General features: G+C 59.8%; 108 protein-coding genes, 1 other RNA gene and 2 pseudogenes (2 of these 111 only partly in view). 67 read left to right on the forward strand and 44 right to left on the reverse strand.

Features of this window, described 5'->3' with window-relative positions; all coding sequences use genetic code 11:
* The 4 genes in view from IB246_RS06090 to lptM are tightly spaced (at most 13 nt apart) and all read right to left on the reverse strand, a layout consistent with a single transcriptional unit that may run on beyond the window.
* A protein-coding gene (locus IB246_RS06090) for a DUF484 family protein (protein ID WP_008024376.1) crosses the window boundary here: on the reverse strand, positions 1-650 show its 5' portion. Its footprint begins 76 nt before the window's first position; the window shows 650 of its 726 coding nt (coding positions 1-650); the start codon lies at positions 648-650; its stop codon lies off the left edge, out of view.
* Between the two features lie 13 nt (positions 651-663).
* Complete coding sequence (dapF, locus tag IB246_RS06095) at positions 664-1,494, reverse strand: diaminopimelate epimerase (RefSeq protein ID WP_008040630.1); 831 nt, start codon at positions 1,492-1,494, stop codon at positions 664-666.
* Between the two features lie 4 nt (positions 1,495-1,498).
* Positions 1,499-2,746: a diaminopimelate decarboxylase gene (lysA, locus tag IB246_RS06100; RefSeq protein ID WP_008040631.1), complete on the reverse strand. Its 1,248-nt coding sequence runs from the start codon at positions 2,744-2,746 to the stop codon at positions 1,499-1,501.
* Between the two features lie 9 nt (positions 2,747-2,755).
* Entirely contained in the window at positions 2,756-2,929 is a 174-nt protein-coding gene (lptM, locus tag IB246_RS06105) for an LPS translocon maturation chaperone LptM (RefSeq protein ID WP_008040632.1), read from the reverse strand.
* 317 nt (positions 2,930-3,246) lie between these two features.
* Here lptM and cyaY point away from each other — a divergent pair, with 317 nt between their 5' ends.
* The 3 genes from cyaY to rnk all read left to right on the forward strand — a co-directional run bounded on the left by cyaY (position 3,247) and on the right by rnk (position 4,484).
* Complete coding sequence (gene cyaY / locus IB246_RS06110) at positions 3,247-3,579, forward strand: iron donor protein CyaY (RefSeq protein ID WP_008024366.1); 333 nt, start codon at positions 3,247-3,249, stop codon at positions 3,577-3,579.
* A 4-nt stretch (positions 3,580-3,583) separates the two neighbouring features.
* Positions 3,584-3,802: a DUF1289 domain-containing protein gene (locus tag IB246_RS06115; protein WP_081500210.1), complete on the forward strand. Its 219-nt coding sequence runs from the start codon at positions 3,584-3,586 to the stop codon at positions 3,800-3,802.
* Between the two features lie 271 nt (positions 3,803-4,073).
* A complete protein-coding gene (gene rnk, locus IB246_RS06120) occupies positions 4,074-4,484 on the forward strand; it encodes a nucleoside diphosphate kinase regulator (RefSeq protein ID WP_008040633.1) in 411 nt (136 codons plus the stop codon).
* Positions 4,485-4,490: 6 nt separating this feature from the next.
* Here rnk and IB246_RS06125 read toward each other — a convergent pair whose 3' ends face one another.
* From IB246_RS06125 to IB246_RS06135, 3 genes are all read right to left on the reverse strand, one after another.
* The gene (locus tag IB246_RS06125; RefSeq protein WP_008040634.1) at positions 4,491-7,334 is read right to left on the reverse strand and encodes a class I adenylate cyclase; all 2,844 of its coding nucleotides are present in this window, start codon (positions 7,332-7,334) and stop codon (positions 4,491-4,493) included.
* 193 nt (positions 7,335-7,527) lie between these two features.
* Positions 7,528-7,773, reverse strand: a complete 246-nt coding sequence (locus IB246_RS06130) for a TIGR02647 family protein (RefSeq protein WP_008024358.1) — start codon at positions 7,771-7,773, stop codon at positions 7,528-7,530.
* A gap of 270 nt (positions 7,774-8,043) precedes the next feature.
* A complete protein-coding gene (locus tag IB246_RS06135; RefSeq protein ID WP_008024357.1) occupies positions 8,044-8,328 on the reverse strand; it encodes a hypothetical protein in 285 nt (94 codons plus the stop codon).
* A gap of 125 nt (positions 8,329-8,453) precedes the next feature.
* Between IB246_RS06135 and IB246_RS06140 the strand changes: the two genes are divergently transcribed.
* Positions 8,454-9,113 (forward strand): glutathione S-transferase family protein, encoded by a 660-nt coding sequence (locus IB246_RS06140; RefSeq protein ID WP_008040635.1) that lies wholly within the window; start codon positions 8,454-8,456, stop codon positions 9,111-9,113.
* 197 nt (positions 9,114-9,310) lie between these two features.
* On the forward strand, positions 9,311-9,985 hold the full coding sequence (locus IB246_RS06145) for a glutathione S-transferase family protein (protein ID WP_032832560.1): 675 nt from the start codon (positions 9,311-9,313) through the stop codon (positions 9,983-9,985).
* Between the two features lie 56 nt (positions 9,986-10,041).
* On the opposite strand, the gene argH is transcribed toward IB246_RS06145, so the two are convergent.
* Positions 10,042-11,436: an argininosuccinate lyase gene (gene argH / locus IB246_RS06150; RefSeq protein ID WP_008040637.1), complete on the reverse strand. Its 1,395-nt coding sequence runs from the start codon at positions 11,434-11,436 to the stop codon at positions 10,042-10,044.
* 241 nt (positions 11,437-11,677) lie between these two features.
* Here argH and IB246_RS28985 point away from each other — a divergent pair.
* From IB246_RS28985 to IB246_RS06185, 8 genes and pseudogenes are all read left to right on the forward strand, one after another.
* Positions 11,678-11,887, forward strand: a pseudogene (locus IB246_RS28985) (sensor histidine kinase); the annotation flags it as partial.
* Positions 11,884-12,630: a LytR/AlgR family response regulator transcription factor gene (locus IB246_RS06155; protein ID WP_008024350.1), complete on the forward strand. Its 747-nt coding sequence runs from the start codon at positions 11,884-11,886 to the stop codon at positions 12,628-12,630. The pseudogene IB246_RS28985 and the gene IB246_RS06155, both read left to right, overlap by 4 nt.
* A gap of 138 nt (positions 12,631-12,768) precedes the next feature.
* Positions 12,769-13,710: a hydroxymethylbilane synthase gene (gene hemC / locus IB246_RS06160; RefSeq protein ID WP_008040638.1), complete on the forward strand. Its 942-nt coding sequence runs from the start codon at positions 12,769-12,771 to the stop codon at positions 13,708-13,710.
* Entirely contained in the window at positions 13,707-14,474 is a 768-nt protein-coding gene (locus tag IB246_RS06165; RefSeq protein ID WP_008040639.1) for a uroporphyrinogen-III synthase, read from the forward strand. Before hemC ends, IB246_RS06165 begins: the two co-directional genes overlap by 4 nt.
* A 16-nt stretch (positions 14,475-14,490) precedes the next feature.
* The gene (locus IB246_RS06170) at positions 14,491-15,645 is read left to right on the forward strand and encodes a uroporphyrinogen-III C-methyltransferase (RefSeq protein ID WP_008040640.1); all 1,155 of its coding nucleotides are present in this window, start codon (positions 14,491-14,493) and stop codon (positions 15,643-15,645) included.
* Complete coding sequence (locus IB246_RS06175; protein WP_008040641.1) at positions 15,642-16,880, forward strand: heme biosynthesis protein HemY; 1,239 nt, start codon at positions 15,642-15,644, stop codon at positions 16,878-16,880. The genes IB246_RS06170 and IB246_RS06175 overlap by 4 nt, the downstream gene beginning before the upstream one ends.
* A 230-nt stretch (positions 16,881-17,110) precedes the next feature.
* Positions 17,111-17,662: a disulfide bond formation protein B gene (locus IB246_RS06180; RefSeq protein ID WP_008040642.1), complete on the forward strand. Its 552-nt coding sequence runs from the start codon at positions 17,111-17,113 to the stop codon at positions 17,660-17,662.
* A gap of 178 nt (positions 17,663-17,840) precedes the next feature.
* The gene (locus tag IB246_RS06185; protein WP_032828552.1) at positions 17,841-18,299 is read left to right on the forward strand and encodes an Rsd/AlgQ family anti-sigma factor; all 459 of its coding nucleotides are present in this window, start codon (positions 17,841-17,843) and stop codon (positions 18,297-18,299) included.
* Between the two features lie 60 nt (positions 18,300-18,359).
* Here IB246_RS06185 and IB246_RS06190 read toward each other — a convergent pair whose 3' ends face one another.
* Positions 18,360-19,025, reverse strand: coding sequence for an FKBP-type peptidyl-prolyl cis-trans isomerase (locus tag IB246_RS06190; RefSeq protein WP_008040643.1), 666 nt, complete (start codon positions 19,023-19,025; stop codon positions 18,360-18,362).
* Positions 19,026-19,217: 192 nt separating this feature from the next.
* Between IB246_RS06190 and IB246_RS06195 the strand changes: the two genes are divergently transcribed.
* On the forward strand, positions 19,218-20,408 hold the full coding sequence (locus IB246_RS06195) for an AlgP family protein (RefSeq protein WP_008040645.1): 1,191 nt from the start codon (positions 19,218-19,220) through the stop codon (positions 20,406-20,408).
* Here the strand turns inward: IB246_RS06195 and IB246_RS06200 are convergent.
* Positions 20,405-20,869, reverse strand: coding sequence for a TIGR02444 family protein (locus tag IB246_RS06200; protein WP_008040647.1), 465 nt, complete (start codon positions 20,867-20,869; stop codon positions 20,405-20,407). The two genes, IB246_RS06195 and IB246_RS06200, sit on opposite strands and share 4 nt — an antisense overlap.
* A 50-nt stretch (positions 20,870-20,919) precedes the next feature.
* Here IB246_RS06200 and IB246_RS06205 point away from each other — a divergent pair, with 50 nt between their 5' ends.
* From IB246_RS06205 to IB246_RS06215, 3 genes are all read left to right on the forward strand, one after another.
* The gene (locus IB246_RS06205; protein WP_008040648.1) at positions 20,920-22,830 is read left to right on the forward strand and encodes an ATP-binding cassette domain-containing protein; all 1,911 of its coding nucleotides are present in this window, start codon (positions 20,920-20,922) and stop codon (positions 22,828-22,830) included.
* Positions 22,830-23,411 (forward strand): mechanosensitive ion channel family protein, encoded by a 582-nt coding sequence (locus IB246_RS06210; RefSeq protein WP_008040650.1) that lies wholly within the window; start codon positions 22,830-22,832, stop codon positions 23,409-23,411. Before IB246_RS06205 ends, IB246_RS06210 begins: the two co-directional genes overlap by 1 nt.
* A gap of 219 nt (positions 23,412-23,630) precedes the next feature.
* Positions 23,631-24,263 (forward strand): LysE family transporter, encoded by a 633-nt coding sequence (locus IB246_RS06215; RefSeq protein ID WP_008024319.1) that lies wholly within the window; start codon positions 23,631-23,633, stop codon positions 24,261-24,263.
* Positions 24,264-24,317: 54 nt separating this feature from the next.
* Here the strand turns inward: IB246_RS06215 and IB246_RS06220 are convergent, their stop codons facing one another.
* From IB246_RS06220 to IB246_RS06235, 4 genes are read right to left on the reverse strand one after another with little or no spacing between them, the layout of a single operon-like run.
* Positions 24,318-25,061: a hypothetical protein gene (locus IB246_RS06220; protein WP_008040655.1), complete on the reverse strand. Its 744-nt coding sequence runs from the start codon at positions 25,059-25,061 to the stop codon at positions 24,318-24,320.
* 3 nt (positions 25,062-25,064) lie between these two features.
* On the reverse strand, positions 25,065-25,655 hold the full coding sequence (gene lpoB / locus IB246_RS06225; protein ID WP_008040656.1) for a penicillin-binding protein activator LpoB: 591 nt from the start codon (positions 25,653-25,655) through the stop codon (positions 25,065-25,067).
* 33 nt (positions 25,656-25,688) lie between these two features.
* Complete coding sequence (locus IB246_RS06230; RefSeq protein ID WP_008040661.1) at positions 25,689-26,039, reverse strand: YcfL family protein; 351 nt, start codon at positions 26,037-26,039, stop codon at positions 25,689-25,691.
* A gap of 15 nt (positions 26,040-26,054) precedes the next feature.
* Positions 26,055-27,440: a COG3014 family protein gene (locus IB246_RS06235; protein WP_008040662.1), complete on the reverse strand. Its 1,386-nt coding sequence runs from the start codon at positions 27,438-27,440 to the stop codon at positions 26,055-26,057.
* 317 nt (positions 27,441-27,757) lie between these two features.
* On the opposite strand from IB246_RS06235, the gene IB246_RS06240 reads away from it, so the two are divergent.
* Both IB246_RS06240 and IB246_RS06245 read left to right on the forward strand, forming a co-directional pair.
* Positions 27,758-29,656 carry a cytochrome c/FTR1 family iron permease gene (locus IB246_RS06240; RefSeq protein ID WP_008040664.1) on the forward strand — a complete coding sequence of 633 codons (1,899 nt, stop codon included), beginning with the start codon at positions 27,758-27,760 and terminating at the stop codon, positions 29,654-29,656.
* 140 nt (positions 29,657-29,796) lie between these two features.
* Complete coding sequence (locus tag IB246_RS06245; protein WP_008040671.1) at positions 29,797-30,252, forward strand: YaiI/YqxD family protein; 456 nt, start codon at positions 29,797-29,799, stop codon at positions 30,250-30,252.
* A gap of 129 nt (positions 30,253-30,381) precedes the next feature.
* On the opposite strand, the gene elbB is transcribed toward IB246_RS06245, so the two are convergent.
* Entirely contained in the window at positions 30,382-31,050 is a 669-nt protein-coding gene (elbB, locus tag IB246_RS06250) for an isoprenoid biosynthesis glyoxalase ElbB (protein ID WP_008024305.1), read from the reverse strand.
* A gap of 115 nt (positions 31,051-31,165) precedes the next feature.
* Between elbB and IB246_RS06255 the strand changes: the two genes are divergently transcribed.
* Entirely contained in the window at positions 31,166-32,401 is a 1,236-nt protein-coding gene (locus tag IB246_RS06255; protein WP_008040673.1) for a sterol desaturase family protein, read from the forward strand.
* Here IB246_RS06255 and IB246_RS06260 read toward each other — a convergent pair.
* Positions 32,382-33,014 carry a DedA family protein gene (locus IB246_RS06260; RefSeq protein ID WP_008040674.1) on the reverse strand — a complete coding sequence of 211 codons (633 nt, stop codon included), beginning with the start codon at positions 33,012-33,014 and terminating at the stop codon, positions 32,382-32,384. The two genes, IB246_RS06255 and IB246_RS06260, sit on opposite strands and share 20 nt — an antisense overlap.
* Before the next feature lie 208 nt (positions 33,015-33,222).
* Here IB246_RS06260 and hemB point away from each other — a divergent pair, with 208 nt between their 5' ends.
* Together hemB and ppk1 are read left to right on the forward strand one after the other, a co-directional pair.
* Entirely contained in the window at positions 33,223-34,236 is a 1,014-nt protein-coding gene (gene hemB, locus IB246_RS06265; RefSeq protein WP_008024300.1) for a porphobilinogen synthase, read from the forward strand.
* An 18-nt stretch (positions 34,237-34,254) separates the two neighbouring features.
* The gene (gene ppk1 / locus IB246_RS06270; RefSeq protein WP_008040675.1) at positions 34,255-36,477 is read left to right on the forward strand and encodes a polyphosphate kinase 1; all 2,223 of its coding nucleotides are present in this window, start codon (positions 34,255-34,257) and stop codon (positions 36,475-36,477) included.
* Between the two features lie 192 nt (positions 36,478-36,669).
* On the opposite strand, the gene ppx is transcribed toward ppk1, so the two are convergent.
* The 5 genes from ppx to IB246_RS06295 all read right to left on the reverse strand — a co-directional run bounded on the left by ppx (position 36,670) and on the right by IB246_RS06295 (position 41,252).
* The gene (gene ppx / locus IB246_RS06275) at positions 36,670-38,172 is read right to left on the reverse strand and encodes an exopolyphosphatase (RefSeq protein WP_008024297.1); all 1,503 of its coding nucleotides are present in this window, start codon (positions 38,170-38,172) and stop codon (positions 36,670-36,672) included.
* A 233-nt stretch (positions 38,173-38,405) separates the two neighbouring features.
* Positions 38,406-39,143: an amino acid ABC transporter ATP-binding protein gene (locus IB246_RS06280; protein WP_008040676.1), complete on the reverse strand. Its 738-nt coding sequence runs from the start codon at positions 39,141-39,143 to the stop codon at positions 38,406-38,408.
* The gene (locus tag IB246_RS06285; RefSeq protein ID WP_008024293.1) at positions 39,130-39,780 is read right to left on the reverse strand and encodes an amino acid ABC transporter permease; all 651 of its coding nucleotides are present in this window, start codon (positions 39,778-39,780) and stop codon (positions 39,130-39,132) included. The genes IB246_RS06280 and IB246_RS06285 overlap by 14 nt, the downstream gene beginning before the upstream one ends.
* Positions 39,777-40,445, reverse strand: a complete 669-nt coding sequence (locus IB246_RS06290; protein WP_008024292.1) for an amino acid ABC transporter permease — start codon at positions 40,443-40,445, stop codon at positions 39,777-39,779. Before IB246_RS06290 ends, IB246_RS06285 begins: the two co-directional genes overlap by 4 nt.
* A 21-nt stretch (positions 40,446-40,466) precedes the next feature.
* On the reverse strand, positions 40,467-41,252 hold the full coding sequence (locus tag IB246_RS06295; RefSeq protein ID WP_008024289.1) for a transporter substrate-binding domain-containing protein: 786 nt from the start codon (positions 41,250-41,252) through the stop codon (positions 40,467-40,469).
* A gap of 255 nt (positions 41,253-41,507) precedes the next feature.
* Between IB246_RS06295 and IB246_RS06300 the strand changes: the two genes are divergently transcribed.
* From IB246_RS06300 to IB246_RS06325, 6 genes are all read left to right on the forward strand, one after another.
* Positions 41,508-42,215, forward strand: a complete 708-nt coding sequence (locus IB246_RS06300) for a FadR/GntR family transcriptional regulator (protein WP_008040677.1) — start codon at positions 41,508-41,510, stop codon at positions 42,213-42,215.
* Positions 42,216-42,335: 120 nt separating this feature from the next.
* The gene (gene trxA, locus IB246_RS06305) at positions 42,336-42,665 is read left to right on the forward strand and encodes a thioredoxin TrxA (RefSeq protein ID WP_003206727.1); all 330 of its coding nucleotides are present in this window, start codon (positions 42,336-42,338) and stop codon (positions 42,663-42,665) included.
* A gap of 250 nt (positions 42,666-42,915) precedes the next feature.
* On the forward strand, positions 42,916-44,175 hold the full coding sequence (gene rho / locus IB246_RS06310) for a transcription termination factor Rho (RefSeq protein WP_007942421.1): 1,260 nt from the start codon (positions 42,916-42,918) through the stop codon (positions 44,173-44,175).
* A 140-nt stretch (positions 44,176-44,315) separates the two neighbouring features.
* Positions 44,316-45,782, forward strand: a complete 1,467-nt coding sequence (gene ubiD, locus IB246_RS06315) for a 4-hydroxy-3-polyprenylbenzoate decarboxylase (RefSeq protein WP_008040678.1) — start codon at positions 44,316-44,318, stop codon at positions 45,780-45,782.
* On the forward strand, positions 45,782-46,750 hold the full coding sequence (locus tag IB246_RS06320; RefSeq protein ID WP_008040685.1) for a CDP-6-deoxy-delta-3,4-glucoseen reductase: 969 nt from the start codon (positions 45,782-45,784) through the stop codon (positions 46,748-46,750). The genes ubiD and IB246_RS06320 overlap by 1 nt, the downstream gene beginning before the upstream one ends.
* A gap of 300 nt (positions 46,751-47,050) precedes the next feature.
* Positions 47,051-47,719, forward strand: coding sequence for a gamma-glutamylcyclotransferase (locus IB246_RS06325; protein WP_008040686.1), 669 nt, complete (start codon positions 47,051-47,053; stop codon positions 47,717-47,719).
* On the opposite strand, the gene glpT is transcribed toward IB246_RS06325, so the two are convergent.
* Positions 47,695-49,044, reverse strand: a complete 1,350-nt coding sequence (glpT, locus tag IB246_RS06330) for a glycerol-3-phosphate transporter (protein WP_008024279.1) — start codon at positions 49,042-49,044, stop codon at positions 47,695-47,697. The two genes, IB246_RS06325 and glpT, sit on opposite strands and share 25 nt — an antisense overlap.
* A 328-nt stretch (positions 49,045-49,372) precedes the next feature.
* Between glpT and IB246_RS06335 the strand changes: the two genes are divergently transcribed.
* Positions 49,373-49,990, forward strand: a complete 618-nt coding sequence (locus tag IB246_RS06335) for an energy transducer TonB (protein WP_008040687.1) — start codon at positions 49,373-49,375, stop codon at positions 49,988-49,990.
* Positions 49,991-50,087: 97 nt separating this feature from the next.
* Here the strand turns inward: IB246_RS06335 and IB246_RS06340 are convergent, their stop codons facing one another.
* Positions 50,088-51,065 (reverse strand): NADPH:quinone oxidoreductase family protein, encoded by a 978-nt coding sequence (locus IB246_RS06340; RefSeq protein WP_008024273.1) that lies wholly within the window; start codon positions 51,063-51,065, stop codon positions 50,088-50,090.
* A gap of 150 nt (positions 51,066-51,215) precedes the next feature.
* On the opposite strand from IB246_RS06340, the gene IB246_RS06345 reads away from it, so the two are divergent.
* The gene (locus IB246_RS06345) at positions 51,216-51,626 is read left to right on the forward strand and encodes a flagellar basal body-associated protein FliL (protein ID WP_032832554.1); all 411 of its coding nucleotides are present in this window, start codon (positions 51,216-51,218) and stop codon (positions 51,624-51,626) included.
* A gap of 108 nt (positions 51,627-51,734) precedes the next feature.
* On the opposite strand, the gene IB246_RS06350 is transcribed toward IB246_RS06345, so the two are convergent.
* Complete coding sequence (locus IB246_RS06350; RefSeq protein WP_008024269.1) at positions 51,735-52,184, reverse strand: EVE domain-containing protein; 450 nt, start codon at positions 52,182-52,184, stop codon at positions 51,735-51,737.
* A gap of 201 nt (positions 52,185-52,385) precedes the next feature.
* Between IB246_RS06350 and IB246_RS06355 the strand changes: the two genes are divergently transcribed.
* Positions 52,386-52,538 carry a hypothetical protein gene (locus IB246_RS06355; protein WP_008024268.1) on the forward strand — a complete coding sequence of 51 codons (153 nt, stop codon included), beginning with the start codon at positions 52,386-52,388 and terminating at the stop codon, positions 52,536-52,538.
* 35 nt (positions 52,539-52,573) lie between these two features.
* Here the strand turns inward: IB246_RS06355 and IB246_RS06360 are convergent, their stop codons facing one another.
* The 4 genes from IB246_RS06360 to IB246_RS06375 all read right to left on the reverse strand — a co-directional run bounded on the left by IB246_RS06360 (position 52,574) and on the right by IB246_RS06375 (position 53,998).
* The gene (locus IB246_RS06360) at positions 52,574-53,179 is read right to left on the reverse strand and encodes a 5-formyltetrahydrofolate cyclo-ligase (RefSeq protein ID WP_008024267.1); all 606 of its coding nucleotides are present in this window, start codon (positions 53,177-53,179) and stop codon (positions 52,574-52,576) included.
* Positions 53,180-53,265: 86 nt separating this feature from the next.
* A non-coding RNA gene (ssrS, locus tag IB246_RS06365) (6S RNA) lies at positions 53,266-53,444 on the reverse strand.
* A 30-nt stretch (positions 53,445-53,474) separates the two neighbouring features.
* Entirely contained in the window at positions 53,475-53,792 is a 318-nt protein-coding gene (locus tag IB246_RS06370) for a cell division protein ZapA (protein WP_008024266.1), read from the reverse strand.
* Positions 53,789-53,998: a TIGR02449 family protein gene (locus tag IB246_RS06375; RefSeq protein WP_003177365.1), complete on the reverse strand. Its 210-nt coding sequence runs from the start codon at positions 53,996-53,998 to the stop codon at positions 53,789-53,791. Before IB246_RS06375 ends, IB246_RS06370 begins: the two co-directional genes overlap by 4 nt.
* Before the next feature lie 199 nt (positions 53,999-54,197).
* On the opposite strand from IB246_RS06375, the gene IB246_RS06380 reads away from it, so the two are divergent.
* The 9 genes from IB246_RS06380 (at position 54,198) to gcvH (ending at position 63,738) form a co-directional block, all read left to right on the forward strand.
* Complete coding sequence (locus IB246_RS06380) at positions 54,198-54,758, forward strand: YecA family protein (protein WP_008024262.1); 561 nt, start codon at positions 54,198-54,200, stop codon at positions 54,756-54,758.
* Positions 54,759-54,785: 27 nt separating this feature from the next.
* Positions 54,786-56,120 carry a Xaa-Pro aminopeptidase gene (gene pepP, locus IB246_RS06385; protein ID WP_008040694.1) on the forward strand — a complete coding sequence of 445 codons (1,335 nt, stop codon included), beginning with the start codon at positions 54,786-54,788 and terminating at the stop codon, positions 56,118-56,120.
* On the forward strand, positions 56,117-57,304 hold the full coding sequence (ubiH, locus tag IB246_RS06390) for a 2-octaprenyl-6-methoxyphenyl hydroxylase (protein WP_008024259.1): 1,188 nt from the start codon (positions 56,117-56,119) through the stop codon (positions 57,302-57,304). The genes pepP and ubiH overlap by 4 nt, the downstream gene beginning before the upstream one ends.
* Positions 57,297-57,782: a DUF4442 domain-containing protein gene (locus IB246_RS06395; protein ID WP_008040698.1), complete on the forward strand. Its 486-nt coding sequence runs from the start codon at positions 57,297-57,299 to the stop codon at positions 57,780-57,782. The genes ubiH and IB246_RS06395 overlap by 8 nt, the downstream gene beginning before the upstream one ends.
* Before the next feature lie 9 nt (positions 57,783-57,791).
* On the forward strand, positions 57,792-59,009 hold the full coding sequence (locus IB246_RS06400) for a 2-octaprenyl-3-methyl-6-methoxy-1,4-benzoquinol hydroxylase (protein WP_177318182.1): 1,218 nt from the start codon (positions 57,792-57,794) through the stop codon (positions 59,007-59,009).
* A 247-nt stretch (positions 59,010-59,256) separates the two neighbouring features.
* Positions 59,257-60,261 carry an extracellular solute-binding protein gene (locus tag IB246_RS06405; protein WP_008040702.1) on the forward strand — a complete coding sequence of 335 codons (1,005 nt, stop codon included), beginning with the start codon at positions 59,257-59,259 and terminating at the stop codon, positions 60,259-60,261.
* Positions 60,262-60,448: 187 nt separating this feature from the next.
* Positions 60,449-62,065 (forward strand): ABC transporter permease, encoded by a 1,617-nt coding sequence (locus IB246_RS06410; RefSeq protein ID WP_008024249.1) that lies wholly within the window; start codon positions 60,449-60,451, stop codon positions 62,063-62,065.
* 156 nt (positions 62,066-62,221) lie between these two features.
* Positions 62,222-63,304: a glycine cleavage system aminomethyltransferase GcvT gene (gene gcvT, locus IB246_RS06415; protein WP_008040703.1), complete on the forward strand. Its 1,083-nt coding sequence runs from the start codon at positions 62,222-62,224 to the stop codon at positions 63,302-63,304.
* 50 nt (positions 63,305-63,354) lie between these two features.
* On the forward strand, positions 63,355-63,738 hold the full coding sequence (gene gcvH, locus IB246_RS06420; RefSeq protein WP_008040704.1) for a glycine cleavage system protein GcvH: 384 nt from the start codon (positions 63,355-63,357) through the stop codon (positions 63,736-63,738).
* 114 nt (positions 63,739-63,852) lie between these two features.
* On the opposite strand, the gene IB246_RS06425 is transcribed toward gcvH, so the two are convergent.
* Both IB246_RS06425 and IB246_RS06430 read right to left on the reverse strand, forming a co-directional pair.
* Entirely contained in the window at positions 63,853-64,548 is a 696-nt protein-coding gene (locus tag IB246_RS06425) for a hypothetical protein (protein WP_008040705.1), read from the reverse strand.
* A gap of 173 nt (positions 64,549-64,721) precedes the next feature.
* A complete protein-coding gene (locus IB246_RS06430; RefSeq protein WP_008040706.1) occupies positions 64,722-65,411 on the reverse strand; it encodes a hypothetical protein in 690 nt (229 codons plus the stop codon).
* A gap of 439 nt (positions 65,412-65,850) precedes the next feature.
* Here IB246_RS06430 and gcvP point away from each other — a divergent pair, with 439 nt between their 5' ends.
* Positions 65,851-68,724, forward strand: a complete 2,874-nt coding sequence (gene gcvP, locus IB246_RS06435) for an aminomethyl-transferring glycine dehydrogenase (RefSeq protein ID WP_008040714.1) — start codon at positions 65,851-65,853, stop codon at positions 68,722-68,724.
* Positions 68,725-68,895: 171 nt separating this feature from the next.
* On the opposite strand, the gene IB246_RS06440 is transcribed toward gcvP, so the two are convergent.
* The 3 genes from IB246_RS06440 to IB246_RS06450 form a co-directional block, all read right to left on the reverse strand.
* Positions 68,896-69,216: a DUF2388 domain-containing protein gene (locus tag IB246_RS06440; RefSeq protein WP_008040716.1), complete on the reverse strand. Its 321-nt coding sequence runs from the start codon at positions 69,214-69,216 to the stop codon at positions 68,896-68,898.
* A gap of 75 nt (positions 69,217-69,291) precedes the next feature.
* A complete protein-coding gene (locus IB246_RS06445; protein WP_008040718.1) occupies positions 69,292-71,076 on the reverse strand; it encodes a GspE/PulE family protein in 1,785 nt (594 codons plus the stop codon).
* Between the two features lie 90 nt (positions 71,077-71,166).
* Positions 71,167-71,505: a hypothetical protein gene (locus IB246_RS06450; protein ID WP_008040720.1), complete on the reverse strand. Its 339-nt coding sequence runs from the start codon at positions 71,503-71,505 to the stop codon at positions 71,167-71,169.
* A 126-nt stretch (positions 71,506-71,631) separates the two neighbouring features.
* Here IB246_RS06450 and IB246_RS06455 point away from each other — a divergent pair, with 126 nt between their 5' ends.
* A complete protein-coding gene (locus IB246_RS06455; RefSeq protein ID WP_008024235.1) occupies positions 71,632-72,096 on the forward strand; it encodes an Lrp/AsnC family transcriptional regulator in 465 nt (154 codons plus the stop codon).
* Between the two features lie 108 nt (positions 72,097-72,204).
* Here IB246_RS06455 and IB246_RS06460 read toward each other — a convergent pair whose 3' ends face one another.
* Entirely contained in the window at positions 72,205-73,572 is a 1,368-nt protein-coding gene (locus IB246_RS06460) for an inorganic triphosphatase (protein WP_008026000.1), read from the reverse strand.
* Between the two features lie 156 nt (positions 73,573-73,728).
* Between IB246_RS06460 and argE the strand changes: the two genes are divergently transcribed.
* Positions 73,729-74,898 carry an acetylornithine deacetylase gene (argE, locus tag IB246_RS06465; RefSeq protein WP_008040722.1) on the forward strand — a complete coding sequence of 390 codons (1,170 nt, stop codon included), beginning with the start codon at positions 73,729-73,731 and terminating at the stop codon, positions 74,896-74,898.
* Between the two features lie 266 nt (positions 74,899-75,164).
* Positions 75,165-76,463 (forward strand): amino-acid N-acetyltransferase, encoded by a 1,299-nt coding sequence (gene argA, locus IB246_RS06470; RefSeq protein WP_008026003.1) that lies wholly within the window; start codon positions 75,165-75,167, stop codon positions 76,461-76,463.
* Positions 76,464-76,576: 113 nt separating this feature from the next.
* Here the strand turns inward: argA and tauA are convergent, their stop codons facing one another.
* Positions 76,577-77,566: a taurine ABC transporter substrate-binding protein gene (gene tauA, locus IB246_RS06475; RefSeq protein WP_008026005.1), complete on the reverse strand. Its 990-nt coding sequence runs from the start codon at positions 77,564-77,566 to the stop codon at positions 76,577-76,579.
* Positions 77,567-77,927: 361 nt separating this feature from the next.
* Between tauA and IB246_RS06480 the strand changes: the two genes are divergently transcribed.
* The 9 genes from IB246_RS06480 to IB246_RS06520 all read left to right on the forward strand — a co-directional run bounded on the left by IB246_RS06480 (position 77,928) and on the right by IB246_RS06520 (position 86,911).
* Positions 77,928-79,262: an OprD family outer membrane porin gene (locus tag IB246_RS06480; protein WP_008040737.1), complete on the forward strand. Its 1,335-nt coding sequence runs from the start codon at positions 77,928-77,930 to the stop codon at positions 79,260-79,262.
* A 373-nt stretch (positions 79,263-79,635) separates the two neighbouring features.
* A complete protein-coding gene (locus IB246_RS06485) occupies positions 79,636-80,997 on the forward strand; it encodes an OprD family porin (protein WP_008040739.1) in 1,362 nt (453 codons plus the stop codon).
* A 294-nt stretch (positions 80,998-81,291) separates the two neighbouring features.
* Entirely contained in the window at positions 81,292-81,930 is a 639-nt protein-coding gene (locus IB246_RS06490) for a peroxiredoxin (RefSeq protein WP_008026010.1), read from the forward strand.
* Positions 81,931-82,245: 315 nt separating this feature from the next.
* On the forward strand, positions 82,246-82,839 hold the full coding sequence (ssuE, locus tag IB246_RS06495) for an NADPH-dependent FMN reductase (RefSeq protein ID WP_008040741.1): 594 nt from the start codon (positions 82,246-82,248) through the stop codon (positions 82,837-82,839).
* Positions 82,840-82,928: 89 nt separating this feature from the next.
* The gene (locus tag IB246_RS06500; protein WP_008026015.1) at positions 82,929-83,894 is read left to right on the forward strand and encodes a sulfonate ABC transporter substrate-binding protein; all 966 of its coding nucleotides are present in this window, start codon (positions 82,929-82,931) and stop codon (positions 83,892-83,894) included.
* A gap of 25 nt (positions 83,895-83,919) precedes the next feature.
* A complete protein-coding gene (gene ssuD, locus IB246_RS06505; protein WP_008026018.1) occupies positions 83,920-85,068 on the forward strand; it encodes an FMNH2-dependent alkanesulfonate monooxygenase in 1,149 nt (382 codons plus the stop codon).
* Between the two features lie 8 nt (positions 85,069-85,076).
* Positions 85,077-85,859, forward strand: a complete 783-nt coding sequence (ssuC, locus tag IB246_RS06510; RefSeq protein ID WP_008040745.1) for an aliphatic sulfonate ABC transporter permease SsuC — start codon at positions 85,077-85,079, stop codon at positions 85,857-85,859.
* Positions 85,856-86,662, forward strand: a complete 807-nt coding sequence (ssuB, locus tag IB246_RS06515; RefSeq protein WP_008040746.1) for an aliphatic sulfonates ABC transporter ATP-binding protein — start codon at positions 85,856-85,858, stop codon at positions 86,660-86,662. Before ssuC ends, ssuB begins: the two co-directional genes overlap by 4 nt.
* A gap of 33 nt (positions 86,663-86,695) precedes the next feature.
* The gene (locus tag IB246_RS06520) at positions 86,696-86,911 is read left to right on the forward strand and encodes a TOBE domain-containing protein (protein WP_003229256.1); all 216 of its coding nucleotides are present in this window, start codon (positions 86,696-86,698) and stop codon (positions 86,909-86,911) included.
* Between the two features lie 183 nt (positions 86,912-87,094).
* Here the strand turns inward: IB246_RS06520 and IB246_RS06525 are convergent, their stop codons facing one another.
* The 3 genes from IB246_RS06525 to IB246_RS06535 all read right to left on the reverse strand — a co-directional run bounded on the left by IB246_RS06525 (position 87,095) and on the right by IB246_RS06535 (position 90,159).
* On the reverse strand, positions 87,095-87,733 hold the full coding sequence (locus IB246_RS06525) for a TetR/AcrR family transcriptional regulator (protein ID WP_008040751.1): 639 nt from the start codon (positions 87,731-87,733) through the stop codon (positions 87,095-87,097).
* Between the two features lie 91 nt (positions 87,734-87,824).
* Complete coding sequence (locus IB246_RS06530; RefSeq protein ID WP_225609015.1) at positions 87,825-88,550, reverse strand: carbonic anhydrase; 726 nt, start codon at positions 88,548-88,550, stop codon at positions 87,825-87,827.
* 232 nt (positions 88,551-88,782) lie between these two features.
* Positions 88,783-90,159: a glutamine synthetase family protein gene (locus tag IB246_RS06535; RefSeq protein WP_008026026.1), complete on the reverse strand. Its 1,377-nt coding sequence runs from the start codon at positions 90,157-90,159 to the stop codon at positions 88,783-88,785.
* A 278-nt stretch (positions 90,160-90,437) separates the two neighbouring features.
* Here IB246_RS06535 and IB246_RS06540 point away from each other — a divergent pair.
* From IB246_RS06540 to IB246_RS06575, 8 genes and pseudogenes are all read left to right on the forward strand, one after another.
* Positions 90,438-90,761 (forward strand): annotated as a pseudogene (locus IB246_RS06540) (gamma-glutamyl-gamma-aminobutyrate hydrolase family protein); the annotation flags it as partial.
* 94 nt (positions 90,762-90,855) lie between these two features.
* Positions 90,856-92,214 (forward strand): glutamine synthetase family protein, encoded by a 1,359-nt coding sequence (locus tag IB246_RS06545; protein ID WP_008026030.1) that lies wholly within the window; start codon positions 90,856-90,858, stop codon positions 92,212-92,214.
* Positions 92,215-92,272: 58 nt separating this feature from the next.
* Positions 92,273-93,637: an aspartate aminotransferase family protein gene (locus IB246_RS06550; RefSeq protein ID WP_008040754.1), complete on the forward strand. Its 1,365-nt coding sequence runs from the start codon at positions 92,273-92,275 to the stop codon at positions 93,635-93,637.
* Between the two features lie 170 nt (positions 93,638-93,807).
* Complete coding sequence (locus tag IB246_RS06555) at positions 93,808-94,920, forward strand: polyamine ABC transporter substrate-binding protein (RefSeq protein ID WP_008026034.1); 1,113 nt, start codon at positions 93,808-93,810, stop codon at positions 94,918-94,920.
* A gap of 244 nt (positions 94,921-95,164) precedes the next feature.
* The gene (locus IB246_RS06560) at positions 95,165-96,262 is read left to right on the forward strand and encodes a polyamine ABC transporter substrate-binding protein (protein ID WP_008026036.1); all 1,098 of its coding nucleotides are present in this window, start codon (positions 95,165-95,167) and stop codon (positions 96,260-96,262) included.
* Positions 96,263-96,333: 71 nt separating this feature from the next.
* Entirely contained in the window at positions 96,334-97,476 is a 1,143-nt protein-coding gene (locus tag IB246_RS06565) for an ABC transporter ATP-binding protein (RefSeq protein WP_008026038.1), read from the forward strand.
* A 35-nt stretch (positions 97,477-97,511) separates the two neighbouring features.
* Positions 97,512-98,393: an ABC transporter permease subunit gene (locus IB246_RS06570; RefSeq protein ID WP_177318183.1), complete on the forward strand. Its 882-nt coding sequence runs from the start codon at positions 97,512-97,514 to the stop codon at positions 98,391-98,393.
* Positions 98,390-99,283 (forward strand): ABC transporter permease subunit, encoded by an 894-nt coding sequence (locus IB246_RS06575; RefSeq protein ID WP_008026042.1) that lies wholly within the window; start codon positions 98,390-98,392, stop codon positions 99,281-99,283. Before IB246_RS06570 ends, IB246_RS06575 begins: the two co-directional genes overlap by 4 nt.
* Before the next feature lie 133 nt (positions 99,284-99,416).
* On the opposite strand, the gene IB246_RS06580 is transcribed toward IB246_RS06575, so the two are convergent.
* Positions 99,417-100,058: an HD domain-containing protein gene (locus IB246_RS06580; protein WP_008040755.1), complete on the reverse strand. Its 642-nt coding sequence runs from the start codon at positions 100,056-100,058 to the stop codon at positions 99,417-99,419.
* A gap of 304 nt (positions 100,059-100,362) precedes the next feature.
* On the opposite strand from IB246_RS06580, the gene IB246_RS06585 reads away from it, so the two are divergent.
* Positions 100,363-101,328 (forward strand): GlxA family transcriptional regulator, encoded by a 966-nt coding sequence (locus IB246_RS06585; RefSeq protein WP_008040757.1) that lies wholly within the window; start codon positions 100,363-100,365, stop codon positions 101,326-101,328.
* A gap of 128 nt (positions 101,329-101,456) precedes the next feature.
* Here the strand turns inward: IB246_RS06585 and IB246_RS06590 are convergent, their stop codons facing one another.
* Both IB246_RS06590 and IB246_RS06595 read right to left on the reverse strand, forming a co-directional pair.
* Entirely contained in the window at positions 101,457-103,868 is a 2,412-nt protein-coding gene (locus IB246_RS06590; RefSeq protein WP_008040758.1) for a penicillin acylase family protein, read from the reverse strand.
* Between the two features lie 107 nt (positions 103,869-103,975).
* On the reverse strand, positions 103,976-104,557 hold the full coding sequence (locus IB246_RS06595; protein ID WP_008040759.1) for a DUF6436 domain-containing protein: 582 nt from the start codon (positions 104,555-104,557) through the stop codon (positions 103,976-103,978).
* A gap of 97 nt (positions 104,558-104,654) precedes the next feature.
* Between IB246_RS06595 and IB246_RS06600 the strand changes: the two genes are divergently transcribed.
* The gene (locus IB246_RS06600) at positions 104,655-105,602 is read left to right on the forward strand and encodes an alpha/beta hydrolase (protein WP_008026053.1); all 948 of its coding nucleotides are present in this window, start codon (positions 104,655-104,657) and stop codon (positions 105,600-105,602) included.
* A gap of 105 nt (positions 105,603-105,707) precedes the next feature.
* Here IB246_RS06600 and IB246_RS06605 read toward each other — a convergent pair whose 3' ends face one another.
* Positions 105,708-106,460 carry a DUF2059 domain-containing protein gene (locus IB246_RS06605; protein ID WP_008040760.1) on the reverse strand — a complete coding sequence of 251 codons (753 nt, stop codon included), beginning with the start codon at positions 106,458-106,460 and terminating at the stop codon, positions 105,708-105,710.
* A gap of 108 nt (positions 106,461-106,568) precedes the next feature.
* On the opposite strand from IB246_RS06605, the gene IB246_RS06610 reads away from it, so the two are divergent.
* Both IB246_RS06610 and IB246_RS06615 read left to right on the forward strand, forming a co-directional pair.
* Entirely contained in the window at positions 106,569-107,201 is a 633-nt protein-coding gene (locus IB246_RS06610) for a 2OG-Fe(II) oxygenase (protein WP_008040761.1), read from the forward strand.
* 2 nt (positions 107,202-107,203) lie between these two features.
* On the forward strand, positions 107,204-107,683 hold the full coding sequence (locus IB246_RS06615; protein ID WP_008040762.1) for a DUF523 domain-containing protein: 480 nt from the start codon (positions 107,204-107,206) through the stop codon (positions 107,681-107,683).
* 127 nt (positions 107,684-107,810) lie between these two features.
* Here IB246_RS06615 and IB246_RS06620 read toward each other — a convergent pair whose 3' ends face one another.
* Positions 107,811-108,395, reverse strand: coding sequence for a transporter substrate-binding domain-containing protein (locus IB246_RS06620; protein ID WP_008040763.1), 585 nt, complete (start codon positions 108,393-108,395; stop codon positions 107,811-107,813).
* A gap of 136 nt (positions 108,396-108,531) precedes the next feature.
* On the opposite strand from IB246_RS06620, the gene IB246_RS06625 reads away from it, so the two are divergent.
* Positions 108,532-108,957, forward strand: a complete 426-nt coding sequence (locus IB246_RS06625) for a DUF4399 domain-containing protein (RefSeq protein ID WP_008026064.1) — start codon at positions 108,532-108,534, stop codon at positions 108,955-108,957.
* Between the two features lie 62 nt (positions 108,958-109,019).
* On the opposite strand, the gene serA is transcribed toward IB246_RS06625, so the two are convergent.
* Positions 109,020-110,249 carry a phosphoglycerate dehydrogenase gene (gene serA / locus IB246_RS06630; protein WP_008040764.1) on the reverse strand — a complete coding sequence of 410 codons (1,230 nt, stop codon included), beginning with the start codon at positions 110,247-110,249 and terminating at the stop codon, positions 109,020-109,022.
* A 203-nt stretch (positions 110,250-110,452) separates the two neighbouring features.
* Here serA and IB246_RS06635 point away from each other — a divergent pair, with 203 nt between their 5' ends.
* Positions 110,453-111,845: the 5' portion of an FAD-binding oxidoreductase gene (locus tag IB246_RS06635; RefSeq protein ID WP_032828611.1), read on the forward strand. The gene runs 2 nt beyond the window's last position; 1,393 of the gene's 1,395 nt are visible here — the first part of the coding sequence; it begins with the start codon at positions 110,453-110,455; only part of the stop codon is in view: it crosses the right edge, with 1 base visible at position 111,845.

The following is a 111,845-nucleotide window of genomic DNA, read 5'->3' on the forward strand; positions in this document are numbered from 1 at the left end:
AGCGTGCCGACCGAGCTTTTGTAGTGCTGCGGATCACGGCTGGCGATGGCCAGGACGCCGAGAATGCCTTGATGGCTGATGGCGACGACGGCGGTCGAGCCGATCTGCTTGCGCTGCTCTTCGCCGAACAGGAAGTCCAGTTCATGCTCGCGCAGGCTGCCGCTGACGCTTTTGTCTTCCGAAAGCAAACCGCCAATGGCCGTCTGCGCGTCGGCGTGGGTCACCCAGCGGCCAACCGGCATCGGGTTGTCGCCCAGCAGGATCAGGCTGACAAAAGGCACCTGAAAGTCCTGACGCAGACTGTCTTCGACGCTGATCACCACATCTTCCAGGCTGGTGGCGTCCATCAGCGCGAGGATCAGGCGGCGGGTCTTGTCGAAGAGACGGTCGTTGTCGCGGGCCACGTCCATCAAGTGCGACAGGCGATGGCGCAACTCGATATTGCGGTCGCGCAGGATGGTCATCTGGCGCTCGACCAGCGAAATGGTGTCGCCTCGCTGGTGCGGAATGCGCAGGGCCGGGAGCAGTTCTTCGTGCTCGACGAAGAAATCCGGATGAGCCTCCAGGTACGCGGCAATCGCCGCCGCCTCAAGGCTTTCGGAAGGGGATTCGTCGGGCTGTAGGGCGGGAACCTGGGGCTTGTCGGTCATGGGTTTGACTCACTCAAAGACGTACTTGTCCTTCATATACACGGACTGCCGGGCCGGTCATCAACACCGGTTGGCCAGGGCCTGCCCATTCAATGGACAGACGCCCGCCGGGCAGGTCGATCAATAGCGGCGAATCCATCCACCCCTGGCTGATCGCGGCCACTGCAGCAGCGCAGGCGCCGGTGCCGCAGGCCTGGGTTTCCCCGGCGCCACGTTCCCAGACGCGCAGCTGTGCGCGGTTCCGGTCGATGACCTGGAGAAAACCGACATTGACCCGCGCCGGGAAGCGCGGGTGGTGTTCGATTTTCGGCCCCAGTTCATGCACCGGTGCGTTGTTGATATCGCTGACACGCAGCACGGCGTGCGGATTGCCCATCGACACAGCGGCGAGTTCCACCGTGGTGCCGTCGACGTCGAGCGAGTAGCTCGGCGCCTGAGTATCGGCAACGAACGGGATGTCGGCCGGCACCAGGCGCGGTGCGCCCATGTCGACGCTGATCTGGCCGTCACTGCGGATATCCAGCTCGATAATGCCACTTTTGGTTTCGACGCGAATCTGCCGTTTTGCGGTCAGGCGCTTGTCGAGTACGAAGCGGGCGAAACAGCGCGCACCGTTGCCGCACTGTTCCACTTCGGAACCGTCGGAGTTGAAAATCCGATAGCGGAAATCCACGTCCGGGTTGCTCGGCGCTTCGACGATCAGCAACTGGTCGAAACCGATGCCGGTGTGCCGATCGCCCCATTGCTTGGCATGCTTGGGCAGGATGTGCGCGTGCTGGCTGACCAGGTCGAGGACCATGAAGTCATTGCCCAGGCCGTGCATCTTGGTAAAACGCAGCAGCATGGTTTTACTCCGGCAGCAGGCTTTCGCCAGCAAACAACTCGGCTACCGTCTCACGGCGACGCACTTCAAATGCCTGATCACCGTCCACCAACACTTCGGCGGCACGGCCGCGGGTGTTGTAGTTGGAACTCATGACAAACCCGTAGGCGCCGGCCGAATGCACAGCCAGCAGGTCGCCTTCTTCGAGGGCCAGCTGACGATCCTTGGCCAGGAAGTCGCCGGTCTCGCAGATCGGCCCGACGATGTCGTAGGCACGAGCGGCGGTGGCGCGAGGGCGCACGGCGGTGACGTCCATCCAGGCCTGGTACAGCGCCGGGCGGATCAGGTCGTTCATGGCCGCGTCGACGATGGCGAAGTCTTTGTGTTCGGTGTGCTTGAGGTATTCGACCTGAGTCAGCAGCACGCCGGCGTTGGCGACAATGAAGCGGCCCGGCTCGAACACCAGCGCCAGGTCACGACCGTCGAGACGCTCGCGCACGGCTTTGATGTAGTCGGCAGCCAATGGTGGCTCTTCATCGCGATAACGCACGCCCAAGCCACCACCGAGATCGATGTGGCGCAGGTAAATGCCGCAATCGCCGAGGCGGTCGACCAGGCCCAGCAGGCGGTCGAGGGCATCGATGAACGGCGGCAGGGTGGTCAGTTGCGAGCCGATGTGGCAATCGACGCCGACCACTTCCAGGTTCGGCAGCTGCGCGGCACGCACGTACACGTCTTCGGCGTCGGCAATGGCGATGCCGAACTTGTTCTCTTTGAGACCGGTGGAAATGTACGGGTGCGTGCCGGCATCGACGTCCGGGTTCACACGCAGCGAGATCGGTGCGCGAACGCCCAGCTCGGCGGCGACGATTTGCAGGCGTTCCAGCTCATCGGTGGACTCGACGTTGAAGCAGTGCACGCCGACTTCCAGGGCGCGACGCATGTCGTCACGGGTCTTGCCGACACCGGAGAACACGATCTTGTCGGCGCTGCCGCCGGCGGCCAGTACGCGTTCCAGCTCACCACGGGAGACGATGTCAAAACCGGCGCCCAATCGCGCCAGGACATTCAGCACACCCAGGTTGGAGTTGGCCTTGACCGCGAAGCAGACCAGGTGCGGCATGCCGGCCAGTGCATCGGCATACGCCAGGTACTGGGCTTCGATGTGGGCACGGGAGTAGACGTAAGTCGGGGTGCCAAAGCGTTCGGCGATGGCGGACAGGGCAACCCCTTCCGCGAACAGCTCGCCGTCACGGTAGTTAAAAGCGTCCATGGGGTTCCCTTATTGGTAGACGTCGTGCTTGTGTGCTTTCGACGGCTGCTTTTGCGAGGACTGGGCCTGCTCGGCAGGGTCCTGGGAATCGTCAGGCAGGTACAGCGGACCTTTTTGACCACAGGCCGACAATAAACAAGCAACCGCGACGAGCGCAGCAAAGGAAGAGATCAGGCGCTTCATGGCGAAATCCTTGAAAATGCGTTAATTGCGCCGGAGTATACCGGCCACCCGGCAGCTTGCCTATGCGACCAGGGTCCCGTCCGGCGGGGCTTCGCATGAAGCCGGCTAGCAAGGTGCAATCCCTGTGGGAGCGAGCCTGCTCGCGATGGCGGTGTGTCAGGTGACGATGATGTTGAATGTGCCGGCCTCTTCGCGAGCAGGCTCGCTCCCACAGGTGTACCTAAATCGGCCCTTGGTCGTTATCCTTTGCAATCACCGGGGCTCGCCCGTATCTTGCGGCGCTTGAGCCTGATCAGACACTTTTTGAGGTTGCCGTAATGAGTTTGTCCGAAGCGCGTTTCCACGATCTGGTCGATGCCACCCAGCAAACCCTGGAGGACATCTTTGACGACAGCGACCTGGATATCGATCTGGAGAGCTCGGCCGGTGTGCTCACCGTCAAGTTCGAAAACGGCACTCAGTTGATCTTCAGCCGCCAGGAACCCCTGCGTCAGCTGTGGCTGGCGGCGGTGTCGGGTGGCTTCCACTTCGACTACGACGAAGAGAGCGAGCGCTGGATGTGCGACAAGAGCGAAGAGCAGCTCGGCGAGATGCTTGAGCGCATCGTCCAGCAACAGGCCGGCGCTGAATTCGATTTCGAAGGTCTGTGAGATCGTGACCCAGCCGGCCCCTGTTCGACCGCCCAAGCCGCTTTACAGCAATGTCAGCCCGGCGGTGCCTTCGCCGTGCAGCGGTGTGTGTCGGCTGGATGAGCAGAAGGTCTGCCTGGGGTGTTTTCGCCATGTCGAAGACATCCGCGAATGGCGCTCGGCCGATGATGAGCGCCGGCGGGTCATCTGCGCGCAGGCTATACAACGCAAATCCTTGGCTTGATGCACAGACCTGTAGGAGCAGAGCTTGCTCGCGAAGGCGGCGCATCAGTCGATACCCATGTTGGCTGACACGCCGCCTTCGCGAGCAAGCTCTGCTCCTACAGGTTTCATCGGCGTTACCGAAAAACAGGGTCCATCGCGCCCTGCTTGTATATTTTTTGAGCTGTGATAGTGTCCAGAAACGCCTCAACCCATCGAGGCTCGTGAAAACCCCGCCTTTTTCTGGCGGGGTTTTGCTTTTTCTGTGCAGAAGAAAGGAGTCTGCCTCTATCATGACCGCACCTTCCATCACCCTTACTCGTCTGGACGTTCAACGTCTGGAACGCCTGATCGACAGCCTGGACGACACGCTGCCGGGCGTTATCGCGCTGCAAACCGAACTGGATCGCGCCGATACCGTGGTCGGTCACGATGAAGTGCCCGCCGATGTCGTGACCATGAATTCCAGAGTGCATTGCCGCGAAGAAAGCAGCGGCAAGGACTATCACCTGACGTTGGTGTACCCCAAGGATGCCAACGCGGACGAAGGCAAGATCTCCATTCTGGCGCCTGTCGGTAGCGCACTGCTGGGCCTGAAGGTTGGCCAGCACATCGATTGGCCCGCTCCGGGCGGCAAAACCCTCAAGCTGACCCTGCTTGAAGTCGAATCGCAGCCAGCCAATGGCGGCCATTTCCCGGAATAACTTGCCTCAGACCAGCTCGAGCGCGTCATTCAATGCGCGCTCCAGATCGGCCTTGTAGCGCAGGTACAAATTGCTTGAGCTCTGACCATCACCGAGCAGGCCCGACAGGTCCAGGTCGGTGATGTAGCAGCGATAGCGTTCGGTTTCACGGCGCTGCTCGACGATTTCCCGGGCGACCACACTGAACAGTTGGTCGCCATGCTCCAGCTCTGAAAATTCCCGCTGATTGCAATACAACGTGACTTGCACCTTGCCCGGTGCGGCCTTGCCGACGATCGCCTGCACATCATAGAACGGCTTGTTGACCGGAGTTTGCGGCGCGAGTCGGGCTTCGACCCGCCGAGCTCGTCCGGGACCCGACGGCAGCAGTTGGTAATACAGCGTGTCGAGGCTCAGTGGCTGGGAGGCGTCCATCGGCAGCAAGGCATCGCGTCGGTACTGGATCGATTGCAGGAAGCGTTGCAACGGCACCAGCAGGCTTTGTTCGTCGTGATAGGGTAAGCGCTGCTGCCACAAGGCATTGAATTCATCCAGCACGTACAGATCGGCCTGGTCATCGTGAGTCCGGTAGAACACCTGAATGCACTCGGGCTGACCCATGGGCAGAATCAGTGCCAGGTCCTGATCCTCAAGCGCCATTGGGTCCAGGTGCAGCGGGCTGTAGCTCGCCAGCTCTTCGCCGAGGTAGTCGAACAGCGCCGGCAGGGTGGCGAGGGCGACGTGATTGACCTGCCCCGGCACCAATTCCAGCACGTGATAATGCTGCTGGACCTGAATCAGGTAGCGATGATTGAGTTTGCTCAGCAGCAGGTTCTGCGCGGTGTCGATCACTTCCTCGACCCGTTGCGCAATGAACTGCGCGCGGTTGTGGCAGAAGCAACGCACCCGCAACTTGGGTTGCTGTGGGCCGTTCGGCAGGTTGTTGAGGTAATCGCGCAGGCAGTCGAGCAGGGCGTGAGGGCCGTCGAAGCGATTGACCGAGACCTCGTTCCAGCTGTTGAGCGTGACCTGATCCAGGGTCAACACCAGGTTCTCGCGGACCCCGGCGTAACTCAGCGAGTCAGTGCGCTCGGTGGTCATCAGAATGTTCAGGTCGCGGTGATGCTTGAGCGGATCGACGCCGACGTTCACCAGAATCAGCACTTCGCTCGGCACGCTGGCGCGCAGCAGCGGTTCTTCGGCGACCGTGGGCAGGGGCAGGGCGATGCTCTGTTGCAGGCTGCCGAGCAGGTTGAACAGTTCGAATTCGCTCAGGTCACTGTCGCCGGGATGCAGCGCCAGGCGCGTGCTGCTATCGATCACGCCGTTGCGATGGCACCAGGTCAGCAGTTCCAGCAATTGGCGGCTGCGCTTGATCGGTGCGAAATGCTCCCACTCGAGGGCGGTCAGGCTGCCGTTGTACAAGCCCCACTGGGTTTGCCCCGATTCTTTCTTGTCTGGCGCATGTACCAGGGTCAGGGTGTCTTCGGCCAGGTCCGGGGCGATGCCCGGGTTGATGAACTCGACTTTGTCGGCCTTGCGCTCGAACGCTGCGTACAGGCGTCGGCCCAGTACGTTGAGGTCGCGCTTGTTGATCAGGCTGACGGTCTGTTCGCTGCGGGCGAACTCGGTCAGGAAGCGGTAGCTGTAATTCAGTTCGTTGACCAACGCCCGGCGCTCGGAACTGACCTGACGGACTTTCCATTGGCTACGACTATCAAGCAGCGCCAGTTGACGCTGATCCCAATGCCATTCGTGGGCCAGGCGTTCCAGCAACGAGCGCTGCCAGCTCTGGGTGCGGCTGCTGCCAGTGAGTTTACGATTGACCTTCAGGTACAGCGCGCGCCGCACCAGCTCCAGGCGCTCCGATTCGCCACGGGCGGTGAGGTATTCCTCGATTCGCCGGTAAACCACGACGTACGGGTCCAGCTCATCGAGGTCGAGCTGGTTGGCGAACACCGCTTGTTTGAAACGCAGGCTCAGGCATTGAACCTTGGGGTGTTCGCTGGCGTAGACCTCGGTCAGCAACAGCTTGAGCACCGACTTGTAGGGTGACTCGATCCCTTTGAATAACTGCCAGAGCCCGGCACCGATGAATTCGCCGGGCGGGATGTACGCCAGGTGCCCAAGGTCCAGGGTTTCGTCGGCACGGATGAAGCGTTTGGACAGCAGCGTGTGGGTGTAGCGGTCGTACGCGGCCTCTTCGTACACCGGCACCAGCCACCAGATGGGCGTGCGGCCGGCCAGCCAGATTGCAGTGCGGTAGAACTCGTCCAGCAGCAGGTAATGCTGGGTGGTGCCGCAGTCTTCCGAACTCAGTTGATTGTCCCGCTCGCCGAGCACGAAGCGGGCCGGGTCGATCAGGAAAAAATGCGCCTCGGCGCCCTGGCTCGCGGCCCAGGTTTCGAGCAACTGGCACTTTTTACGCAGCTCGTTGAGTTCGCTTTCGCTCAAGTCCGGTGCGTGACAGACCCACACGTCCATGTCGCTTTGATCGGCCTGCGCCAGGGTGCCGAGGCTGCCCATCAGGAACAGGCCGTGAATCGGTCGCGGTGGATTGCTGCCGTGGCGCGGCTTGTATGAAAACGAGCGGGTCAGGCGCTGGGCTTCGGCCAGGGCGTTGGCGTCAGGCTCGAAGTTCGACAGCCCGGCGGGGGTGCTTCCGGAAACGTAACCCGGCAACAGCGGATGATTGACGTGGAAAAACAGCGGCAGCAGGGTCAACACCCCTTGCTGACGGGTCGACAGCCCTTCCATGGCCCGCGCCATGCGGCCCTCGTTGAGCTTTAGAAAACGTGCGCGCAACTGACCGAGAACCTTGCGGTCGATTCCCTCGTCCAGATCGGGGCGGATTTCATGGGTGCGGGTCATGTCAGCTCAAACCGGCTCGCAGGGCTCGGACGTGGAGGATCTCAGGATGAGGGGCAGTTTAGCGCCTCGGCCCCGGGATATTCAGGCTGATTTTGTTTTTTTGGCGTCAGATTTCTATCGTTGGGCGACAGTTCGTATCGAAGAGTGCCCGCGGAAATCCCGTAGCGGGGGTTTCCGTGGGCGATACGGTGGGTCAGGCTGTTTCCTGGACGCTCAGAATGGTGAGAACGGTTTGCACACTTTGCGCGGCATCACGACCCAGGCTGGTCAGATAACCGCCATCGGGTTGGTCAATCAGTTCTTTTTCGAACAGGCGTTGAGCGGCAGCTATGGCTTTCGGGGCAGCGGTCTGATGAATTTTCAAACCTTCCTGGGAACTGTCCAGGTTGAAGAGTGCGAGGATTTCCAGTTCGGCAACCAACTCAGGGGTAAGCGACATAAGGACTCCAGACTTTCTAGGAATTGGACGACAGCGCCCCTAAGGTGATCCCACTCGCGCGGCATGTCCAGTGCTCACGACAGGGTTTTTTCTCTTCGGGAAGCATTCCCCGGCAGCGGGGTGCGTACCAGTGTAGTCAGGGTTCAAAAGAACGATGTATTGATTACCTGTAGGAGCGAGGCTTGCCCGCGAAGAACGGTAACGCGGTGTTTCAGAGGGACCGCGGTGGAGCTTTCGCGGGCAAGCCTCGCTCCTACATTGGAGCAATGTTTACTTCTTTTCCGGCGGCAATTCCGGCAAGGCACGCAGTGCCGCTTCGTACCATTCGGTGTTGAACGCGCGGTCTTCTTCGAGGATCGCGTCGATTTCTACCGCTAAAACGTGAGCCATCAGGTTGAGGATTTCCTCACGCTCGTAACCCACCAGGGTCAACTTGTTGAAGGTCGCCTTGGCGGCTGGCGGGTTGTCGCTCTCGATCTGGTTTTCGATCGCTTCGATCAGGGTGTTTTCGGTGAATTCTTCTTCGTCGCTATCGATGTCGGTTGGCTCGCTCATGGCAGGCTCCTCAAGGTAAGGCGGGCAGTTTACCTGCATTCAGCGCTGTGATGCTGCTGGCGAGAAACCCCCGGGCGTTCTATAAACAGGCACTGCCAACCCCCGCACGGCCTGGAGGCTTCGTGATGCTCAAGCTTTATGGATTTTCCGTCAGTAACTACTACAACATGGTGAAACTGGCGCTGCTGGAGAAAGGACTGCCGTTCGAGGAAGTGCCGTTTTATGCGGGGCAGAGCCCTGAGGCGCTGGCCATCAGCCCGCGTGGCAAGGTGCCGGTGCTGCGCGTCGAGCAAGGGTTTGTCAACGAAACCTCGGTGATTCTTGAGTACATCGAGCAGAGCCAGAAAGGCACGCCGCTGCTGCCGAGCGATCCCTTCGAGCGCGCACAGGTCCTGGCGCTGGCCAAGGAAATCGAGCTGTACATCGAGCTGCCGGCTCGTGCCTGTTATGGCGAAGCATTTTTCGGCTCGCCTTTACCCGACGCCATCAAGGACAAGACCAAAGCCGAGTTGCTGCTGGGTTTTGCCTCGCTTGAACGGCACGGCAAGTTTGCCCCTTATGTTGCAGGCGATAGCCTGAGCATTGCGGATTTGTACTTTCTGTACAGCGTGCCGCTGGCCTGTGCGGTGGGCCACAAGTTGTTTGGTGTTGACCTGTTGGCAGACATGCCAGCGGCCAAGGCATTGCTCGAGCGCCTGGAGCAGAACCCGAACGTGCAGCGGGTTGCGGCGGACAAGGATGCGGCGATGCCCGCGTTCCTGGCGATGGTGGCGTCCAAGAAATAAAGAAGTGGCGGCCATTGTGTGTGTCAGAAGATTCGCAATCTTTTGTCCCATATGGTCGTCGCCCTTGTCCGACGGGCCGTTCAGGCATTTGCGTCTTACGCGGTAATAACCGGGTTCTTTCACGGCCCCGGGTATTGGTTACTTTGAGCATCGATCGCTTCCGATCAGGAAACTTCCACGGTCAAGGAGACCCGATGATGCTCAAACTGTATGGCTTTGCGGCCAGCAATTATTTCAACATGGTCAAACTGGCACTCCTGGAGAAAGGCGTGCCGTTTGAAACGGTTCCGTTTCATGGATGCCAGAACCCGGACATCCTGGCGGTCAGCCCGCGCGGGAAAGTGCCGGTACTGGAAACCGAACAAGGGTTCTTGAGCGAAACGGACGCGATCCTCGATTTCATCGAAGAGACTCAACCGGGCATTTCTCTGCTGCCGCAAACGCCGTTTGAAAGGGCAGGCGTTCGAGCCTTGGCCAAGGAGATCGAGTTGTATATCGAACTGCCGGCGCGAGTCTGTTATGTCGAGGTGTTCTTTGGTGGCAGGCCGACCCCCGAGGCGCTGAAGGCCAAATCCGAGCGAGACCTGATCAAGGGATTTGCCGCCCTGAAACACCGGGCGCGGTTTGCACCGTACGTGGCGGGCGAACAGTTCACCCTGGCCGATTTGTACTTTCTTTACAGCGTCGATCTGGCTGTTGACGTCGGAAAGCGTTTGTTCAACGTCGATTTCCTCGACGACATGCCCGGCGCCAAAGCGTTGCTGGAGCGCCTGGCGGATAACCCGAATGTACAAAAAGTCGCCGCTGACCGGCTGGCCGAGGCGCCTGCCTTTTTGCAGCGGGTGGGAGCCGTTGGGCGCGCGACAGCCTGAGCATAAAAAAGCTCGATGGCCTTTCAGCCATCGAGCTCAGGTGTTACAGAGACCGTTTAACGGCTGGCGAGCAACGCCTGGCCGCGAGCCACCGCCTGCTTGACCTGCGCCGGAGCGGTCCCGCCGATGTGGTCACGGGCGTTCACCGAACCTTCGAGGGTCAGCACGGCGAACACGTCCTGATCGATCTGGTCGCTGAACTTGCGCAGCTCTTCCAGGCTCATTTCCGCCAGGTCTTTACCGCTTTCCACGCCGTACTTCACGGCATGGCCAACGATTTCGTGGCAGTCACGGAATGGCAGGCCACGACGCACCAGATAGTCGGCCAGGTCGGTGGCGGTGGAGAAACCGCGCAGCGCCGCTTCGCGCATCATTGCGTGCTTGGGTTTGATCGCCGGGATCATGTCGGCAAAGGCCCGCAGCGAGTCGCGCAGGGTGTCGGCGGCGTCGAACAGCGGTTCCTTGTCTTCCTGGTTGTCCTTGTTGTAGGCCAATGGCTGGCCTTTCATCAGGGTCAGCAGGCCCATCAGTGCGCCGAAGACGCGACCGGTCTTGCCACGAACCAGCTCTGGCACGTCCGGGTTTTTCTTTTGCGGCATGATCGAGCTGCCGGTGCAGAAGCGGTCCGGCAGATCGATGAACTGGAACTGGGCGCTGGTCCACAGCACCAGCTCTTCGGAGAACCGCGACAAGTGCATCATTGCGATGCTCGCGGCCGAGCAGAACTCGATGGCGAAGTCACGATCGGACACGTTGTCCAGCGAGTTGCCGCCCACGGCGTCGAAGCCCAGCAGTTGCGCGGTGTATTCGCGGTCGATCGGGTACGTGGTGCCCGCCAGCGCGGCACTGCCCAACGGCATGCGGTTGGTGCGTTTGCGGCAGTCGACCAGACGCTCGTAGTCGCGGCTGAGCATTTCGAACCAGGCCAGCATGTGGTGCCCGAAGGTCACCGGCTGCGCGGTTTGCAGGTGAGTGAAGCCCGGCATGATGCTGCCGGCTTCGCGCTCGGCCTGCTCCAGCAGGCCTTTTTGCAGGCGGGTGATTTCGCCCAGGATCAGGTCGATCTCGTCACGCAGCCACAGGCGAATGTCGGTGGCGACCTGGTCGTTACGGCTGCGGCCGGTGTGCAGCTTTTTACCGGTCACGCCGATGCGGTCGGTCAGACGCGCCTCGATGTTCATGTGCACGTCTTCGAGGTCGATGCGCCAGTCGAACTGGCCGGCCTCGATTTCACCCTGGATGGTCTTCAGGCCATCGGTGATGCTGTCGCGCTCGGCATCAGTCAGCACGCCGACCTTGGCCAGCATGGTGGCGTGGGCGATCGAGCCCATGATGTCGTGGCGATACAGGCGCTGGTCGAAAGTGACGGAGGCGGTGAAGCGGGCGACGAAGGCGTCGACGGGTTCACTGAAGCGGCCGCCCCAGGACTGATTGGTCTTGTCAGTGCTCATGAATTCGCTCGTATCGGCTGAAGAAAGATGGCGTTGAAAGCTGCGGCGGATAATAACAGGGTTGCCAATCCTGTCGCTGACACTGGTCGACACGTTTTTTTCTCATGCGTCGACCCATACTCAAGGCAGGCATTGTGGAAATTGCGCAACGATATTTTTCAATTGAGCAATAACGTGCCGGCAACCGTCTACAGTTGGACAGTAGGATCAGCGCACTTCCTGGCGCTGCAGCGGACGATAAGAAGAGGGGGTGTTCATATTGTGTATCAGCAAACCCTACGGCGATGCCTCGCCAACCGCCAATTGCCCGGCAAATAAAAATTTAGCAGTCGGACGGGCGGCACTTTTTGGCCCTCGCGCTAGTCTTAGCGTGGATCGCGGTGACAGACGTCACTTCACCTGTCTACGCTATCCTTGTGCGAGACTCACGCAGGAATCCAGCGCAATATGAATGTCCTGATCGTTGATGACGAACCCCTTGCCCGCGAGCGCCTGAGCCGAATGGTCGGCGAACTCGAGGGATACAGTGTCCTGGAGCCGAGCGCCACGAACGGCGAAGAAGCGTTGGCACTGATCGACAGCCACAAACCGGATATCGTGCTGCTCGATATCCGCATGCCGGGCCTCGATGGCCTGCAAGTGGCTGCACGATTGTGCGAACGCGAAACCCCGCCCGCCGTGGTGTTTTGCACAGGTCCCGATGAATTTGCCGTGGAAGCCTTACAGGCCAGCGCCGTAGGCTATCTGGTGAAACCTGTGCGTACAGAACAATTGCATGACGCGTTGAAAAAAGCCGAACGCCCCAATCGCGTCCAGCTCGCGGCTTTGACCCGTCCCGCCGCCGAAACCGGCAGCGGCCCGCGCAGCCATATCAGCGCCCGTACCCGTAAAGGTATTGAACTGATCCCGTTGGGGCAGGTGGTCTACTTCATTGCGGATCACAAATACGTGACTTTGCGCCATGAAGGCGGCGAAGTGCTGCTGGATGAGCCGCTCAAGGCCCTTGAGGATGAATTCGGTGACCGTTTCGTGCGGATCCACCGCAACGCCCTGGTCGCCCGCGAACGCATCGAACGCCTGCAACGCACGCCACTGGGGCATTTTCAGCTGTTCCTCAAAGGCCTGAACGGTGACGCCCTGATCGTCAGCCGACGCCATGTGGCCGGTGTGCGCAAAATGATGCAACAGCTTTAATTCGCCACCCGCAGGCGAACTTCTCACCCGATTGCCGGACGTCCGGGGCCAGGGAGGCCAGGCAATTCCTGATTCAAGTCAAAGCGGATTTGGTTGAGCTGTTATTATCTGCCGTATCTATTCAGTACGGATTGATCCATGTCCTCTCGCGAAATCCGCATCGCCACCCGCAAAAGTGCTCTCGCCCTGTGGCAGGCCGAATACGTCAAAGCCCGTCTGGAAGAGGCCCATCCGGGGCTGCTCGTGACGTTGGTGCCCATGGTCAGTCGTGGCGACAAGCTGCTCGACTCGCCGCTGTCGAAAATCGGCGGCAAGGGCCTGTTCGTCAAAGAGCTGGAAACCGCGCTGCTGGAAAATGAAGCCGACATCGCCGTGCATTCCATGAAAGACGTCCCGATGGACTTCCCGGAAGGCCTCGGTCTGTTCTGCATCTGCGAACGAGAAGACCCGCGCGATGCCTTCGTCTCCAATACCTATGCCAGCCTGGACGAATTGCCGTCAGGCAGCATCGTCGGCACCTCCAGCCTGCGCCGTCAGGCTCAGTTGCTGACCCGTCGCCCGGACCTGGAAATCCGCTTCCTGCGCGGTAACGTCAACACGCGCCTGGCCAAGCTCGATGCCGGCGAATACGACGCCATCATCCTCGCGGCGGCCGGTCTGATTCGACTGGGCTTCGAGGATCGCATCACCTCGGCGATCAGCGTCGATGACAGCCTGCCCGCCGGTGGCCAGGGTGCCGTAGGCATCGAATGCCGCTCCGCCGACCGCGAAATTCACGCCTTGCTCGCGCCGCTGCACCATCAGGACACCGCCACCCGTGTCACCGCCGAACGTGCCCTCAACAAACATCTGAATGGCGGTTGCCAGGTGCCGATCGCCTGCTACGCCGTGCTGGAAGGCGAGCAGATCTGGTTGCGTGGCCTGGTGGGCGATCCGAGCGGCGGTCTGCTGCTCAGCGCCGAAGCCCGTGCACCGCGCGCCGATGCCGAAGCACTGGGTGTGCGAGTGGCCGAAGACCTCCTGAGCCAGGGTGCCAACGACATTCTGAAAGCGGTCTACGGTGAGGCAGGTCACGAGTGACGGGCTGGCGCCTGCTGCTGACGCGTCCGGCGGATGAGTCGGCGGCGCTGAGCGCTGTGTTGGCCGAAGCGGGGATTTTCAGCAGCAGTTTGCCGCTTTTGGAAATTGAACCGATTCCGGCCTCTGCCACAATGCGCCAGGTGATTCAGGATCTGGATCGTTATTGCGCCGTGATCGTGGTCAGCAAACCCGCCGCCAGAATCGCGGTGGACCTGGTCGACCAGTACTGGCCGCAAGCACCGCGCCTGAAGTGGTTCAGCGTAGGCGCGGCGACGGCGCAGATCCTTGATGAACACGGGTTGGACGTGAGTTTCCCGGCCGAGGGTGATGACAGCGAAGCCTTGCTGGAGCTTGCGTCGTTGCGCGAGGCTGTCGAGCAGCCTGATCCACGGGTGCTGATCCTGCGTGGGGAGGGTGGCCGCGAGTTGCTCGCAGAGCGTTTGCGCGAGCTTGGTGCTAGTGTCGACTATCTGGAGTTGTATCGCCGCAAGCTTCCACAGTATCCGCCGGCAACACTGCCTGAGCGGATCAAGGCGGAACGCTTGAACGGGCTGGTGGTCAGCAGTGGACAGGGTTTTGAGCATCTGTATCAATTGGCCGGCGATGCCTGGCCACAGTTGGCGCAGTTGCCGTTGTTTGTACCAAGCCCCAGGGTCGCCGAGCTGGCACGTGCCGCCGGGGCCCAAACAGTTGTGGATTGTCGTGGCGCGAGTGCCACGGCTTTGCTGACGGTGTTACGGGAGCATCCCGAACCCGTTCTCTAATGCAAAGGATGGATACGTGAGCGAAACAGCCTTGCCTAAAGATGACTCCCGGCCAGTGATCGATGCGCCGGTAGATGCACCGGTAGAAAGTGCGCCACCTGCTGCAGAGCAGCGCCGAGGCAATGGGCTGGCAATCGTCGCGCTGTTGCTGGGCGCCGCCGGTGTGGCGGTGGGCGGTTGGGGTGTCTGGCAGGTGCGTCACCTGCAAGCCAATACGCAGGAGCAGTTGAGTCAGGTGCAGGCGTTGAACGATCAGGCGCAAAGCCTGAAGCTCAACGAGCAGCGCCTTAGCGCACGCCTTGAGCAAATGCCTGCCGCCGAAGAACTCGATGCCCGCAGCCGTCTGGTGATCCAGCTGCAAGGCGATCAGCAGCGCTTGAATCAACGTCTGGAAACCGTCCTCGGCGCCAGCCGCAAGGACTGGCGCCTGGCTGAGGCCGAACACTTGCTGCGCCTGGCCAGCCTGCGTCTTTCGGCGTTGCAGGACATCAACAGCGCTCAGGCGCTGGTGCAGGGCGCCGACGAAATTCTTCGCGAACAGAACGATCCGGGTTCCTTTGCCGCTCGCGAGCAAGTGGCGAAAACCCTGGTCGCCTTGCGCAGTACCGAACAGCCGGATCGCACTGGTCTTTTCCTGCGACTGGGTGCGCTGCGCGATCAGGTGGTCAGCCTCACCGAGCTGGCTCCCGAGTACAAGGATCGGGGTGATTCGCTGCTGGGCCTGACCGCCGATGGCGACGGCGCCAGTCGTTGGGCGCAGTGGTGGGATCAGATCTCGCGTTACATCCGTATCGATTTCAATGCCGATAAAAATGTCCGTCCGCTGCTGGCAGGGCAGAGCCTGAGCCAGGTGCGCCTGGCCTTGAGCCTGGCGCTGGAGCAGGCGCAGTGGGCGGCGCTCAATGGTCAGGCTGCGGTCTACACCCAGGCGCTGGCCGAGGCGCGGGACGTGCTCAAGGGTAATTTCAACCCGGACAACCCGCAGAGCAAAGTGATGCTCGAACAGGTTGGCGAACTGAGCAAGCAGCCGGTCACCGTGGTCACGCCGGACCTGACCGGTACGCTGAGCGCGGTTCAGGGCTATCTCGAGCGACGTAATGTCAACGCCGAGGACTCGATCAAACCCATGGCCAAACCTGCCGCAAGCACCGCGCAGGAGGCCACGCCATGAAACGCCTCTATGTGATCGTGTTTCTGGCCATTGCCGTTGCCGCCGCGTTGGGGCTGGCGATTGCCGAGCATTCCGGCTACGTGCTGATCGCCTACAAGAGCTTCCGTTTCGAATCGAGCCTGTGGGCCACCCTGGCGCTGGTGGCGGTGCTGTGGCTGGTGTTCTGGGGCATCAAGGCGTTGATCGAATTGGTGACGACCTCCAGTGGCGTGGTCAACCCATGGTCGCGGCGCAATCGCAGTCGTCGGGTGCAAGTGGCGATCGAGCACGGTCAGCTGGATTTGGCTGAGGGTCGCTGGGCCAGCGCGCAGCGTCATCTGCATCGTGCCGCCGAAGCCGAGCGCCAGCCGCTGCTTTACTACCTCGGCGCTGCCCGCGCGGCGAACGAACAAGGTCATTACGAAGAAAGCGACAACCTGCTGGAGCGCGCACTGGAGCGACAGCCTCAGGCCGAGTTGGCGATTGCCCTGAGTCATGCCCAATTGCAGACCGACCGTGGCGACACTGACGGCGCCCTGTCGACGTTGCAGGCGATGCATGAGCGTCACCCTCACAACGTACAGACCTTGCGCCAGTTGCAACGCTTGCATCAGCAGCGCGGCGACTGGTCAGCGGTGATTCGCCTGCTGCCGGAGCTGCGCAAGGACAAGGTCCTGCCGGCGGCCGAGCTGGCCGAACTTGAGCGCCGGGCCTGGGGCGAAAACCTGTCCCTGGCTGCGCGTCAGGAAGAAGACGGGACGGTGGGTTTGCAATCGCTCAACCGCGCTTGGCAACAACTCACCTCGGCTCAGCGCCAGGAGCCGCAACTGGTATTGGCGTATGCCGAGCAACTTCGGCAACTGGGCGCGCAGGTTGAGGCCGAAGAGGTCCTGCGAACGGCGCTCAAGCGCAACTACGACAGCCATCTGGCACGCCTTTACGGGCTGGTTCGCGGCAGTGACTCTGCGCGTCAATTGCAGACCGCCGAGGGCTGGCTCAAGGATCATCCGGCTGACCCGAGCCTGTTACTGACCCTTGGTCGTCTGTGTCTGCAAAACAGTTTGTGGGGCAAGGCCCGGGACTATCTGGAAAGCAGCCTGCGCGCGCAGCGCAACCCGGAAGCCTGTGCCGAGCTGGCTCGGCTGCTGGCGCAACTGGGCGACACCGAGCGCAGCAATCAGCTGTTTCAGGAAGGCCTTGGTTTGCTGGACGAACGCTTGCTGGCCGCGCCGCTACCGGCGCCGGTTCATGCCTGATTGTGTGGCGAGGGGGGCAAGCTCTCTCGCCACGCAGTAGGTGTTGCAGCGACGTTTTCTTACATTCGTAGAGCCTCGACGGCAAAGTCCTACAGAGGACTACACCTGATCCTCTCGCTTCTGTCGGGAATTCCCTACACCTCTGTTGAAGTGTCCTTGCTGGCTTGCCTTGAAAGGCTGCCGCGCTTTCCTCTACCGTAACCACTTGTCTCTACTGGTACGGAAAAGCCATGACGTTGGCCTGCTCACGCTCCTTGTTTTTCATGGTTTTCATTGCCGGCGCGCTGGCGTTGGGCGTTTCCTACTACCTGGAATATGCAGTCGGCCTCAAGCCCTGCGGGCTGTGCCTTTTACAGCGGATTTGCCTGGCGGTGCTCACGGGTGTCTGCCTGATGGCTTCGGTTCATGGCCCCGGTCGCTTCGGTTCGTTCCTGTACTGGCTGCTCGGTCTATTGTGCAGTCTGGCGGGTACGGTGACGGCGTGGCGTCAGGTGTTGTTGCAAGGCGATCCGGTGCAACAGCTGTCAGCGTGCTCGCTCAGCCTGACGGACCCGTTCGCAAGCACCCCCTTGGTTTATGTGGTGCAGCAGATGTTCAAGGGCACGGCCGAATGCGCACAGATTTCCTGGACGCTGTTTGACCTGAGCCTGCCCGAGTGGAGTCTGCTCTTCTTCATCGCCATGACGATCCTGAGTGTTTACCAGTTGCTGCGCGTGGTCTGGATCGCTTGTCAGCGACCGCTCAGCGGCACGTCGTCGCACCGGGCGCTGGTCGGCGATTAAACACTTGTATGAACTTTATCTGCTGCGTACCTTGAAGCCACAGTCGCGCGGGCATAATCTGGCCCGCACGTGTCATTGGAATTATGTTGCTCGAATGACGCTCTGCCTGGCCGACTCTTGATCTTCAAGTGTGCGACAGGTGTAGAGCAGCATGACCCACAAGGGAAGAGAGACCGCCATGCTCGAAAGTTGTCAGAATGCTCAGGAACGCTGGGGTGGAGTGCATCTGCTGATCGATCGCTGGTTGCAGGAACGTCACGAACTGGTTCGGGCCTATGATGATCTCGGCGCCAAGCCTGAGGCGCTGGGTGAGAACCGCAAGCCATTGCAGGAATTCTGCGGCGTGCTGGTCGATTACGTGTCTGCCGGGCACTTCGAGATCTACGAACAGCTGACGGGGGAGGCCAAGGCTTTCAACGACAAGCGTGGTCTGGAACTCGCCGAGACCATCTACCCGCGCATCGACGTCATCACCGAGAAGCTGCTCGCGTTCAACGACCTGTGTGACGCAGGCAAATGCGTAGCAGAGAAATTCAAAGAGCTGGGTGGCTTGTTGCACGAACGCTTCGAACTGGAAGACTGCCTGATCGAAGTGCTGCACACCGCTCACAAGGAAGTGGATTCGGTTCAGGCCTGAACCCTTTCCTGCCACACCTCAAAACGGTGCGCTTTGCGCGCCGTTTTTCGTTTCCGCTGTTTAGCTGGTGGCGCCGCGCAATTCGACTTCGAATACCAGCGGCGTGAACGGCTCGATCAAGTCGCCGGCACCGTCGGCGCCATAGGCTTGGGCCGATGGAATCACCAATCGCCACTTCGCACCGACCGGCATGTTTTGCAGCGCGCTGCGCCATCCGCTGATCACGCTGTCGAGACTGAACCATTGCGGTTGAGTGTTCTGATCGAACACGGTGCCGTCGGGAAGACGACCGACGTACAGCACCTGAACCTTGCCATTCGGACCGGCTTTCGCGCCGGTGCCGGGTGTCAGCTCCGTCAGCAATATTCCATCGGCCAGTTCGCGAACGCCGGGTCTGGTTTTTTCTTCGGCGAGAAATCGATGCTCTTTTTCGAGAGAGGCTTCGCTCTGTGGCGGGGTCGGCTGCAAGGCTGCCTGCGCTTCGTGCTCGGTCAGAATCTGTTCGATCTGCTCATCTTTCAGGGCCAGGGGTTTGCCTTGATAGGCTTGCTGCAAACCTTCGACCAGCGCCTGCAGTTGCAGGTCGGGAACCTCCAGGCGCAAGCGTTCGCCGAGGCTCGCGCCCAGGCTGTAAGCGAGATCGTGAGCTTCATTTTCCTTGGTTTTTTCGGCGGCTTGGGCGATGGAAAAAAACACGCACAGCGATAAAAAAAGGTAGCGCGACATGGGCACTCTCCGACCTGAGATGCGGCAGATTATGCCAGTGTGAATGCGTTCGACAGTGAACTTGTTTTGCGTAAGCGCAGAAGATTTTCGATCCGTTGCAACGCGACGCTTTCGATACTGTCAACATGCCCTAGCGGCGGTAGCAGCAGAGGTCTAGTATGAGCCGCACCCACGTCAGCCAGGAGGTAAACCATGTCGGCCACCAAGAAGCCTGTAAATACCCCGTTGCACTTACTCCAACAACTGTCGGGCAGCTTGCTCGAGCATTTGGAAACCGCTTGTTCCCAAGCCTTGGCTGATGCTGAAAAACTGCTCGCCAAACTGGAAAAACAGCGCGGAAAAGCACAAGAGAAATTGCACAAATCCCGCACCAAATTGCAGGACGCTGCGGCGGCCGGCAAAGCCAAGGCACAAGCCAAGGCGAAGGACGGCGTGCAGCAACTCGAAGACGTGCTCGATGCCCTCAAGGATCGTCAGTCCGACACCCGCGCCTACATTCTGCAACTCAAACGCGATGCCCAAGAAAGCCTGAAACTGGCCCAGGGCGTCGGTCGTGTTCAAGAGGCTGTCGCCAAGGCGTTGTCCTTGCGTGCGGCCAAGCCTGCTGCGGCCCCTGCGAAGAAAGCCGCTGCCAAACCGGCTGCTGCAAAAGCACCGGCCAAACCTGCCGCCAAGGCACCTGTGAAAGCGGCGGCTAAACCTGCAGCTAAACCTGCGGCGAAAAAACCAGTCGCTGCCAGCGCTGCTAAACCGGCTGCAAAACCAGCCGCTAAAACTGCTGCTGCCAAACCTGCTGCCAAGCCAGCCGCTGCCAAAACAGCTGCCGCAAAACCGGCTGCAAAAACCACTGCTGCCAAACCGGCCGTAGCGAAAACTGCAGCGGCCAAACCCGCCGCAAAACCGGCAGTTAAAACGGCTGCAAAACCAGCCGCTAAAACTGCTGCTGCGAAGCCTGCTGCCAAGCCAGTCGCCGCTAAAACCGCTGCCAAGCCAGCGGCAAAACCAGTGGCTAAAACTGCTGCTGCGAAACCTGCTGCCAAACCGGCCGCTACCAGGACTGCTGCTGCAAAACCTGCGACTGCAAAACCTGCCGCCGCTGCCAAGCCAGCCACCGCGGCAAAACCTGCCGCAGCGAAACCAGCAGCCAAACCTGCCGCTGCCAAGCCGGCTGCAAAACCAGCTGCCAAGCCAGCAGCCAAACCAGCCGTGAAAAAACCGGCCGCTGTTGCCAAGCCGACCCCGGTAATTGCTGCCAAGCCAGCGACACCGGCGCCATCCGCTTCGGCCGCGCCTGCACCAGCAGCCTCCACCTCGACAGTCACCACGGCGCCAACGCCTGTCGCCCCGTCGAGCACCAGCTCCACCCCAACCAGCGCTTCCTAAGTGCCGGTTGCCGCGACGCGCAGCTGATGCAGCGCGTCGCGGTCCAGGTGGGCGGCACCCGCCGCCACACCCACCAGCCAGGCCGATAAATCGGTCGCCTCACACTGCGGCCAATTCAACGCCGCTCGCTCCAGCCGCATCAGCAAATGCCGCTCGGCTTCCAGCTCCAGCGTTTTTACTTGTTCGCGTAACGCATTCAGTTCGGCGTCCTCAGTCGCGACGACTTTCCATCGCATGCGCAAGGCGCGCAGCGGTTGAACAACATCCGCGTCCCAAGGCTGCGCCACGTTGCGAAGCTGCCGCAGTCGATGTTCGTTGCAGGCGATCCCGCGCTGGCCAAGCCACAACCCGCATAGCAACAGGCACACATTCACCCCCGTCGATTGCAGGGTCAGGCACGCGGCTTCAACGCCGGGACGGGCGTAAGTGCCAAGGGAAAAGCTCCACAGGTCAGAGGACATAGTGCTACTCGCGCCAGTTGCGAGCGAAGCTGGTAGACTCCGCCGCCATTATGATTCGACTTCAGAACCTGACTTTACAGCGTGGCCCGCAACGTCTGCTAGAAGACGCCGAGCTGACCCTGCACGCCGGCCACAAAGCCGGCCTCATCGGTGCCAACGGCGCCGGCAAATCGAGCCTGTTCGCCTTGATCCGGGGCGAACTGCACCCGGACTCGGGTGACTGCTTCCTGCCGGCCGACTGGCGCATCGCCCACATGCGCCAGGAGATCGAGACGCTCGAGCGCCTGGCGGTCGACTACGTGCTCGATGGCGACCTGCGCCTGCGCGAGGTGCAACGTGACCTCGCCGCGGCCGAAGCCGCCCATGACGGCACCGCTCTGGCCCGCCTGCACTCGGAACTCGACAGCGCCGACGGTTACACCGCCGACGCTCGTGCCCGCAAGCTGCTGGCCGGGCTTGGGTTCACCAATGAGCAGATGGATCGCCAGGTCGGCGATTTCTCCGGTGGCTGGCGGATGCGCCTGAACCTGGCGCAGGCATTGATGTGCCCCTCGGACTTGCTGCTGCTCGACGAACCGACCAACCACTTGGACCTCGACGCCATCATCTGGCTCGAAGAATGGCTGAAAAGCTATCCCGGCACCTTGCTGCTGATTTCCCACGACCGGGATTTTCTCGACGCCGTGGTCGATCACGTGGCCCATGTCGACCAACGCAAGATCACCCTGTATCGCGGTGGTTACAGCGCTTTCGAACGTGCCCGCGCCGAACGTCTGGCCCAGCAACAGCAAGCCTACGAGAAGCAGCAGGCGCAACGTGCGCACATGGAAAGCTACATCGCCCGCTTCAAGGCCCAGGCCACCAAGGCCCGTCAGGCCCAGAGCCGGATCAAGGCGCTGGAGCGGATGGAAGAGTTGTCCGCCGCCCACGTCGATTCGCCGTTCGACTTCGTCTTCCGCGAGTCGACGAAGATTTCCAGCCCGCTGATCGATCTGTCCGATGCCCGTCTGGGCTACGGCGACAAAACCGTGCTGGAGAAGGTCAAGCTGCAACTGACCCCCGGCGCGCGCATCGGTTTGCTCGGCCCCAACGGCGCCGGTAAATCGACCCTGATCAAAAACCTCGCCGGTGAGCTTTCGCCGCTGGCCGGTCGGCTGACCCGTGGCGAGAACACCGTCGTCGGTTACTTCGCCCAGCATCAGCTCGATTCCCTCGACTCGAAGGCCAGCCCGTTGCTGCACTTGCAGCGTCTGGCGCCAACCGAGCGTGAACAGACGTTGCGCGACTTCCTCGGTGGTTTCGACTTCCGCGGCGCGCGCATCGATGAGCCCGTGCTGAACTTCTCCGGTGGCGAGAAAGCCCGGCTGGCCCTGGCGTTGATCGCCTGGGAGCGGCCGAACCTGTTGCTGCTCGACGAACCGACCAACCACCTGGACCTGGAAATGCGCCTGGCGCTGACCATGGCCCTGCAGGAATTCAGCGGTGCGGTACTGGTGGTCTCCCACGATCGTCATTTGCTCAAAAGCACCACCGACAATTTCTATCTGGTGGCGGACGGCAAGGTCGAGGAGTTTGATGGCGACCTGGAAGACTACGCCCGTTGGCTGGTCGACTACCGTCAGCGCAATGCCCCGGTCAGCACCACGCCGGTCAATCCGGACAAGACTGACAAGAAGGCCCAGCGTCAGGCCGCCGCTGCGTTGCGTCAGCAACTGGCACCGCACAAGCGCGAGGCTGACAAGCTCGAAGCCGAGCTGGGCAAGCTCCACGAGAAGCTGGCGAAGATCGATACCAGCCTCGGCGACAGCGACATTTACGAGCCGGCGCGCAAGAACGACCTGCGTGATCTGCTGGCCGAGCAAGCCAAGCTGAAAGTGCGTGAAGCCGAACTGGAAGAAGCCTGGATGGAAGCCCTGGAATTGCTGGAAAGCATGCAGGCGGAGCTGGAGGCGCTGTCCTGATGGAGGCGTTCAAGCTGCCGCTGCCGGCGGTGTGGGTCGAGCCGATCTGGCTCGTCGTGCAAATCCTGCTGATTCTGTTGGCCGGTTACTTCACCCAGCGCTTTGTTGCGAAATGCCTGACACGCCTGGGCGAGCGCTACCCGTTTCCGCCGCAGTTGCTGATGCCGCTGCGGGGCGGCCTGCGCTGGCTGATCATGGGCAGTGCGCTGATTTTCGTGCTGGAACGCCTCGGGGTGTCGGCGACGGTGCTCTGGACCGCGTTGTCCGGCTTCGTCGCGGTCGCGGCGGTGGCGTTTTTCGCCATGTGGAGCGTGCTCTCCAATCTGCTCTGCGCGATCCTGATCTTCACCGTCGGCCCGTTTCGCCTCGGCGATGTGGTCGAGTTGGTGGACACCACTGACAAGCCTGGCGTCAAAGGTCGGGTGGTGGCGATCAATCTGCTTTACACCACGTTGATCGAAGCTGAAGAGCTTGGGACCGGCAGTGCGATGGTTCAGGTGCCTAACAGCCTGTTCTTCCAGCGCTCGGTTCGACGCTGGCGTGGTAGTGATGTATTCCCCTCGAACGGGTTCGAAAAGTAAGCCTTTTGCTGCTGACACACCGCTATCGCGAGCAGGCTCGCTCCCACAGTGGATCTATGGCGCTCACATATTTTGTGTTCGCTGAAGATCAAACTGTGGGAGCGAGCCTGCTCGCGATAGGGACTTCAAGTTGTAACATCCCGCAAAAAAATCGGTAGTCATCGGCCCAAAGCCGCATTAGCTTAGACATCTGTTTACGAGTCTGAGTCGAGGTGTGCGATGGAGCTTCAAACATGGCTGGCGTTTTTTGCCGCCTGCTGGGTGATCAGCCTGTCCCCCGGTGCCGGCGCCATTGCGTCGATGTCCAGCGGTCTGCAATACGGTTTCTGGCGCGGTTACTGGAATGCCCTGGGCCTGCAATTGGGCCTGGCGGTGCAGATCGCGATTGTCGGCGCCGGTGTCGGCGCGATCCTCACGGCGTCGGCCAGCGCTTTTTATGCGATCAAATGGTTCGGCGTGGCGTACCTGGTTTATCTCGCGATCAAGCAATGGCGCGCACTGCCCAGCGACATGAGCGATGACGCGGCGGTGCGTCAGATCGGCAAGCCGATGGCCCTGGTGTTCCGCGGTTTCCTGGTCAACATCAGCAACCCCAAGGCCCTGGTGTTCATGCTGGCGGTGTTGCCGCAGTTTATCGACCCGCATGCGCCATTACTGGTTCAATACCTGATCATCGGCGTAACCATGGTCTGCGTTGACCTGATCGTCATGGCCGGTTACACCGGGCTGGCGTCCAAAGTGCTGCGCATGTTGCGCACGCCCAAGCAGCAAAGACGCATGAACCGCACGTTTGCCGGGCTGTTCATTGGCGCTGCGGCGTTTATGGCGACGCTGCGCAAAGCGGCGGTGTAAAACCGCCAGGCACAAAAAAGGCGACCCTTGAGGTCGCCTTTTTCGTTCAAGGGATCAGCGCAAAATGACCGGCTCTGTATCCTCTGGCAGGTTATTGCTCAACGGCGCCTGCTCTTGCTGCTCATTCCCGCTGCCACCCAGTTGTTCGCTCAACTGACGAGCCACATCTTCCCCCAGGGACTTGGACACCTCACGTACCAACCGTGGGCGACTCTGTGAGATCTTCGCGTCCCGATGGTTCGTCAACTTGGTGTCCTGGCCTTCGCCCATCGCCGTGAAGGCCGAGGTGATTTCGAAGGTTTTGGTGTCGATCAGGCTGAAATCCGCCACCAGGGTCAGTGCCAGCACCGAGGAATAGCTGTTGGTGTTGGGTATCTCGTTGACATCACTGTTGAAGTCTACGTCCGACAAGGTGCCGAACAGTACATAGTCGGCGCCCTCGAAGTTGCCGGCCTTGATCCGCTCGATCACGTCATAGATATCGACTTTGGATTCGGCGGTGTGCGGCTTGCCTTGCACCAGCTGGAACATTCCGGAGCGCAGCATCTGGCCCTTGATGTCGCCGGTGAATTTGCGCAGCTCGGTTTGCTCGATGTAACTGGTTTTGGATTCGAACGAGTCGTAGCTCGAAGAACCGCTGGAGCTGTACTCACCCTCGCGGTAATTGTCCTTGGACGAAACGGTGTGGATGTACTGCTCCACGCGCTCCTCGTATGCCAGGTCGGTTACTGCGACTTTCGGGGCCGCCTGCACGCTGAACGTGCAAGCCAGGGCCATCATCCCAATCCATGCGCGCATTGATTAATGCTCCGTAGTTTTTCGGATCTCTTTTTCGTCCATCCACTCGGCCAGACCGCTTTCAACGTCGATCAATTGCAGGCTGAATTTGTAGAAGACGTCCTTGTACTCGCTGCTGCGCTTGACGATCGAGCTGATCGAACCTTCAAGGCGGTATTTGGCGGCGATCATGTTGCCGATCTTGGACACGGTGGCTTTCTTGTACAGACCGCTCTGGTTTTGCAGCTGGATCTGATCAACCTGGTTCTGCATGTCGGCGTTGTCGCTGGAGAAGCGTGCCGTGCCCGATTTCATCAGTTGGGTCTTGATGGTGGTGGTGATTTCACGGGTGTCGATGTATTCGCTGGTCTTGTTCTTCACGTCGTAGACCTGGACCACCGGGCGTCCACGCAGAATGCCGGACTGGGCGAGAGAGCGGGTCATGGACTCGGCGATGATCTGCAGGTCGGTGGAGCTGAACTCGTTGGTGATGGTTTCCACAGCCTTGGTGTCGCCATAGCTGGTGTTCTTGCTGCCCAGGGTCGGTGGGTGGTTGCTGGCGCAACCACTGGCCAGGAGGGCGATAGCGGCAATCATCGAAAAGCGTACAAACATGGGAATGCTCTCTGAAGCTGAACGAATAGGGTGTTAAGGCGTATTGATTTCCAGGCGGAAATCCACGGCCTTGGGGGTGGGCGCTATGGCCTGAATGTAGCGGGTCTGCTCGCCGTACATCATCTGGCTCTTCCAGGTTTCTTCTTCGGCAACCGGGAAGCCATCAGGGTCGAGCCAGGCAAAGCGGTAGTAGAAGGTCTTGTTGTCGGAGCTGGTGTTGCTCAGCTGTGTATTGACCGTAATGAAGCCGTTTTCCCGGGCGACACGCATGGCGTCGACCTCAATGTCCCTTAGCTTGCCCAAGGCCACGACCTTGCTGGCGGCTGTTGTGGCGCAACCGGCCAACAAGGCCAGGATGACGACAGCGATGAGTTTGAAGCGCATGGGAAGACTCCGTAATTAAAGTTGTTTGAAGCTGGCCACGGCTGTCGGGCTGGCGCTCGGGGGCGCGTGAACGGCCAGGCCGCTGGCGAAGACCTGGTTGCCCACGGCGCGCAGGCTGATGACTTGATAGCGCTGGTCAACGGTGATCTTGAGCACCGTCGTTCCAACCGCGACCTGGTGCTCGCCTTTCTTCAGGCGCAGGCGCACGACATGGGTGTTGTCCGGCAGGGTGCGCCACGTACGGGTATCGGCACCTTCGAGCACGGTTGAACTGTAACCGACTGCCATGCCCGCCAGCTGGCTGACTTGTTTGATCTTTTCCTGCGCCACGCCACGGGTAGCTGCACGAACAGTGGTGCGCACAATGATGCCCGGCATGTCGTCACGCAGTGCGCGGCGGGACATGGTGGTAATGCTGTTGAGTTGCGTCAGGGGGAGTTGCTGACCGTCCACGCCAATCTGGGTGAGCGGGGCGGTGGAGGTATCTGGCTTGATGACCGGGAAGGACAGCGGAGCGATCACCACGCCGTTGCTGATCGGCAGAGTCAGTGGCAAGCGGATCGAACCCCGGGCCGGCGCCAGCCCGCTTTGCACGACGATCAGGATGTCGCTGTCTTCGTCCTCGGCACTTTTCTGGTCCAGATCCTTCAATGCCTGCTCCAGCAGCGGAGTGTTCGGGCGCAGTTCGGCTGCTGTGCGGTAACCCGGTGCGGCCAGGCCTTTTTCGCCCAGGGCTTCGTAGACGAAGCCGGCCAGGTAATGGCTGAAGGCACTCTGGTAGCTGTTTTTCAGCCCAACCACTTCAGGTGCGTCGAGGCTGGCGACGGGATAGCCATACAAGTCTTTTAACTCGGTCTTGATGCCTACCTTATCGGCTTCCTCTTCGCTCTTGAGGTATTCCTTGTCGCGCAGGTCGGCGATCACCGCTTCACGTTCGTGGGTTTTCTTGATCGCGATACGTGCGCCGTCGAAGTCGTTGACGGCCAGCAGATTCAGGGCCATTTGCGTGGTCAGCATGACTTTTTCGTAGTCGTAGCCTTCGTAGCGGCGGACCTTGTCGTTCACCAGGAAGCTGCCGAACTGAGCGAGGTACTTGCCGGCATCGAGTTTGACCGACTCTTCCCATTGACCGACCACGACATCGGCGCTGTTCCAGGCGTTCTGGCTGCCGGACAGATCGCCCTTGGCGCGCAGCAGTTCACCCTTCTCGAAGTAGTAGAGGAGGTCCTTGTCTGCACCGAAGTTGTTCTTTTCCAGCAGGGTCAGCGCCGCATCGATATTGCCGGAAGCCAGCTGCATGTTGGTTTGTGCGAGCTCCGAGTCGTAGTTGCGAAACACCGAACAGCCGGAGAGGAGCGTGACAGCGCTGACCGCAATCACTGCAAGGGCGCGGGAGGCCATAGGTACTTCTTCCGTGAATGGTGATCAGCCGCGCTTGCTGGTCGGGCTTTTTGGACCTATCGGCGCAGACGGGCGTCCTGCCAATTCCTCATAAGCAGAGGAGCTTTGAGTGCCATATCGATCAATTGAAGGCTCGTCATTATAGACAGGGAAGGTGGCGCAGTAATGGCTTTTTGATTGCTGCTAAACATAAAGATGCCATCATCTGGAAAAAGCACCAATCGAGGTCTGCGACGGCGTTTCAGACAACAAAGCTTGAGCGAAACTCATTCGAAGTGAACAATGTGTTACTTCGTATTTCCAATTGAGATTCATTCATGACTGCCCCGTCCCGTTTCTTGGCCTGGCTGGTATTGCCGCTGTTTGCCTTGTGCAGTTCCAATCTGCTGGCCGACACCGTAGAAGGTGCGCCGCAAGCGCTGCATTTGCTTGATTACATCGGCGCCGATTACCCGGAGTCGGTCGAGTCCGGCAAAGTCATCAATGAGTCTGAATACCGCGAGCAGCTGGAATTCAGCAAGGTGCTGCAAGGCCTGATCGCCGGCCTGCCGGCCAAGCCGGAAAAAGCGGTGCTGGAGCAGGGTGTCAGCACACTGCGCAAATCCATCGCTGCGCGGCAGGACGGCTCGGACGTTTCCCGTCAGGCACGGCAGCTCGGTGCGAAGCTGGCGGTGGCCTATGAGGTCAGTCAGGCGCCGATCATTACACCGGATCCAGCCCGTGGTGCGTCGATGTACACCCAGCATTGCTCGGTCTGTCATGGCGATGCGGGGGCCGGTGATGGCCCAGCCGGTGTCGGCCTGACGCCGCCGCCAGCCAATCTGCGCGATGCCGCGCGGTTGGATCGCCTGAGCCTGTACGCGATCTACAACACCTTGGGGATGGGTGTCGAAGGCACTGACATGCCGGCCTTCGCCGACCAGCTGGACGATCGTCAGCGCTGGGACCTGGCGACCTACATCGCCGGTTTCAGTGCCGATCCGGCCGCAGCCGCATCTGAAAAGACCTACAACATCGCCGACTTGGCCCGTCAGACCCCAGCCGAAGTGCTGGCTGGCGAAGGCCCGCAAGCGGCAGCGACTTTCCGTGCGCAGCGTGCGCAACCGCCGCAGGTCAAGCGTGGCCCGGCGCAGTTGCTCGACTACACCGCTGCAACGCTGGACAAAAGTATCGCGGCCTATCGTGCCGGCGATCACGACCAAGCCTATGACTTGTCGGTGGCGGCGTACCTGGAAGGTTTCGAACTGGTCGAAAGCTCGCTGGACAACGTCGACGCCAACGTGCGCAAGGACACCGAAAAATCGCTGATGGCGTACCGTCAGTCGTTGCAGGACGGTTTGCCGGTGGCCCAGGCCCAAGAGCGTCTGGAGGCGGCCAAAGCCAAGTTGAAAGAGTCTGCCGGCCTGTTGGGCAGTGATGGCCTGAGTTGGTCCTTGAGTTACATCTCCGGGCTGCTGATTCTGCTGCGCGAAGGTCTGGAAGCGATTTTGGTGCTGGCGGCGATCCTTGCCTTCCTGCGTAACACCGGCCAGCAATCGGCGGTGCGCAGCGTCAACGTTGGTTGGGGCCTGGCGTTGCTGGCCGGTCTGGCGACCTGGGCACTGGCGGCGTACGTGATTGATGTCAGCGGCTCGCAGCGTGAATTGCTGGAAGGTGCGACAGCGTTGTTCGCCGCGGTCATGGTGCTCTGGCTCGGCGTGTGGATGCACGACCGTCGCCACGCGGCGGCCTGGCAGGATTACATCAAGAGCAGCCTGGTGGGCGGCGGTGGCCGTTTCGGTTTTGCGACACTGGCGTTTTTCTCGGTGTACCGCGAACTGTTCGAAGTGATTCTGTTCTACGAAACCCTGTGGTTGCAGGCGGGGCCGGCGGGGCATAACGCGGTGTTGGCGGGGGGGGCGACGGCGCTGGTGCTGTTGGTTGGCCTGGCGTGGGTGATCCTGCGGGGCTCGGCGAAACTGCCGCTGTCGCTGTTCTTCAGTATCAACGCCGGGTTGTTGTGCGCGTTGTCGGTGGTGTTTGCCGGTCATGGCGTGAAGGCGTTGCAGGAAGCCGGGATCTTCGGCACACGGCCGGTGCCGTTCTTTGACTTCGACTGGCTGGGTATTCACGCAGATGCGTATTCGTTGAGTGCGCAGGCGGTGGCGATCATTGCGATCATTGTGTTGTATGGGCGTAGCTGGGTGGCGGAGAAGCGGCGGGTACCGGTTTCCTGACAGCATTCGCTGCGCTCACATTCGCGGGCAAGTCGGGTCGCCGCACCGCTCGCTCCTACAGGTTATACGCGCGCACAAAAAACGTGCGAATCCTGTAGGAGCGAGGCTTGCCCGCGAAGCTTTTAACGGAGGAAAACACAATGCGCGTGTGGATCGATGCCGACGCTTGCCCCCGGGCGGCGAAGGATCTGGTAGTGAAGTTCGCCCTCAAGCGTCAGTTCGACGTGGTGCTGGTGGCCGGGCAGCCGCAGATCAAACCGGGGCTGGCGCTGGTGAAGTTGATCGTGGTGCCGAGCGGGCCGGATGCGGCGGACGACTATCTGGTGGAACACGCGGTGCCCGGTGAGCTGGTGATCTGCAGCGATGTGCCGCTGGCGGACCGCTTGGTGAAGAAAGGCGTGGCGGCGCTGGACCCGCGAGGCAAGGAGTTCGACGCGCAGAACATGGGTGATCGGTTGGCGGTGCGCAACCTGTTCACCGACTTGCGTGAACAGGGGCAGATGAGCGGCGGGCCGGCGCCGTTTGGCGAGCGCGAGAAGCAGGCGTTTGCCAATGCGCTGGACCGGATCCTGACGCGGCTGACCCGCAAATCCTGAACCCTGCGTTAACCCCTGTAGGAGCTGGCTTGTCGGATCGCCGCAGCGATAGCAATCGAACAGTCAGCAAATGATGCGCTGAATGTTACGGCCTCATCGCTGGCAAGCCAGCTCCTACAGTAATCCGTGTCAGGCGTCGTTTTCGTGGGTCAGTTCGAGCACGCGGTCGACCAGTTTGTTGATGCCGGACGCTGCTTCGCTGATCGATTGCGCCAGCATGTACGCCGGTGTGCTCACCAGCTTGCGTGCTTTGTCTTCAACGATGTCAGTCACTGCGCAATCCTTGTGAGTGGCGCCCATCTTGTTCATCGCGGCGGCGGTATCGGCGTCATTGCCGATGGTGCAGGTCACGCCCGGCCCATAAATCTTCGCGGCCAGCGCCGGCGAGATGCAGATCAGCCCGACCGGTTTACCCGCTTCGGCAAACGCCTCGGTCAGGGCGAGAACATCGGGTTGCACGGTGCAGCCAGCGCCTTCGATGGCGAAGTTCGACAGGTTCTTCGCCGCGCCAAAACCACCCGGCACGATCAGCGCATCGAACTCTTCGACGTCAGCTTCGCGAATATCCTTGATGTTGCCCCGGGCGATCCGCGCCGACTCCACCAGCACATTGCGCGACTCGGGCATTTCTTCGCCGGTCAGGTGGTTGATCACGTGCAACTGCGCGATGTTGGGGGCGAAGCACTGCACCTGCGCGCCGCGCTGATCCAGTCGCAGCAAGGTAATCACGCTTTCGTGGATCTCGGCGCCGTCGTAGACGCCACAGCCGGAAAGGATCACTGCAATTTTTTTGCTCATGGGCTTTTCTCCAGATTCATGGCGTTAAATGTCCACTAATTTGTCACTCGTTGCCATAGGTTCAATTCGCGGCTACACCTAGCATCTGTCCTCAAGATTCCGATCAGGGCGCGTCATGGACTTCATTCTGTATGCGGTGCCGTTCTTCTTTGTGCTGATTGCCGTCGAGCTGCTGGCCGACCGTTGGCGCGGGGTCAGCAACTATCGGGTGGCCGACGCGATCAACAGCATCAGCACCGGCGTGCTGTCGACCACCACGGGCCTGTTGACCAAGGGCGTGGGGCTGGTGACCTATGCCTTCGCGCTCAAGCATCTGGCGCTGTTCGAACTCTCTGCCGACAGCGTCTGGGTCTGGGTGTTCGCCTTCGTTCTCTACGACTTCTGCTACTACTGGCTGCATCGCATGGGCCACGAGCGCAACATCCTCTGGGCCGCACATTCGGTGCATCACCAGAGCGAGGACTACAACCTCTCCACGGCGTTGCGCCAGACCAGTACCGGTTTCCTGTTGAGCTGGATTTTCTACCTGCCGATGGCGGTACTCGGCGTGCCGCTGCTGGTGTTTGTCAGCGTTGCCGCGCTGAACCTGCTGTATCAATTCTGGGTGCATACCCGGCACATTCCCAAGCTCGGGTGGTTCGAGTGGTTCTTCGTCACGCCATCCAACCATCGGGCCCACCATGCACAGAACGCTCTCTACATGGATCGCAACTATGGCGGGGTGTTCATTATCTGGGACCGTCTGTTTGGCTCGTTCCAGGAAGAAGACGACAACGAGCCGGTGATTTTCGGCGTGACCACGCCGCTGGCGAGCTGGAATCCGTTGTGGGCGAACGTGCAGTTTTACGCGCAGCTATGGGATGACGCGCGACGGGCTGAAAGCACGTGGGACAAGCTGCGGATCTGGTTCATGCGCACCGGTTGGCGGCCAGTGGACGTGGCGGCGAAGTACCCGATGAGCAAACCGGACTTGAGCCAGTTCCGCAAATTCGAAGTGCCGCTGGATGGGCGTCAGCAGATTTATGTGCTGTTGCAGTTCTGCGTCTACATCGCGCTGGGCAGTTACTTGATGAACTTTGAGCCGCACCTGCCGACCGCTGCGCTGGTGCTCGGCTGGAGCGCCTTGGCGCTGGGGTTGTTTACGTTGGGCGTGGCCCTGGAGAATCGCCCGTGGGCGTTGAAGCTGGAGCTGCTGCGGCTGGCGTCGAACGTGCCGCTGGTGTGGCTGGCACCGCTGGTCGGGCTGTGGCCGGCCAGCGCGGTGGGCTGGGTCGGCCTGCTGAGTTACAGCCTGCTCAGCGGAATCGGTCTCTACTGTTGCAGAAACCGTTTCACTCGCTTGGCGTCTTGACCTCGGCGGCCTTGGCCTGTTCGGCTTTCAAGGCCTGCTCTTCGGCATAGACCTGCTTGGCCAGGCGCGCATTCTTGAAGCGGCGACGCAGCCACAAGGCAAAGCCCAGCACCAGCAGGGCGCCGAGTACCCATAGCTCATACTTCTTGACGCTGCCCAGCATGCCTTCGAGCACAGCGCCGAAGTGATAGGCCGCAGCCGCCAGTGCGGCCGCCCAGATCGCGGCGCCGATCCCGTTCAGCAACAAGTAACGTCCCGGCGGATAACCCGACAGGCCGATCGCCACCGGCATCACCGTGCGCAAACCGTAGACAAAACGGAAGCTCAGCACCCAGATGTCCGGGTGCCTGCGAATGTGTTCCAGTGCCCGGTCGCCCATCATCTGCCAGCGAGGCTTGCGCGCCAGCAACTTGCGGCCGTGCTTGCGTCCCAGGAAGTACCACAGCTGGTCGCCGGCATAACTGCCGAAAAACGCCACGACCACCACGATGTTGATGTCCATGTATCCACGGAACGCGAGGAAGCCTGCGAGCACCAGGATGGTTTCGCCTTCGAAGAACGTGCCGAGAAAAAGGGCAAAGTAGCCGAAGTCATGCAGAAATTGTTGGAGCATTGTCTGGGTGCTGGCGAAATGAACGCGCAGCCTAACCCTTCGTGCACATTCATGAAAGTGTCCAAATGTGTCTCGACGTGAACATTTCCTACAAGGACAATGGAATGCGACTACGTGTCGCGGGGGTGCACACAACTGTAATACCACGGTCATAATGGCCGCTTATAACTGTCACGCTCGCCCGCCAGCGCGGGCTCAGGAGTCTGCCGTGAGCTTTACCCCCGCCAATCGCTTGTTTCCAGCCACCCGCCTGCGCCGTAACCGCCGTGATGATTTCTCGCGTCGACTGGTTCGTGAAAACGTCCTGACCGTCGATGACCTGATCCTGCCGGTGTTTGTGCTGGACGGTGAAAACCGTCGCGAAGCGGTGGCCTCGATGCCTGGCGTTGAACGCCTGACCATCGACCTGTTGCTGGAAGAAGCGGCCAAGTGGGTTGAACTGGGGATTCCAGCCGTGGCGCTGTTCCCGGTCACACCACCGGAACTCAAGTCGCTGGACGCCGCCGAAGCGTGGAACCCCGACGGCATTGCCCAGCGCGCCACTCGCGCCCTGCGTGCGCAGTTCCCTGAACTGGGTGTGATCACCGACGTCGCGCTGGACCCGTTCACCACCCACGGTCAGGACGGTATCCTCGACGAAGAAGGCTACGTGCAAAACGACATTACCGTCGACGCACTGGTCAAGCAGGCCCTGTCCCACGCCGAAGCCGGTGCTCAAGTGGTGGCCCCGTCGGACATGATGGACGGTCGCATTCAGGCGATCCGCGAAGCCCTCGAGCTGGCCGATCACGTCAACGTGCGGATCATGGCCTATTCGGCGAAGTACGCCAGCGCCTATTACGGCCCGTTCCGCGATGCGGTGGGGTCGGCGCTGAATCTGGGCAAAGCCAACAAGGCCTCCTATCAGATGGACCCGGCCAACAGCAACGAAGCCCTGCACGAAGTGGCGGCGGACTTGTCAGAAGGCGCAGACATGGTCATGGTCAAGCCAGGCATGCCGTATCTGGATATCCTTTACCGGGTCAAAGAAGAATTCAAAGTGCCGACTTTTGTTTATCAGGTCAGCGGTGAATACGCCATGCACATGGCGGCGATCCAGAATGGCTGGTTGAGCGAAGGGGTTATCCTCGAATCCCTGACCGCTTTTAAACGTGCAGGCGCTGATGGCATCCTGACTTACTTTGCCGTACGTGCTGCTCAATTGTTACGAGAGCAAAAATAGCCCTCCCAGGAACATTCGATGAATACCGAAGGACTCACTGAAGTTGCAGTACAAGAGGCTCAACCCGTGGTGGAGCCGATCGCCGAAACCCCGCCGGAGCTGGAGCCTGCTCCGCCTGCGGTAGTGGTCGAAACCGCGCCGGCGGCGCCAGCGATTGTCATTCCGGGCCTGGATGACAGCAGCCTGTACATCCATCGCGAGCTCTCGCAACTGCAGTTCAACATCCGCGTGCTGGAACAGGCGCTGGACGAGTCCTATCCGTTGCTGGAACGGCTGAAGTTCCTGCTGATTTTCTCCAGCAACCTGGATGAGTTCTTCGAAATTCGTGTGGCCGGCCTCAAGAAGCAGATCACCTTCGCCCGTGAACAGGCTGGCGCCGATGGTCTGCAACCGCACCAGGCCCTGGCCCGGATCAGTGAGCTGGTACACGGTTACGTTGACCGCCAGTACGCCATCCTCAACGACATTCTGTTGCCGGAACTGGAGAAACATCAGGTCCGCTTCATCCGTCGCCGTTACTGGACCACCAAGCTCAAAACCTGGGTCCGCCGTTATTTCCGCGACGAGATCGCGCCGATCATCACCCCGATCGGCCTCGACCCGACGCACCCGTTCCCGTTGCTGGTGAACAAGAGCCTGAACTTCATCGTCGAGCTCGAAGGTATCGATGCCTTCGGTCGCGATTCCGGTCTGGCGATCATCCCGGCCCCGCGTCTGCTGCCGCGAGTGATCAAGGTGCCGGAAGAAGTCGGCGGCCCTGGCGACAACTATGTCTTCCTGTCGTCGATGATCCACGCGCACGCCGATGACTTGTTCCAGGGCATGAAGGTCAAGGGCTGCTACCAGTTCCGCCTGACCCGAAACGCCGACCTTGCCGTCGACACCGAAGACGTGGAAGACCTGGCCCGCGCCCTGCGCGGCGAGCTGTTCTCCCGTCGCTACGGTGACGCGGTGCGTCTGGAAGTGGCCGACACGTGCCCGAAACACCTGTCCGACTACCTGCTCAAGCAGTTCAACCTGCACGAGACCGAGTTGTATCAGGTCAACGGTCCGGTCAACCTGACCCGCCTGTTCAGCATCACCGGCCTCGACAGTCAGCGCGAGCTGCAATACCTGCCGTTCACGCCGCAGATCCCGAAACTGCTGCAGAACAGCGAGAACATTTTCAGCGTGATCAGCAAGCAGGACATTCTGCTGCTGCACCCGTTCGAGTCGTTTACGCCGGTGGTCGATTTGCTGCGTCAGGCGGCGAAGGATCCGCACGTATTGGCGGTGCGTCAGACGCTGTACCGTTCCGGCGCCAACTCGGAAATCGTCGATGCGCTGGTGGATGCGGCGCGTAACGGCAAGGAAGTCACCGCGGTGATCGAATTGCGCGCGCGGTTCGACGAGGAGTCCAACCTGCAACTGGCCAGCCGTCTGCAAGCGGCCGGTGCGGTGGTGATCTACGGCGTGGTCGGCTTCAAGACCCACGCCAAGATGATGCTGATCCTGCGTCGCGAAGCTGGCGAGATTGTGCGTTACGCCCACTTGGGTACCGGCAACTACCACGCGGCCAACGCCCGTCTGTACACCGACTACAGCTTGCTGACCTCCGACGACGCCCTGTGCGAAGACGTCGGCAAATTGTTCAGCCAGCTGATCGGCATGGGTAAAACCCTGCGCATGAAGAAGCTGTTGCACGCGCCGTTCACCCTGAAGAAGGGCATGCTCGACATGATTGCCCGGGAGACTCAGTTCGCCCTCGACGGCAAACCGGCGCACATCATCGCCAAGTTCAACTCGCTGACCGATCCGAAGATCATCCGCGCGCTTTACAAGGCCAGCCAGTCCGGCGTGCGCATCGATCTGGTGGTGCGCGGCATGTGCTGCCTGCGTCCGGGCATCGCCGGGGTTTCGCACAACATCCACGTGCGCTCGATCATCGGCCGCTTCCTGGAACACACCCGGGTCTTTTACTTCCTTAACGGTGGCGAGGAGCAGATGTTCCTCTCCAGTGCCGACTGGATGGAACGCAACCTCGACAAGCGCGTCGAGACTTGCTTCCCGGTGGAAGGCAAGAAGCTGATCATGCGGGTCAAGAAAGAGCTGGAGCTTTATCTCACCGATAACACTCACAGCTGGAGCCTGCAGGCGGACGGCCGTTACGTCCGCAACACGCCGACCGGCAACCAGAACCCACGCAGTGCCCAGGCCACGTTGCTGGAGCGGTTGGGCAGCCCGATTCTGGCGGTGCGTTAACCGTCACGCGGCATAAAAAAATGGCGATCCCTGCGGATCGCCATTTTTGTTTCCACTACCACCATTCCCTGTAGGAGCCTGAGCGCGCAGACCCGTAGGAGCGAGGCTTGCCCGCGAAGGCGTCCTCGAAATCGCCTTCGCCGGCAAGCCGTGCTCCTACAGAACCGTGTACGGCGAGCGCTTTTCGGGGGGTTACCGGACGTTGAGCACGAAACCCACACGCGTCAGCCATTCAGCTTCCAGCGCAAAGTCAGCCTGAGTCAGCTGGTTGTCGTCCAGCCAGTTTTCCGGGAACAACACCTCCAGGCTGTCACCATTGGCGTGCAGCGCCACTTGAGGCATTTCCTGGGTGCCGCGGATGTGATGGAACAGGATCGCAAAGCGCAGCAGCACGCACAGGCGAATCAGCTTGATGCCTTCATCGCCAAAATCGGCAAACCGGTCCCGGGGAATATTGCGGCGGTGGCCACGCACCAGGAGCGCGAGCATCAGTTGGTCTTCGCGGGAGAACCCGGCGAGGTCCGAGTGCTCGATCAGGTATGAGCCGTGCTTGTGATACTGATAGTGAGCGATGTCCAGGCCCACTTCATGGACCTTGGCAGCCCAGCCGAGCAGTTCGCGCCAGACGCCGTCGTCCAGCTCCCAATCCTCCGCCACCTGATCGAACGCATGCAGTGCCTTGCGCTCGACCCGTGCCGCTTGCTCCAGATCGACGTGATAGCGCTCCATCAGCGAGCTGAGCGTGCGCTCACGGACGTCTTCATGATGGTGACGGCCCAACAGGTCATAGAGCACGCCTTCGCGCAGTGCGCCTTCGCAGTGGTCCATGCGTTGCAGTTCGAGGGCGTCGAAGATCGCTTCGAGAATCGCCAGGCCCGCCGGGAAAATCGCCCGGCGGTCAGGCTTGATGCCTTCGAAATCGATTTTCTCGACGTCGCCGAGCTTGATCAGCTTGCGCTTGAGCCAGGCCAGGCCTTGGGCGTTGACCTCGCCCGTACCGTGACCGCCGGCTTTCAGCGCCAGGCCGATCGCACGGATGGTGCCCGAGGAGCCGATGGCTTCATCCCAGGTCAGGCGATGCAGGGCGTGTTCGATGCTCATGATCTCCAGCCGCGCCGCCGTGTACGCCTGGGCGTAGCGGGCCGGGGTGATCTTGCCGTCCTTGAAATAACGCTGGGTGTAGCTGACGCAGCCCATTTGCAGGCTTTCGCGCAGCAGCGGCTCGAAGCGCTGGCCGATGATGAATTCGGTACTGCCGCCGCCAATGTCGGCCACCAGGCGTTTGCCCGGCGTATCGGCGAGGGTGTGGGACACGCCGAGGTAGATCAGGCGCGCTTCTTCACGACCGGAGATGACTTCCACCGGGTGGCCGAGAATTTCTTCGGCGCGGCGGATGAATTCGACGCGGTTACGAGCTTCGCGCAAGGCGTTGGTGCCCACGATCCGCACGGCGCCGGGCGGCATACCGCTGATCAGTTGGGCAAAACGCTTCAGGCAATCGAGGCCGCGCTGCATGGATTCTTCGTTGAGGTGGCGCTCTTCGTCGATGCCGGCGGCCAGCTGAACCTTCTCCCCGAGACGCTCGAGAATACGGATTTCGCCGTTCTGGGCCTTGGCCACGACCATGTGAAAGCTGTTGGAGCCCAGGTCGATTGCGGCGATCAGGGACAGATTCTTGGCTTGGGATTGCGGCATGGTCAGGGGGTCTCGGTCGATAACCTCGACATCGTGCCACGATCAAACGCTGACGCCAACGCGTACGGCGCAAAGCCTTGATCCTGAGCAGGAAAGATCAGTGATCTTACGGACGCCTTCGCGGGCAAGCCTCGCTCCTACAGGTTGGCGGTGGGTGAATGTTCCGCGAACAGCCTGAATCTGTAGGAGCGAGGCTTGCCCGCGAAGGCGACATAACAGCCACTGAAGGTCTTTCAGGCTGTCGCTTCGACCGTCCCGATAAAATTCGCCAGCTCCGCCGTCTGCGGGTTCGCGAACAGAATCTTCGGATCCCCGACCTCATGCACCTTCCCCTGATGCATGAACACCAACTTGTCCCCAACCTCCCGGGCAAAGCGCATTTCATGGGTGACCATGATCAGCGTCATACCTTCCTTGGCCAGTTGCCGAACCACGCTCAGCACCTCATTGACCAGTTCCGGGTCCAGCGCCGAAGTGATCTCATCGCACAGCAACACCTTCGGCGACATCGCCAGCGCCCGGGCAATTGCCACGCGCTGTTGCTGCCCGCCGGACAGCCGATCCGGGAACGCATCAAACTTCTCGCCCAACCCGACCCGTTCCAGCATCTCCCGCGCCAACTCCACCGCTCTGGCCTTGGGCACTTTTTGCACCACTTGCGGCGCAAGCATCACGTTTTCGCCCACCGTCAGGTGCGGGAACAGGTTGAACTGCTGAAACACCATCCCGACTTTCTGCCGCAGGCTGCGCAAATCGGCGCGCGCGGCATCGAGGTATTCGCCGTCGACTTCGATCACGCCGTCGTTGATCGACTCCAGGCCGTTCAGCGTGCGCAGCAAGGTCGATTTGCCCGAGCCGCTGCGGCCGATGATCGCCACCACCTGGCCTTCCTCGACGCTGAGGTCGATGCCTTTGAGTACATGGTGGTCGCCGTAATATTTATGCAGGGCGGAAATTCTAAGCAGAGGCATGCAGTCTCCTTTCCAGGTAGCGCGCACTGAGGGACAAGGGGTAGCAGAGCAGGAAGTAGCCGAGGGCGACGAGGCCGTAGACCATGAACGGTTCGAAGGTCGCGTTGGCGAGCATCCCGCCGGTCTTGGTCAGTTCGGTGAAGCCGATGATCGAGGTCACGGCGGTGCCTTTGACCACTTGCACCGAGAAACCCACGGTCGGCGCCACGGCGATGCGCAACGCTTGCGGCAGGATCACGTAGCGCAGTTGCTCCAGCGGGTTGAGCGCCAGGCTCGACGAAGCTTCCCACTGACCGTTGGGAATCGAATCCACGCAACCGCGCCAGATCTCCGCCAGGTAAGCGCTGGTAAACAGGGTCAGGGCAATCGCCGCCGCCATCCACGCCGAGATTTCCACCCCGGCCAGCGCCACCCCGAAAAACACCAGGAACAACTGCATCAGCAGCGGCGTGCCCTGGAACAGCTCGATGTAGGTGCGTGCAACGTTGCGCGGCAGGGCATTTTTCGAAATGCGCATGACCATGATCAGCAACCCGATCAACCCGCCGCCGATAAACGCCACCAGCGACAGCGCCAGCGTCCATTGCAGGCCTGTGAGCAAGTTGCGCACGATGTCCCAGAACGTGAAATCGCTCATTGGCTGCTCCTTGCTATGTAACGACGACCGATCCAGTTCAGCAATTGGCGGATCAGCAGCGCCATGCACAGGTAGATCAGCGTGGTCAGGGCGTAGGTTTCAAAAGCGCGGAAGTTGCGCGACTGAATGAAGTTGGCGGCAAAACTCAGCTCTTCGGTGGCGATCTGCGAACAGACCGCCGAGCCGAGCATCACGATGATGATCTGGCTGCTCAGCGCCGGCCACACCTTGCCCAGCGCTGGTAGCAGGACCACATGGCGGAAGGCTTCGAATCGGGTCATCGCCAACGCCGCTGCGGCTTCCAGTTGCCCGCGAGGGATCGCTTGAATGCCGGCGCGGATGATCTCGGTCGAATAAGCGCCGAGGTTGATCACCATCGCCAACACCGCCGCCTGCCATTCGGAAATCTGCACGCCCAGCGATGGCAAACCGAAGAAGATGAAAAACAACTGCACCAGAAACGGCGTGTTGCGGATCAACTCGACGTAAACCCCGAAGATCGCCGAGAACGGGCGGATATTCCACGCCCGCACCAGCGCGCCGACAATGCCCAGACCGACGCCGAGCACCGCACCGATGGCCGTCAGTTCCAGGGTGAACAGCGCACCGCGCACGAGCAGGTCGGTGTTTTGCACCACCGGCAGAAAGTCGAACTGATAGGCCATATCAAATCTCCCGAGCGACGATCAGAGATCGGCCGGCAGCGGCTCTTTCAGCCAGGTCTGTGAGTTTTTTTCCAGCGCGCCGTCAGTCTTGGCGGTGGCGAGGATCTGGTTGACCTTGCCCAGCAACGCCGGCTCGTTCTTGTTTACGCCGACGTAGACCGGCGAATCCTTGAGCTTCACTTTCAGCGCGGGTACGCGTTTCGGGCTTTTCTCGCTGATCGCGACCATCACCACGTTGCCGCTGGCGATCAGGTCAACCTGTCCGGCGAGGTAGGCTGCGATGGTCGAGTTGTTGTCTTCAAAGCGCTTGATGGTGACGCCTTCGGGGGCGACTTTGGTCAGTTCGATGTCTTCGATGGCGCCACGGGTGACGCTGATGGTTTTGCCCTTGAGGTCGTCCAGGCCTTTGATGGCGGCATCCGGCGGGCCGAACACCGCGAGGTAGAACGGCGCGTAGGCGCTGGAGAAGTCGATGACTTTCTCGCGCTCGGGGTTCTTGCCGAGGCTGGAGATCACCAGGTCGACCTTGCCGGTGGTCAGGAACGGGATGCGGTTGGTGCTGTTGACCGGCGTCAGTTCAAGCTTGACCTTGAGTTGGTCGGCCAGCAGTTTCGCGGTGTCGATATCGAGGCCGCGGGGTTTCATGTCCGGGCCGACCGAGCCGAATGGCGGGAAGTCCTGAGGCACGGCAACCTTGAGGACGCCGCGTTTGACCACATCCTCCAGACCGTCGGCGTGGGCGGGCACCTGGCTCAGCAGCAGGCTGGCGAACAGGGAGGCGAGGAGGGCGCTGTAACGCAGGGTCATGGCAAATCTCCGGATCGGCGAGGAATGATTTCTGCGGATCGACAGAGCACGGGCCATGCCAACATTGGGTTTTTGCCGTGCCAGGCCACGGTTTTACTGGTGTTGTTCGGTCTTACTGGTCTGAACAGTAGGTCTGTGTTTCGCACTCTGATAGCGCATCGTCGGCCATTACCGAACCCCGGTGGGGCACGACTTGCCGGGCGCCGCGAATAGCTTTAAAACTAGCCGCTCATTCGCCTGGTTCGTCCGAAAACCATGAATTCGATTTCCCGAGCTGTACCTGAAGTGGCGCTGCAAGCCATCCGCAAACTGATCGCCGAACAAGGTTTCGGGCCGGGGGATGCCTTGCCTTCGCAGCGGGATCTGGCGGTGCAATTGGGGGTCAGTCGGGCGTCGTTGCGCGAAGCGTTGTCGTCGCTGAGTGCCTTGGGCGTGATCAGTATTCAGCCAGGCAAAGGCGTTTTCGTGCAGGCGCCGGTGGACTTGCCTCGCCAGGATGCGGCGCTGAGCTGGCCGTTCGCGGCACAGGCATCGCCGCTGGATATCTTCCAGTTGCGCTACGCCCTGGAAGGTTTTGCCGCCGGGCTGGCCGCCGTGACGTTGAGCACCGATGAGCTCGATGCTTTGGAGGACAACGTCGCTGCGATGCGCACTGAATTGAAAGTTGGCGACTTCGAGGCGGCGGCGCGCCTGGACTTCGAGTTTCACCGGCGCATCCTGCTGGCCAGCGGTAATCAGGCGATGCTGAGCATCCTGACGGCCAGCGCCGACATTTTCCTGGAGAGCCAGAAGCTACCGTTCATCCGGGCCGAACGGGCCATGGAAACCTGGCACGAGCACCGCAAAATCCTCCGTGCACTGGCCCGGCGCTCGTCCGGCGCGGCGCAGAAGGCCATGCACGAACATGTGCGCAACGCTGCCCTGCGCACCGGAATTGCCTTCGTCGCTCCCGCCACATCCTGACTTGAGCTATACCCAAACTCATGCACCACCATAGTGAGACTCAATCATCTGCACCTTCCTGAACGAGGGAAGGGCGGCTATGATGGGCCACGTTTTTTTGCTTACAACCTGGAGACTTCCATGAGCAGCGATCTTATCAAACACGTTAGCGACGCTAGCTTCGAGGCCGACGTACTCAAGGCCGAAGGCGCTGTACTGGTCGACTACTGGGCTGAGTGGTGCGGCCCTTGCAAAATGATCGCTCCTGTTCTGGACGAGATTGCTGAAACCTACAAAGGCAAGCTGACCGTTGCCAAACTGAACATCGACGAAAACCAGGAAACCCCGGCCAAGCACGGCGTGCGTGGTATCCCGACCCTGATGCTGTTCAAGAACGGCAACGTTGAAGCGACCAAGGTCGGCGCACTGTCGAAGTCGCAACTGGCTGCTTTCCTCGACGCCAACATCTAAGCGTCGTTTGTAAAGTGTCCGAAAAAAGGCCCCGCATATTGCGGGGCTTTTTCGTTATTGAGGGCTAGACGCTCCGAAACTCAGGTGTTACATTCGGCCCCGCACTGGTTTCTCCACTGCCCCCTGCTAGCCGTCGCCGACGCACTCCTTTTCGAATAAGTACGCGATCCTGTCGCCTTCTCCGCGGCGCGGCCTCATTAAGCCAAAAGCTTAATTTCCCCCCCTCCATAAATGATTACGTCATTCCTATATGAATCTGACTGAACTCAAGCAAAAGCCGATTACCGAACTGCTCGAATTGGCCGAACAGATGGGCATAGAAAATATGGCCCGTTCGCGCAAGCAGGACGTGATTTTCTCCCTGCTCAAGAAGCACGCTAAAAGCGGCGAGGAAATCTCCGGTGATGGCGTGCTGGAGATTCTCCAGGACGGCTTCGGCTTCCTGCGCTCCGCTGACGCTTCCTATCTCGCCGGCCCGGACGATATCTACGTCTCGCCGAGCCAGATCCGCCGTTTCAACTTGCGCACCGGTGACACCATCGTTGGCAAGATCCGCCCTCCAAAGGAAGGCGAGCGTTATTTCGCGCTGCTCAAGGTCGACACGATCAACTACGATCGTCCTGAGAACGCGAAAAACAAGATTCTCTTCGAGAACCTGACCCCGCTGTTCCCGACTGTGCGCATGAAGATGGAAGCCGGCAACGGTTCCACCGAAGACTTGACCGGTCGTGTCATCGACCTGTGCGCCCCGATCGGTAAAGGCCAGCGCGGTCTGATCGTTGCACCGCCGAAAGCCGGTAAAACGATCATGCTGCAGAACATCGCGGCGAACATCGCACGTAACAACCCTGAAGTTCATCTGATCGTATTGCTGATCGACGAGCGTCCGGAAGAAGTAACCGAAATGCAGCGCACCGTGCGCGGCGAAGTGGTTGCCTCGACGTTCGACGAGCCGCCAACCCGCCACGTGCAGGTTGCCGAAATGGTGATCGAGAAGGCCAAGCGCCTGGTCGAACACAAAAAAGACGTGGTGATCCTGCTCGACTCCATCACCCGTCTGGCTCGCGCCTACAACACCGTGATCCCGAGCTCCGGCAAAGTGCTCACCGGTGGTGTCGATGCTCACGCCCTGGAGAAACCGAAACGTTTCTTCGGCGCCGCGCGGAACATCGAAGAAGGCGGTTCGCTGACCATCATCGCCACCGCGCTGGTTGAAACCGGCTCGAAGATGGACGAAGTGATCTACGAAGAATTCAAAGGCACGGGCAACATGGAACTGCCGCTGGATCGTCGTATCGCTGAAAAACGCGTCTTCCCGGCCATCAACATCAACCGTTCCGGCACCCGCCGCGAAGAGTTGCTGACGGCCGACGACGAGTTGCAGCGCATGTGGATCCTGCGCAAGTTGCTGCACCCGATGGACGAGATCGCTGCCATCGAGTTCCTGGTCGACAAGCTGAAAACGACCAAGACCAACGATGAGTTCTTCCTGTCGATGAAACGCAAGTAAGTCGATAGACCAGCAAAAGCCGGGGAAACCCGGCTTTTTGCTATCTGATTTTTGATGAACGGCACTTCGTTGTTCTGAACAGAGGGGTTCGGCGCTAAACTGCCAGCCCCCGAACGCCACGGCCAACACGAGGCTCACGCATGCAGTATCGCGACTTGCGCGACTTTATCAGCGGCCTGGAACAGCGCGGCGAACTCAAGCGCATCCAGGTTCCGGTGTCCCCGGTGCTCGAAATGACCGAGGTCTGTGACCGCACCTTGCGTGCCAAAGGTCCGGCCCTGCTTTTCGAGAACCCGACGGGCTATGACATTCCCGTCCTCGGCAATCTGTTCGGCACCCCCGAGCGTGTTGCGCTGGGCATGGGCGCAGAAGCGGTGAGCGAACTGCGCGAGATCGGCAAGCTGCTGGCGTTCCTCAAGGAACCCGAGCCGCCGAAAGGCCTGAAGGACGCTTGGTCGAAGCTGCCGATCTTCCGCAAGATCATCTCCATGGCACCCAAAGTCGTCAAAGACGCGGTGTGCCAGGAAGTGGTCATCGAGGGCGACGACGTCGACCTCGCGATGCTGCCGGTGCAGACCTGCTGGCCGGGCGACGTCGGCCCGCTGATCACCTGGGGGCTGACCGTCACTAAAGGCCCGAACAAGGACCGGCAGAATCTCGGCATCTACCGCCAGCAAGTGATCGGCCGCAACAAGGTCATCATGCGTTGGCTCAGCCACCGTGGCGGTGCGCTGGATTACCGCGAGTGGTGCGAGAAGCATCCGGGCCAGCCGTTCCCGGTGTCCGTGGCGCTCGGCGCTGACCCGGCGACCATCCTCGGCGCTGTGACGCCTGTGCCGGACAGCCTTTCCGAATACGCTTTCGCCGGTTTGCTGCGTGGTAATCGCACCGAACTGGTGAAGTGCCGCGGCAACGATCTGCAAGTGCCGGCCACCGCCGAGATCATCCTTGAAGGCGTGATCCATCCGGGCGAAATGGCCGACGAAGGTCCGTACGGCGACCACACCGGTTATTACAACGAAGTCGACAGCTTCCCGGTGTTTACCGTCGAGCGCATTACCCACCGGATCAAACCGATCTACCACAGCACCTACACCGGTCGTCCGCCGGATGAGCCGGCGATTCTCGGTGTCGCGCTGAACGAAGTGTTCGTGCCGATCCTGCAGAAGCAGTTCCCGGAAATCACCGACTTCTACCTGCCGCCCGAAGGCTGCTCGTACCGCATGGCCATCGTGACCATGAAGAAGTCGTATCCCGGTCATGCCAAGCGGGTAATGCTCGGTGTCTGGTCGTTTTTGCGACAGTTCATGTACACCAAGTTCGTTATCGTCACTGACGACGATATCAACGCACGGGACTGGAACGACGTGATCTGGGCCATCACCACGCGCATGGACCCCAAGCGCGACACAGTGATGATCGACAACACGCCGATCGACTACCTCGACTTTGCCTCGCCGGTGTCCGGCCTGGGTTCGAAAATGGGACTCGATGCCACGCATAAATGGCCCGGTGAAACCACACGCGAGTGGGGCCGGGTAATCGTCAAGGATGAAGCCGTCACCCAACGGATCGATGCCATCTGGAATCAGTTAGGAATAGATTGATGCGTGTAACTTTGCAGCCCTCCGGAGCAGTGCTAGAGATACTGCCCGGCGAGCGGATTCTCGATGGCGCACGCCGCCTGGGCTATGAATGCCCGCAAAGCTGTCGCAACGGCAATTGCCATGTGTGCGCCGCGCTGCTGGTGGAAGGACGAGTCGAGCAGGCCGGTGGTGTGCGCGACCATGGCGAGTTCTACACTTGCATAGCAGAGCCGCTGGAAGACTGCATTGTGCTGTGGGATGGCGTGCTCGCGCTGGGAGAATTGCCGGTGCGCAGCGTCTCGTGTCAGGTCATTGAGTGCAAGGATGTCGGCGGCGATACCTGGCGCGTGAGCTTTCGCGCGCCGGCCGGTAAGCCACCGCGTTATCACGCTGGTCAGTATTTGATGATCGAGCGTGAGAACGGCGAAAAATCCGCATTTTCCCTGGCCTCGGCACCGCATGCGGGGCGTGATCTGCAAATTCACGTACTGGCGCGCGAAAGCAGTGCGCTGAGCCTGATCGAGCAACTGCAACGCAATCCGATGGTGCGGATCGAAATGCCCTTCGGCGATACCCATCTGGCAGAGTTGCCGGACGGTCCGCTGGTGCTGATCGCTGCGGGCACCGGCATGGGCCAGATCCATAGCCTGATCGAACATTGCCGGGCGTCGGGCTTCAAGCATCCGGTACACCTGTACTGGGGCGTGCGCCGCCCTGAAGACTTTTATGAGATTGAGCATTGGGACGAATGGCAGAAACTGCCGAATCTGTTCCTGCATAAAGTCGTCAGCGATCAATGTGGCTGGAAGGGGCGCTGCGGGATGTTGCATGAGGCGGTGTGCGAAGATTTTCCGGATCTGAAAGCGCTGCATGTATACGCCAGCGGCTCACCGGCGATGGTCTACGGGACGCTGGACGCGTTGGTCAACGCCGGGATGGATGCCCATCAGATGCGCGCCGATGTGTTTGCCTACGCACCCAGAGGATGACGCTTCCCCTGTAGGAGCGAGCCTGCTCGTGATGGCGGTCAACGATAACGCGCTGCAGCATCATGAACGCGTTGTCCCTGCCTCCATCGCGAGCATGCGCGCTCCTACATATAACTTCATATATAGCCGATCGGTATTTATAAATTTATATAAATACCGGTAGGTTATATCGCATCCAGGCAATTAATTAAGAACTGTGCCGTGGCACTTAAATTGCCTTAAAACATATGTGCCTTATTGTTACAGCGGTGCGTTCTATTAAGTAATTCATCACCCGCGGGGAGCTGAACGCTATTCGCCATGAGCGCCATTGAATCTGCTTTTATGAATCTGGCTTACCCTCCGCGGCTCGATCTGGGGCCGCAGCTGACGCACGAACAATTGCTCAGCTCGATGCAGTTGACCATGGCGCGCCACAAGGGTGGGCCGGTCTGGCTGTTCGCTTACGGCTCGCTGATCTGGCGCCCTGAGTGCGCGGCGGTTGAACGGGTTCGCGGCCGGGTGCATGGCTACCATCGCGGTTTGTACCTGTGGTCCCACGAACATCGCGGTACGCCGGAAGTACCGGGGCTGGTATTTGGCCTGGACCGCGGCGGCTCTTGCAGCGGCTTCGCTTATCGCTTGCCCGAAGAACAACTCGAAGCGTCGCTGTATGCCTTGTGGCAGCGCGAAATGCCATTCCCTTCTTATCGCCCACACTGGTTGAACTGCCGTCTCGAAGATGGCAATCAGGTTCAGGCGTTGGGATTCGTGTTGGAGCGACACCTGCCCAGCTATGCCGGCAACCTGCCGGACCATGTGCTGAGCCACGTGTTCGAAAACGCTTGCGGGCGTTACGGCACCACTCGCGATTATGTCGAGCAGACCGCCAACGCCCTGCGTAGCCACGCCATGCCAGACCGGAATCTGGAGGCGCGGCTCAAGCGCTGCAAATCAAAGGTCGATCAGGCGATGGCTTCGCGGGTCTGACTGGCGACCTGCTTGTGCCACAAGGTTGGCGCAAGGAAGGCCATTGCCAGCAGGCACGCGCCGATCAGCAAGACGAAACCGCCGTCCCAGCCGAAATGGTCCACGGTGTAGCCCATGGCTGCACTGGCCGCGACTGAACCACCCAGGTAACCGAACAGACCCGTGAAGCCCGCTGCCGTACCGGCGGCTTTCTTCGGCGCCAGTTCCAGCGCTTGCAAACCGATCAGCATCACCGGGCCGTAGATCAGGAAACCAATCGAGATCAGCGCGATCATGTCGACCGTCGGGTTGCCGGCCGGGTTGAGCCAGTAAACCAGCGTCGCTACAGTCACCAACGCCATGAACACCATGCCGGTCAGGCCACGGTTGCCACGGAAGATCTTGTCCGACATCCAGCCGCACAGAAGCGTCCCGGGAATACCTGCCCACTCGTAAAGGAAATAGGCCCACGAGGTTTTGTCCACGCTGAAACCTTTGGCTTCCTTGAGGTAGGTCGGTGCCCAGTCCAGCACGCCGTAACGCAGCAGGTAGACAAAGACGTTAGCCATGGCGATGTACCAGAGCATTTTGTTGCGCAGTACGTATTTGACGAAGATTTCCTTGGCGCTGAATTCTTCTTCGTGACTGGCGTCGTAGCCTTCCGGGTAGTCGTTCTTGTACTTCTCGATCGGCGGCAGGCCAACCGATTGTGGCGTGTCGCGCATGGTGGCGAAGGCAAACACCGCCACGGCCATGGCCACTGCCGCCGGCACGTAAAACGCCGCGTGCCAGTCATTGAACAGGCCCATGCCGAGCAGGAACAGCGGGCCGATCAAACCACCACCGACGTTGTGCGCCACGTTCCACAAGGACACCACGCCCCCGCGTTCCTTCTGCGACCACCAGTGGACCATGGTCCGGCCACTCGGCGGCCACCCCATGCCCTGTGCCCATCCGTTGATAAACAGCAGGATGAACATGATGGTCACGCTGGACGTGGCCCAGGGCGCAAAACCGAAAATGAACATCACGCCAGCCGAAACCAGCAAGCCGAACGGCAGGAAGAAGCGTGGGTTGGAACGGTCGGAAACAATGCCCATCAGGAACTTGGACAAGCCGTAGGCGATAGCAATCGCCGACAACGCCAGGCCCAGCTCACCGCGGGTATAGCCCTCTTCGATCAGATAGGGCATGGCCAGGGAGAAGTTTTTGCGCAGCAGGTAGTAACCCGCATAGCCGATGAATATGCCGGCGAAGATCTGCCAGCGATGCCGTCGGTAGGCGCTGTCTATTTTTTCTTCAGGCAATGGAGCCTGATGTGCGGCAGGACGAAAGAAAGCAAACATTCAAGAGCTCCAGATTTCTTGTTTTGACTGCGGATGCGAATGTTACAGTTTCGTTACCGAAAATAGCACTGGTTCACATCGACCAAACAGCGGAAATGTTGGAGATTGCATGTTCTTTTACGAACATGTCGCTCAGGTATAAGTGAAGGGCGCTGTGGGAATTGTTACCTCACAACCTTTTATGACGCAGCGATGCCTGGCGTAGGGCGGGGCTTTGGGAAACGTCCTTCGCTTGAACAGGAAGCCATGGCGTTATGTAAACAATCACCGAGCCTTAACCTTTGTGCTGTTGCCAGATTTGGCTTTTCAGTGGTGAAGGGGAGGGGTTATGCGGTGGTTTGTGTGGGCTTTTTTATTTGTGGTTTCCAGCAGTGTCAGCGCTGAGGCGATGCTCCTGATCCCTGGGGACAATCCAAAGCCGAAGTACCCAAAAACACTTTCTCGAGCCGGTATCACGGGGGATGTTCGGATCAGTTTTACCGTTCACGCCAATGGATCAGTTAGCAAGGTGATGGCGGCTCCGGGCAAAGCTCACGCTGAACTGGTAGACGCATCACTCGCAGCGGTGAGTCGGTGGCGATTCAAATCATGGGGTATCACCAGTGACAGGCCGCCAGAGATCGAAGTTGTTGTGCCAATGTCTTTCAGGCTGGACAGCGATATACCCATCCATGCCAACGAAGAATTGAAACAGTTGACCTGCGGTGAGCTCGCCAAGGCAGCACTGAAGATTGAAGATTACTCGTGGGTGGACATGCCGGTGTTCAACTGGACCCGCAGCTATCTGACCCACTCCCTTTCGCCGACGCAATTGCCAGAGGAGAAGCGTCTGGCGCTCATCGCCAAGCTCAACAAGAGCGTGCCTTCTATTGTGAGGCGTTGTAATACGCATCAAGCGACCCGGTACGTGCATTTTCTTCCGAAGGAAATTCGCGAGTTGCTTTGACGAAAAGTATGGAGCGCTATCTTTCTGCTGGTCATGTAAACGAAAAGGCCAGAACAACCTCATCAGTTGTTCTGGCCTTTTTGTATCCTGCGGCGACTCAGCGAACCTGCACCACCACTTTCCCGACCGCCTTGCGCTGGCCAAGATCATTGATCGCCTGCGCCGCGTTGCTCAGCGGGTACACCTGCGACACCAGCGGCTTCAACTTGCCCTCGGCGAACCAGCCAAACAATTGCTGGAAGTTCGCCGCGTTGTCCTGCGGTTGGCGCTGGGCGAAGGAGCCCCAGAACACGCCGACTACTGCTGCACCCTTGAGCAGTGCGAGGTTGACCGGCAGTTCCGGAATGCGGCCGCTGGCGAAACCGACCACCAGCAACCGGCCGTTCCAGGCGATGGCGCGGATGGCCTGGTCGAACAGGTCGCCGCCGACCGGGTCGTAGATCACGTCTGCACCCTGGCCATCGGTCAGGCGTTTGATTTCGTCCTTGAGGCTGGTTTCGGTGTAGTTGATCAGTTCATCGGCGCCGGCAGCCTTGGCCACGGCCAGTTTTTCGGCACTGCTGGCGGCAGCAATCACGCGGGCGCCCATGGCTTTGCCGATTTCCACGGCGGCCAGGCCGACACCGCCAGAAGCACCGAGCACCAGCAGGGTTTCACCCGGTTGCAGGTTGCCGCGTTGCTTGAGCGCGTGCATCGAGGTGCCGTAAGTCATGCTGAACGCGGCAGCGGTGTTGAAGTCCATGGAGGTCGGGATCGGCAGCACGTTGTAGCCTGGCACCGCGACCTGTTCGGCGAAACTGCCCCAACCGGTGAGGGCCATGACCCGATCGCCGACTTTCAGGTGGCTGACTTTTTCGCCCACTGCGCTGACCACGCCAGCCGCTTCGCCGCCCGGCGAAAACGGGAAGGGCGGCTTGAACTGGTATTTGCCCTCGATGATCAGCGTGTCCGGGAAATTCACCCCGGCGGCGTGCACGTCCAGCAGGATTTCATTCTTCTTCGCGACAGGACTGGCGACGTCTTCCAGCACCAGCGATTCGGCAGGGCCGAAGGCTTTGCACAGCACGGCTTTCATCAGGGCTATTCCTTTGGGAGTGATGGCCGATAAGTGTAGGTGTGTGAGTCGACGGGTCAACGAGCATGCCCCGCCCTGATAGTCAGCCATAAGCTTGTGCTTGCGCGGCGGGTCGTTATGCTAGGCCGCAAACCGGATAAGGAGCGAATTGTGAAAGCGTGGATCATGTTGTTGCTGGCCCTGTCTCTGCCTGTGGCAGCAGTGGCTGAAGAAGCCGCCAAAGAAGGTGAAGCCCCGAAAGTCAGCTACCTCACCCTGAGCCCGCCATTCGTGGGCAACTACGGGTTGGATGGCACGGCGAAGTTGAAGGTCTTCAAGGCTGACGTGGCGTTGCGGGTCACCGGTGATGAGGCGGCCAAACAGGTGAAGGCCAATGAACCGTTGATTCGCAATCAACTGGTGGCGTTGTTCACCCAGCAAACCACCGAGGCGATGAACAGCATCGAGGGGAAGGAAAAGCTGCGTCAGGAAGCGTTGAAGCAGACCCAGCAAATCATGAACGATGAAACCGGCAAACCGGTGGTTGAGGATTTGTTGTTCAACAACCTGATTATCCAGTAATGCTGGATTTGTAGGAGCCGGCTTGCTGGCGATAGCGGTTTAACATTCAACATCCATATTGATTGTTACATCGCTATCGCCAGCAAGCCGGCTCCTACAAAAAGCGTGTCAGCGCAGTGCAATCACCGCCGCCCACTGCTCGGCCGTCACAGGCATCACCGACAACCGCGAACCCTTCTGCACCAACGGCATCTCCGCCAACGCCGTCTGCTGCTTCAAATAATCCAGCTTCAACACCCTGGAAAACGTCTCCACATGCGCGACATCAATCGCGCTCCAGGCGTTTTTCTCGGCGCTGGCCTTCGGGTCGTAATAATGACTCTCCGGCTCCAGCGCCGTTGGGTCCGGATACGCCGCTTCGACAATCTTCCCGATCCCGGCAATCCCGGGCTCCGGGCAGCTGGAGTGATAGAAGAAGAACTCGTCGCCGACCGCCATCGCACGCAAAAAGTTACGCGCCTGATAGTTGCGAACCCCATCCCAGCGCGCTTTGCCGAGCTTCTCCAGACCTTTGATCGAGAGCTCGTCGGGCTCGGATTTCATCAGCCAATAGGCCATGGTTTTTGCTCCTTGCGAGTCAGGTGGACAAGTTGTCGGGCGATTTTATGACAAACCGACGGTCGGTTGACGCCAGCGTTTGCGTGTCGGTTCACGTTGTCGCAAAATGCCGGCCTTCTAAGCTTGACGCTGCTGCACGGCCTACACCTACAACGGAAACCGCTGCTGTCATCGTATTGATGTGCCTTTGGGGGGCAATCGATGAAACGCAAACCGGATTTACTATGGATTTTGGTTATTTTGTTCGGCCTTGGCGTCGTGACCACTGGCTATGCCCAAAGCTTGTGGAGCAACAAGACCGATGCGCCGATTGAAATCGCGCAGCAACAACAGCCGTCAGCCTTCAAGCGCTGAACCTGTCTTTTCGACGCCGCTGATTCGAGTGGCGTCTAGTCTGCGAAATACCACGCCTTGTCTGTAACCGTTCCTTGCAACGGCACATCCCAGCTCGCCTGAGCCAGTCTTCCGACCTTCTGACATTCATGGGCCAGCCCCAATAGCGTCGGCTTGCGCCAGTTTTTCCTCCGCGCCAGATACGCCAGGCTCCGGTCGTAGAAACCACCACCCATGCCGAGTCGGCCACCGACATCGTCGAATCCCACGAGCGGCAACAGCACCAGATCGAGCGCCCAGACTTTGCGTTGTCGGGCGAGGTTGTGCCTGGGTTCGAGAATACGGAAGCGATTGGGTTGGAGCTTTTCGCCGGGGCGAATCCGCTGGAACACCATTTTGGTTCGCGGCCAGGCACTGAGCACCGGCAGGTAAGTCGCCTTACCCCGACGTTGTGCGGCTCGCAGCAACAGGCGCGGATCGATTTCACCGTCGGTAGGTAAATAGAGCGAGATATGTTTGGCGCGGCGAAACAACGGCTGCTGGGCCAATTGCTTGTACAGCCCGCGAGCGGCCTGGCGCTGCTGACTGGCTGTCAGTGCGCGGCGGGCCTTGCGCAGCATGCGTCGAAGTTGCGGGCGGGGCAGCAGCGCAGGTTCGGTCATGGATTCGGGCTTCGGCAGTGCGGGTACACAAAGCGTACCCGTAAAAAAGCCGATGCCGGTGTTTAAACCGGCATCGGACTGGAATCAGGCTCCCCGGATGAACCGCTGCTGACTTAGCCCTTGAACCCGAAAGTTCAAGGTGGAAGATGCAGTAGGCTTTAAGGCTTTCCGTCTAGCGGACATGCACACCAGCCCAACGTGCAGCCTCCAGGGTAGTGCGAATCGGCTCAGGGACGTGGTCAACTGGCAAGCACCCCAGGGAGTGTTGCGAGTATAACCCAAGCGGTCGGACGAATCAGCCCTTGGTGACGTCTGGATCGGTGGCGAGCACCAGATCGACGCGATCCAGCAGGTCGCGCACCTGCTCGCGGGTCGAACCGCTGACCTGTACATCCGGCCGCTCTTCCTTGTGCAGAAGGTCGTGCGTGATGTTCAGCGCGGCCATCACGGCGATGCGATCGGCGCCGATGACTTTGCCGCTACTGCGGATCTCGCGCATCTTGCCGTCCAGGTAACGGGCGGCGCTCACCAGGTTGCTGCGCTCTTCCTGGGGGCAAATGATCGAATATTCTTTGTCGAGGATCTGCACGGTGACGCTATTGCTTGAACTCATGAGTCTTGCTCCAGGGCCTTGAGGCGCGAAATCATCGATTCGACCTTACGCCGGGCGATTTCGTTCTTTTCAATGAGGTGAGCGCGTTCCTCGCGCCAGGTTTTTTCCTGAGCTAGTAGGAGTCCATTTTGACTCTTAAGTTGCTCGACTCGATCAATTAGCAGTTCGAGTCTGGCCATCAGCGCTTGCAGGTCGGTGTCTTCCATTGTGTCCACTGAAATGTCTGATGGGTGTTGAACCGTAGGAGCGAGCTTGCTCGCGATGGTCGCCAACGATAACGCTGGGTCCCTGACACCCAGCGGCGTTCTCGGGTTCATCGCGAGCAAGCTCGCTCCTACAGGGGTAGTCGATGTAGGATACAAGGCCTTCATTCTAGACATAGCGCCGTCTGGCGCCTAGCTGCCCATGCCCATTCAGAATTCTCCGTACCAAGCCTTCGCCACCCTGCTGACTTCCAGCGGTCACAACGTCTCGCCTGCCGAACTGCATGGCCTGCTGCTCGGTCGCAGTTGCGCCGGTGCCGGTTTCAATGCAGAAGAGTGGCTGATCGATGCCGCCGAGCTGCTCGAAGGCGAGCCGCAAGACAACGTTCGCAATGCCTTGATCGGCCTGCAAGAGATGGTCAAGGGCGAACTCACCGGCGACGACGTGACCGTCGTTCTGCTGCTGCCGACCGATGACGCGCCGCTGGCTGACCGTGCCGCCGCACTGGGCCAATGGTGCCAGGGCTTCCTCAGCGGTTTCGGCCTGAACTGCCGCGACAGCAGCATGCTCAGCACCGAGGCCACCGAAGTGTTGCAGGATCTGGCGGCGATTTCCCAGGTGCAAGACGCGCTGGAAGAGTCCGACGACGGCGAAAGCGACTACATGGAAGTCATGGAGTACCTGCGTGTCGCGCCGCTGCTGCTGTTCTCCGAAACCCGTAAGCCAGACGCGCCGGCTGCCGCCAAACCGTCGTTGCATTAATCGCGAGCCAGGAAAAGCCATCTGCCCATGATTCATATCCCGAAATCGGAATACAGCCGTCGCCGCAAGGCCTTGATGGCGCAGATGGAACCCAACAGCATCGCGATTCTGCCCGCCGCCGCGGTCGCCATCCGCAACCGCGACGTCGAGCATGTTTACCGCCAGGACAGCGACTTCCAGTACCTCAGCGGTTTCCCCGAGCCTCAAGCCGTTATCGTGCTGATGCCGGGTCGTGAGCATGGCGAATACCTACTGTTTTGCCGTGAGCGCAACGCCGAGCGAGAACTCTGGGACGGCCTGCGCGCCGGTCAGGAAGGCGCGATCCGCGACTTCGGTGCCGACGACGCTTTCCCCATCACTGACATCGACGACATCCTGCCGGGCCTGATCGAAGGGCGCGACCGGGTGTATTCGGCCATGGGCAGCAACCCGGAATTCGATCGCCACCTGATGGAATGGATCAACGTGATCCGTTCCAAGGCGCACCTCGGCGCTCAGCCGCCGAACGAATACGTTGCGCTGGATCATCTGCTGCACGACATGCGCCTGTATAAATCGGCGGCAGAAGTGAAGGTGATGCGCGAAGCCGCGCGGATTTCCGCTCAGGCGCATATTCGTGCGATGCAGGCCAGCCGGGCCGGGTTGCATGAGTACAGCCTTGAAGCCGAGCTTGATTACGAGTTCCGCAAGGGCGGGGCGAAGATGCCGGCGTATGGTTCGATCGTCGCGGCGGGGCGCAACAGCTGCATCCTGCATTACCAGCAGAATGACGCGGTGCTCAAGGACGGCGATCTGGTGCTGATCGACGCTGGTTGCGAGATCGACTGCTACGCCAGCGACATCACGCGCACCTGGCCGGTCAACGGCAAGTATTCAGCGGAACAGAAGGCGATCTACGAGTTGGTGCTGGCTTCACAGGAAGCAGCCTTTGCCGAAATCGCCCCGAACAAACACTGGAATCAGGCGCACGAAGCCACGGTCCGGGTGATTACCACCGGTCTTGTGAAGTTGGGCCTGTTGCAGGGCAACGTCGACGAACTGATCGCCAGCGAAGCCTATAAAGCGTTTTACATGCACCGCGCCGGCCACTGGCTGGGCATGGATGTGCATGACGTCGGCGAGTACAAGGTCGGCGGCGAATGGCGCGTGCTGGAAGTCGGCATGGCGCTGACCGTGGAACCGGGGATCTACATCGCCCCGGACAACCAGAACGTAGCGAAGAAATGGCGCGGCATTGGCGTGCGCATCGAGGACGACGTCGTGGTCACCAAAACCGGCTGTGAAATCCTGACCAATGGCGTGCCGAAAACGGTCGCCGAGATTGAAGCCTTGATGGCGCAAGCGCGGACAAAAGCAGCATGAGTCGAGTCAATCTGGCAATTATCGGTGGCGGCCTGGTCGGTGCCAGCCTGGCGCTGGCCTTGCAGGCCGGAGCCAAGGCGCGCGGCTGGAAGATCGTGCTGATCGAACCGTTTGCCCCCGGCCACACCTATCAACCGAGCTACGACGCCCGTTCTTCGGCGTTGTCCTACGGTGCCAAACAGATTTATCAACGGTTGGGCGTGTGGCAGGAAATCTCCCGCCGTGCCGAGCCGATCAAGCAGATTCACGTTTCCGACCGTGGCCGTTTCTCCACCGCGCGCTTGTCGGCGATGGAAGAGGGCGTGCCGGCGCTGGGTTATGTGGTGGAAAACGCCTGGCTCGGCCAATGCCTCTGGCAAGGTCTGGACAAGGACGTGGTCACCTGGCGCTGCCCGGCGGAAGTCACGCGCATGGAACCGCTGACCGACGGCTATCGCCTGACCCTCAGCGACGAAACAATGCTGGAGTGCGACCTCGCAGTGCTCGCTGATGGCGGCCGTTCCGGTCTGCGCGAGCAACTGGGGATCGGCATCAAAAAGCGCCCGTACAACCAGAGCGCGCTGATCGCCAACATTACCCCGAGCGAAGCGCACAACGGCATGGCGTTCGAGCGTTTCACCGACGACGGTCCGATGGCGTTGTTGCCGTTGCCGGAAAATCGTTGCGCATTGGTCTGGACCCGTCTGGGCATGGACGCGCAACGGCTTGCGGCCCTGGATGAACGCAGTTTCCTCAGCGAATTGCAGGGCGTGTTCGGTTACCGCCTCGGCACGTTGAAACAGGTCGGTGCACGGCATCTTTATCCGTTGACGCTGATCGAAGCCGAAGAGCAGGTGCGTCCGCATCTGGCGATCCTCGGCAACGCCGCCCACAGCCTGCACCCCATTGCCGGCCAGGGTTTCAACCTGTCGCTGCGTGATGCGCAAGCGTTGGCGGATGCGCTGCTGGCGAGCGAGACCTCGCTCGGCGATTTCGCGACCTTGCAGGCTTACCGCGAACGCCAGCGGATGGATCAGAACCTGACCGTGGGCTTCTCCGATCAGGTCACGCGGTTGTTCGGCAGCACTCAACCGCTGGTTTCGCTGGGCCGCAACATTGGCCTGCTCGGCCTCGATCTGCTGCCGCCGGCCAAGCGCTGGTTCGCCCGACAGGCCATGGGCCTGGGTACGCGTCCCGATGCGTAAGTGGCTGACGAGCAGGTTCGGCAAAGCGCGGTTGATGCGTTGGATCATGACCTTCTACCCGCCGTACCTGGGCGCCGGGGTTCGCGTGCGGCACATCAGCGATGATTTTCGGGACATCACCGTGTCCATGGGCCTGGGCAGGTACAACCGCAATTACGTCGGCACGCAGTTCGGTGGCAGCCTGTATTCGATGGTCGATCCGTTCTACATGCTGATGCTGATGGAAAACCTCGGGCGCAATTACATCGTCTGGGACAAAACGGCAGACATCGATTTCATCTCGCCGGGCAAAGGCCCGGTGTTCGCCAACTTCAGGGTCGACGAGACCTTGCTCGACGAGGTCCGCCGGCAAACGGCGAACGGCGAAAAATACCTGCCGCAATTGCAGGTCGATATCCACGACGGCGCCGGCACCTTGGTGGCGCGGGTCCAGAAAACCCTTTACGTGCGGCTCAAGCCGCAAGCGAGACAGGCTTAAAGCATGGACATGCGCGCAGATCTGCTGATTGTCGGGGCCGGAATGGTCGGCAGCGCCCTGGCGCTGGCGTTACAGGACAGCGGGCTGGAAGTCCTGCTGCTGGACGGCAGCCCGATGAGCGTCAAACCCTTCGACGGGCAAGCGCCGTTCGAACCGCGCGTGAGCGCGTTGTCGGCGGCCAGCCAGCGGATTCTTGAACGCCTCGGCGTGTGGGACGGCATTGCCAGCCGGCGCAGCAGCCCCTACACAGACATGCACGTCTGGGACGGCAGCGGCACCGGGCAGATCCACTTTTCCGCCGCCAGCGTGCATGCCGAGGTGCTCGGGCATATCGTTGAGAACCGCGTGGTTCAGGACGCCTTGCTCGACCGTTTGCACAACTGCGACCTCGGGATGCTGGCCAATGCGCGCCTGGAGCAGATGCGCCGCTCCGGCGATGACTGGCTGCTGACGCTCGCCGATGGCCGCACCTTGCGTGCGCCGCTGGTGATTGCGGCGGATGGTGCCAACTCGGCGGTTCGGCGCCTGGCCGGGGTGGCCACGCGCGAGTGGGATTATCTGCACCACGCGATCGTCACCAGTGTGCGCAGCACCAGGCCTCATCAAATGACGGCCTGGCAGCGCTTCACCGACAACGGTCCCTTGGCGTTTCTGCCACTGGAACGCGACGGTCAGCAGGATTGGTGTTCGATCGTCTGGTCGACCACGCCGAGCGAAGCCGAACGGCTGATGGCGCTGGACGACACAGCGTTTTGCCTCGAACTGGAACGCGCCTTTGAAGGCCGGCTCGGCACGGTGCTGAGCGCCGACCCACGTCTGTGCGTGCCGCTGCGCCAGCGTCATGCCAAGCGGTATGTGGCCGAAGGCCTGGCGCTGATCGGCGACGCGGCGCACACCATTCACCCGTTGGCCGGGCAGGGGGTGAACCTCGGTTTCCTGGATGCCGCGGTCCTGGCTGAAGTGCTGCTGCAAGCGGCCGAACGGGGTGAGCGGTTGGCGGATGCGAAAGTGCTGAGCCGTTACGAGCGTCGGCGCATGCCGCATAACCTGGCGTTGATGGCAGCGATGGAAGGCTTCGAGCGCTTGTTCCAGGCAGATCCGCTGCCGGTGCGCTGGTTGCGTAATACCGGTTTGAAGATCGTCGAGCAGATGCCGGAGGCCAAGGCGTTGTTTGTGCGTGAGGCGTTGGGGTTGACCGGGGATTTGCCGGCTCTGGCCAAGGCCTGACATGTTCGCTGGGGCTGATGGCCTCTTCGCGGGCAAGCCTCGCTCCTACAGGTTTCGAGTTGATCGCGACATTGGCGTACAACACAAAACCTGTAGGAGCGAGGCTTGCCCGCGAAGGCGTCGACACATCCGCTACACATCCCTAGCCATGCAACATCTGGTAACTCCTCCGCAAACTGTTCGATTGAGAAGGTAAATGTGAGTCCTTATCATTTGGTCTCACTTTTCGAATTGAGAGATCGCTCCCATGTTGGCACCGAAGCGTCTACTGACAGCACTCGCCCTGACCCTGATCGGCAGCACCGTCGCCCAGGCCGCTGACGAGGTGGTGGTTTACTCCTCGCGTATCGACGAGCTGATCAAACCGGTGTTCGACGCCTACACCGCGAAAACCGGCGTACAGGTGAAGTTCATCACCGACAAGGAAGCCCCGCTGATGCAGCGCATCAAGGCCGAGGGCGAAAACGCCACCGCCGACCTGCTGCTGACCGTCGATGCCGGCAACCTGTGGCAAGCCGAGCAGATGGGCATCCTGCAACCTTTCACTTCGAAAACCATCGACACCAACATCCCACCGCAATACCGTGCGGCTTCTCATGCCTGGACCGGCCTGAGCCTGCGGGCGCGGACCATCGCGTACTCCACCGACCGGGTGAAACCGGGCGAGTTGACCACTTACGAAGGTCTGGCCGACAAGAACTGGGAAGGCCGCCTGTGCCTGCGTACGGCGAAGAAGGTCTACAACCAGTCACTGACCGCCACCATGATCGAAGTGAATGGCGCCGACAAAACCGAGAAGATCCTCAAAGGCTGGGTCAACAACCTGTCCACCGACGTGTTCTCCGATGATGTCGCGGTATTGGAAGCAATCAACGCCGGCCAGTGCGACGTCGGCATCGTCAACACTTACTACTACGGCCGTCTGCACAAGCAGAAGCCTGACCTGGCGGTGAAGCTGTTCTGGCCGAATCAGGCTGATCGAGGCGTACACGTCAATCTTTCGGGCATTGGCCTGACCAAGCACGCGCCGCACCCGGAAGCGGCCAAGGCGCTGGTGGAGTGGATGACCACGCCTGAGGCGCAGAAGATCTTCGCTGATGTGAACCAGGAATTCCCGGCCAACCCTACGGTGGCGCCGTCCGCGGAAGTCGCCGCCTGGGGCAAGTTCGTCGCCGATACCTTGCCGGTGGAAGTCGCTGGCAAACGTCAGGCTGAAGCGATTCGCATGATGGATCGGGCTGGCTGGAACTGAGTCTGTCGATATACTGCGCCCCGCCTGTGTGCAGACACCGCTGACCGTGTAGGAGCGAGCCTGCTCGCGATGAATGTTAACGATAACGCGGGGTGCCTGACGGTCCGCGGTGTCGTGACGTTCATCGCGAGCAAGCTCGCTCCTACAATGGCCTCTGTGTATCGTCCATCCGCTTGAGAGCTTGTCCTTGGCCCACCCCGCCCAACGCCGCTGGTATCCCCTGGTCTTCGCCATCGCTGCGCTGGTCTTGCTGCCCCTCAGCGTTCTGTTGCTCTCCTGGCAAACCATCGATCATCAAATCTGGTCCCACCTCTGGGACACGCAGATGCCGCGGCTGCTGGGCAACACGCTGACCCTGGTGCTTGGCGTCGGTGCCGGCGTAACGCTGCTGGGTGTCAGCCTCGCCTGGCTCACCAGCCTCTGCGAGTTCCCCGGTCGGCGCTGGCTGGATTGGGCGTTGATGCTGCCGTTCGCGATTCCCGCCTACGTGTTGGCGTTTGTTTTCGTCGGATTGCTGGATTTTGCCGGTCCCGTTCAAACGTTGATGCGCGAATGGTTCGGCACGGGCCTGCGACTGCCGCGAGTCCGCTCGACCGGCGGCGTCATCCTCGTTCTGGTACTGGTCTTCTATCCCTACGTTTACCTGCTGGCGCGCACGGCATTTCTCGCTCAAGGCAAAGGCCTGATGGAAGCGGCGCGAGTCCTGGGGCAATCGCCGTGGCAGGCGTTCTGGCGCGTCGCGCTGCCGATGGCGCGCCCGGCCATCGGCGCGGGCGTGGCGTTGGCGCTGATGGAAACCCTGGCGGATTTCGGTGCGGTGTCGGTGTTCAACTTCGACACATTCACGACGGCGATCTACAAAACCTGGTACGGCTTCTTCAGTCTTTCGACTGCCGCACAACTGGCCAGCCTGTTGCTGTTGGTGGTGATGGTCGTGCTGTACGGCGAGCGCCGCGCGCGCGGGGCCAACCGCGCAAGCAATGAACGACCGCGAGTCAAAGCGCTGTATCACCTGCGCGGCTTCAAAGCGCTGGCAGCGATGAGTTGGTGCGGTCTGGTGTTTGCCTGCGCCTTCGTGATCCCGGTGCTGCAATTGGTGGTGTGGTTCTGGCAGCGCGGGCGTTTCGACCTGGATGAGCGTTACACCGGCCTGATCGTCCACACCTTGTATCTGGGCGGCATGGCGGCGCTGATTACTGTCAGCGTTGCGCTGGTGCTGGCATTTGCCCGGCGCCTGGCGCCGACCCGGGCGATCCGCTCCGGTGTCAGCCTGGCCAATCTCGGCTATGCGTTGCCGGGTTCGGTGTTGGCGGTGTCGATCATGTTGGCGTTCAGTTATCTGGATCGCGAGCTGGTGATACCGCTGTCGGGATGGTTGGGTGGTGCCGGCAAGCCATTGCTTTTGGGCAGCCTGTCGGCCTTGCTGCTGGCCTATCTGGTGCGATTCATCGCGGTGGCTTACGGGCCGCTGGAAAACAGCCTGGCGCGTATACGGCCATCTTTGCCCGAAGCGGCACGTAGCCTTGGGGTCGGTGGTCCGCGACTGTTTTTCAAAGTGTATCTGCCGTTATTGCTGCCCGGCACATTGAGCGCTGCGTTGCTGGTGTTCGTCGATGTGCTCAAGGAAATGCCCGCGACCCTGCTGATGCGCCCGTTTGGCTGGGATACGCTGGCCGTGCGCATCTTCGAAATGACCAGCGAGGGCGAGTGGGCGAGGGCGTCATTGCCGGCGCTGACCCTGGTTTTGGTCGGGCTGTTACCGGTCATCGGATTGATTCGACGTTCAGCGCATCGAAACACCTAGGTGTCAGTCCTACACCTTGAGGCTACAATGCGCGGCATTCGGTGCGGTCCGTCCTACAGACCCGGTTGCTGAAATCGGCTGAAAGCCTTCTATTTCAAGGCGTTCACTCCGTGCAGTACCGGCCCGCACCTTCGCCACGCCCGGAAGGAGAAACCCATGGGACAGCGTACGCCTCTGTATGACCTTCATCTCGCCCTCGGCGCGAAGATGGTCGATTTTGGCGGTTGGGATATGCCTCTGCATTACGGCTCGCAGGTCGAGGAACACCATCAGGTGCGCCGCGATTGCGGGGTTTTCGATGTATCCCACATGACCGTGATCGATGTCAGCGGCGGGCAGGCCAAGGCCTGGCTCCAGCATTTGCTGGCCAACGACGTCGAACGCCTGCACAGCCCCGGCCGTGCCTTGTACAGCACCATGCTCAATGAACGTGGCGGCATCGTCGACGACATGATCGTCTATCGCCTCGAGGACGGTTATCGCCTGGTGGTCAACGCCTCCACCCGCGATCAAGACCTGGCGTGGATGCAGGCGCACCTCGACGGCTTCGATGTGCAGCTCAACGAGCGCTCCGAGCTGGCGATGCTGGCCATTCAAGGCCCGCATGCCCGACACAAAATCTCCGAACTGGTCACCCAGTCTCGCGGCAACCTGATCCAGTTGCTCAAGCCGTTCGAAGGCCAGCCTGACGGTGACTGGTTCATCGCGCGCACCGGCTACACCGGCGAAGACGGTCTGGAAATCATTTTGCCGGCCAGTCAGGCGCCAGGTTTCTTCAACGATCTGGTGGGTGCAGGCATCTCGCCGATTGGCCTTGGCGCACGGGATACGCTGCGTGTCGAAGCCGGCATGAACCTGTACGGTCAGGACATTCATCAAGATGTTTCGCCGCTGGCCTCGAACATGGCCTGGAGCATTGCCTGGGAGCCGGCCTCTCGCCAGTTCATCGGCCGGGGCGCTCTGGAAGCTGAAAGGGCAGGCGGCGTGCAGCACAAACTGGTGGGGCTGGTCCTTGAGGAGCGTGGGGTTTTGCGCGCTCATCAGGTGGTCCGCATCGCCAATGTTGGCGAAGGAGAGATCACCAGTGGTAGTTTCTCTCCTACGCTTAGCAAGTCGATTGCACTGGCGCGCGTGCCAATGGCGACTGCCGACCGCGCAGAAGTGGAAATCCGTGGCAAGTGGTACCCGGTCCGAGTGGTCAAACCGACCTTCGTACGCCATGGCAAAACCTTGATTTAACCTTTTCTGGCGGGCAACGACCGCTGACAATTTTCTTGAGGACACAGAATATGAGCGATATCCCTGCCGACCTGCGTTTTGCCGAAAGTCACGAATGGGCCCGTCTGGAAGCCGATGGCACCGTCACTGTGGGCATCAGCGATCACGCTCAGGAAGCCTTGGGCGATGTGGTGTTCGTTGAGCTGACTGAAGTAGGAAACGTCTTTGCAGCTGGTGATCAATCCGGCGTGGTTGAGTCGGTTAAAGCTGCGTCCGACATCTACTCCCCGGTTGCCGGTGAAGTGATTGCGATCAACGAAGAGCTGAGCGCCAATCCGGAACTGCTCAACTCCGACCCGTACGGTGCCTGGATCTTCAAGCTCAAGCCAAGCAACACTGCCGATCTGGACAAGCTGCTTGATGCGGCTGGCTACAAGGCTGCCATCGGCGAGTAAACATCGCCAAAAGCGGATCCGCAACAAGAGCGCCGCGTTTTCCTTGCCTGGAGAACGCGGCGTTTTTGTTTAATGCCGTGCGGTGAAGTCTTGCTGTGACGGTTTGCTGACCAATCATGCCGCCATTGCTACCGCTTTGTTTACCCTGGCATGAAGCGCCGTTATCTGGTCGTCTGTCAGACGTGTTGCCGGTTCGCCCGGAACCCAAACACCGCTGTCGTTGTAAGTGATTGTTTTGGTCTCTCCGTCATTGACCGTGACGACGTAAGAGTTAGATACATTTCCGGCGATTAAAGACCCCGCCGCCTGGGCTGTGCCGAACCATAGTTGGAACTGGTTTTTTGGTGTCATGGTGGTTGCACCGATGCTCATGCCGCCTGAACAGTTCACCCAAATACTGTTACCTTTGGAGTCCAGCAATATTTCGCTTGGATTGGCCAGTAGTTGGTTGTTGATTAAAATATCTCCAGAGACACCGCCATTTGTGGCAGGGCTAAATACGCCATATTCATCGAGTGTCGTTTTTTGTCCCGTATTGATAGGAAGGTTTTTGCCTCCTGAGGTAAATGTAATATCGCCTTGTTGTATTGGGGAGTTTGTAAAATTGACCATAAAAGAGTTGCTGGATATGTCGAATGTGTTTTTATATTGATAGCTGGGCTGGCCTGTTGTGGCTTTGGCGGGCTTTGCTAACCATATGGCGGTAAAGCTGTTATTTACCATTTTTGCAAGGTAGAGGCTGTAATTGTTGGTTTTCTGGGCGATCAGTTGTGCCTCTTCGATATAAACAATAATTTGCTGTTCGCTCATGGCTGTTTTCCATTCGGTCCGGTATTTCTACCGCGTTGCTAGTGTCAATAAAAAACCCTGTAGATCCAGGATTTACAGGGTTTTTTGAACATGTCTGCGCGTTCAAGACTGTCAACGGTAAAACGAAAGGCTTTCAGTCCATTGTGCAAACGGTGCTCGATCCACCCTCCATACTATGCCGCTACTTTGATCCCCACCCGGGCATGCAGCGCCGCGACTTCCTTGTCGCTGAGGCGGTTGGCCGGCTCGCCAGTCACCCAGTCGCCACTGTCGTTATAGGTGAGGGTGATGCTGCCTCCATTCTGCAAGGTTGCCACATAGGCATTGGATAGGTTTTGGGCAATCAGTGAGCCAGTTTCTTGAAGGTTTCCGAACCACAGTTGGTATTGGTCTTTGGGTGTCAGCGTTGCGGTGCCGATGTTCATGCCGCTCTGGCGATTTACCCAGATATTATTGCCATCGGAATCCAGCAGTATCTGGTGGGGATTGCCTTGGAGTTTATTGTTGATAAGAATATCTGACTTCACACCGCCGTTTTGGGCCGGTGAAAAAACACCGTTTTGATCCAGTGTTGTAATCTGGCCGGTACTGATGGGCAGGTTTTTTCCGCCGGAAGTGAAGGTGACATCGCCTTGTTGAACCGGATCGTTCGTGAAGTTGACATTGAAGGATGGTGTCGTGATATCGAATGTGTTGCGGTATTGATAGCTAGGATTGCGAACGGTGGCCACAGCACCTTTTGATTGCCAGATAACAGTAAAATCATTATTTACCTTTTTGGCCAGGTAAAGACTGTAGTTGTTTTCTTTTTGTGCAATCAGTTGCTGTTCTTCAATATACAAAATTATTTGTTGGCTGCTCATTTTTGAACTCCATTTCGAATAAGGCGTAGCTTGGGTTGTTTGTAACTGGGTAGTGGCTTTTTGGTTCCGTTGCCCAGTCCTCAACAAACATAGCATGCGGATTATTGCGCTATAGATCTATTGGCTATGCTTTGATTCTATCTATCGCGATTGGTTTTTTTAAGAGTTTGGTTGTTTTTATAAGTGTTGGCTTTTCACATATTTGCGGGCGCTGTTGCACGGGTGATTATGTTCGGACTTATTTTTGGCGAGTAAGAATAACTATATATAACTATCGGCGATGCATATATCGCTGAAATGAAAGAGCCTCTAAGTCTTGGCGTGTTTTGTATGCTTCAGGGACGGGCCGCGTCCAAAGACGCCATGCCTCGCACAGGGGAGCTATGCTGGTTTGACCGTGTTGCATCGACGTTGAGCGCCAGTCAAGAGAGAGCCCGTCATGTCCCAGTTGCCGTCCTTGAGCCAGTTACGCGATCCCAATGCCTTCCTCCGCCGTCACCTCGGGCCCGATGCCGCCGAGCAGCAGGCGATGCTCGACAGCCTCGGCGTTGGTAGCCGCGTCGAGCTGATCGAGCAGACGGTGCCGCCGGGAATCCGACTTAACCGGGCGCTAGACCTGCCCCCCGCCCTCGACGAACAGGCCGCGTTGGCCAAGCTGCGTGGCTACGCCGAGCAGAACCAGGTCTGGACCAGCCTGATCGGCATGGGCTACCACGGCACGCTGACGCCGACCGTCATTTTGCGCAATGTCCTGGAAAACCCCGGTTGGTACACCGCCTACACGCCGTATCAACCGGAGATCGCCCAGGGTCGGCTCGAAGCGCTGCTGAACTTCCAGCAATTGACCATCGACCTCACGGGGCTGGAACTGGCTAATGCCTCGCTGTTGGATGAAGCCACCGCGGCGGCGGAAGCCATGGCCCTGGCCAAGCGTGTCGCCAAGTCCAGGAGCAATCTGTTCTTCGTCGATGAAAACTGTCATCCGCAGACCATCTCCGTGGTGCAGACCCGGGCCGCAGGTTTCGGTTTCGAGCTGATCATCGACGCTGTGGATAACTTGAAACAGCACCAGGTATTCGGCGCGCTGTTGCAGTATCCCGACACCCACGGCGAGATTCGCGATCTGCGTCCGTGGATTGATCACCTGCACGCCCAGCAAGCCCTGGCCTGCGTCGCCACCGATCTGCTGAGCCTGCTGTTGCTGACGCCGCCGGGAGAATTGGGCGCCGACGTGGTGTTCGGTTCGTCCCAGCGGTTTGGCGTGCCCATGGGTTACGGCGGCCCCCACGCGGCGTTTTTTGCCAGTCGCGATGAATACAAACGAGCGATTCCGGGGCGAATCATCGGCGTCTCGAAAGACGCACGTGGCAACATTGCGTTGCGCATGGCCCTGCAAACCCGTGAGCAGCACATCCGCCGGGAGAAGGCCAACTCGAACATCTGCACCGCCCAAGTGCTGCTGGCCAATATCGCCAGTTTCTACGCGGTCTACCACGGTCCGGAGGGGCTGAAGCAGATTGCCCTGCGTGTTCACCGGCTGACCTGCATCCTCGCGGTGGGCCTGGAGCGCCGCGGCATTAGCCGCCTGAACAAACACTTCTTCGACACGTTGACGCTGGAAGTCGGTGGCACTCAAACCGCGATCATCGAAAGCGCGCAGGCCGCGCAGATCAACCTGCGGATTCTGGGGCGCGGGCAATTGGGCCTCAGCCTCGACGAAACCTCTGACGAAAGCACCGTGGCGAAGTTGTTCGATGTCTTCCTGGGGGCCGATCATGGGCTCAACGTCGACGAACTGGACGCTGAAACCCTGCCTTCCGGCATTCCTGACGGGCTGCTGCGCACTTCGCCTTACTTGCGTCACCCAGTGTTCAGCGCCCATCACAGCGAAACCGAGATGCTGCGTTACCTCAAGCAATTGGAGAACAAGGACCTGGCGCTCAATCAATCGATGATTCCGCTCGGCTCTTGCACCATGAAGCTCAACGCCACCAGCGAAATGATCCCCATCACCTGGCCGCAATTCGCCAACTTGCACCCCTTTGTGCCGAAAGAGCAGGCGGCCGGTTATACGCTGATGATCGAAGAGCTGGAGCGCTGGCTCTGCGCGATCACCGGTTTCGATGCGATCTGCATGCAGCCCAACTCGGGTGCCCAGGGCGAGTACGCCGGGTTGCTGGCGATTCGCAAATACCACGAGAGTCGGCATCAAGGCGGGCGGGATATCTGTCTGATCCCGTCCTCGGCCCACGGCACCAACCCCGCTTCAGCGCAGATGGCCGGAATGCGCGTGGTGATCGTCGAATGTGACGAGGCGGGCAACGTCGATCTGGAAGATCTGAAAGGCAAGGCTGCTGAGGCGGGCGACAAACTCGCCTGCCTGATGGCGACGTATCCTTCGACCCACGGCGTGTACGAGGAAGGCATCAGCGAGATCTGTGAAGTTATCCACAGTCACGGCGGTCAGGTGTACATGGATGGCGCCAACCTCAATGCACAAGTCGGGTTGGCGCGGCCGGCGGACATTGGTGCCGACGTTTCCCATATGAATTTGCACAAGACCTTCTGCATTCCCCACGGCGGAGGCGGGCCCGGCATGGGGCCGATTGGCGTGCGGGCGCACTTGGCGCCGTTCGTGGCCAACCACCCGGTAGTGGCGATTGACGGCCCGCTGCCGGAGAACGGCGCAGTCAGCGCAGCGCCCTGGGGCAGCGCGAGCATTCTGCCGATCAGCTGGATGTACATCGCGATGATGGGGCCGCAACTGGCGGACGCCAGCGAAGTGGCGATCCTCGCCGCGAATTACCTGGCGCAGCATTTGTCGGGGGCGTTCCCGGTGCTCTACACCGGGCGTAACGAGCGTGTGGCCCACGAATGCATCCTTGATCTGCGGCCGCTCAAAGTGCTGACCGGCATCAGCGAAGAGGACGTCGCCAAGCGCCTGATGGACTACGGCTTCCACGCGCCGACCATGTCCTTTCCGGTACCGGGCACCTTGATGGTCGAGCCGACCGAAAGTGAATCGAAGGCGGAACTGGACCGCTTTATCGGGGCGATGCTGAGTATCCGCGCGGAAATCACCGAGGTGCAAAACGGCAATTGGCCGGCGGAAGACAATCCGCTGAAACGGGCGCCGCACACCTTGGCCGACATCACTGGGGTTTGGGAGCGGCCCTACACCATCGAACAGGGCGTCACGCCAGACGCGCACACCAAGGCGCATAAGTATTGGCCGGTGGTGAATCGCGTCGATAACGTCTACGGCGACCGGAACCTGTTTTGCGCGTGTGTCCCGGTGGACGATTACCGCTGAAACACACACGGCCCTGTAGGAGCGAGGCTTGCCCGCGAAAGCGTCTTAACATCCAACATTTATGTTGACTGACATGACGCTTTCGCGGGCAAGCCTCGCTCCTACAGGATGGTTGTGTCGGGCACAAAAAATGCCGCTCAAGTGAGCGGCATTTTTGTTCAGCCGTAAATCTTACTTCGACGCGATGGCATTTTTCGCCAGGATCGCATTCGCCAGTTCCATATCCGTGGCCTGCAGGCCCGGGTTGTCGGCGCGGACTTTCTGCATTGCGGCTTCCAGATAGGGGCCGCGAATAGCGCCGTCACTGGCGACAAAGCTGCCGGCGTCGTCCTGGGCGGCGACGATCAGCTTTTGATCCCTGGAGGTCAGGTAGGACGAACCGGTGGTGGCACCGGAAGTAAGGACGTTACGCCAAAAGCTGTCATCAGCCATCGCCGAACCGACTGGAAGGGACAACACGGCGAGGGTAGCAACAGCAAGTTTGAAACGCATGATGGGTGACTCCACTGGGTTAACTACGCGGGGTTGGATTGCCAATGACCCTGCCGAGTTCCATCACGGTCGCAGCTACTTTTGTTCACTCTGCGGTGTCACCCGCAGCACCTCCTCGATCGTCGTCAAACCCGCCGCCACCTTCTGTGCGCCCGACAGTCGCAAGCTGCGCATGCCTTCCTTGAACGCCTGGCGCCGTATCGCCAGCAAGTCGGTGTCGGGGTTGATCAGCGCTTTGAGGCCATCCGTCAGTTGCATGATTTCGTACACCCCGGCGCGGCCGCGATAGCCGGTGTCGCGGCATTCCAGGCAACCGATGGCGCGTTGCGCATTGCCGGGCAATGGCGCTTGCCAGGGTTTGGTCAGGGTTTGCCAGTCTTCTTCACTCAGGGTCAGCGGGGCCTTGCAGTGCGGGCACAACGTACGGACCAGCCGCTGCGCCATGACGCCGAGCACTGTGGCCTTGATCAGGTAATGCGGCACGCCGAGTTCCAGCAGGCGGCTGATGGCGCTGGGCGCGTCATTGGTGTGCAGCGTCGATAGCACCAGGTGGCCGGTGAGTGCAGCCTGAATCGCCATTTCGGCCGTCTCCAGGTCCCGGATCTCGCCGATCATGATGATGTCCGGGTCTTGCCGCATCAGTGCGCGCACACCGGCGGCGAAGGTCAGGTCGATGTTGTGCTGGACCTGCATCTGGTTGAAGGCCGGCTCGACCATCTCGATCGGGTCTTCGATGGTGCAGAGGTTGACCTCCGGCGTCGCCAGTTTTTTCAGGGTGGTGTAGAGCGTGGTGGTCTTGCCCGAGCCGGTCGGGCCGGTCACGAGGATAATGCCGTTGGGCTGGCTCGTCATGTCCTGCCAGCGGCGCAGGTCTTCGGCGGAAAACCCAAGCTGATCGAAATCCTTGAGCAGCACTTCCGGGTCGAAAATCCGCATGACCATTTTTTCGCCGAACGCCGTCGGCAATGTCGACAGCCGCAGTTCGACTTCGCCGCCATCCGGGGTCTTGGTTTTGACCCGGCCGTCCTGGGGTTTGCGTTTTTCCGCGACGTTCATCCGCCCCAGGCTCTTCAGGCGACTGACAATCGCCATGGTCACCTGCGGCGGGAATTGATAGACGTTGTGCAACACGCCGTCGATGCGAAAACGCACCGTGCCTTGCTCGCGTCGGGGCTCGATGTGGATATCGCTGGCGCGTTGCTGGAAAGCGTACTGGAACAGCCAGTCGACGATATTGACGATGTGCGCATCGTTGGCGTCCGGCTCCTGATCGCTGGCACCGAGGTTGAGCAGTTGTTCGAAATTGCCCAGGGTGCTGGTTTGATGATCGTTGTTGGTCGCGCCGCTGACCGATTTGGCCAGGCGAAAGAACTCCACGCTGAAGCGCTGGATATCCACCGGGTTGGCCACCACCCGTTTGATCGGCAGCTTCAACACATGGGTCAGGTCGGCTTCCCAACCCTTGACGTAAGGCTGGGCGCTGGCCACGGTCACGGCGTCGCGATCGATGGACACCGCGAGAATCTTGTGGCGCTGGGCGAAGGCATAGGACATCAGCGGCGTAACGGCCGCGACGTTGATTTTCAGCGGATCGATGCGCAGATAAGGCTGACCGGCCTGCTGCGACAGCCACAGGGTCAGGCTTTCCAGATCGAGGTGTTTACCGGGACGGCTGAGGTCATCCAGCTGTTGGCTGGCGATGAACTCCAGCGGGTGCATCTGGCCATTGGCGGCGTGACGGCGGCGGGCATTCAGTGCGTGCTCGGCCGAATCCTGGCTGATAAAGCCCTGGGCGACCAACTCGCGCAGCAAATCATTGAGATCCAGCCAGCGGTCCTGAAAGGCAAGTTGAACGGACATGCGGGCTCCTCGTGAACAACAGTTCGCAAAGGATAGTCGTGGACCCACCGACCGTTGGGCCACTACCCGACGAATCCGTATCGGGTTTTTTCAGCCCGTCGCCTGAGCGGCTTCAGCCCACGCAGAATCAGACGTTTGCAGGTCCACCGAGCAGACGCTGATCAGGTTACGCAGTTTTTCCGCGATCACTTGAGCGCGGTGCCAGCTCAGTCCATCCATGACGATGTCGATCGCCAGCAGATCGTCCGTGCGCTGCACGTTGACCTGTTGCGGCGTCAGGAACTGCAACGCGAACAGGTTGAGCGCGCGACACAGCAAGTCCGGTTCGGCTTCGGCCAGCAGTTGGTAGTGCACACGACACTGGGCGTTGCTGGCGTTCCAGACATCGGCGCGGGTGGGCGAGGTGTTCACGGCTTCAAGATACGGCATGGTCGGTCTCCAAAATCACTGGAGGAATTTTTACATTCGATGCCGGGCATTTCTTATCTATGATGGGGCTAATTAACGATTTATCGAATCGTGTGATTCAACAAGACATCGATTACAGGTTTTTCTATGCAAAGCGAACTGGATGGCTACGACCGCAAGATTCTCGCGTTGCTGCAAGAGGACGCTTCGCTCTCCAGCGCGCAGATCGCCGAGCAGGTGGGGCTCTCGCAGTCGCCGTGCTGGCGGCGGATTCAGCGGATGAAGGAGGAGGGGATCATTCGTGGCCAGGTGACGCTGCTGGACCGCAAGAAAATCGGGCTCAACACGCAGATCTTTGCCGAGGTAAAACTCAACGCGCACGGGCGTTCGAACTTCACTGAGTTCACCGAGGCGATTCGCGGTTTTCCCGAAGTGCTGGAGTGTTATGTGCTGATGGGGTCGGTGGATTTCTTGTTGCGTATTGTCACGGCGGACATCGAGGCGTATGAGCGGTTTTTCTTTGAGAAGCTGTCGATGGTGCCGGGGATTCAGGAGGTGAACTCGATTGTGGCGTTGTCGGAGATCAAGTCGACGACGAGTTTGCCGGTCTGAAGATTTGCGGTGAATTTGCTGGCCTCATCGCTAGCAGGCTAGCTCCCACACGGGTTTTGTGGCGTGCACAAAGCCAATGTGGGAGCCAGCCTGCTGGCGATAGCGGTTTTACATACGCAGCAGCATTTTCCAGGCACGATTCTGATAAACGGCAATCGCCTGCTGCTTACGCGCATCCAGCAATTCATCGGTGATCGGCTCGTTAGCCAGCAACGCCAACTGTTTCAGCTCGCCGTACAGTCGATCCATTTCCGGGACCTCCAGCACGTTGCGCGCATGGTGCAACCAGGATTGGATGCGCTCGATGCGCGGCAGTTGCTCGGCCAGATCTTCCGGCTGCTGCTGGTAACGCTGCAATTGCAGGGACGTCGCTTCTTCACCGAGCAAGCGCGGCAACCAGCTACCCAGTTGCGCAGCGCCCTGGCGATTGCCGCGAACATTACGATCGGCCGCCCAGGTGCGGGCCAGCAGCCAGCGCGAGGTGTTCAGCGAGAACAGGCCCCAGCGTGGGTCTTCGAGTTCTTCGAGGAACTGCTCCGGCGCGGCTTTGCGCACGTCTTCGTCGTCCAGACCGGCTTGAACCAGCGGACGCCAGTCTTCAAGCAAGGCATCCAGGGCGAGACGCAGGTCGTGCGTCGATTGACGCGGCGCGGCCTGGCCAAGGCTGCTCAGCAGGGCTCGCAATTCAGCAAGATTTTCGACCCAGTCCTGCAACAGACGCCAGTGGCCATTGAAGCGATATTGCTCGGCCAGACGCTGGCTGCTGCTCAGCAAGTGCCAGCTCAACGCGGCGAACGCGTCGTCCAGCGGCATTTCGGCGCTGATCTGCGGGGCCGGCAGGCTCAACGAATAGCTGTTGGCGTCGTACAAGCGATAACCGCGTTCGGCCTTGCTGATGTCACACGGCATCAGGGCGAGGGTCGCGGCCAGTTCGGCGGCCAACTCCAGCAATGCAGCCGGTTCACCTTCGCGCAGTTCCAGTTCCAGCTCGCAGATTTCTTCTTTCTGCTTGCCGACCACCACGTGGCCCAGGTCCAGCGCGGCTTCGATGACCACTTTGGTCTTGCCACGGCCCCAGGCGATTTCAGCGCGTTCGCGGACGAAATCGGTGGTGAAGATCGGCTTCAGGGTTTTCTTGTCCAGCTCGGCCAGCTCTTCAGGCCAGCATTCGCCGTCGAGTTTTTTCACGTCGAGCTTGGCTTTGGGCAGGTTCCAGTCGTATTCGTTACGCTCGGACAAACCGGCGACGCTCTGGCCACGGGTCTTGAGGGTCTGAATGACTTCTTCGCCGTCCTTGCGCAGGCGCAGGGCAACCTTGGCGCGGGCCAGGTCGCGCTCAGGCGTGTCGAAGTACTGGTTCATCAGTTCACGGCGTTCCCAGCCACTTTTGTTGCGTTTTTTCAGGAGCGGGTGCTCGCGCAGTGCGGCGAGGGTTTCGCGGCTGACGCGGAGTTTGATTTCAGTTTCTTTCTGCATGGCCGGAAAATCCAGGATCGGGAGCGCAGCCGGGGGAATGTGTGGCTGCCAAGGTCGTGCAGTGTACAGCACTGCTCAGGCCTACGCGCCGCGACGGTTTATTCCTGTCACCGGATGGTTCTATGATGGACTTCAATTCGGGAGTTGGAGTCAGCGATGCCGTTGCCGTCGATGAAAGATCAGTTCGCTGCGCTGATTGCCGCACCATCGGTCAGTTGCACTCAGGCCAGCCTCGATCAGACCAACCGTCCGGTGATCGATTTGCTGGCGACGTGGCTCGGTGATCTGGGTTTTGCCTGCGATATCCAGCAGGTCAGCCCCGGCAAATTCAACCTGCTGGCCAGTTTTGGTTCCGGCCCCGGCGGTCTGGTGCTCGCCGGGCATAGCGACACGGTGCCGTTCGATGGCGCGTTGTGGCAGACCGATCCGCTGAAGCTGACCGAAGTCGATGGCCGCTGGGTCGGGCTGGGCAGTTGCGACATGAAAGGCTTTTTTGCCCTCGCCATCGAAGCCGTCCTGCCGTTGCTCGACCAGCCGTTCAAACAGCCGTTGCTGATCCTCGCCACTTGCGACGAAGAAAGCTCGATGTCCGGCGCGCGCGCCTTGGCCGAAGCAGGACGCCCGTTGGGCCGAGCGGCGGTGATCGGCGAGCCGACCGGGCTCAAGCCGATCCGCATGCACAAAGGCATCATGATGGAGCGCATCGACATTCTCGGTCAGAGCGGCCATTCCTCCGATCCGCGCCTGGGTCATAGCGCCCTCGAAGCCATGCATGATGCGATTGGCGAATTGCGCGGCCTGCGCCTGCTGTGGCAACGTGAATTCCGCAATCCGCAGTTTGGCGTGCCGACTCCGACCATGAACTTCGGCTGCATCCATGGCGGGGATAACCCCAACCGGATTTGCGGTCAGTGTTCGCTGGAATTCGACCTGCGTCCGTTGCCGGGCATGGACCCCAAGGTGCTGCGCGCGGAGATTCTGCAGAAACTCCAGCCGGTTGCCGAGCGCCATCAGGTGAAGATCGATTACGCGCCGCTGTTCCCTGAAGTGCCGCCCTTCGAGCAGGCCGAAGACGCTGAATTGGTCCGCATCGCGGAGCAGCTCACCGGTCATCGCGCCGAAGCAGTGGCGTTCGGGACGGAAGCGCCTTATCTTCAACGCCTTGGCTGCGAAACGCTGGTGCTGGGCCCGGGTGACATCGCGTGTGCGCACCAACCGGGGGAATACCTCGAAATGTCACGTTTGCAGCCTACCGTGCATCTATTACGACAGTTGATTGAACATTACTGCCTGACACCGGCCCAATCGCCGATGTCGGTTGGTTGAGCACCATCCATGTGGGAGCGAGCCTGCTCGCGATGGCGATCTTTCATTCAACATCCATGTTGACTGGTCTGGCCTCATCGCGAGCAGGCTCGCTCCCACAGGGTCTGTGTCATGACCGACAAAGTGTATAAATTGCCGATGTTTAAACCCGTATTCATGAGGAGAGCGCGCGTGTCGCCAAGCCTGTTCCGACGATAACCATCAGCCCGCTGTGCGTTTTCTGTTTCGCCCATTTTTTGGCTGCTATTTATTACAGGCCCAGGTTCATGCCCGAATACGTTAATTGGCTTCGTCACGCTTCGCCTTACATCAATGCCCACCGCGATTGCACCTTCGTCGTCATGCTGCCCGGCGACGGCGTGGAGCATCCGAACTTCGGCAACATCGTCCACGACCTGGTGCTGCTGCACAGCCTCGGCGTGCGACTGGTGCTGGTTCACGGTTCCCGTCCACAAATTGAAACCCGTCTCGCTGCACGCGGCCTGACCCCGCATTACCACCACGGCATGCGCATCACCGATGCCGCGACGCTGGAGTGTGTGATTGATGCGGTCGGCCAGTTGCGTATCGCCATCGAAGCGCGCCTGTCCATGGACATGGCTTCGTCGCCGATGCAGGGCTCGCGCCTGCGAGTGGCCAGCGGCAACCTGGTGACCGCCCGGCCGATCGGCGTGCTCGAAGGTGTCGATTATCACCACACCGGCGAAGTGCGCCGGGTTGACCGCAAAGGCATCAATCGCCTGCTGGACGAGCGCTCCATCGTGCTGCTGTCGCCGCTGGGCTACTCGCCGACCGGTGAGATTTTCAACCTCGCTTGCGAAGACGTCGCCACCCGCGCGGCCATCGACCTGGGTGCCGATAAACTGTTGCTGTTCGGCGCGGACCTGGGCTTGATCGATGAAAACGGTCGTCTGGTGCGCGAACTGCGCCCGCAACAAGTGCCGGCGCATTTGCAGCGTCTGGGCAGCAACTATCAGGCGGAACTGCTGGATGCGGCGGCTGAAGCCTGCCGTGGCGGCGTGGCGCGCAGCCATATTGTCAGTTACGCCGAAGACGGCGCGCTGCTGACCGAACTGTTCACCCGTGACGGCGGCGGTACGCTGGTGGCACAGGAGCAATTCGAGGTCGTGCGCGAGGCCGCGATTGAAGACGTTGGTGGTTTGCTGGACTTGATCAGCCCGCTGGAAGAGCAGGGGATTCTGGTGCGGCGTTCCCGCGAAGTGCTGGAGCGTGAGATCGAGCAGTTCAGCGTGGTCGAGCGCGAAGGCATGATCATCGCTTGCGCGGCGCTGTATCAGATTGCCGATTCGGATGCCGGGGAGTTGGCGTGTCTGGCGGTGAACCCGGAATACCGCCATGGCGGTCGCGGGGATGAGCTGCTGGAGCGCATTGAAACCCGTGCCCGTGCTCAGGGATTGAAGACGCTGTTTGTCCTGACTACCCGTACGGCTCACTGGTTCCGCGAGCGCGGGTTTGTGCCGAGCAGCGTCGAGCGCCTGCCGTCGGCGCGGGCGTCGCTGTACAACTATCAGCGTAATTCGAAGATCTTCGAAAAAACCTTGTAACCCGGACCCTGTGGGAGCGAGGCTTGCCCGCGAAGGCGGCCTCAAATTCAACATATGTGTCGGCAGGTATGGCCTCTTCGCGGGCAAGCCTCGCTCCTACGGGGAACGGTGTGTTACTCGGTGACGAATTTCGCACTGACATACGGCGAATAGTCCGGCAGCACCGTCTCAACCTTGCCTTGTTCCTTCAAGAACTTCGCCGTCTCACCAATCGCCTTCGCCGTGCCGCCCTCCAGCAGCGCGGTGGTTTGTTGCGCCTTGGCGTCCGGGAATGCAGAACCGGCCAGCAGTTCCGGCACATCGGCGGCATTGGCACCGGTCAGTTTGGCGATTTTCTGTACCGGCACCGAATCGGCGGTCCAGCTGTCTTTATGTGCCGCATAGTCGGCGAACGAGTCCAGCGTCACCTTGGCGAACTTGGCTACGACGTCGGGATGTTTCTCGGCGTAATCCTTGCGTGCTACCCACACTTCAAAAGTCGGCGCACCCCACTGACCCACCTGTGCGGCGTCAGTCAACGTCTTGCCAGTCTTGCGAATTTCCCCCAGGGCGGGCGACCAGACGAACGCACCGTCGATGTCCCCACGCTTCCAGGCGGCAGCGATTTCCGCTGGTTGCAGGTTCACCACTTTGACTTTCGAGGCGTCGAGGCCCCAGTGCTTCAAGGCGCCGAGCAAGCTGTAGTGAGAGGTTGAAACGAACGGTGTGGCGATGGTCTTGCCGATCAGATCTTCCGGTTTATCGATGCCGCTGCCGTTGCGTACCACCAACGCTTCGGCGGCGTTGATCTGGGCAGAAACGATAAACGCGACGATCGGCAAATTGCGCGAGGCGGCCGCGGCCAGTGGGCTTGAACCGAGGTTGCCAATCTGTACGTCGCCCGAGGCGATGGCGGTTACTACTTCCGGTCCACTGTTGAAACGACGCCAGTCAATTTTTTGGCCGATGGTTTTCTCGTAGAGTCCATCCGCCTGGGGAACTTTGCTGGGGTCTATTCCGGTTTGATAGCCGACGGTGAGGTTCGCGGCATGGGCGGAAAAAGAAAATAATACCGATACACAAACTGTAACAATTGGGTTGGATAGTGCGCGCTTGGTCGTCATGGCGTAGGCCTTATCGATAGGAATTGTTGCGGAATTGCTTCCAAACCTAATCGATCTAAAAAACGCCTAATAAATACCATTTAGGAATTAGCTTATGAGCTGGCCGCTCTAGTCCGCGGGGCAGCAAACGGTGAGCAAAATTCCTAAACGGTATTAGAAAAGAATCCATTCATTCTTTTCAGGTTTATGACGAAATCATGACCCTGCACGGACCAAAAAACGGGGATTAGACCATGGTCGTAGACACACATGGTTACGATTGACTTGTGGGTCACGCTCTGGCGCTAATCGCGCATCTTAGGACTTGGGACATTGATTCCGGGCCAGGAATACAAGAATTAGAGACGAGAGGAGTTTAACAATGAACAAGTCCACCTTGGCGCTGGCCGTGGCCCTAGGGGTTATGGCGCAGCAGGCAGGCGCCGCCGGTTTCATCGAAGACAGCAAGGCTTCCGTCAGTTCGCGTACCTATTATTTCGACGCCGATGTCCGTGAAGGCGCCAAGACCCCAGCTAACCGTCAGCGCGAAGCCGCTGAAGGCCTCAAATTCGATTACCAGTCGGGCTTCACCCAAGGTGTCGTAGGTTTCGGTATCGATGCCCAGGCATTGGTCGGTATCCATCTGGACGGCGGCAAGGGCCATCACCCGGACAATAACTCCTTCAGCCCTAGCGATACCGACGGTTCGGCAGAGAGTTCGTGGAGCCGCGTGGCGGGCAACGTCAAGGCACGCTTCTCGAAGACAGAGGCCCACTACGGTGGTGCCCTGCAGCCAAACATGCCGATCCTGATCGCGAACGACAGTCGCGTACTGCCACAAACCTTTGAAGGTGGCACCATCACCTCGAAGGAAATCGACAACGTGACCTTCAACGTAGGTCAGCTGGAGCACGCGACGGGTCGCGCATCCAGCAACAGCACTGGCCTGTCTGTGGCTGGCGCTACTCAGGACAGCAATCAGTTCCGTTATGCCGGTGCTGACTGGAAAGTCACCAAAGACCTGATGCTGCAGTACTACCACGCGAACCTGGAAGACTTCTACAAGCAGGACTTCCTCGGCCTGGTGCACGTCTACCCGATCGCACCCAACCAGTCGTTCAAGACCGACCTCCGTTATTTCGACAGCAGCTCCGACGGCAAGAACGGTCAGGCTGGCTACCAATTCAACAACAACGGTGGTTTCGCCAAGAACAAGGGCGAGGTCGATAACAAGACCTGGAGCGCCACGTTCACCTACACCCTGGGCGGCAACGCGTTCCTGCTCGGGCATCAGCGTGTCAACGATGACGGCGGCTTCGTCTTCTTGAACCAGGGCAACGTTGTCGATGGCAACGGTCGCAACGAAGGTGGTGGCGGCGCCAGCTTCTACTCGTTCACCGATGCCACTGTGGGCAGCTTTATCCGTGCCGGTGAAAACACCACGTACGGTCAGTACACCTATGACTTCGCGTCTTTGGGTGTACCAGGCTTGAAAGCTTCGGCTGCTTACTTGTATGGCCGGGATATCAAGACCGTCAGCGGCGCGGGTGAAGACCTGAACGAGCGGGAAACCGACCTGCGCGTAGACTATGTGATTCAAACCGGTCCACTTAAAGGGTTTGGCACGACGGTGCGTCACGGTGCTTATCGTGGCAACACCAACGCTGACCAAGACCAGACCCGTCTGATCTTCAACTACACCTACAGCTTCCTGTAAGAGATTGCGCAAAAGAGCCTCGCCGTTTGGCGGGGCTTTTTTGTGTTTTTTTCACATATGCCAATTAGGTATTACTTAGGAATTTATTATTCTTTTTGGCTTTTAAGATAAACCCCTAAAGTGCATCCCGCCGGGGCCGATATCGAGTGTCCCGTAGCGATTAAAATGCCGATTTTTATTCCCGCACGGCATGAAAAAGAATGAAATAAATGTATTTACGTTTACCATGCCGGCCCATTCGCCGCGCTTAGACCCTTGACTTAGACACATCAGTTGAGTGGCGCGCGGATTGCGGTTGGCGGTATCCGCACATTTCAGGATCCAGGGCATTCGACTCAGGACCGAAAAAATTAGAAACGAGAGGAGCGAAACAATGAACAAGTCCACCTTGGCCCTGGCTGTGGCCGTAGGGGTTTTGGCGCAGCAGGCAGGCGCCGCCGGTTTCATCGAAGACAGCAAAGCTACTTTGGGGCTGCGTAACTTCTACATCAACACCGATAACCGTGACGGCGCTGGTGCGAACAAAAACGAAGAATGGGGCCAAGGCTTCGATCTGCGTTTCACCTCCGGTTACACCCAAGGTACCGTCGGCTTCGGTATCGATGCTATCGGCCTGCTGGGCGTGCGTCTGGATTCCGGTGGCGGCACTAACGGTGCGACCGCTGCATCCGGGGCCAACTATGGTTCTTACGGCGGCACTGTTTTCCCAAGCAAGTCCAACGGCGAAGCGGTTGATAACTTCTCCAGCCTGGGCCTGACTGCCAAAGCCAAGATCTCCCAGACCGAATTGAAGCTGGGTACCTTGCAGCCAAAACTGCCAGTGATCGTGACCAACGACGGTCGTCTGTTGCCACAAACCTTCCAGGGTGGCCAGATCACTTCGGGCGATATCAAGGACCTTACACTGGTCGGTGGTCAGATCGAGCACGCCAAAGGTCGTAACTCCAGCAACAACGAAGAGTTGTCGATCGCTGGTGCCAACGGTCGCACTGCGGCTGGCCGCGACAGCAACAAATTCTATTACGGTGGCGGTGACTACAAAATCACCAAAGACCTGACTGCCCAGTACTACTACGGCAACCTGGAAGATTTCTACAAGCAGCACTTCCTGGGTCTGGTTCACAACTGGGCAATCGGCCCGGGCGTTCTGAAATCCGACCTGCGCTACTTCAATAGCAGCGACGACGGTGCCAACGGTCACGACTCTACCTACTACAGCACCGGCAACTACACCGCCAGTCCAAGTGGTCGCGGTAAAGTCGACAACAACCTGTACAGCGGCCTGTTCCTGTACACCGTTGCCGGTCACACCTTCGGTGGCGGTTATCAGGTCAGCAACGGCAGCAGCGACTTCCCTTGGCTGAACCAGGGTGACGGCTCGTCGGCTTACATCATCACTGACATGCAAATCCAGAAATTCGCCCGTGCCGGCGAAAAAACCTGGCAAGCACGCTACTCGTATGACTTCGCTAAAGTGGGTGTACCAGGCCTGACCGCTGGCGCTGTGTACCTCAAAGGTGACGATATCGACACCGTGGGCAGCAATGGCCGCGAGAACGCTTCGGGTCGTTCCGAGTGGGAACGCGACTTCACCCTGGCGTACGTTGTACAAGAAGGCCCGCTGAAAAACCTTGGTTTGATGTGGAAAAACGCTATGTGGCGTACCGACCTGCCGAACACTCGTTCGCAGGACGAAAACCGCCTGATCGTCAGCTACTCGATCCCGCTGTTGTAATAGCGCTCGCGTAACCGCTGAAAAAAAGCCCCGCCCGGCATCACGCCGGGCGGGGCTTTTGCGTTTTCGGGGCGGGGTCACCCCCGTAATCCCGTCCCGAAACGTTCCCTCTTTTGCAGCGACTCAAGGCCTTCTCGAACCTTGGAAGCGATAGTCGTCGCGATGACTTTGCAGGTCCAGTGAACAGATCTTTAATATTCTTTTAGAGTCTAAGAATGGCTTTATTTATTCTTTTTCTAAACTCCCCAACACGAGCTACAGTTGAGTTCTACACCTACTCATCAGGAGCCCACCATGAGCATCAGACTCGGCGACATCGCACCCGACTTCGAACAGGATTCCAGCGCCGGCACCATCCGTTTCCATGAATGGCTGGGCGATAGCTGGGGCGTGCTGTTTTCCCACCCGGCGGATTTCACCCCGGTGTGCACCACCGAGCTGGGCTTCACCGCCAAGCTCAAGGATGAATTCACCCAGCGCGGGGTCAAGGCCATCGCGTTGTCGGTAGACCCGGTGGACTCGCACCACAAGTGGATCGAGGACATCAACGAAACCCAGAACACGATCGTCAATTTCCCGATCCTGGCCGACGCTGATCGCAAGGTATCGGACCTGTACGACCTGATTCACCCGAACGCCAACGACACCCTGACCGTGCGTTCGCTGTTCGTGATCGACCCGAACAAAAAGGTTCGCCTGACCATCACCTATCCGGCGAGCACCGGCCGCAACTTCCATGAAATCCTGCGGGTGATCGACTCGCTGCAACTCACCGACAACTACAAGGTGGCCACCCCGGCCAACTGGAAGGACGGTGAAGAAGTGGTGATCGTGCCGTCGCTGCAGGATCCAGAGGAAATCAAGAAGCGCTTTCCAAAGGGCTATCGCGCGGTGAAACCGTACCTGCGCCTGACACCGCAGCCCAATCGTTGAGCTGAAAACCAATCCCCGTAGGAGCGAGGCTTGCCCGCGAAGGCGTCGTCAAAGCCAACATCAATGTTGGAGTCATGGCCTCTTCGCGGGCAAGCCTCGCTCCTACAGGGCTGTGCAAATCCATATAGCAGGGGAATTTCGGGCCGTTTATACGGCCCATTTTTTTGCCCGGACAAAGCGGTTTCGTATAGAACTACAACGCATAACCAAATGAATAAATATGATTTAAAGATATATAAATCACCTGTTAAGGTCTCTCCATCGAAGCGAGATCGCCCACTGCGAATCGCCTGCACCGTTCAAGGAATCGTCTGAATGCTGGTCGTCTCACTCGGTGGCAGTCCCAGCCAACGCTCCCGTTCCGGGGTGCTGCTGGAGCGCTCTCAACGCTGGTTGCAAGAGCAAGGTGTGGAAGTGGTGAGTTATCAGGTACGGGACTTCCCGGCCGAAGACTTGCTGCACGCACGGTTCGACAGCCCCAAGGTGATCGACCTGCTGCAACAGATTGAAAACGCCGATGGCCTGCTGATCGCCACCCCGGTGTACAAAGCGTCGTTTTCCGGCGCTCTGAAAACCGTGCTGGACCTGCTGCCCGAACGCGCCCTGGCGCACAAAGTGGTGTTGCCCATGGCCACCGGCGGCAGCATCGCTCACATGCTGGCGGTGGATTACGCACTCAAGCCAGTGCTGTCGGCATTGAAAGCCCAGGAAATGCTCCACGGGATTTTCGCCGTCGACAGCCAGATCGCTTACGGCGAAGGCAGCGTCCAGGCGCAGCTGGCGCCGGAGCTGGAACAACGACTGAATGAATCGCTGGAGCTGTTCTTCAGCGCCATGGCCCGACGGCCGAAGCCGATCGATCCGAACCTGCTGAATGATCGTTTGTTGAGTGCTCGCTGGAGCATTTAAGCCTCACCCTGACTTGATGTACTCACCTTACTCAGCCGTCAACGGTTAAGCAGGTGCAGCCAAAACCCAACTGCAAAAAGGAGAGCGCTATGCGCACTGTCATTTTGCGTCGTGGTCTGGTCGCTCTGTTTGCTGCGGCTGTAACCTTCGGCGCCATTACTCAAGCACAAGCTGAAACCCTGCGGATCGGCTATCAAAAGTACGGCACCCTGGTGCTGCTCAAAGCCAAAGGCACCCTGGAAAAACGCCTCGCCGCCCAAGGCGTCGATGTGCAATGGACTGAATTCCCCGGCGGCCCGCAGCTGCTTGAAGGCCTGAACGTAGGCTCCATCGACTTCGGTGTCACCGGCGAAACGCCTCCGGTATTTGCTCAAGCGGCGGGCGCCGATCTGCTCTACGTCGCCTACGAACCGCCTGCGCCGCACAGCGAAGCGATCCTGGTGCCGAAGGACTCGCCGATCAAATCGGTGAAGGACCTCAAGGGCAAGAAAGTCGTGCTCAACAAAGGCTCCAACGTTCACTACCTGCTGGTCCGCGCGCTTGAAGACGCCGGCCTCAAATACACCGACATCCAGACCGTCTTCCTGCCGCCGGCCGATGCCCGCGCCGCGTTCGAGCGTGGCAGTGTCGATGCCTGGGTCATCTGGGACCCGTACCAGGCCGCCGCCGAGAAGCAGCTGCAAGCGCACACCCTGCGCGATGGCAAGGGCATCGTCGACAACCATCAGTTCTACCTGGCGACCAAGCCTTACGCACAGAAAAATCCTGAGGTGATCAAGACCCTCGTGGAAGAAGTGCGCGCCGTCGGCGAATGGTCCAAGGCCAATCCTGAAGACGTGACCAAACAGGTCTCGCCACTGCTCGGCTTGCCGGAAGACATCACCCTGACCTCGGTGAAACGCCAGGGCTACGGAGCGTTGTTCCTGACCCCGGAAGTGGTCGCTGCGCAACAGAAAATCGCCGACAGCTTCTACCAGCTCAAGCTGATTCCGAAGCCGCTGAGCATCAAAGACGTGATCTGGACGCCGCCGGCAGCCGTTGCCAAAGCGCAGTAATTCGATTCCCCAAGGAGACCACTCCATGAGCCTCAATATCTTCTGGTTCCTGCCTACCCACGGCGACGGCCATTACCTTGGCACCGCCGAAGGCGCTCGCGCCGTAGACCACGGTTACCTGCAACAAGTCGCGCAAGCGGCGGATCGCCTGGGCTTCGGCGGGGTGCTGATTCCCACCGGTCGCTCGTGCGAAGACTCGTGGCTGGTAGCTGCGTCGCTGATCCCGGTGACCCAGCGTCTGAAATTCCTTGTCGCCCTGCGCCCCGGGATCATTTCCCCGACGGTGGCTGCGCGTCAGGCCGCGACACTGGATCGTCTGTCCGGCGGTCGTGCGCTGTTCAACCTGGTGACCGGCGGTGATCCGGAAGAATTGGCCGGCGATGGTTTGTTCCTGACCCACGAAGAGCGCTATCAGGCTTCGGTGGAATTCACCCGCATCTGGCGTCGCGTGCTGGAAGGCGAAACCGTCGATTACGACGGTCAGCACATCAGCGTGAAAGGCGCCAAGTTGCTCTATCCGCCGATCCAGCAACCGCGTCCGCCGCTGTACTTCGGCGGCTCGTCGGAAGCCGCGCAAGACCTGGCCGCCGAGCAAGTGGAAATGGTCCTGACCTGGGGCGAACCGCCGGCCGCCGTGGCCGAGAAGATCGAACAGGTTCGCGCCAAAGCCGCGAAGCTTGGCCGCACGGTGCGCTTCGGTATTCGCTTGCACGTGATCGTCCGTGAAACCAATGCCGAAGCCTGGCAAGCGGCGGATCGACTGATCTCGCACCTGGACGACGACACCATCGCCCGCGCTCAGGCTTCCCTGGCGCGCTTCGATTCCGTGGGCCAGCAACGCATGGCTGCGCTGCATGGCGGCAGTCGCGACAACCTGGAGGTCAGCCCTAACCTGTGGGCCGGTGTTGGCCTGGTGCGTGGCGGTGCCGGTACTGCACTGGTCGGCGACGGTCCGACCGTGGCCGCCCGCGTGAAGGAATACGCGGACCTGGGCATCGACACCTTCATCTTCTCCGGTTATCCACACCTGGAAGAGTCGTACCGCGTCGCCGAGTTGCTGTTCCCGCACCTGGACATCGAGCGTCCGGAATTGCCGAAAAGCGCCGGTTACGTCAGCCCGTTCGGCGAGATGGTCGCCAACGACATTCTTCCCAAAGCTGCGTCCCAGAGCTGAGGCGCGCCATGAAAAGAATCATCCACAACTTTGCGCCCTGGGCGTTGCCGATTTTGCTGTTGGCGGTGTGGCAGTTGTCGGTGTCGGCGGGCTGGTTGTCGACACGGATTCTGCCGGCGCCGATTGCCGTGATCGAAGCCGGGGTGAGCCTGGTGCGCAGCGGTGAAATCTGGACGCACCTGGCCATCAGCGGCTGGCGTGCGGCGCTGGGCTTCACCATCGGTGGCGGCATCGGCCTGGCGCTGGGCTTCATTACCGGCCTGTCGAAATGGGGCGAGCGCCTGCTCGACAGTTCGGTGCAGATGATCCGCAACGTGCCGCATCTGGCGCTGATTCCGCTGGTGATCCTGTGGTTCGGCATCGATGAGTCGGCGAAGATTTTCCTGGTGGCGTTGGGCACCTTGTTCCCGATCTACCTCAACACCTACCACGGCATTCGCAACGTCGACCCGGCGCTGGTGGAGATGGCGCGCAGCTACGGCTTGTCCGGTTTCAGTCTGTTTCGTCAGGTGATTCTGCCGGGTGCATTGCCTTCGATTCTGGTCGGCGTGCGTTTTGCGCTGGGCTTCATGTGGCTGACCTTGATCGTTGCTGAAACCATTTCCGCGAGCTCCGGCATTGGCTACCTGGCAATGAACGCCCGAGAGTTTTTGCAGACCGACGTGGTGGTGCTCGCGATCCTGATGTACGCGGTGCTGGGCAAACTGGCCGACCTCGCGGCCCGTGGACTTGAACGTGTGTGGCTGCGCTGGCATCCGGCGTATCAAGTTGCCAAAGGAGGTGCCGCATGACCGCTCAACAACCTCCACGCCTGCTGCGCGGGATTCCGCTGGTGGTGCGCAAGCTGCAAAAAACCTTCGGTTCGCGGCAGGTGCTGCGCGAGATCGATCTGCACATTCCGGCCGGCCAATTCGTCGCCGTGGTGGGTCGCAGTGGTTGCGGCAAAAGTACCTTGCTGCGATTGCTCGCCGGTCTCGACAAACCCACGGGCGGTGAATTGCTCGCCGGTTCCGCACCGCTGAGTGACGCACGGGAAGATACCCGGTTGATGTTCCAGGAAGCACGTCTGCTGCCGTGGAAAAAGGTCATCGACAACGTCGGCCTCGGGCTCTCGGGAAACTGGCGGCCACAAGCGCTGGAAGCGTTGGAGTCGGTGGGTCTGGCGGACCGCGCCAATGAATGGCCGGCGGCCTTGTCCGGCGGGCAGAAGCAGCGTGTGGCCCTGGCCCGCGCGCTGATTCATCAACCGCGCCTGCTGTTGCTGGACGAACCGCTGGGCGCGCTGGATGCCCTCACCCGGATCGAAATGCAGCAACTGATCGAACGGCTCTGGCAGAAGCACGGTTTCACCGTGTTGCTGGTGACCCACGACGTCAGTGAAGCGGTGGCGATTGCCGATCGGGTGATCCTGATCGAAGAGGGCGAAGTCGGCCTCGACCTGCACGTGGAACTGCCGCGCCCTCGGGTTCGGGGTTCGCATCGGCTGGCGGCGCTGGAAACCGAAGTCCTCAATCGCGTCCTCGCGCTGCCCGGCCAGCCGCCGGAACCGGAACCTGTTTCACCCTTGCCTACGCAATTGCGTTGGGCTCAATAACTCAAGCCTCATCCAACGACAGGAATCAACATCATGACTATCAAAGCCATCAACGTTCGTAACCAGTTCAAAGGCTCGATCAAGGAAATCGTACTGGGTGACGTGCTGTCGGAAATCGACGTGCAAACCGCTTCCGGCATCGTCACGTCGGTGATCACCACCCGCTCGGTGAAAGAGCTGGAGCTGGTGGTCGGCAGCGAAGTGATCGCGTTTGTGAAATCCACCGAGGTGTCGATCGCCAAGTTGTAAGGGCGTGCGCCAACAACAACCCCGGAGGGCGTGAGCCCTTCGGGGTTTTTTGTGCATGTCTTGAACTCAGCTGTGTGGCCATCGTCGGAACGCCGCCCGGAGCCGGCTCACTCCCACATTTGGAATGCATTCCCCTGTGGGAGCGAGCCTGCTCGCGATGAGGCCGGTGCAGCTGAAAAATAATCAGGCAGGAATAGCACGCTTGGGCAAATACGGCGGCAAATACAGCCCCAAATACGCATCAAACACCCGCATCCCTTCCTCGGCCATGCGCGGAGTGATCTGCCCATGCTGCTGCACCGACCGCGCATACACCCGATCACCCAGCTCCATGGCCAGCGCAAACACATCAACGTCAGTCGGCAATTTAGGCAGTTCGAAATGATGATCGAACAGCTTGTGCATCAGGTCGCCCAGCTCAATGTCGTGCTGACGGTCGGCCTGGGTGACTTCGGTCAGGCCATGCTGCGCGAGGATCAATTGGCGGGCGGCGGCGTCTTCGTCGTAGATGTCGAGCATGCGTTGTTCCACCAGCCGCGACAGGTCGCGCCAGCCGTTGAGCGCATCGTGGTCGATGGGCGCTTGCAGGCAGGCGCGAAAAGCCGCGTGGACGTCGGCGGTCAGCGCTTCGAGCAGGGCCGGGACGCTGGCGAAAAAGTGGTAGACCGAGGAGGGCGGGATTTCCGCGCGTTCGGCAACGCTGTAGATCGACAGACTGGCCACGCCCTCGGCGGCCAGCAGCGTGCGGGCGGCATCGAGTATCGAATCGATCCGGGCCTGGCTGCGGGCGCGGGGTTTGCGTGGGGTGGCGAGTCGGGTCATTGAAGTCTCCTGCGGGGCAGCGGGCATTGTACGAGGCGGGTGGCACCTTGTCTGTATGGGCACCGCTGCCCGAATTGACTGTCAGGACTGTTTAGCCTCCGACGTGCACACTCCGACCGTTCAAGGGTTGAACTGGGCGTGAATTCATCGGATAGAGCACCTGGAAAGCCTCCAGTTGCGCGCGGGAAATTTCCAATGGAGTGGTCAGCACATTCCAGCGCACGCCTTCGGTACAGGGAGGTGTTGTGAGGGAGCCCATGTAGGAATAGGCGTTATGGTTTGCAGGTAATAACTGCACAACGTTAATCGCCTCCAGGTTCGCAGTGCCACCTGTATTTTTTGGCATGGCTGCCAGGACAGTCTCCAGGTTCGGGTTGTGAGCACCCTCTTCAAACACCACGGCCACCACGGCCAGTTCGCCTGCGGCATTGCGATGAACCAGGTGTGCGTCCATCGGGAAGATGCGCCCCTGGATCATTTCTTCACTTGGCGTATGGAAATGCAGTTGTACCAAGGAGTAATGACCGGAGGCCAGATTGATTCCTCCGGCGTTCTCTGGAGTTACTTGAATCGTATGACCGTTGTTCACTACCGTGGCTTTGCCTGAATGATAGGTAAAGTTCAGAGGCTCCAGATCGGTTTTGACCGCGTCACGAATATCAATGGGCGACTGTGTTTGGCCTGACGAGCAGAGGCTGTACTCGCTCTTCAGTTCACCCCAGTTTTGTGGGCCGGTGGGGGCGGAATAGCTCCATGGGGCCGTGTCGCCAGCGGTTGCCCAGGCGGTCGTGCACAAACTGGCGACGATCAGAGTCATGGCTGTACCCAATCGCTGTTTTTTCATTTTTGTTCTCACACGTAGTCAGGGAAACGGAAAGAGTTCCGGAGTCTAGAGTGTGAGGTGGTGGTCAGGGGACAGATGTCGTTAGCGTCTGACGAATTCGTAGGAGTTTTCTTTGGTTTTTGGTCGCAAGCACTCCATAACAAATCGCGAGCAAAAAAAACGCCGCAAGCTGTGAAGCCTGCGGCGTTGTTTTCACTGCAACCGCTTAAACGGTATGCAGATACCAGTTGTACTCAAGGTCGGAGATGGAGTGTTCAAACTCCTCCAGCTCACTTTCCTTGCAGGCCACGAAGATATCGATGTATTTCGGATCGATGTACTTGGCCATGACTTCGCTGTCGTCCAGCTCGCGCAATGCGTCGCGCAGGTTGTTCGGCAGGCTTTGCTCGTTCTGCTCGTAGGAGTTGCCTTCCACGGGTGCGCCCGGCTCGATTTTGTTGGTCAGGCCGTGGTGCACGCCCGCCAGGACCGAAGCCATCAGCAGGTACGGGTTGGCGTCGGCGCCGGCTACACGGTGTTCGATGCGCACGGCATCGGCGGCGCCGGTGGGTACGCGAATCGCTACGGTGCGGTTGTCCAGGCCCCAGCACGGCGAGTTCGGCACATAGAACTGCGCGCCGAAACGACGGTAGGAGTTGACGTTCGGGCAGAGGAAAGCCATCTGCGCCGGTAGGGTCTCGAGCACACCGCCGATCGCGTGACGCAGTGCGGCGTTCTGCTCGGGATCCTCGCTGGCAAAAATGTTTTTGCCGTCTTTATCAAGAATCGAAATGTGGACGTGCAGACCGTTACCCGCCTGGCCCGGGTAAGGCTTGGCCATGAAGGTGGTGTCCATCTCATGGTCGTAGGCGATGTTCTTGATCAGGCGCTTGAGCAGGACCGCGTAGTCGCAGGCCTTGATCGGGTCGGCCACGTGGTGCAGGTTCACTTCGAACTGCGCCGGGGCACTTTCCTTGACGATGGCGTCGGCCGGGATGCCTTGCTCTTTTGCACCTTCCAGAATGTCCTGGAGGCAGTCGACGTATTCGTCGAGGTCGTCGATCAGGTAGACCTGTGTCGAGTGCGGGCGTTTACCGGAAACCGGCGAGCGAGGTGGTTGCGGACGGCCGTTCACGTTCTCCTGGTCGATCAGGTAGAACTCCAGCTCGAACGCGGCGCAGATGGTCAGGCCCATTTCGTCGAACTTGCGCACCACGTTGGCCAACACTTCGCGCGGGTCGGCGAAGAATGGCTCGCCTTCGAGTTCGTGCATGGTCATCAACAGTTGCGCGGTAGGGCGCTTCTGCCAGGGCTCATTGCACAGGGTGTCGGGGATTGGATAGCAGATTCGGTCAGCATCGCCGATGTCCAGGCCCAGGCCGGTGCTTTCCACCGTCGAGCCGTTGATATCCAGAGCAAATAGAGAGGCCGGCAGGTTGATGCCTTTCTCGTAAACCTTGTGGAGGCTGGTGCGTTCAATGCGCTTGCCGCGCACCACACCATTCATATCCGCAATCAGAAGGTCAACGTACAGAACCTCAGGATGTTCCTTAAGGAACGCGTTCGCTTCGTTAAGCTGAACGGCACGCGGGGGTACCGACATGATGCAACACCTTTGTTGTTAAAAATATCAATCATTGATCTCTTCGGATTCCAGTCAACCCGAACGGCATGCCGAAGTCAAGCGAGGCCTTTTTTGCCCTAAAAAAGCGCCCGTGAGGCTTTTTTGAGGCACTTTGGGGCGTTTTTATGCCTTTGAATGCTTTGCCGTCCGCGGGCTTGAGCGGGCCGTGTTGTATTTTTTACGGGGGTGTTGTGTAAAAAAATGAACAAGGCTAAGCTCGATTCAAACCCATAACAGCAATAATACCGGGGTGCTTCATGTCTCGCCTGCCGTTAATCGGCGTCGCCGTCTGCTCTAAGCAGATCGGTCTGCATGCTTATCACATCAGTGGCGATCGTTACGCTCACGCCAGGGCCCGTGTTGCCAAAGGCGTGCCGTCGACTCTTCCTTCCCCGGCAAACCGGCTGGTTCCGTCCGATATTCTGGACGGTCTGCGCGACATTCTCTTTACGGGTTGTCCTTCCAATATAGAACCGTTTTACCTGGCTGGCCCGACCAACGTGTCGGTCATTGCTCGTGATTCTGCACGCCTTGCATTGTTCCCGTTCACCCATGCCGTCGTCGAGGCAGGTATTTGTGTGCGGCAATTGCAGTGGCAATCTGTACCAAGCGACGCCCGTGCGTCAAACAACGCCTGACTTATAAGAGTCAGGAAACTCAGCCTAAGAGGCATTTATGAGTAACAACCTCGACCAGCTCACCGATTGGTTGAAAGACCACAAGATCACAGAAGTCGAATGCATGATCGCCGACTTGACCGGGATCACCCGGGGCAAGATTTCGCCGACCAACAAGTTCATTGCTGAAAAAGGCATGCGCCTGCCCGAGAGCGTTCTGTTGCAGACCGTGACCGGCGACTATGTCGAAGACGACATCTATTACGAACTGCTCGACCCGGCCGACATCGACATGATCTGCCGTCCCGACTCGAATGCAGTGTTCCTGGTGCCATGGGCCATAGAGCCGACCGCCCAGGTGATCCACGACACTTATGACAAGCAAGGCAACCCGATCGAGCTGTCGCCGCGCAACGTGCTTAAAAAGGTTCTGAAGCTCTATTCCGACAAGGGCTGGCAGCCAATCGTGGCGCCGGAAATGGAGTTTTACCTGACCAAGCGTAGCGACGACCCCGACTACCCGCTGCAACCGCCAATCGGTCGCTCGGGGCGCCCGGAAATCGGCCGCCAGTCGTTCTCGATTGAAGCGGCCAACGAATTCGATCCGCTGTTCGAAGACGTCTACGACTGGTGCGAACTGCAGGAGCTGGACCTCGACACGCTGATCCACGAGGACGGCACGGCGCAGATGGAAATCAACTTCCGTCACGGCGATGCCCTGTCCCTGGCTGACCAGATCCTGGTGTTCAAACGCACCATGCGCGAAGCCGCGCTCAAGCACGACGTTGCCGCCACTTTCATGGCCAAGCCGATGACCGGCGAGCCGGGCAGCGCAATGCACCTGCACCAGAGCATCATCGACATCGAGACCGGCAAGAACGTCTTCTCCAATGAAGACGGGACCATGAGCCAGTTGTTCCTGCATCACATCGGTGGCTTGCAGAAACTGATCCCCGAGCTGTTGCCGCTGTTCGCCCCGAACGTCAACTCGTTCCGCCGCTTCCTGCCGGATACGTCGGCGCCGGTGAACGTGGAGTGGGGCGAAGAGAACCGCACCGTGGGCCTGCGGGTGCCGGATGCCGGGCCGCAAAACCGTCGGGTGGAAAACCGCCTGCCGGGGGCTGATGCCAACCCGTACCTGGCGATTGCCGCGAGCCTGCTCTGCGGTTACATCGGCATGGTCGAAGGCTTGAACCCAAGTGCGCCGGTGGTGGGGCGCGGCTATGAACGCCGCAACCTGCGCCTGCCACTGACCATCGAGGACGCGCTGGATCGCATGGAAAACAGCGCGACCATCGAGAAATACCTGGGCAAGAAATTCATCACTGGCTACGTCGCGGTCAAGCGGGCCGAGCATGAAAACTTCAAGCGCGTGATCAGCTCCTGGGAGCGGGAATTCCTGCTCTTCGCCGTCTGATGCGCCGGGCGCCGCTGCTTTTGGCGGCGCCTTTCACCGAAATCTTAGGAGAGTTCGCATGACCAGCAACAACCCGCAAACCCGTGAATGGCAAACCCTGAGCAACGATCACCACCTGGCCCCGTTCAGCGACTTCAAGCAGCTGAAAGAGAAAGGCCCGCGGATCATCACCAACGCCAAGGGCGTTTACCTCTGGGACAGCGAAGGCAACAAGATCCTCGACGGCATGGCCGGCCTGTGGTGCGTAGCGATCGGCTACGGTCGCGATGAACTGGCTGATGCCGCCAGCAAGCAAATGCGCGAGTTGCCTTACTACAACCTGTTCTTCCAGACTGCTCACCCGCCGGTGCTCGAGCTGGCCAAGGCCATTGCCGACATCGCGCCAGAAGGCATGAACCATGTGTTCTTCACCGGTTCCGGCTCCGAAGGCAACGACACCATGCTGCGTATGGTCCGCCACTATTGGGCGATCAAGGGCCAGCCGAAGAAGAAAGTCATCATCAGCCGCAAGAACGGTTATCACGGCTCCACCGTGGCCGGCGCGAGCCTGGGTGGCATGACGTACATGCACGAACAAGGCGACTTGCCGATCCCGGGCATCGTCCACATCGCCCAGCCTTACTGGTTCAGTGAAGGCGGCAACATGACACCGGAAGAGTTCGGTGTGTGGGCAGCCAATCAGCTGGAAGAGAAGATTCTGGAAATCGGCGTGGACAACGTCGGTGCCTTTATTGCCGAGCCGATCCAGGGTGCCGGTGGCGTGATCATTCCGCCAGACACCTACTGGCCGCGCATCAAGGAAATCCTCGCCAAGTACGACATCCTGTTCGTGGCGGACGAAGTGATCTGTGGTTTCGGCCGCACCGGTGAGTGGTTCGGTACCGATTTCTACGGCCTCAAACCCGACATGATGACCATCGCCAAAGGCCTGACGTCCGGCTACATCCCGATGGGTGGCCTGATCGTGCGTGACGAAGTGGTGGCGGTGCTCAACGAGGGCGGCGATTTCAACCACGGTTTCACCTATTCCGGGCACCCGGTGGCGGCGGCGGTGGCGCTGGAAAACATCCGCATCCTGCGCGAAGAAAAAATTATCGAGCGCGTTCATGCAGAAACGGCACCTTACTTGCAGAAACGTTTGCGGGAACTGAGCGATCACCCGTTGGTGGGGGAAGTGCGCGGGGTGGGGCTGTTGGGGGCCATCGAACTGGTTCAGGACAAGGCCACGCGCAAGCGTTACGAAGGCAAGGGCGTCGGCATGATCTGCCGCACATTCTGCTTCGACAACGGCCTGATCATGCGTGCCGTCGGCGACACCATGATCATTGCTCCGCCACTGGTGATCACCAAGGCTGAAATCGATGAGCTGGTGACCAAGGCACGCAAGTGCCTGGACCTGACCCTGAGTGCGTTGCAGGGCTAAGTGCTAGGCTCTGAGCGGGAGACATGAAACTTTCGCTCAGGGCAGTCGCAAACGGCGGCCTTTCCTTGAAAGACCGCCACCGATCTTGCCAGACTAGCCGCGGTTCCAGTTGCCCGGGTTTGGCCGCTGAACAAAGTGGTTCAAAAAAGAAAAAATTTGGAGCATTACGCATGAAGGCATTAGGAAAAAAGCTTGCTGGCAAGACACTTCTCGCCATGTCCCTGATGGGCATTATGGCGGGTGCGGTTCAGGCGGACGACAAGGTGTTGCACGTCTATAACTGGTCCGATTACATCGCTCCGGACACCATCAAGAAGTTCGAAACCGAGTCCGGCATCAAAGTCGTTTACGACGTATTCGACAGTAACGAAACCCTGGAAGCCAAGTTGCTGGCAGGCAAGTCCGGTTACGACATCGTCGTACCGTCGAACAACTTCCTGGCCAAGCAGATCAAGGCCGGCGTTTACCAGAAGCTGGACAAGTCCAAGCTGCCTAACTGGAAGAACCTGAACACTGACCTGCTCAAAGCGGTATCGGTGAGCGACCCGGGCAACGAACATGCCTTCCCGTACATGTGGGGTTCGATCGGTATCGGCTTCAACGCCGAGAAGGTCAAGGCAGCACTGGGCGCCGATGCACCGACCAATTCCTGGGACCTGTTGTTCAAACCTGAAAACATCGCGAAGTTGAAATCGTGTGGCGTCAGTTTCCTTGATTCGCCAACCGAGATGATTCCGGTGGCGTTGCACTACCTGGGCTATCCAACCGACAGCCAGGACAAAAAACAATTGGCCGAAGCCGAAGCGCTGTTCCTGAAGATTCGTCCTTCGGTTGGCTACTTCCACTCGTCCAAGTACATCTCCGACCTGGCCAACGGCAACATCTGCGTAGCCGTGGGTTACTCGGGTGACATCTACCAGGCCAAAGCGCGCGCCGCCGAAGCCGGTGACAAGGTGAAAGTCAGCTACAACATTCCGAAAGAAGGTGCCGGCAGCTTCTACGACATGGTCGCCATCCCTAAAGATGCCGAAAACGTCGAAGGCGCCTACAAGTTCATGACCTTCCTGCAAAAGCCGGAAATCATGGCTGAAATCACCAACGCGGTACGTTTCCCGAACGGTAACGCGGCGGCCACCCCTCTGGTCGAAAAAGAAATCACCGAAGATCCGGGCGTCTACCCGCCTGCCGATGTGCTGGCCAAGCTGTACGCGATTGCCGATTTGCCGGCCGCGACCCAGCGGATCCTGACTCGCAGCTGGACCAAGATCAAATCCGGTAAGTAAGTAGCAAAACCCTTGTAGGAGCGAGCCTGCTCGCGATGAACCTGAGAGCAACGCTGGGTGTCAGGCACCCAGCGTCATCATTGACGACCATCGCGAGCAGGCTCGCTCCTACAGGTATCCGTATAAAAGTTTTGCTGGAACGGTTTTTCGAGGGTAAGTTGCGCGCCGGTTTTGTTGCTGGGCAGCTACGACTGTCATGTAACGCGGGGCAACTTGGGCCCAACTAATTTTAGAGGACCTCCACTTGCCTATTTTTTCTTTGTTGCGCAATGCATTGCTGGCCGGTGCCGGACTGACGATGGCTGTCAGTGTCCAGGCTGCCGGCACGGTGCATATTTATAACTGGTCGGACTACATCGGCGAGACCACCCTGGCCGACTTCCAGAAAGAGACCGGTATCAAACCGGTGTATGACGTTTTTGATTCCAACGAAACCCTGGAGGGCAAGTTGCTCGCCGGGCGTACCGGTTATGACGTGGTCGTGCCGTCGAACCACTTCCTCGGCAAGCAGATCAAGGCCGGTGCTTTCCAGAAACTCGACAAGTCGAAGTTGCCGAACTACTCGAACCTCGACCCCGTATTGCTCAAGCGTCTGGAACAAAACGATCCGGGCAACTTGTACGCCGTCCCTTACCTGTGGGGCACCAACGGCATCGGTTACAACGTCGACAAGATCAAGGCTGTGCTGGGCGTCGACAAGATCGATTCCTGGAGCGCGGTGTTCGAGCCGGAGAACATCAAGAAGCTGCAGAGTTGCGGCGTGGCGTTCCTCGACTCCGCCGATGAAATGATGCCGACGGTCCTCAACTACATGGGCCTGAACGCCAACAGCACCAACCCCGAAGATTACAAAAAGGCTGAAGCCAAGTTGCTGGCGGTGCGGCCTTACGTGACTTACTTCCACTCCTCCAAATACATCGCGGATCTGGCCAACGGCGATATCTGCATCGCGATCGGTTTTTCCGGCGACATGTTCCAGGCTCGCAACCGTGCGGCTGAAGCGAAGAAAGGCGTGAACATCGCCTACACCATTCCCAAAGAGGGCGGTGCGCTGTGGTTCGACATGCTCGCGATTCCGAAGGATTCGGGCAACGTCAAAGAGGCCCACGCCTTCATCAACTATTTGTTGAAACCCGAGGTGATCGCACAGGTCAGTGATTCTGTTGGCTATGCGAACCCCAACCCTGGCTCGGACAAATTGATGGAGCAGTCCATCCGCACCGACGAGTCGGTTTATCCACCGCAAGCAGTCCTCGACAAGACCTACGTGTCGGTCGAGTTACCACCAAACATTCAACGTTTGATGACCCGCAGCTGGACCAAGGTCAAGTCGGGCAAATAGCTTCAGGGCTCAAACTATCCAGGTTGGCTCACCTTGAGCGAACTGCACTCTTTTTTTTGGGAGTTTCGTAAATGGCAGTTGCCTCCGGCGCCTATAAGAAAGCCCTCGAGGGCGACCAGTCACCTAAACAGGTGCTGGTCAAAATCGACCGGGTCACGAAGAAGTTCGACGAGACGATTGCCGTGGACGATGTGTCCCTGGAAATCAAGAAAGGCGAGATTTTCGCCCTGCTCGGCGGTTCGGGATCGGGCAAGTCCACGTTGCTGCGCATGCTCGCAGGCTTCGAACGGCCCACGGAGGGGCGCATTTTCCTCGATGGCGTAGACATCACCGACATGCCGCCCTACGAGCGGCCGATCAACATGATGTTCCAGTCGTACGCCCTGTTCCCGCACATGACCGTGGCGCAGAACATCGCCTTCGGCCTCAAGCAGGACAAACTGCCTGCGGCTGAAATCGATGCCCGCGTGGCCGACATGCTCAAGCTGGTTCAGATGACCCAGTACGCCAAGCGCAAGCCGCATCAGTTGTCCGGTGGTCAGCGTCAGCGTGTGGCCCTGGCGCGTTCGCTGGCCAAGCGACCGAAGCTGTTGCTGCTCGACGAACCGATGGGTGCGCTGGACAAGAAGCTGCGTTCGCAAATGCAGCTTGAGCTGGTCGAGATCATCGAGCGCGTCGGCGTAACTTGCGTCATGGTGACCCACGACCAGGAAGAGGCCATGACCATGGCCGAGCGCATCGCGATCATGCACCTGGGCTGGATCGCCCAGATCGGCAGCCCGATCGACATCTACGAAACCCCGACCAGCCGCCTGGTCTGCGAGTTCATCGGCAACGTCAACATCTTCGACGGTGAAGTGATCGACGACGCCGAAGGCCATGCGACCATCACCTGCAAAGACCTGGATCGCCAGATCTACGTGGGCCACGGCATCAGCACCTCGGTGCAGGACAAATCCGTGACCTACGCGATCCGTCCGGAAAAACTGCTGGTGACGCCGGACATGCCGACCTGCGAATACAACTGGTCCAGCGGCAAGGTGCACGACATCGCCTACCTCGGTGGCCACTCGGTGTTCTACGTCGAGTTGCCGAGCGGCAAGATCGTCCAGTCGTTCGTCGCCAACGCCGAACGCCGCGGTCAGCGCCCAACCTGGGGTGACCAGGTTTACGTGTGGTGGGAAGACGACAGCGGCGTGGTACTTCGCTCATGAACATGCGCAAATTTAAACGCCGCCTCAATCGAATAATTCCCGGTGGCCGTCAGCTGGTCATCGGGGTTCCGTTCCTCTGGCTGTTCATGTTCTTCATGCTGCCGTTCTTCATCGTCCTGAAGATCAGCTTCGCTGAAGCCGACGTGGCCATTCCGCCGTACACCGAGATCTACAACTTCGTAGACCAGAAGCTGCAGGTGCTGCTCAACCTCGGCAACTACGCGATGCTCGGCGACGATGAGTTGTACATCGCCGCTTACCTCGGTTCGTTGAAGATGGCGCTGATCAGCACCATCCTCTGCCTGCTGATCGGTTACCCGATGGCCTACGCCATCGCCAGTGCCCGCAAAGAGCTGCAAACGGTGCTGGTGCTGCTGATCATGATGCCGACCTGGACCGCGATCCTGATCCGCGTTTACGCGTGGATGGGCATTCTCAGCAACAACGGTCTGCTCAACGGTTTCCTGATGAGCATGGGCTGGATCGACGAACCGCTGCAGATCCTCAACACCAACCTGGCGGTGTACATCGGCGTGGTTTATTCGTACCTGCCGTTCATGATCCTGCCGCTCTACGCCAACCTGGTGAAGCACGACAACAGCCTGTTGGAAGCCGCATCCGACCTCGGTTCGAGTACGTTCAACAGCTTCTGGAAGATCACCATTCCGCTGTCCAAGAACGGCATCGTCGCCGGTTGCATGCTGGTGTTCATTCCAGTGGTGGGCGAGTTCGTGATCCCGGAACTGCTGGGCGGTCCGGAAACCCTGATGATCGGTAAAGTGCTCTGGCAAGAGTTCTTCAACAACCGTGACTGGCCGGTGGCGTCTGCCCTGGCGGTGGTGATGCTGTTGATCCTGATTGTGCCGATCATCCTGTTCAACCGCAGTCAGGCCAAAGAAATGGAGGGTAAAGAATGAAGCGCTTCCGTTTCTCGAGTTTCATGCTGATCGCGGGTTTGCTGTTTATCTACGCGCCGATGCTGATCCTGGTGATCTACTCGTTCAACGCCTCGAAACTGGTGACGGTGTGGGGCGGCTGGTCGATCAAGTGGTACGTCGGCCTGATGGACAACACCCAACTGATGGGCTCGGTGGTGCGTTCGCTGGAAATCGCCTGCTACACGGCGATTGCCGCTGTGGCGCTGGGCACGTTGGCCGCATTCGTCCTGACCCGCATTACCCGCTTCAAGGGCCGCACGTTGTTCGGCGGCCTGGTCACCGCGCCGCTGGTGATGCCCGAAGTGATCACCGGTCTGTCGCTGTTGCTGCTGTTCGTGGCCATGGCGCAGATGATCGGTTGGCCACAGGAACGCGGCATCGTCACCATCTGGATCGCCCACACCACGTTCTGTGCGGCGTATGTGGCGGTGGTGGTGTCGGCGCGCTTGCGTGAGCTGGACCTGTCCATCGAAGAGGCCGCCATGGATCTCGGGGCGAAGCCGTGGAAGGTGTTCTTCCTGATCACCATCCCGATGATCGCGCCATCCCTGGGGGCGGGCGGCATGATGTCGTTCGCCCTGTCGCTGGATGACCTGGTGTTGGCCAGCTTCGTGTCGGGGCCGGGGTCGACGACCTTGCCGATGGAAGTGTTCTCGGCGGTGCGTCTGGGCGTGAAGCCTGAGATCAACGCCGTGGCCAGCCTGATTCTGCTGGCGGTGTCGTTGATGACCTTCCTGGTCTGGTTCTTCAGCCGCCGCGCCGAAGAAAGCCGCAAGCGTGCGATTCAGCAGGCCATCGAAGAAAGCGCTGCCGATTCGTGGAAGCAACCGGACGTGCGTCGCGCGCAGCAGGCGCCGGAAGCGGCTTAAAGCGTTGGCCACAATTACGTGGCCAACCCCGATCCAATGTGGGAGCGAGCCTGCTCGCGATAGCGGTGTAACAGTCACCATTACAGGTGACTGTTATTGCCTCATCGCGAGCAGGCTCGCTCCCACATTTGCTTTATGCAGCCCAAGGGGACTTGCGGATGATCTCGACGAAGTTCATCGGCTTGAACCCTGGCTCGCTGTCCACCAGCACATCCGCGTTCACCGTACCGAACGTGGTGTCCGGCTTGTGCTTGAAGCCGTTGGCGAACGCACACAGGATGCACTCCTTGAACCCCTCGCCCCGTGGATGCGCGTGCACCACCGCCTCACGCTGCGCCGTGGGAAATGCCGCGTAGTCGATCCCCAGCACATCCATTTCAACGCCCGCCGTCACCAATGCCACGTTGGGGCGCAGGTGATGCACTACGTTCGGCGTGGTGTGCAGGGCAATCGACAACCACACCTGCTCAATGTCGTCATCGCTCAGGCCATAAGGCTTAAGAAACGCTTTGGCGGCGTTGGCGCTATCGACTTCGAAGCGTTCATCGTCGCTGCGATGACCTTCCACCAGACCCAGGTCATGGAACATCGCGCCGACGTACAGCAGCTCCGGGTTGTAGGCCAGTTGCTTGCGTTCACCGCTCAATGCGCCGAACAGAAACACCCGGCGCGAGTGGTGATAAAGCAGGTCGGATTCGACGTCGCGAATGTATTCCGTGGTGGCCCGGGCCAAAGCGCTGTCGGGGATTTTGATGCCGGCGATGGTGCTGCTCATGGTGCTGTCCTCGTGGGGAACGCCGTGGCGGCGCTGATGGGACAAGTCTGTTCCCGACCCCAAAACCGGACAATCGATCCATGGCTGCGATCCTTGCCAATGAGCATGCAAATCGCGCCAACCTCGCTTGTTGAGCGCGGATTGGCTACGGTTGAGGTCCTGCGCATGGATTTACGTCATGCGCACACCTTGTAGGAGCCGGCTTGCTGGCGATGGTATGTCAGCAACATTGATGTCGACTGACCCTCCATCGCCAGCAAGCCGGCTCCTACAAAGTCTGCGTGCATCGAGGGTGTTCCTTGTTATGAGTAAAACCGTTGCCATCGTGGTGTTCGCCGGCGTTCAGTCCCTGGACGTCACCGGCCCCATGGATGTGTTTTCCGAGGCCAATCGTTTCCTCGCGCCGCAGGATCACTATCAACTGGAGGTGATCGGCGTCGAGCGCGGTGTGATGCCGTGCTCCAACGGTTTATCCCTTAATGCCCATCGGCATTTCAGCGAGGCGCTGGGGGCGTACGACTTGTTGCTGGTGGCCGGTGGGCCGCAGTTGCCGTTCATGGATTTCGGCGCGGCCTTCGATGCCTGGCTGCGCGATGCCAGCGCGCTGGCGCAACGGTTCGGCTCGATCTGCAACGGTGCATTCATGCTCGCCCGGGCAGGCTTGCTCGAAGGGCGGACGGTGACGACTCATTGGGGGGATGCCGCTGCACTTGCGGCATTGTGCCCTTCGACGCAGGTCGAGGCTGATCGCTTGTACGTGCAGGACGGCGAGCTCTATACCTCGGCCGGGGTCACGGCGGGGATCGATCTGTCGTTGTACTTGTTGGCCCGGGATCATGGGCCGGAAGTGGCGCTCAGCGTGGCCAAGCGGCTGGTGGTGTTCACGCAGCGCTCGGGCGGGCAATCGCAGTTCAGTCCATTCCTCACTCCCCACGCTGAGCCGACGTCGGCGGTGGCGATGGTTCAGCATTATGTGCTGGCCAACCTGACCGGCGATCTGACCATTGCTGACCTGGCCAACGCCGCCAACATGAGCGCCCGCAACTTTTCCAGGGTGTTTGCCAAAGAGGCGAAGGTCACCCCGGCGGAATTCGTCGAACGAGCGAGGGTGGATGCAGCGCGGGTGATGCTCGAAAGCACCGTCGCGCCGTTGAAGACGGTGGCGTATCAGTGCGGGTTTCGCGATGCGCAGCATATGCGCAGCGTGTTCAATCGCCGGTTGGGGGTTACGCCGCAGCAGTTCAGGTTGAATTTTGCGGCGATGGTTTGAACGCATGAATATGCGTTGTTCTTGCGGGCCTCATCGCTAGCAGGCTAGCTCCCACAATGGATCTGCGTGCACAGGACCACTGTGGGAGCCAGCCTGCTGGCGATGAGGCCAGTCCAGCCAATACAAATCTACTGAGCACTGCGCGCCGGCAACAGCTTCAACGTACTCCGCGTATTCGCCGTCACCTCTTCATCATTGAGATGCGCCTGGAAGTACACCCCTTCGACATACGCCTCCGCCTGATCATCAAAATGCCGGTCAAACGGCACGCCACTCTGGCCCACCGGGTTGACGGTCAGGCTGTGCGCCGGGTCGGCGAAGTCGATCAGGCGTCGGGTCGATGGCCCATAAGTCACCGGCCACGGTGCGGGGCCGATCTTGGCCGAGAGGTTGTTTGGCACTTCGTGAGTGCCCGGTGCTGCGAATGGCCCGACATTGAAAATCCGGTCCAGCGGCTTCTGTTGCCCCAGTGGATGACCATGGGTCAGCGTGTGCGCCTTGCCCCACTGCCATTGCGTGAAATCCGCACCCAGCGTGCTCTTGAGGTGCGCGAGGCTCGCTTGCCACGCCACCTTGACCGTGTCGGCGCGGGTTTCCTTGCCGAGGGTGTTGCGGTTGTCCCACCACGGTGAGTCGGCGTTCGCCGCCAGGCGCGGCAGCGCAGCGTCGATCACCCGGGTCGAGAGCAGCGTCTCGAAGAAGTCGTTGCCCAGTTCATCGTGCATCGTCGCGTCTGCGAGGTTGAACAGGAACTGATTGAACAGCGTGGCGCTGGTGGAATCCAGCGGGTAGTCGCCTGTCCACTGGGCCAGTTGTTCAACCAGTTTCAGTTCAGCGGGATCGCTCACCACCTCGCGCAGCACCGGTAACAACGGCGCAAGCAAACGCGGACCGTAGGCAGTGGTGGTGCCCAGTTGCAGTTTCTGGCTGGCCTCCAGATCCCACTTCACGGCCTTGTCGCTGAGCTGGCGATTGAGCTGCTGCCCACGATCGGCGAGGTTGTAGTAACCAGGGATCTCCATGCCGGTCGGCGACACGGGCTGGAAGTTGGCCGAGACAATGTAGCCCCGCGCCGGGTTCTCTTCCTGCGGGTTGGCGCTGAACGGGTAGAAGCCGTCCTTGTCCGCTTCGGCGCTGCTGCCGTCGAGGATGAACCACGGCCGCACACCTGCTGGACGCTTCGGCAGTTGCGCCGCCGCCCACCAGCCGATGTCGCCCTTGGCGTTGGCCCAGACGATGTTCAGCCCCGGCGCCTGGACCTTGGCGGCGGCACTGCGCGCCTTGGCCAGGGTGTCGGCACGGTTGAGCTGGTAGAAACCTTCGAGGATCGGGTTCTGGCTTTCCAGAAAACCCCACCACATGGCGATGGGCGTCTTGCCGACGCTGTTGCCCAGCGCATCGTTGACGATCGGCCCGTGTGGCGACTGGCGCAGCAGCAACTTCACCGGCGGCTGCCCCTTGACCGCGATCTGCTGTTCGCTGGTGACCATGTCCACCCACTTGCCGCGATACCAGACCTGGTTGGCGTTGTCCGGGTTGACCTTCTCGGCGATCAGGTCGAGGTCGTCGTTCTGGAACATGGTGATGCTCCAGCCGAAGTCACGGTTCATCCCCAGCGAGGCGAACGGCATCAACGCCTGATAGTGACCGTAGAGCTCGAAGCCCGGCGCCGAGAGCTGCGCTTCGTACCACACCGACGGCGCGGAGAAGCGGATATGCGGATCACCGGCCAGCAGCGGCTTGCCACTTTTGGTCCGATTGCCCGCGACGACCCAGGCGTTGCTGCCCTCGAACTGCGGCAAACCGTTGTCGGCCAGCGCCTGCTCGCTCAGGCGGGCGAGGGCGTTGAGGTCTTTCCAGTCGGCGCTGGCGAGAGGCGGCGGGGTGCTGCTGTGGTTGTTCGCGAGCACGCCTTTGGACTGCCAGTCGAGATCGAAGACGTTCAGGTACTCGGCACCCAGTTGATCACGCACGTAGGTCAGCAAGGGTTCGGTGCGAAACGCCGCGGCAAAACTGTAGGCCATGTAACCGGCGATGCTGATGGTGTCCTGCGCGGTGAACGGGCGTTTTGGAATGCCCAGTACATCGAACTCCGCAGGTTTTGCATGGCTGTCCTGATACTGGTTGATGCCGTCCAGATAGGCTTGCATGGCGATGAAGGCCGGCGACTGCTTATCCATGTTCGCCAGGTAGGTTTCGGCGCGTTCGCGAATGCGCAGGCTGCGCATCAGCTTGTCGGTGTCGAGCAGTTTCGGGCCCAGCACTTCGGCCAGTTCACCACGGGCCAGGCGGCGCAGGACTTCCATCTGAAACAGCCGGTCCTGGGCGTGCACATAGCCGAGGGCGCGGTACAGGTCGGTTTCGTTTTCGGCGCGGATGTGCGGGATGCCGCGTTCGTCGTAACGGACGGTGACGGAGCCTTGCAAGTGTTGCAGCTCGACCATGCCCTGGCGCGTCGGTTGCTTGCTGTAGATGTACCCGCCGGCACCTGCGGCGAGCGCGACTATCAGCAGTGCGAGAACGGTCAGGCTACGTTTCATGGTGACTCCTTGTTGTTATTAGTGGCAGCAGTTCCCTGGCGCCACTGTTTAACACGGCTTGCCGAATCGGCCCATCGCCCTTAGGAGGGATTCGCGTCTGCGCGGTCTTACTGCTTTGTGTCGGCGGGCCACGGGCAGTAACACCCGACGGCCAGCGTGTGCGTGGCATTGACTGTGCGGCCCGCGTTTAACGCTTGTAGGATCGGCTCAATGAAGCTGTTGCTCGAATTACAGGTCAGGCCTTCGCTGTAAGGGCCGAAGTAGGCCAGTTTGCCGCTGCGGTCCCAGATCGCCACCGCCGGGCTGGCCGGGATCTGTTCGGAGCCAGGGAGGACGGTGATGGTTTTCAGGCTGCTCAGCGTGCTCGGCAACTGGCCGTGGCTGCCGGGTTTTTGTACCGCATAAAACTCGACGCCCTGTGGCACATACTGCTCGACCAGTTCGCTCAGGTGTTGTTGATTGCCGACGTTGCACGGACAGGCCGGGTCCCAGAAGTGCACCAGGCGAATGGCGCCGGGGCCGGCGAGGTTGTCGGGCAAGTGCAACGGGTCACCGGAAAACACCGCCGTGTGTTCGCTGAACGCTCGCAGGTAGCGTCCTTGAAACCAGTCGTACGCCGCCCATAAAACACCGGCGCACACGAGGGCGAGCAGGCAGGCAAGCAGCGGGGTGCGGTAGGGCAAACGCATGGGTGTCGATCCTCGAAGGTCGCCCAGCTTGCCATGCTTGCCGCGACAGATGAATATCGCAGGCTTATAAAGTCCGCTTCGTGCTCTGGAATCGCCCATGTCCGCCACTTTCGCCCCCGATCATTTGCGTGCCAGCCTGCGGCCCCTGGCCGAGTGGCAGCCACTGTCCGAGGAGGCGCAGGCGTACCAGCGGTTCTACGGGCTGGATTTTCCGGGGCGTCAGTTGCGCAGGGGCCTGGGTCGTTTTGAAGTGGACGCTTATGACGTGGTCGGCCAAGTGTGGTGGCCGGAGCGGGCGAAGGCGACGTTGTTTGTGTTCCACGGTTTCTACGATCACACCGGGCTCTACCGGCACGTGATCGAGTGGGCGCTGAATCAGGATTTCGCGGTGATTGCCTGCGACTTGCCGGGGCATGGCCTGTCCAGCGGCGAGCGTGCGAGCATCAACGATTTCGCCGAGTATCAGGACACGCTGCAAGGGCTGTTCGCCGAGGCGAAATCCCTCGATCTGCCGCAGCCGTGGCACCTGTGCGGTCAAAGCACCGGTGGCGCCATCGTGATCGACCATGTGCTTAACGAAGGGGCGGGCAGTCCGGCCCAGGGCCAGGTGATCCTGTTGTCGCCGCTGGTGAGGCCGCGCGCCTGGGGCTGGTCGCAGCTCAGTTATTACCTGCTCAAGCCGTTCGTCAAAGCCATCGCCCGACGTTTCAGCGAGAACTCCAACGACCCGGATTTCCTGCCGTTCCTGCAAGCCGACCCGCTGCAACCGCTGCGCTTGCCGACGGCCTGGGTCGGCGCGCTGGCGCGCTGGATCAAACGCATCGAAGCTGCGCCGGACAGCACTCGGCGGCCGCTGATCGTGCAGGGGCAGGCGGACATGACGGTGGATTGGCAGCACAATCTTGAGGTGTTGAAGGCCAAGTTCGATCGGCCTCAGGTGTTGATGCTGCCTGAGGCGCGGCATCATTTGGCGAATGAGACGGTGGCGTTGCGCGGGGAGTATTTCGGGTTTTTGACGAAGCGGATCAAGGGCCGGAATCTTTAGTGATTGTTGCGGCCTCTTCGCGGGCAAGCCTCGCTCCTACGAGTCATGCGTGAACCCTGTAGGAGCGAGGCTTGCCCGCGAAGGCGTCCTGTCAGACATCAAAGATTACTGGCTCAGGTTCGAAGTGGTTTGCCCCACCGCCAACCCCGCCCGAATCGCTGCCAACGCCGCCTGGTAATACGCCTTGCCTTCCGCCGACTCGGCAAACGTGGCGAACTCTTCCAGCTCGTCATCCGACAGATCGCGATAGACATACAGCAACGTGTTGTTGAGGTCGCTGCCGATCTGGTCCATCAAGCGTTGACGCTGACCGTTCAACAGCCCCTGCGCCTGACCGCCACCGAGCAGGCCGGGGATCATCGAACTCAGGCTGTCGGCCGCGACGCCGGCAATCGCCAGGCTGACTTCCGCACCGGCCTCCCGCGCGGGCAAGGCCTGGGCGAGGTGACCGATGATCAGCGTGCGGCTGTCGCTGGCCTGAATCTTCGGCAGGCCTTTGGCGTTCTTCGCCAGTTGATCGCGACGGGTCGCCAGCAACTCGGCGGCGACGATCTTCTTGCCCAGCGGCGACTGGAAAAAAGCCAATGCAGGTTTAGGATCGGCCAGGGTTTTGCGCAATTGCGCTTCGGCGCGCTGGTCCACGGCCTGCGGGGCAAAACGCTGATTGCTGTTGTTCACCAGCGCCTGAAACACGGCGGGCGGCAGGCTGTTCTGGTAACGCTGCTGAGCGGCTGAAAGGGCATCACTGAAATGCGCGCGTTGTTCTGGCCAGCCGGCGACCTTGTACAACTGGTCGTGGCCGTCTGCCCAAGCGGGCAAAACGCAGAACATCATCAGTGAGAAAAGCAAACGGCGCATAGGGACTCCTGTCAGCAGGCGACTATTCTCCGTGTGGCATAGGGACTTGTCGAGAATTCGTATCAAGCCGCCGCGCGGCTCTGTCGGATTTTCCGGCACAGGAATACTATGCGCGCCATGCGAATACCCTCTGATCACCCGCTGCTGTTACGTATCGTCGACGACCTGGCCGAGCGCGGCTGGTCGCAGCAGAACATTTTCCTGCCTTTGGGTCTGACCCAAGAACTGGCGGCTGAGTGCCGTAAACGTGCCGCCGAGGGTGAATTGGCCCCGGCCGCCGTGGGCCGCGGGCCGACATCGGAGATTCGCGAGGGAATTCGCGGCGACCGAATCCAGTGGATCGAGCCGGGTCAGGCCCTGGCTTGCGACAACTATCTGCAGTTGATGGACAGCCTGCGCGAGGCATTGAATCGCGGGTTGTATCTGGGCCTCGAAGACTTTGAAAGCCATTTCGCGATGTACCCGCCCGGCGCTTTCTACCTCAAGCATGTCGACCGCTTCCGCGACGATGATCGGCGCATGGTCTCGGCGGTGGTCTACCTCAACGACGCCTGGTTGCCGGAGCACGGCGGTCAGTTGCGCATGTACCTCAAGGAAGGCGTCGAATACGATGTGGTGCCCACCGGCGGATGCCTGGTGGTGTTCCTGTCGGGCGAAGTGCCCCACGAAGTCCTGCCCGCGACCCGTGATCGCCTGTCGTTGACCGGCTGGTTCCGGCGTCGTGGCAACGAGCCGTTCTGATCATGCAGAAAATTCTGGTAAGTCGCTGTCTGCTCGGCCACCGCGTGCGTTACGACGGCGGTGCCAGCGGGCCGTTCGATCAGCTTCAACAGTGGGTCGACGAAGGTCGCGTCGTGCCGTTGTGTCCGGAAGTTGCCGGTGGCTTGCCGACGCCACGGGCGGCGGCGGAGATTCCGGGCGGGCAGGGCGGTGACGTGCTGGCGGGGCAGGCGGCGGTGATTACCACCGAGGGCGAGGATGTCAGTGCGCAGTTTCTGAGCGGTGCTTACCAGGCGCTGGAGCTGGTACAGAAACACAACATCCGCATCGCTGTGCTCAAGGCCAACAGCCCATCCTGCGGCAACCTGTTGACCTATGACGGCACATTCAGCGGCGTGAAAGTCAGCGGCGAAGGCGTGACGGCGGCGTTGCTCAAGCGCCATGGCGTGCAGGTCTTCAGCGAACTGGAACTGGCTGAAGCCGCCGCCGCACTGCAAATCTGAACGCAAATCCCTGTAGGAGCCGGCTTGCCGGCGATGAGGCCGTAACATTCAATATCTATATTGACTGTCACACCGCTATCGCCGGCAAGCCGGCTCCTACAAGGGATTGCGGTGATTGTCCGTGGCCTTAGGGTTTCGGTATCTCGGCGGCATCCGCCCCAAACCATTTTTTCTCCAGTGCCTCCAGTCGCCCATCTGCTTTTATCCGCTGCAACGCGTTCTCCAGGCTGGCATGAAACGCCGGGTTCCCTTTCTGAAACGGAATGGCCAGGTTCTCGGCCGGGGCGGCTTTCGGCTTTTCTTGCGTCAGCGACTGCACCAACAGGATTGAACGCGGCTCTTCTTTTTGCGCGATCAAATGCGCATCGGTGTGAATGTAAGGTTCGCTGAAGTCGAAACGATCCTTGAGCGCCGGAGTCTCTGTTATGTGATTGATGGCGATGTCGTACTTGCCGCTTTCAACGCCGGTCAACAGATCGCTGGAATCGGTGACGACGAAGTCGGCCCTTACATCCAGTTCATTGGCCAGCAGTTGGCCCAATTCGACTTCGAAGCCCGAGAGTTGGCCATCGTCCTTGAAATTGAAAGGTGGTGTATTAGCCTCAAGGGCAATTCGCAATTCACCGCGGTCGTTTACATCGTCAATCAGTTCGGCATGAGCCAAAGGGCTCAAAAGGGGTAGCAGGCAGATCAGGCCAGGCAAAAAGCGCATGGTCACTCCTTTGAATACATTTATCGCGATGCGCTGGTTCAGGCTCGCTTTGCTATGGTTGTCGAGTGCCTTCGACAACGAATGGCCATGAAGTTGTCATGGTCACATGGATTTTACGAAAAAACTGGAGAAGAGAATGAAAACCTTTATGTCACGTGCTGCGCTGGCTGGCCTGCTGATGGGTGTTTCGGTGCTGGCCAGTGCGGCTACGCCGGCACCCAAGGGTGCTGAAGTGTCCATCGTTTCTCCTGAAGACGGTGCGACGGTCCCGCAGACTGTCGTCGTGAAGTTCGCTGTCGAGAACATTGCGCTGGCCCCGGCGGGTGATCCCACCAAGAACACCGGTCATCACCACTTGTTGATTGATGTCGATGAGTTGCCAGCCGCCGGTGCGCCGATCCCCAAAGATGCCAACCACCAGCATTTCGGCAACGCGCAGACTCAGGCTGAAGTAACGCTGACGCCCGGCAAGCACACCTTGCAACTCGAACTTGGCGATAGCAACCACATGCCGTTCGATCCGCCGATCCTCTCCGAGAAAATCACCGTCAACGTTAAGTAACGTTAGTCGCGCCCAAGAAAAAGGAGACCCGGAGGTCTCCTTTTTTGCTGCTCAAGTCGCTATCAGAACAACACACGGCTACGGATGGTGCCGTTGACGTGTTGCAGCTTCTGTTGCGCCAGGTCCGAGTACTCGGCGTCTACGTCGATCACCACGTAGCCGACTTTCTCGTTGGTCTGCAGGAACTGACCGGAGATGTTGATGCCGTTTTCGGCGAAGACCTTGTTGATCTCGCTCATCACACCCGGAATGTTCTCGTGGATGTGCAGCAGGCGGTGCTTGCCAGGGTGAGCCGGCAGGGCCACTTCCGGGAAGTTCACGGACGATACCGACGTACCGTTGTCGCTGTACTTGACCAGTTTCTCGGCCACTTCCAGACCGATGTTGGCTTGCGCTTCAGCGGTGGAACCGCCGATGTGCGGGGTCAGGATCACGTTGTCCAGGCCACGCAGCGGGCTTTCGAACTCTTCGTCGTTGGAGCGTGGCTCCACCGGGAATACGTCGATGGCCGCGCCGATCAGGTGCTTGTCCTTGATCGCGTCCGCCAGGGCTTGCAGTTCGACCACGGTGCCGCGAGCGGCGTTGATCAGGATGCCGCCCTTCTTGATGGCGCGGATTTCCTGCTCGCCGATCATCCACTGGGTCGCAGCGGTTTCCGGAACGTGCAGGGTCACGATGTCGGACATGCCCAGCAGCTCGTGCAGGTTGCCGACCTGGGTCGCGTTACCCAGAGGCAGCTTGGTCACGGTGTCGTAGAAGTACACCTGCATGCCCAGGCCTTCAGCCAGGACCGACAGTTGCGTACCGATCGAGCCATAACCGACGATACCGAGCTTCTTGCCACGGATTTCGAAGGAGTTGGCCGCGCTTTTGATCCAGCCGCCACGGTGGCAGGAAGCGTTCTTCTCAGGGATGCCGCGCAGCAACAGGATCGCTTCGGCCAGCACCAGCTCGGCAACGGAGCGAGTGTTGGAGTACGGAGCGTTGAACACTGCGATGCCGCGTTCGCGGGCAGCGTTCAGGTCAACCTGGTTGGTGCCGATGCAGAAACAACCTACAGCGACGAGCTTCTTCGCGTGATCGAAGATCTCTTCGGTCAGTTGAGTGCGGGAGCGAATGCCGATGAAGTGAGCATCAGCGATCTTTTCCTTCAGCTGGGCTTCCGGCAGAGAACCCGTGAGGTACTCGATGCTGGTGTAGCCCGCCGACTTGAGAACGTCGACAGCCGATTGGTGGACGCCTTCGAGAAGAAGGAACTTGATCTTGCTCTTATCGAGAGAAGTCTTGCTCATCTGCGTAAACCTGTATCCCGGAGAAAAATGGCAGGAAATGGTCAACAGACGCTGACCCCGACGGCACGACAGCCGTCGCCGCAGAACAGCCGTTGGGCACTATCCTGCGGGGTCGGTATGCTAGCATAAGCGCCCCGCAAACACTCATTCCTGCGACGTGAAGCGTTCTCAGGATGACCATGAATTGTTCGAGAGTTCTGTCGATGACCAATCCTGCCCTGATTGATGAACTGAAGACCCTGGTCGAGCCTGGCAAGGTACTGACCGATGCCGACTCCCTGAACGCTTACGGCAAGGATTGGACCAAGCATTTCGCCCCGGCCCCGACCGCCATCGTGTTCCCGAAGACCACCGAACAGGTCCAGGCCATCGTTTTGTGGGCCAATAAACACAAGGTGGCGCTGGTGCCGTCCGGCGGGCGCACCGGGCTTTCTGCCGCTGCGGTGGCCGCCAATGGCGAAGTGGTCGTGTCCTTCGACTATATGAACCAGATCCTCGACGTGAACCTCACCGACCGCACCGCCGTGTGCCAGCCGGGCGTCGTGACCGAGCATTTGCAGAACGTCGCCGAGGAAAAAGGCCTGTACTACCCGGTGGACTTCGCTTCCGCAGGATCGAGTCAGATTGGCGGCAATATCGGCACCAATGCCGGCGGGATCAAGGTAATTCGCTACGGCATGACCCGTAACTGGGTCGCCGGCATGAAAGTGGTCACCGGCAAGGGTGACGTGCTGGAACTGAACCGCGACCTGATCAAGAACGCCACCGGCTACGACATGCGTCAGCTGTTCATCGGCGCTGAAGGCACCCTCGGTTTTGTGGTCGAAGCGACCATGCGTCTGGACCGGGCGCCGAAAAACCTCACCGCGATGGTGCTTGGTACTGCCGATTTCGACTCGATCATGCCGGTATTGCACGCGTTCCAGAGCAAACTTGACCTGACCGCGTTCGAATTCTTCTCCGACAAAGCCCTGGCCAAGGTCATGGGGCGCGGTGACGTGCCGGCGCCGTTTGAAACCGACTGCCCGTTCTACGCGCTGCTGGAATTCGAAGCGACCACTGAAGAAGTGGCCAACCACGCGCTGGAAACCTTCGAGCATTGCGTGGAGCAGGGCTGGGTGCTGGATGGCGTGATGAGCCAGAGCGAAACCCAGCTGCAAAACCTTTGGAAACTGCGCGAATACATTTCCGAAACCATCTCCCACTGGACGCCGTACAAGAACGACATTTCGGTCACTGTGTCGAAAGTCCCTGCGTTCCTGAAGGAAATCGATGCGATCGTCGGCGAACACTATCCGGACTTCGAAATCGTCTGGTTCGGCCACATCGGTGACGGCAACCTGCACTTGAACATCCTCAAGCCGGATGACCTGAGCAAGGACGAGTTTTTCGCCAAGTGCGCGACCGTGAACAAGTGGGTGTTCGAAACCGTCGAGAAGTACAACGGCTCGATTTCCGCCGAACACGGCGTGGGCATGACCAAGCGTGACTACTTGACCTACAGCCGCTCCCCGGTTGAGATCGAGTACATGAAAGCGGTCAAAGCGGTGTTCGATCCGAACGGCATCATGAACCCGGGCAAGATTTTCGCTGTTT

Origin of the sequence: Pseudomonas sp. PDM01 (genome assembly GCF_014852325.1) — a bacterium.
GTDB lineage: Bacteria > Pseudomonadota > Gammaproteobacteria > Pseudomonadales > Pseudomonadaceae > Aquipseudomonas > Aquipseudomonas migulae.

What these genes read in the sequence shown, in the direction of transcription:
- IB246_RS06260 (WP_008040674.1), bottom strand. Translation starts at nt 33,014, where the DNA reads ATGCTCCAACAATTTCTGCATGACTTCGGCTACTTTGCCCTTTTTCTC.
- IB246_RS06525 (WP_008040751.1), bottom strand. Translation starts at nt 87,733, where the DNA reads ATGACCCGACTCGCCACCCCACGCAAACCCCGCGCCCGCAGCCAGGCC.
- IB246_RS06290 (WP_008024292.1), bottom strand. Translation starts at nt 40,445, where the DNA reads ATGGCCTATCAGTTCGACTTTCTGCCGGTGGTGCAAAACACCGACCTG.
- lysA (WP_008040631.1), bottom strand. Translation starts at nt 2,746, where the DNA reads ATGGACGCTTTTAACTACCGTGACGGCGAGCTGTTCGCGGAAGGGGTT.
- ssuE (WP_008040741.1), top strand. Translation starts at nt 82,246, where the DNA reads ATGCTGGTCGTCTCACTCGGTGGCAGTCCCAGCCAACGCTCCCGTTCC.
- ssuD (WP_008026018.1), top strand. Translation starts at nt 83,920, where the DNA reads ATGAGCCTCAATATCTTCTGGTTCCTGCCTACCCACGGCGACGGCCAT.
- IB246_RS06430 (WP_008040706.1), bottom strand. Translation starts at nt 65,411, where the DNA reads ATGAGCAGCCAACAAATAATTTTGTATATTGAAGAACAGCAACTGATT.
- argH (WP_008040637.1), bottom strand. Translation starts at nt 11,436, where the DNA reads ATGAGCACTGACAAGACCAATCAGTCCTGGGGCGGCCGCTTCAGTGAA.
- lpoB (WP_008040656.1), bottom strand. Translation starts at nt 25,655, where the DNA reads ATGTTTGTACGCTTTTCGATGATTGCCGCTATCGCCCTCCTGGCCAGT.
- IB246_RS06480 (WP_008040737.1), top strand. Translation starts at nt 77,928, where the DNA reads ATGAACAAGTCCACCTTGGCGCTGGCCGTGGCCCTAGGGGTTATGGCG.
- IB246_RS06215 (WP_008024319.1), top strand. Translation starts at nt 23,631, where the DNA reads ATGGAGCTTCAAACATGGCTGGCGTTTTTTGCCGCCTGCTGGGTGATC.
- ssuB (WP_008040746.1), top strand. Translation starts at nt 85,856, where the DNA reads ATGACCGCTCAACAACCTCCACGCCTGCTGCGCGGGATTCCGCTGGTG.
- IB246_RS06405 (WP_008040702.1), top strand. Translation starts at nt 59,257, where the DNA reads ATGTTGGCACCGAAGCGTCTACTGACAGCACTCGCCCTGACCCTGATC.
- IB246_RS06555 (WP_008026034.1), top strand. Translation starts at nt 93,808, where the DNA reads ATGAAGGCATTAGGAAAAAAGCTTGCTGGCAAGACACTTCTCGCCATG.
- IB246_RS06605 (WP_008040760.1), bottom strand. Translation starts at nt 106,460, where the DNA reads ATGCGCCGTTTGCTTTTCTCACTGATGATGTTCTGCGTTTTGCCCGCT.
- IB246_RS06460 (WP_008026000.1), bottom strand. Translation starts at nt 73,572, where the DNA reads ATGCAGAAAGAAACTGAAATCAAACTCCGCGTCAGCCGCGAAACCCTC.
- IB246_RS06205 (WP_008040648.1), top strand. Translation starts at nt 20,920, where the DNA reads ATGATTCGACTTCAGAACCTGACTTTACAGCGTGGCCCGCAACGTCTG.
- ppk1 (WP_008040675.1), top strand. Translation starts at nt 34,255, where the DNA reads ATGAATACCGAAGGACTCACTGAAGTTGCAGTACAAGAGGCTCAACCC.
- IB246_RS06155 (WP_008024350.1), top strand. Translation starts at nt 11,884, where the DNA reads ATGAATGTCCTGATCGTTGATGACGAACCCCTTGCCCGCGAGCGCCTG.
- IB246_RS06590 (WP_008040758.1), bottom strand. Translation starts at nt 103,868, where the DNA reads ATGAAACGTAGCCTGACCGTTCTCGCACTGCTGATAGTCGCGCTCGCC.
- IB246_RS06615 (WP_008040762.1), top strand. Translation starts at nt 107,204, where the DNA reads ATGCAGAAAATTCTGGTAAGTCGCTGTCTGCTCGGCCACCGCGTGCGT.
- IB246_RS06220 (WP_008040655.1), bottom strand. Translation starts at nt 25,061, where the DNA reads ATGCGCGCATGGATTGGGATGATGGCCCTGGCTTGCACGTTCAGCGTG.
- IB246_RS06400 (WP_177318182.1), top strand. Translation starts at nt 57,792, where the DNA reads ATGCGCGCAGATCTGCTGATTGTCGGGGCCGGAATGGTCGGCAGCGCC.
- IB246_RS06565 (WP_008026038.1), top strand. Translation starts at nt 96,334, where the DNA reads ATGGCAGTTGCCTCCGGCGCCTATAAGAAAGCCCTCGAGGGCGACCAG.
- IB246_RS06245 (WP_008040671.1), top strand. Translation starts at nt 29,797, where the DNA reads ATGCGCGTGTGGATCGATGCCGACGCTTGCCCCCGGGCGGCGAAGGAT.
- IB246_RS06235 (WP_008040662.1), bottom strand. Translation starts at nt 27,440, where the DNA reads ATGGCCTCCCGCGCCCTTGCAGTGATTGCGGTCAGCGCTGTCACGCTC.
- IB246_RS06350 (WP_008024269.1), bottom strand. Translation starts at nt 52,184, where the DNA reads ATGGCCTATTGGCTGATGAAATCCGAGCCCGACGAGCTCTCGATCAAA.
- IB246_RS06580 (WP_008040755.1), bottom strand. Translation starts at nt 100,058, where the DNA reads ATGAGCAGCACCATCGCCGGCATCAAAATCCCCGACAGCGCTTTGGCC.
- IB246_RS06145 (WP_032832560.1), top strand. Translation starts at nt 9,311, where the DNA reads ATGCTCAAACTGTATGGCTTTGCGGCCAGCAATTATTTCAACATGGTC.
- IB246_RS06545 (WP_008026030.1), top strand. Translation starts at nt 90,856, where the DNA reads ATGAGTAACAACCTCGACCAGCTCACCGATTGGTTGAAAGACCACAAG.
- IB246_RS06280 (WP_008040676.1), bottom strand. Translation starts at nt 39,143, where the DNA reads ATGCCTCTGCTTAGAATTTCCGCCCTGCATAAATATTACGGCGACCAC.
- IB246_RS06125 (WP_008040634.1), bottom strand. Translation starts at nt 7,334, where the DNA reads ATGACCCGCACCCATGAAATCCGCCCCGATCTGGACGAGGGAATCGAC.
- IB246_RS06490 (WP_008026010.1), top strand. Translation starts at nt 81,292, where the DNA reads ATGAGCATCAGACTCGGCGACATCGCACCCGACTTCGAACAGGATTCC.
- IB246_RS06140 (WP_008040635.1), top strand. Translation starts at nt 8,454, where the DNA reads ATGCTCAAGCTTTATGGATTTTCCGTCAGTAACTACTACAACATGGTG.
- IB246_RS06535 (WP_008026026.1), bottom strand. Translation starts at nt 90,159, where the DNA reads ATGTCGGTACCCCCGCGTGCCGTTCAGCTTAACGAAGCGAACGCGTTC.
- IB246_RS06355 (WP_008024268.1), top strand. Translation starts at nt 52,386, where the DNA reads ATGAAACGCAAACCGGATTTACTATGGATTTTGGTTATTTTGTTCGGC.
- IB246_RS06175 (WP_008040641.1), top strand. Translation starts at nt 15,642, where the DNA reads ATGAAACGCCTCTATGTGATCGTGTTTCTGGCCATTGCCGTTGCCGCC.
- IB246_RS06610 (WP_008040761.1), top strand. Translation starts at nt 106,569, where the DNA reads ATGCGCGCCATGCGAATACCCTCTGATCACCCGCTGCTGTTACGTATC.
- IB246_RS06185 (WP_032828552.1), top strand. Translation starts at nt 17,841, where the DNA reads ATGCTCGAAAGTTGTCAGAATGCTCAGGAACGCTGGGGTGGAGTGCAT.
- IB246_RS06500 (WP_008026015.1), top strand. Translation starts at nt 82,929, where the DNA reads ATGCGCACTGTCATTTTGCGTCGTGGTCTGGTCGCTCTGTTTGCTGCG.
- IB246_RS06325 (WP_008040686.1), top strand. Translation starts at nt 47,051, where the DNA reads ATGAGCGCCATTGAATCTGCTTTTATGAATCTGGCTTACCCTCCGCGG.
- pepP (WP_008040694.1), top strand. Translation starts at nt 54,786, where the DNA reads ATGATTCATATCCCGAAATCGGAATACAGCCGTCGCCGCAAGGCCTTG.
- rnk (WP_008040633.1), top strand. Translation starts at nt 4,074, where the DNA reads ATGACCGCACCTTCCATCACCCTTACTCGTCTGGACGTTCAACGTCTG.
- IB246_RS06445 (WP_008040718.1), bottom strand. Translation starts at nt 71,076, where the DNA reads ATGTCCGTTCAACTTGCCTTTCAGGACCGCTGGCTGGATCTCAATGAT.
- IB246_RS06190 (WP_008040643.1), bottom strand. Translation starts at nt 19,025, where the DNA reads ATGTCGCGCTACCTTTTTTTATCGCTGTGCGTGTTTTTTTCCATCGCC.
- IB246_RS06285 (WP_008024293.1), bottom strand. Translation starts at nt 39,780, where the DNA reads ATGAGCGATTTCACGTTCTGGGACATCGTGCGCAACTTGCTCACAGGC.
- IB246_RS06200 (WP_008040647.1), bottom strand. Translation starts at nt 20,869, where the DNA reads ATGTCCTCTGACCTGTGGAGCTTTTCCCTTGGCACTTACGCCCGTCCC.
- IB246_RS06255 (WP_008040673.1), top strand. Translation starts at nt 31,166, where the DNA reads ATGGACTTCATTCTGTATGCGGTGCCGTTCTTCTTTGTGCTGATTGCC.
- ubiH (WP_008024259.1), top strand. Translation starts at nt 56,117, where the DNA reads ATGAGTCGAGTCAATCTGGCAATTATCGGTGGCGGCCTGGTCGGTGCC.
- IB246_RS06195 (WP_008040645.1), top strand. Translation starts at nt 19,218, where the DNA reads ATGTCGGCCACCAAGAAGCCTGTAAATACCCCGTTGCACTTACTCCAA.
- IB246_RS06230 (WP_008040661.1), bottom strand. Translation starts at nt 26,039, where the DNA reads ATGCGCTTCAAACTCATCGCTGTCGTCATCCTGGCCTTGTTGGCCGGT.
- IB246_RS06425 (WP_008040705.1), bottom strand. Translation starts at nt 64,548, where the DNA reads ATGAGCGAACAGCAAATTATTGTTTATATCGAAGAGGCACAACTGATC.
- IB246_RS06530 (WP_225609015.1), bottom strand. Translation starts at nt 88,550, where the DNA reads ATGACTCTGATCGTCGCCAGTTTGTGCACGACCGCCTGGGCAACCGCT.
- hemC (WP_008040638.1), top strand. Translation starts at nt 12,769, where the DNA reads ATGTCCTCTCGCGAAATCCGCATCGCCACCCGCAAAAGTGCTCTCGCC.
- IB246_RS06550 (WP_008040754.1), top strand. Translation starts at nt 92,273, where the DNA reads ATGACCAGCAACAACCCGCAAACCCGTGAATGGCAAACCCTGAGCAAC.
- IB246_RS06320 (WP_008040685.1), top strand. Translation starts at nt 45,782, where the DNA reads ATGCGTGTAACTTTGCAGCCCTCCGGAGCAGTGCTAGAGATACTGCCC.
- ssuC (WP_008040745.1), top strand. Translation starts at nt 85,077, where the DNA reads ATGAAAAGAATCATCCACAACTTTGCGCCCTGGGCGTTGCCGATTTTG.
- IB246_RS06335 (WP_008040687.1), top strand. Translation starts at nt 49,373, where the DNA reads ATGCGGTGGTTTGTGTGGGCTTTTTTATTTGTGGTTTCCAGCAGTGTC.
- IB246_RS06340 (WP_008024273.1), bottom strand. Translation starts at nt 51,065, where the DNA reads ATGAAAGCCGTGCTGTGCAAAGCCTTCGGCCCTGCCGAATCGCTGGTG.
- elbB (WP_008024305.1), bottom strand. Translation starts at nt 31,050, where the DNA reads ATGAGCAAAAAAATTGCAGTGATCCTTTCCGGCTGTGGCGTCTACGAC.
- IB246_RS06130 (WP_008024358.1), bottom strand. Translation starts at nt 7,773, where the DNA reads ATGTCGCTTACCCCTGAGTTGGTTGCCGAACTGGAAATCCTCGCACTC.
- IB246_RS06135 (WP_008024357.1), bottom strand. Translation starts at nt 8,328, where the DNA reads ATGAGCGAGCCAACCGACATCGATAGCGACGAAGAAGAATTCACCGAA.
- ubiD (WP_008040678.1), top strand. Translation starts at nt 44,316, where the DNA reads ATGCAGTATCGCGACTTGCGCGACTTTATCAGCGGCCTGGAACAGCGC.
- IB246_RS06180 (WP_008040642.1), top strand. Translation starts at nt 17,111, where the DNA reads ATGACGTTGGCCTGCTCACGCTCCTTGTTTTTCATGGTTTTCATTGCC.
- IB246_RS06625 (WP_008026064.1), top strand. Translation starts at nt 108,532, where the DNA reads ATGAAAACCTTTATGTCACGTGCTGCGCTGGCTGGCCTGCTGATGGGT.
- rho (WP_007942421.1), top strand. Translation starts at nt 42,916, where the DNA reads ATGAATCTGACTGAACTCAAGCAAAAGCCGATTACCGAACTGCTCGAA.
- IB246_RS06585 (WP_008040757.1), top strand. Translation starts at nt 100,363, where the DNA reads ATGAGTAAAACCGTTGCCATCGTGGTGTTCGCCGGCGTTCAGTCCCTG.
- cyaY (WP_008024366.1), top strand. Translation starts at nt 3,247, where the DNA reads ATGAGTTTGTCCGAAGCGCGTTTCCACGATCTGGTCGATGCCACCCAG.
- IB246_RS06240 (WP_008040664.1), top strand. Translation starts at nt 27,758, where the DNA reads ATGACTGCCCCGTCCCGTTTCTTGGCCTGGCTGGTATTGCCGCTGTTT.
- IB246_RS06210 (WP_008040650.1), top strand. Translation starts at nt 22,830, where the DNA reads ATGGAGGCGTTCAAGCTGCCGCTGCCGGCGGTGTGGGTCGAGCCGATC.
- lptM (WP_008040632.1), bottom strand. Translation starts at nt 2,929, where the DNA reads ATGAAGCGCCTGATCTCTTCCTTTGCTGCGCTCGTCGCGGTTGCTTGT.
- IB246_RS06370 (WP_008024266.1), bottom strand. Translation starts at nt 53,792, where the DNA reads ATGAGTTCAAGCAATAGCGTCACCGTGCAGATCCTCGACAAAGAATAT.
- IB246_RS06485 (WP_008040739.1), top strand. Translation starts at nt 79,636, where the DNA reads ATGAACAAGTCCACCTTGGCCCTGGCTGTGGCCGTAGGGGTTTTGGCG.
- gcvH (WP_008040704.1), top strand. Translation starts at nt 63,355, where the DNA reads ATGAGCGATATCCCTGCCGACCTGCGTTTTGCCGAAAGTCACGAATGG.
- IB246_RS06395 (WP_008040698.1), top strand. Translation starts at nt 57,297, where the DNA reads ATGCGTAAGTGGCTGACGAGCAGGTTCGGCAAAGCGCGGTTGATGCGT.
- IB246_RS06380 (WP_008024262.1), top strand. Translation starts at nt 54,198, where the DNA reads ATGCCCATTCAGAATTCTCCGTACCAAGCCTTCGCCACCCTGCTGACT.
- IB246_RS06595 (WP_008040759.1), bottom strand. Translation starts at nt 104,557, where the DNA reads ATGCGTTTGCCCTACCGCACCCCGCTGCTTGCCTGCCTGCTCGCCCTC.
- glpT (WP_008024279.1), bottom strand. Translation starts at nt 49,044, where the DNA reads ATGTTTGCTTTCTTTCGTCCTGCCGCACATCAGGCTCCATTGCCTGAA.
- IB246_RS06600 (WP_008026053.1), top strand. Translation starts at nt 104,655, where the DNA reads ATGTCCGCCACTTTCGCCCCCGATCATTTGCGTGCCAGCCTGCGGCCC.
- IB246_RS06295 (WP_008024289.1), bottom strand. Translation starts at nt 41,252, where the DNA reads ATGACCCTGCGTTACAGCGCCCTCCTCGCCTCCCTGTTCGCCAGCCTG.
- IB246_RS06300 (WP_008040677.1), top strand. Translation starts at nt 41,508, where the DNA reads ATGAATTCGATTTCCCGAGCTGTACCTGAAGTGGCGCTGCAAGCCATC.
- IB246_RS06360 (WP_008024267.1), bottom strand. Translation starts at nt 53,179, where the DNA reads ATGACCGAACCTGCGCTGCTGCCCCGCCCGCAACTTCGACGCATGCTG.
- gcvT (WP_008040703.1), top strand. Translation starts at nt 62,222, where the DNA reads ATGGGACAGCGTACGCCTCTGTATGACCTTCATCTCGCCCTCGGCGCG.
- serA (WP_008040764.1), bottom strand. Translation starts at nt 110,249, where the DNA reads ATGAGCAAGACTTCTCTCGATAAGAGCAAGATCAAGTTCCTTCTTCTC.
- IB246_RS06620 (WP_008040763.1), bottom strand. Translation starts at nt 108,395, where the DNA reads ATGCGCTTTTTGCCTGGCCTGATCTGCCTGCTACCCCTTTTGAGCCCT.
- dapF (WP_008040630.1), bottom strand. Translation starts at nt 1,494, where the DNA reads ATGCTGCTGCGTTTTACCAAGATGCACGGCCTGGGCAATGACTTCATG.
- tauA (WP_008026005.1), bottom strand. Translation starts at nt 77,566, where the DNA reads ATGACGACCAAGCGCGCACTATCCAACCCAATTGTTACAGTTTGTGTA.
- IB246_RS06455 (WP_008024235.1), top strand. Translation starts at nt 71,632, where the DNA reads ATGCAAAGCGAACTGGATGGCTACGACCGCAAGATTCTCGCGTTGCTG.
- ppx (WP_008024297.1), bottom strand. Translation starts at nt 38,172, where the DNA reads ATGCCGCAATCCCAAGCCAAGAATCTGTCCCTGATCGCCGCAATCGAC.
- trxA (WP_003206727.1), top strand. Translation starts at nt 42,336, where the DNA reads ATGAGCAGCGATCTTATCAAACACGTTAGCGACGCTAGCTTCGAGGCC.
- argE (WP_008040722.1), top strand. Translation starts at nt 73,729, where the DNA reads ATGCCGTTGCCGTCGATGAAAGATCAGTTCGCTGCGCTGATTGCCGCA.
- IB246_RS06520 (WP_003229256.1), top strand. Translation starts at nt 86,696, where the DNA reads ATGACTATCAAAGCCATCAACGTTCGTAACCAGTTCAAAGGCTCGATC.
- gcvP (WP_008040714.1), top strand. Translation starts at nt 65,851, where the DNA reads ATGTCCCAGTTGCCGTCCTTGAGCCAGTTACGCGATCCCAATGCCTTC.
- IB246_RS06375 (WP_003177365.1), bottom strand. Translation starts at nt 53,998, where the DNA reads ATGGAAGACACCGACCTGCAAGCGCTGATGGCCAGACTCGAACTGCTA.
- IB246_RS06575 (WP_008026042.1), top strand. Translation starts at nt 98,390, where the DNA reads ATGAAGCGCTTCCGTTTCTCGAGTTTCATGCTGATCGCGGGTTTGCTG.
- IB246_RS06450 (WP_008040720.1), bottom strand. Translation starts at nt 71,505, where the DNA reads ATGCCGTATCTTGAAGCCGTGAACACCTCGCCCACCCGCGCCGATGTC.
- argA (WP_008026003.1), top strand. Translation starts at nt 75,165, where the DNA reads ATGCCCGAATACGTTAATTGGCTTCGTCACGCTTCGCCTTACATCAAT.
- IB246_RS06440 (WP_008040716.1), bottom strand. Translation starts at nt 69,216, where the DNA reads ATGCGTTTCAAACTTGCTGTTGCTACCCTCGCCGTGTTGTCCCTTCCA.